This window comes from Nitrosospira sp. CT (assembly GCF_059489795.1).
Genome location: NZ_JCAHZJ010000076.1, coordinates 1 through 100,401 on the forward strand (window position 1 = coordinate 1; position 100,401 = coordinate 100,401).

The 100,401-nt window shown below is 53.1% G+C and carries 85 protein-coding genes, 1 tRNA gene and 3 pseudogenes; 43 read left to right on the plus strand and 46 right to left on the minus strand.

The window, feature by feature from the left end; all coding sequences use genetic code 11:
• Positions 1-500: 500 nt before the first annotated feature.
• Positions 501-779 (plus strand): annotated as a pseudogene (locus AC52W5_RS13420) (integrase core domain-containing protein); the annotation flags it as partial.
• Positions 780-1,034: 255 nt separating this feature from the next.
• On the opposite strand, the gene AC52W5_RS13425 reads toward AC52W5_RS13420, so the two are convergent.
• A tRNA-Asn gene (locus AC52W5_RS13425) sits at positions 1,035-1,110 on the minus strand.
• A gap of 1,049 nt (positions 1,111-2,159) precedes the next feature.
• Positions 2,160-2,378 (minus strand): hypothetical protein, encoded by a 219-nt coding sequence (locus tag AC52W5_RS13430; protein ID WP_074709052.1) that lies wholly within the window; start codon positions 2,376-2,378, stop codon positions 2,160-2,162.
• 324 nt (positions 2,379-2,702) lie between these two features.
• On the opposite strand from AC52W5_RS13430, the gene AC52W5_RS13435 reads away from it, so the two are divergent.
• Both AC52W5_RS13435 and AC52W5_RS13440 read left to right on the plus strand, forming a co-directional pair.
• Positions 2,703-3,938 carry a vanadium-dependent haloperoxidase gene (locus AC52W5_RS13435; protein ID WP_074974951.1) on the plus strand — a complete coding sequence of 412 codons (1,236 nt, stop codon included), beginning with the start codon at positions 2,703-2,705 and terminating at the stop codon, positions 3,936-3,938.
• A gap of 539 nt (positions 3,939-4,477) precedes the next feature.
• Positions 4,478-4,675 carry a hypothetical protein gene (locus AC52W5_RS13440; protein ID WP_074974950.1) on the plus strand — a complete coding sequence of 66 codons (198 nt, stop codon included), beginning with the start codon at positions 4,478-4,480 and terminating at the stop codon, positions 4,673-4,675.
• 148 nt (positions 4,676-4,823) lie between these two features.
• On the opposite strand, the gene AC52W5_RS13445 is transcribed toward AC52W5_RS13440, so the two are convergent.
• Positions 4,824-6,260 (minus strand): homospermidine synthase, encoded by a 1,437-nt coding sequence (locus tag AC52W5_RS13445; RefSeq protein WP_495671356.1) that lies wholly within the window; start codon positions 6,258-6,260, stop codon positions 4,824-4,826.
• A gap of 523 nt (positions 6,261-6,783) precedes the next feature.
• On the opposite strand from AC52W5_RS13445, the gene AC52W5_RS13450 reads away from it, so the two are divergent.
• Positions 6,784-7,146, plus strand: coding sequence for a hypothetical protein (locus tag AC52W5_RS13450; RefSeq protein ID WP_495671357.1), 363 nt, complete (start codon positions 6,784-6,786; stop codon positions 7,144-7,146).
• Between the two features lie 121 nt (positions 7,147-7,267).
• Here the strand turns inward: AC52W5_RS13450 and AC52W5_RS13455 are convergent, their stop codons facing one another.
• Positions 7,268-9,130, minus strand: coding sequence for a GumC family protein (locus AC52W5_RS13455; RefSeq protein WP_495671358.1), 1,863 nt, complete (start codon positions 9,128-9,130; stop codon positions 7,268-7,270).
• Positions 9,131-9,558: 428 nt separating this feature from the next.
• On the opposite strand from AC52W5_RS13455, the gene AC52W5_RS13460 reads away from it, so the two are divergent.
• On the plus strand, positions 9,559-9,747 hold the full coding sequence (locus tag AC52W5_RS13460; protein ID WP_074974947.1) for a hypothetical protein: 189 nt from the start codon (positions 9,559-9,561) through the stop codon (positions 9,745-9,747).
• A 163-nt stretch (positions 9,748-9,910) separates the two neighbouring features.
• Entirely contained in the window at positions 9,911-10,681 is a 771-nt protein-coding gene (gene ygiD / locus AC52W5_RS13465; RefSeq protein WP_495671414.1) for a 4,5-DOPA-extradiol-dioxygenase, read from the plus strand.
• 55 nt (positions 10,682-10,736) lie between these two features.
• Here the strand turns inward: ygiD and AC52W5_RS13470 are convergent, their stop codons facing one another.
• Positions 10,737-11,846 (minus strand): NAD(P)/FAD-dependent oxidoreductase, encoded by a 1,110-nt coding sequence (locus AC52W5_RS13470; protein WP_495671359.1) that lies wholly within the window; start codon positions 11,844-11,846, stop codon positions 10,737-10,739.
• 168 nt (positions 11,847-12,014) lie between these two features.
• Between AC52W5_RS13470 and AC52W5_RS13475 the strand changes: the two genes are divergently transcribed.
• From AC52W5_RS13475 to AC52W5_RS13485, 3 genes are all read left to right on the plus strand, one after another.
• The gene (locus tag AC52W5_RS13475; RefSeq protein WP_495671360.1) at positions 12,015-12,692 is read left to right on the plus strand and encodes a dioxygenase family protein; all 678 of its coding nucleotides are present in this window, start codon (positions 12,015-12,017) and stop codon (positions 12,690-12,692) included.
• Positions 12,693-12,755: 63 nt separating this feature from the next.
• The gene (locus tag AC52W5_RS13480) at positions 12,756-13,751 is read left to right on the plus strand and encodes a phosphotransferase (RefSeq protein WP_074974944.1); all 996 of its coding nucleotides are present in this window, start codon (positions 12,756-12,758) and stop codon (positions 13,749-13,751) included.
• 12 nt (positions 13,752-13,763) lie between these two features.
• On the plus strand, positions 13,764-14,492 hold the full coding sequence (locus tag AC52W5_RS13485; RefSeq protein WP_495671361.1) for an HAD family hydrolase: 729 nt from the start codon (positions 13,764-13,766) through the stop codon (positions 14,490-14,492).
• 82 nt (positions 14,493-14,574) lie between these two features.
• On the opposite strand, the gene AC52W5_RS13490 is transcribed toward AC52W5_RS13485, so the two are convergent.
• Positions 14,575-15,453, minus strand: coding sequence for a hypothetical protein (locus AC52W5_RS13490; protein ID WP_495671362.1), 879 nt, complete (start codon positions 15,451-15,453; stop codon positions 14,575-14,577).
• 271 nt (positions 15,454-15,724) lie between these two features.
• Between AC52W5_RS13490 and AC52W5_RS13495 the strand changes: the two genes are divergently transcribed.
• Positions 15,725-19,039: a bifunctional diguanylate cyclase/phosphodiesterase gene (locus AC52W5_RS13495; RefSeq protein ID WP_495671363.1), complete on the plus strand. Its 3,315-nt coding sequence runs from the start codon at positions 15,725-15,727 to the stop codon at positions 19,037-19,039.
• Positions 19,040-19,086: 47 nt separating this feature from the next.
• Here the strand turns inward: AC52W5_RS13495 and AC52W5_RS13500 are convergent, their stop codons facing one another.
• Complete coding sequence (locus tag AC52W5_RS13500; protein ID WP_256210466.1) at positions 19,087-19,359, minus strand: hypothetical protein; 273 nt, start codon at positions 19,357-19,359, stop codon at positions 19,087-19,089.
• A 241-nt stretch (positions 19,360-19,600) separates the two neighbouring features.
• On the opposite strand from AC52W5_RS13500, the gene ypfJ reads away from it, so the two are divergent.
• The 4 genes from ypfJ (at position 19,601) to AC52W5_RS13520 (ending at position 23,866) form a co-directional block, all read left to right on the plus strand.
• Positions 19,601-20,467 (plus strand): KPN_02809 family neutral zinc metallopeptidase, encoded by an 867-nt coding sequence (ypfJ, locus tag AC52W5_RS13505; protein WP_074974940.1) that lies wholly within the window; start codon positions 19,601-19,603, stop codon positions 20,465-20,467.
• A gap of 31 nt (positions 20,468-20,498) precedes the next feature.
• A complete protein-coding gene (locus tag AC52W5_RS13510) occupies positions 20,499-20,813 on the plus strand; it encodes a phage protein NinX family protein (protein ID WP_074974939.1) in 315 nt (104 codons plus the stop codon).
• Positions 20,814-20,893: 80 nt separating this feature from the next.
• Positions 20,894-22,531, plus strand: coding sequence for a phospholipase D-like domain-containing protein (locus AC52W5_RS13515; RefSeq protein WP_495671364.1), 1,638 nt, complete (start codon positions 20,894-20,896; stop codon positions 22,529-22,531).
• A gap of 453 nt (positions 22,532-22,984) precedes the next feature.
• Complete coding sequence (locus AC52W5_RS13520; protein WP_495671365.1) at positions 22,985-23,866, plus strand: PEP-CTERM sorting domain-containing protein; 882 nt, start codon at positions 22,985-22,987, stop codon at positions 23,864-23,866.
• Between the two features lie 227 nt (positions 23,867-24,093).
• On the opposite strand, the gene AC52W5_RS13525 is transcribed toward AC52W5_RS13520, so the two are convergent.
• Positions 24,094-24,447, minus strand: coding sequence for a DUF488 domain-containing protein (locus AC52W5_RS13525; protein ID WP_495671366.1), 354 nt, complete (start codon positions 24,445-24,447; stop codon positions 24,094-24,096).
• Positions 24,448-24,761: 314 nt separating this feature from the next.
• On the opposite strand from AC52W5_RS13525, the gene AC52W5_RS13530 reads away from it, so the two are divergent.
• The 4 genes from AC52W5_RS13530 to AC52W5_RS13545 all read left to right on the plus strand — a co-directional run bounded on the left by AC52W5_RS13530 (position 24,762) and on the right by AC52W5_RS13545 (position 27,764).
• The gene (locus tag AC52W5_RS13530) at positions 24,762-25,253 is read left to right on the plus strand and encodes a CreA family protein (RefSeq protein ID WP_113067956.1); all 492 of its coding nucleotides are present in this window, start codon (positions 24,762-24,764) and stop codon (positions 25,251-25,253) included.
• A gap of 294 nt (positions 25,254-25,547) precedes the next feature.
• The gene (locus tag AC52W5_RS13535; protein WP_495671367.1) at positions 25,548-25,985 is read left to right on the plus strand and encodes a CHRD domain-containing protein; all 438 of its coding nucleotides are present in this window, start codon (positions 25,548-25,550) and stop codon (positions 25,983-25,985) included.
• A gap of 97 nt (positions 25,986-26,082) precedes the next feature.
• A complete protein-coding gene (locus tag AC52W5_RS13540; protein ID WP_143104330.1) occupies positions 26,083-26,346 on the plus strand; it encodes a hypothetical protein in 264 nt (87 codons plus the stop codon).
• Between the two features lie 128 nt (positions 26,347-26,474).
• Positions 26,475-27,764 (plus strand): NADH:flavin oxidoreductase/NADH oxidase, encoded by a 1,290-nt coding sequence (locus AC52W5_RS13545; protein WP_495671368.1) that lies wholly within the window; start codon positions 26,475-26,477, stop codon positions 27,762-27,764.
• A 78-nt stretch (positions 27,765-27,842) separates the two neighbouring features.
• Here AC52W5_RS13545 and AC52W5_RS13550 read toward each other — a convergent pair whose 3' ends face one another.
• Together AC52W5_RS13550 and AC52W5_RS13555 are read right to left on the minus strand one after the other, a co-directional pair.
• Positions 27,843-29,156: a c-type cytochrome gene (locus AC52W5_RS13550; protein WP_495671369.1), complete on the minus strand. Its 1,314-nt coding sequence runs from the start codon at positions 29,154-29,156 to the stop codon at positions 27,843-27,845.
• Entirely contained in the window at positions 29,153-29,989 is an 837-nt protein-coding gene (locus AC52W5_RS13555) for a c-type cytochrome (RefSeq protein ID WP_495671370.1), read from the minus strand. Before AC52W5_RS13555 ends, AC52W5_RS13550 begins: the two co-directional genes overlap by 4 nt.
• A 149-nt stretch (positions 29,990-30,138) precedes the next feature.
• Between AC52W5_RS13555 and AC52W5_RS13560 the strand changes: the two genes are divergently transcribed.
• Positions 30,139-31,521: a hypothetical protein gene (locus AC52W5_RS13560; protein WP_177219735.1), complete on the plus strand. Its 1,383-nt coding sequence runs from the start codon at positions 30,139-30,141 to the stop codon at positions 31,519-31,521.
• 59 nt (positions 31,522-31,580) lie between these two features.
• Positions 31,581-33,080: a RimK family ATP-grasp domain-containing protein gene (locus tag AC52W5_RS13565; protein WP_495671371.1), complete on the plus strand. Its 1,500-nt coding sequence runs from the start codon at positions 31,581-31,583 to the stop codon at positions 33,078-33,080.
• A gap of 158 nt (positions 33,081-33,238) precedes the next feature.
• Here the strand turns inward: AC52W5_RS13565 and AC52W5_RS13570 are convergent, their stop codons facing one another.
• The 16 genes and pseudogenes from AC52W5_RS13570 to ygfZ form a co-directional block, all read right to left on the minus strand.
• A complete protein-coding gene (locus AC52W5_RS13570) occupies positions 33,239-34,330 on the minus strand; it encodes an ADP-ribosylglycohydrolase family protein (protein WP_495671372.1) in 1,092 nt (363 codons plus the stop codon).
• Positions 34,331-34,533: 203 nt separating this feature from the next.
• A complete protein-coding gene (locus tag AC52W5_RS13575) occupies positions 34,534-35,514 on the minus strand; it encodes a glutathione S-transferase family protein (RefSeq protein ID WP_495671373.1) in 981 nt (326 codons plus the stop codon).
• 106 nt (positions 35,515-35,620) lie between these two features.
• Positions 35,621-36,460 carry a hypothetical protein gene (locus AC52W5_RS13580; RefSeq protein ID WP_495671374.1) on the minus strand — a complete coding sequence of 280 codons (840 nt, stop codon included), beginning with the start codon at positions 36,458-36,460 and terminating at the stop codon, positions 35,621-35,623.
• A 1,137-nt stretch (positions 36,461-37,597) separates the two neighbouring features.
• A pseudogene (locus AC52W5_RS13585) lies at positions 37,598-38,245 on the minus strand (IS6 family transposase); the annotation flags it as partial.
• A 59-nt stretch (positions 38,246-38,304) separates the two neighbouring features.
• Positions 38,305-39,741 (minus strand): TolC family protein, encoded by a 1,437-nt coding sequence (locus tag AC52W5_RS13590; RefSeq protein WP_495671375.1) that lies wholly within the window; start codon positions 39,739-39,741, stop codon positions 38,305-38,307.
• The gene (locus AC52W5_RS13595) at positions 39,725-42,904 is read right to left on the minus strand and encodes an efflux RND transporter permease subunit (protein WP_495671376.1); all 3,180 of its coding nucleotides are present in this window, start codon (positions 42,902-42,904) and stop codon (positions 39,725-39,727) included. The genes AC52W5_RS13590 and AC52W5_RS13595 overlap by 17 nt, the downstream gene beginning before the upstream one ends.
• Positions 42,905-42,925: 21 nt before the next feature.
• The gene (locus AC52W5_RS13600; protein ID WP_495671377.1) at positions 42,926-44,017 is read right to left on the minus strand and encodes an efflux RND transporter periplasmic adaptor subunit; all 1,092 of its coding nucleotides are present in this window, start codon (positions 44,015-44,017) and stop codon (positions 42,926-42,928) included.
• Positions 44,014-44,148: an efflux RND transporter permease subunit gene (locus AC52W5_RS13605; RefSeq protein ID WP_139176893.1), complete on the minus strand. Its 135-nt coding sequence runs from the start codon at positions 44,146-44,148 to the stop codon at positions 44,014-44,016. The genes AC52W5_RS13600 and AC52W5_RS13605 overlap by 4 nt, the downstream gene beginning before the upstream one ends.
• Before the next feature lie 41 nt (positions 44,149-44,189).
• Entirely contained in the window at positions 44,190-45,188 is a 999-nt protein-coding gene (locus AC52W5_RS13610) for a ComEC/Rec2 family competence protein (RefSeq protein ID WP_074974924.1), read from the minus strand.
• Between the two features lie 605 nt (positions 45,189-45,793).
• A complete protein-coding gene (pelG, locus tag AC52W5_RS13615; RefSeq protein WP_074974923.1) occupies positions 45,794-47,164 on the minus strand; it encodes an exopolysaccharide Pel transporter PelG in 1,371 nt (456 codons plus the stop codon).
• Positions 47,165-47,173: 9 nt separating this feature from the next.
• Positions 47,174-48,757, minus strand: coding sequence for a GT4 family glycosyltransferase PelF (gene pelF, locus AC52W5_RS13620; RefSeq protein WP_495671378.1), 1,584 nt, complete (start codon positions 48,755-48,757; stop codon positions 47,174-47,176).
• Positions 48,754-49,887, minus strand: a complete 1,134-nt coding sequence (locus AC52W5_RS13625; RefSeq protein WP_495671379.1) for a tetratricopeptide repeat protein — start codon at positions 49,885-49,887, stop codon at positions 48,754-48,756. The genes pelF and AC52W5_RS13625 overlap by 4 nt, the downstream gene beginning before the upstream one ends.
• Positions 49,887-51,158: a protein PelD gene (locus AC52W5_RS13630; protein ID WP_495671380.1), complete on the minus strand. Its 1,272-nt coding sequence runs from the start codon at positions 51,156-51,158 to the stop codon at positions 49,887-49,889. Before AC52W5_RS13630 ends, AC52W5_RS13625 begins: the two co-directional genes overlap by 1 nt.
• Complete coding sequence (locus AC52W5_RS13635; RefSeq protein ID WP_495671381.1) at positions 51,155-53,902, minus strand: tetratricopeptide repeat protein; 2,748 nt, start codon at positions 53,900-53,902, stop codon at positions 51,155-51,157. Before AC52W5_RS13635 ends, AC52W5_RS13630 begins: the two co-directional genes overlap by 4 nt.
• Positions 53,892-56,816 (minus strand): bifunctional glycoside hydrolase/polysaccharide deacetylase family protein, encoded by a 2,925-nt coding sequence (locus AC52W5_RS13640; RefSeq protein ID WP_495671382.1) that lies wholly within the window; start codon positions 56,814-56,816, stop codon positions 53,892-53,894. Before AC52W5_RS13640 ends, AC52W5_RS13635 begins: the two co-directional genes overlap by 11 nt.
• A gap of 198 nt (positions 56,817-57,014) precedes the next feature.
• Positions 57,015-58,061: a CAF17-like 4Fe-4S cluster assembly/insertion protein YgfZ gene (ygfZ, locus tag AC52W5_RS13645; RefSeq protein WP_495671383.1), complete on the minus strand. Its 1,047-nt coding sequence runs from the start codon at positions 58,059-58,061 to the stop codon at positions 57,015-57,017.
• A 124-nt stretch (positions 58,062-58,185) separates the two neighbouring features.
• On the opposite strand from ygfZ, the gene AC52W5_RS13650 reads away from it, so the two are divergent.
• Positions 58,186-58,707 (plus strand): protein YgfX, encoded by a 522-nt coding sequence (locus AC52W5_RS13650; protein WP_495671384.1) that lies wholly within the window; start codon positions 58,186-58,188, stop codon positions 58,705-58,707.
• A 283-nt stretch (positions 58,708-58,990) separates the two neighbouring features.
• Positions 58,991-59,935, plus strand: coding sequence for a CysB family HTH-type transcriptional regulator (locus tag AC52W5_RS13655; RefSeq protein ID WP_495671385.1), 945 nt, complete (start codon positions 58,991-58,993; stop codon positions 59,933-59,935).
• A 69-nt stretch (positions 59,936-60,004) separates the two neighbouring features.
• Here the strand turns inward: AC52W5_RS13655 and AC52W5_RS13660 are convergent, their stop codons facing one another.
• A complete protein-coding gene (locus AC52W5_RS13660) occupies positions 60,005-61,834 on the minus strand; it encodes an ABC transporter ATP-binding protein (protein WP_495671386.1) in 1,830 nt (609 codons plus the stop codon).
• A 154-nt stretch (positions 61,835-61,988) separates the two neighbouring features.
• Here AC52W5_RS13660 and AC52W5_RS13665 point away from each other — a divergent pair, with 154 nt between their 5' ends.
• The gene (locus AC52W5_RS13665; RefSeq protein ID WP_495671387.1) at positions 61,989-62,969 is read left to right on the plus strand and encodes a zinc dependent phospholipase C family protein; all 981 of its coding nucleotides are present in this window, start codon (positions 61,989-61,991) and stop codon (positions 62,967-62,969) included.
• Positions 62,966-63,403, plus strand: a complete 438-nt coding sequence (locus AC52W5_RS13670; RefSeq protein WP_495671388.1) for a hypothetical protein — start codon at positions 62,966-62,968, stop codon at positions 63,401-63,403. Before AC52W5_RS13665 ends, AC52W5_RS13670 begins: the two co-directional genes overlap by 4 nt.
• 36 nt (positions 63,404-63,439) lie before the next feature.
• Here the strand turns inward: AC52W5_RS13670 and nadB are convergent, their stop codons facing one another.
• Together nadB and AC52W5_RS13680 are read right to left on the minus strand one after the other, a co-directional pair.
• Positions 63,440-65,044 (minus strand): L-aspartate oxidase, encoded by a 1,605-nt coding sequence (gene nadB, locus AC52W5_RS13675; protein WP_495671389.1) that lies wholly within the window; start codon positions 65,042-65,044, stop codon positions 63,440-63,442.
• 170 nt (positions 65,045-65,214) lie between these two features.
• Positions 65,215-66,132, minus strand: coding sequence for a cation diffusion facilitator family transporter (locus AC52W5_RS13680; RefSeq protein ID WP_495671390.1), 918 nt, complete (start codon positions 66,130-66,132; stop codon positions 65,215-65,217).
• A 257-nt stretch (positions 66,133-66,389) separates the two neighbouring features.
• Between AC52W5_RS13680 and AC52W5_RS13685 the strand changes: the two genes are divergently transcribed.
• From AC52W5_RS13685 to recO, 11 genes are all read left to right on the plus strand, one after another.
• Positions 66,390-66,731 (plus strand): four-helix bundle copper-binding protein, encoded by a 342-nt coding sequence (locus tag AC52W5_RS13685; RefSeq protein ID WP_495671391.1) that lies wholly within the window; start codon positions 66,390-66,392, stop codon positions 66,729-66,731.
• Positions 66,732-67,065: 334 nt separating this feature from the next.
• On the plus strand, positions 67,066-67,668 hold the full coding sequence (rpoE, locus tag AC52W5_RS13690; protein WP_074974911.1) for an RNA polymerase sigma factor RpoE: 603 nt from the start codon (positions 67,066-67,068) through the stop codon (positions 67,666-67,668).
• Between the two features lies 1 nt (position 67,669).
• A complete protein-coding gene (locus AC52W5_RS13695; protein ID WP_495671392.1) occupies positions 67,670-68,233 on the plus strand; it encodes a sigma-E factor negative regulatory protein in 564 nt (187 codons plus the stop codon).
• Positions 68,234-68,242: 9 nt separating this feature from the next.
• Positions 68,243-69,229 carry a MucB/RseB C-terminal domain-containing protein gene (locus AC52W5_RS13700; protein ID WP_495671393.1) on the plus strand — a complete coding sequence of 329 codons (987 nt, stop codon included), beginning with the start codon at positions 68,243-68,245 and terminating at the stop codon, positions 69,227-69,229.
• A gap of 115 nt (positions 69,230-69,344) precedes the next feature.
• Positions 69,345-70,766, plus strand: a complete 1,422-nt coding sequence (locus AC52W5_RS13705) for a DegQ family serine endoprotease (RefSeq protein WP_495671394.1) — start codon at positions 69,345-69,347, stop codon at positions 70,764-70,766.
• Positions 70,767-71,036 carry a glutaredoxin family protein gene (locus tag AC52W5_RS13710; RefSeq protein ID WP_495671395.1) on the plus strand — a complete coding sequence of 90 codons (270 nt, stop codon included), beginning with the start codon at positions 70,767-70,769 and terminating at the stop codon, positions 71,034-71,036. It abuts the gene before it with no gap.
• Between the two features lie 248 nt (positions 71,037-71,284).
• Positions 71,285-73,081 carry a translation elongation factor 4 gene (gene lepA, locus AC52W5_RS13715; protein ID WP_495671415.1) on the plus strand — a complete coding sequence of 599 codons (1,797 nt, stop codon included), beginning with the start codon at positions 71,285-71,287 and terminating at the stop codon, positions 73,079-73,081.
• Positions 73,082-73,184: 103 nt separating this feature from the next.
• The gene (lepB, locus tag AC52W5_RS13720; RefSeq protein WP_495671396.1) at positions 73,185-73,991 is read left to right on the plus strand and encodes a signal peptidase I; all 807 of its coding nucleotides are present in this window, start codon (positions 73,185-73,187) and stop codon (positions 73,989-73,991) included.
• A 92-nt stretch (positions 73,992-74,083) separates the two neighbouring features.
• Positions 74,084-74,761, plus strand: a complete 678-nt coding sequence (gene rnc, locus AC52W5_RS13725; RefSeq protein ID WP_495671416.1) for a ribonuclease III — start codon at positions 74,084-74,086, stop codon at positions 74,759-74,761.
• 271 nt (positions 74,762-75,032) lie between these two features.
• Positions 75,033-75,941, plus strand: a complete 909-nt coding sequence (era, locus tag AC52W5_RS13730) for a GTPase Era (protein WP_074974966.1) — start codon at positions 75,033-75,035, stop codon at positions 75,939-75,941.
• Positions 75,942-76,129: 188 nt separating this feature from the next.
• Positions 76,130-76,858, plus strand: coding sequence for a DNA repair protein RecO (gene recO / locus AC52W5_RS13735; RefSeq protein WP_495671397.1), 729 nt, complete (start codon positions 76,130-76,132; stop codon positions 76,856-76,858).
• Positions 76,859-76,938: 80 nt separating this feature from the next.
• Here the strand turns inward: recO and AC52W5_RS13740 are convergent, their stop codons facing one another.
• The 5 genes and pseudogenes from AC52W5_RS13740 to AC52W5_RS13760 all read right to left on the minus strand — a co-directional run bounded on the left by AC52W5_RS13740 (position 76,939) and on the right by AC52W5_RS13760 (position 79,537).
• Positions 76,939-77,751, minus strand: a complete 813-nt coding sequence (locus tag AC52W5_RS13740; protein WP_495671398.1) for a sulfite exporter TauE/SafE family protein — start codon at positions 77,749-77,751, stop codon at positions 76,939-76,941.
• A 30-nt stretch (positions 77,752-77,781) separates the two neighbouring features.
• A pseudogene (locus tag AC52W5_RS13745) lies at positions 77,782-78,219 on the minus strand (pyridine nucleotide-disulfide oxidoreductase); the annotation flags it as partial.
• A 57-nt stretch (positions 78,220-78,276) separates the two neighbouring features.
• Positions 78,277-78,609 carry an ArsR/SmtB family transcription factor gene (locus AC52W5_RS13750; RefSeq protein ID WP_495671399.1) on the minus strand — a complete coding sequence of 111 codons (333 nt, stop codon included), beginning with the start codon at positions 78,607-78,609 and terminating at the stop codon, positions 78,277-78,279.
• A gap of 17 nt (positions 78,610-78,626) precedes the next feature.
• A complete protein-coding gene (locus AC52W5_RS13755) occupies positions 78,627-79,085 on the minus strand; it encodes a DUF6691 family protein (protein WP_074974901.1) in 459 nt (152 codons plus the stop codon).
• Positions 79,086-79,102: 17 nt separating this feature from the next.
• Positions 79,103-79,537 carry a YeeE/YedE family protein gene (locus tag AC52W5_RS13760; RefSeq protein ID WP_495671400.1) on the minus strand — a complete coding sequence of 145 codons (435 nt, stop codon included), beginning with the start codon at positions 79,535-79,537 and terminating at the stop codon, positions 79,103-79,105.
• Between the two features lie 272 nt (positions 79,538-79,809).
• Between AC52W5_RS13760 and AC52W5_RS13765 the strand changes: the two genes are divergently transcribed.
• Entirely contained in the window at positions 79,810-80,670 is an 861-nt protein-coding gene (locus tag AC52W5_RS13765) for an MBL fold metallo-hydrolase (protein ID WP_495671401.1), read from the plus strand.
• Positions 80,671-80,721: 51 nt separating this feature from the next.
• Here AC52W5_RS13765 and AC52W5_RS13770 read toward each other — a convergent pair whose 3' ends face one another.
• Positions 80,722-81,621 (minus strand): universal stress protein, encoded by a 900-nt coding sequence (locus AC52W5_RS13770; protein ID WP_495671402.1) that lies wholly within the window; start codon positions 81,619-81,621, stop codon positions 80,722-80,724.
• A 105-nt stretch (positions 81,622-81,726) separates the two neighbouring features.
• Positions 81,727-82,101 carry a YidH family protein gene (locus AC52W5_RS13775; RefSeq protein WP_074974897.1) on the minus strand — a complete coding sequence of 125 codons (375 nt, stop codon included), beginning with the start codon at positions 82,099-82,101 and terminating at the stop codon, positions 81,727-81,729.
• A gap of 297 nt (positions 82,102-82,398) precedes the next feature.
• Between AC52W5_RS13775 and pdxJ the strand changes: the two genes are divergently transcribed.
• The 4 genes from pdxJ (at position 82,399) to AC52W5_RS13795 (ending at position 85,238) form a co-directional block, all read left to right on the plus strand.
• Complete coding sequence (gene pdxJ / locus AC52W5_RS13780; protein WP_495671403.1) at positions 82,399-83,124, plus strand: pyridoxine 5'-phosphate synthase; 726 nt, start codon at positions 82,399-82,401, stop codon at positions 83,122-83,124.
• On the plus strand, positions 83,121-83,498 hold the full coding sequence (gene acpS / locus AC52W5_RS13785; protein ID WP_074974896.1) for a holo-ACP synthase: 378 nt from the start codon (positions 83,121-83,123) through the stop codon (positions 83,496-83,498). Before pdxJ ends, acpS begins: the two co-directional genes overlap by 4 nt.
• Entirely contained in the window at positions 83,499-84,548 is a 1,050-nt protein-coding gene (gene nagZ, locus AC52W5_RS13790; RefSeq protein ID WP_495671404.1) for a beta-N-acetylhexosaminidase, read from the plus strand. It begins immediately after the preceding gene.
• Between the two features lie 255 nt (positions 84,549-84,803).
• Complete coding sequence (locus AC52W5_RS13795; RefSeq protein WP_074974964.1) at positions 84,804-85,238, plus strand: Hsp20/alpha crystallin family protein; 435 nt, start codon at positions 84,804-84,806, stop codon at positions 85,236-85,238.
• A gap of 196 nt (positions 85,239-85,434) precedes the next feature.
• Here the strand turns inward: AC52W5_RS13795 and AC52W5_RS13800 are convergent, their stop codons facing one another.
• Both AC52W5_RS13800 and AC52W5_RS13805 read right to left on the minus strand, forming a co-directional pair.
• A complete protein-coding gene (locus tag AC52W5_RS13800; protein ID WP_495671405.1) occupies positions 85,435-86,895 on the minus strand; it encodes a DUF4139 domain-containing protein in 1,461 nt (486 codons plus the stop codon).
• Positions 86,896-87,024: 129 nt separating this feature from the next.
• On the minus strand, positions 87,025-89,628 hold the full coding sequence (locus tag AC52W5_RS13805; protein WP_495671417.1) for a glycosyltransferase family 39 protein: 2,604 nt from the start codon (positions 89,626-89,628) through the stop codon (positions 87,025-87,027).
• 498 nt (positions 89,629-90,126) lie between these two features.
• Here AC52W5_RS13805 and AC52W5_RS13810 point away from each other — a divergent pair, with 498 nt between their 5' ends.
• The 3 genes from AC52W5_RS13810 (at position 90,127) to AC52W5_RS13820 (ending at position 92,895) form a co-directional block, all read left to right on the plus strand.
• Positions 90,127-90,576, plus strand: coding sequence for an exosortase system-associated protein, TIGR04073 family (locus tag AC52W5_RS13810; protein ID WP_495671406.1), 450 nt, complete (start codon positions 90,127-90,129; stop codon positions 90,574-90,576).
• Positions 90,577-90,784: 208 nt separating this feature from the next.
• Positions 90,785-91,855: a phosphotransferase gene (locus AC52W5_RS13815; protein WP_495671407.1), complete on the plus strand. Its 1,071-nt coding sequence runs from the start codon at positions 90,785-90,787 to the stop codon at positions 91,853-91,855.
• 383 nt (positions 91,856-92,238) lie between these two features.
• The gene (locus AC52W5_RS13820; protein WP_495671408.1) at positions 92,239-92,895 is read left to right on the plus strand and encodes a hypothetical protein; all 657 of its coding nucleotides are present in this window, start codon (positions 92,239-92,241) and stop codon (positions 92,893-92,895) included.
• A gap of 68 nt (positions 92,896-92,963) precedes the next feature.
• Here AC52W5_RS13820 and AC52W5_RS13825 read toward each other — a convergent pair whose 3' ends face one another.
• From AC52W5_RS13825 to AC52W5_RS13860, 8 genes are all read right to left on the minus strand, one after another.
• Positions 92,964-93,461, minus strand: a complete 498-nt coding sequence (locus tag AC52W5_RS13825) for an RcnB family protein (RefSeq protein WP_495671409.1) — start codon at positions 93,459-93,461, stop codon at positions 92,964-92,966.
• Between the two features lie 47 nt (positions 93,462-93,508).
• Positions 93,509-94,132, minus strand: a complete 624-nt coding sequence (locus AC52W5_RS13830) for a DsbA family protein (protein WP_074974891.1) — start codon at positions 94,130-94,132, stop codon at positions 93,509-93,511.
• A 137-nt stretch (positions 94,133-94,269) separates the two neighbouring features.
• The gene (typA, locus tag AC52W5_RS13835) at positions 94,270-96,081 is read right to left on the minus strand and encodes a translational GTPase TypA (protein WP_495671410.1); all 1,812 of its coding nucleotides are present in this window, start codon (positions 96,079-96,081) and stop codon (positions 94,270-94,272) included.
• A 308-nt stretch (positions 96,082-96,389) separates the two neighbouring features.
• Positions 96,390-96,689: a helix-hairpin-helix domain-containing protein gene (locus tag AC52W5_RS13840; protein WP_113067881.1), complete on the minus strand. Its 300-nt coding sequence runs from the start codon at positions 96,687-96,689 to the stop codon at positions 96,390-96,392.
• A gap of 136 nt (positions 96,690-96,825) precedes the next feature.
• Entirely contained in the window at positions 96,826-97,713 is an 888-nt protein-coding gene (locus AC52W5_RS13845) for a putative outer membrane beta-barrel protein (protein WP_495671411.1), read from the minus strand.
• A gap of 556 nt (positions 97,714-98,269) precedes the next feature.
• Entirely contained in the window at positions 98,270-99,052 is a 783-nt protein-coding gene (locus AC52W5_RS13850) for a cyclic nucleotide-binding domain-containing protein (protein WP_495671412.1), read from the minus strand.
• 30 nt (positions 99,053-99,082) lie between these two features.
• A complete protein-coding gene (locus tag AC52W5_RS13855) occupies positions 99,083-99,553 on the minus strand; it encodes an RrF2 family transcriptional regulator (RefSeq protein ID WP_074974885.1) in 471 nt (156 codons plus the stop codon).
• 54 nt (positions 99,554-99,607) lie between these two features.
• On the minus strand, positions 99,608-100,401 hold a 794-nt coding region (locus AC52W5_RS13860; protein WP_495671413.1), incomplete at its 5' end, for a cytochrome c oxidase subunit 3.

The window sequence follows — 100,401 nt, forward strand, 5'->3', positions numbered from 1 at the left end:
CCTTGTCCGGCAGGCCAAAGGAGCCGGAATTTTCCATTTTAGACCGGTACTGATTTCGGGGGCGGGTCAGGAGCCGGAATTTTCCATTTTAGACCGGTACTGATTTCGGGGGCGGGTCATACGTGTATGACGTTCTTAAGTATTGGCCGAGAAGATAGCTGATTTAACAACAATACTCCCTGGGTTTTTACCCCATTTTCATAAAACAGTTTGGTTAAGTCTAAATCCTGCTACTGTCGCATTTCTAGCTGCCTTCTTTTTCCGAAGTTATGAATCACTCGATATAATCGAAGATATCTATCCGCGCCACTATTGACGCTGGGGTGGCAGTTAATCCGTAATGCTGTGCCAGATGTCGCTTTTAAAGATTACCATCTTTTTAGCCGTCCTCTTACCAGAATAGATCGGGCCCAATTGAATCGGAAGGAGATAGGCATATGCTTGGTACTATGCATAATGCTTCAGGTTTTGAACGTATTGAAGTAGTCATCCACGGTTGCTTCATCAGCTGCTTTACTCCCCCATCAGAAGCCCCGAAATCCAATCGGCATGGCCGAAGCCTTCATCAAGACCTTCAAGCGCGATTATGTTTATCTCCACGATTGGCCTGAACCAAAAAATGGTAATGGCACAGCTTGAACCAATGTTTCGAGGATTACAATGAATATTCACAAGAGGCTCAAGATGAAGTACCAAGACAATTCATCCGCATCCAGTCACTGACCGCATCCTATCCGTTTAATAGGGGCAGCTTCAGAGCAATAGGTCCTGGTTTGTGAAATAGAAGTAGCTGATGGCCTTCTTGGCACCCGACCAGAAGATCGCCTTGGTGCTAATCCTGGGGAAGACTATATCGTTCTGCGAATATTCGACCTGTATCTCCTCTCGCTTTTTAGTGCAGTTGTTGTCGCTAAGGACAACTACAGCCACGCCACTGATAAAGGCAACCATTAATACGGCAGTCCTTTCGGTCTACTATATGGCTACTAGGAAAAAACAAAAACTTATTTACGTTGTTTAAGTCTTTGTTTATTTGGCTCCCCGACCAGGGCTCGAACCTGGGACCTGCGGATTAACAGTCCGTCGCTCTACCGACTGAGCTATCGGGGAATTGGAGAGGTGCATATACTAATAGCTTAAGCCAAACTGGTCAATCCGGAGCAGTGAGTTATTGGGCTTGACAGGATCCATTAAGGCTGATGGAACTGAAATGCAATGGCCTTGTATCTCAACAAAAGAGGGAAATCGGCTTGCAAGTAGCGCGGCTCAGGAAAGAGTTATGCTGGCCCCTAGTACAGACCACCTCTTGCTCGTCCAACATTAAATTTCCTGTAAGGGATCATGTTTAATATTGGACGATCCATTTAATGAAGTATTTGTTTGGGCGATTGGCCGGCGCATAAGCGCCGGTAAGTTTTCTGAAGCGATCAATAATTTCTGTCGTCGGAATTTTTCTCGGGCACGACAATAATTTTTTCCTTCTCTTTTTCTTTTTCTGCAGGACGCTCTACGGATACACACCCCGTGATTTGAGCGAGCAATAATGTCACTATAAACAATTTTAGTATTTTCATAGGAATGACCCTTTTGTAATTTTGTAATTCGGCATGAAGTAAATGAATGGCCGAATTATTACAATAGGCTAAAGCTGTAATCAAAACCGTTCGTTAGCACACATTATTGACGAGCAAGTTTTCTTTGTATCTGTACGAGAACCAGCGGAAGAACTATCTACCGGGAAGATTTCTCTTGACATTTAGAATAATCCACAGTTCTACCCTGAGTTCAGGACTGAAAATTGCCGTACTCTTCGAAGGTTGCAGCAAAGCTTGACTTTATTTTAATTTATTGATAGTAAAGCCTTTTTAGAAATGTTCAAAAAATAGCCAGATAAGAAAAAGCTGTTACAGGAGGGTGACTTACTCTTCCTTTCAGCAGCTTATCAACAAACTTATCCACAGCAATTGTGGAAAATAAAACGTCTGATGTAACGGTGTCAGGAAATGCAAAAGGTGCGGCATACGGGGGAATTCAGACGAACACTTGTGCATCAGGAATCCTTGTCATTTTCGCTTGCTTCAGCATTCAGGATTCCTGATTGAAAGACACTTCTTGAAGCCTGGTCAAAGCATCAAACAGTATTAAACGTCCGTCTGTTTCTACCGTACTGGCTTTTCATACTCCTCTTGCCGCAATGCCGCTTCCACGACTTCCTTGGCCTCTTCGATGTTCTTTACGTGCGACAGATCGATTCCCGGATTGGGATAGCTATGCCAGAAAGAGAACCCTGCGGTCGTGATCCACAATAATCCTCTTACATGCTGTTCTACGAATACCTCCTGATGATGCTCATCAACTATCTTCCATTCAATATCCATCGTTAAGACTCCTCAGCATCTGGAAATGTTAATATAACCGATCAAACTCAGACTGTAGCAGTTATACTTTCATACTAATACCAATTGCTTCATTCTGCACTCGTCCTGAGCCAGCCAGCACTAATTGGGTGAAGGCCTGCAAGTGCTGGTTAGCCGGCAAAGCCAGAAATACTACGAGCGATGTTCGTCCTCCTCAATCTCCTGCCTGTTTCATAGTCCGTTGCTCCATCGGGATAACGTTCAGCAGCATGCACCTCGGCAGGAAGGGGCTTTTATGTCGATTCATATATCCTATCCTGCCCAATCGTCAGCAAGGAAAAAACAATGACTCAAGATGTAAAGAAGAATCGGTTACTGGTATTGGCAATAGTCGTCATACCTATTCTTGTCAGTTCCGCGGCGCGAGCCGACGCAGTGACACACTGGAATCGCGTGGCAGGCGATATTATCGTGGACTCGGGGTTGGGCCCGCTACCGGCAGATCGTGCCCTGGCGATCGTGCAAACCGCGGTATATGAGGCAACAAACGCAATTACCCAGCAATATCCGGCCAGCGATCTCAAGCTGAAAGGCAAGCCGGAAGCCTCGGTTGAGGCCGCCATTGCAGCGGCAAATCGCGCTACGCTTACAGCCCTGGTACCGGCGCAACGGACAGCTATTGATAGTGCCTATCGCCAAGCGCTCACCGCCATCCCGGACGACATCGCAAGAAGCGATGGTCTTGCGATTGGCGAAAAAGCCGCAGCGGGAATTCTATCGCAGCGGGCACAGGACGGTACCGATGCAGGAGAATCATATCGCCCGCGCACCTCTCCCGGAGTCTATGTCCCTACTGTAATACCGGAAGCGCCACACTGGTTGCAGATCAAGCCCTGGCTTATGGACAATCCTGCTCAATTTCGTCCCGGCCCTCCTCCCCAACTGGAAAGCGAGCTATGGGCACGCGACTATAATGAAGTCAAGGCGCTGGGCGGGAAGCACAGCCAGCGCACTGCTGCGCAGACCGAAATTGCCCGTTTTTGGGAAGAAGTAATGCCTCCAATCTACCATGGAGTGATGCGTTCGGTTGCCGAAGCGCCGGGAAGGGAGATCACCCGAAATGCGCGCCTCTTTGCAGCGGCAACCCAGGCTTCGACCGATGCACTTATAGCAGTATTCGACGCCAAGTATCATTACGGCTTCTGGCGCCCGGTCACTGCCATCCGCAATGGCGATCTTGATGGAAATAACGCGACGGAACGGGATCCTTCATGGGTTCCCTTTATCGACACACCTATGCATCCTGAGTACCCGTGTGCCCACTGCATCGTCGCAGGCGCGGTAGGAACAGTACTGAAAGCAGAGATCGGTGCAGAACCCGTGCCGCCTCTGGCTACTACCAGTCGCGCGGCGGGCGGCGTGATGCGCAGTTGGAAAAATATCGATGAGGTCATCCAAGAGGTAGCCAACGCACGCATATATGATGGAGTGCATTATCGCAACTCCGGCGAGGTAGGCACCGCCATGGGCAGGCGAATTGCCGAGCTGGCAGTCATGAAATATTTCCGCACTGACCAGTAAGCTTTTATGTGCCCTCAGAAACTCCCCCTGAGCGCCCGCCTTGCACACGGCGCTCACGATCCCCGTGCGATTTCGTGCCGGCGCCTTTCCACATTCGAGACGATATCACCCACAGTAAATGAGGCAGTCAGTGCTGAAAATGGGCTTGACAAATTGAATTAATCCACAATGTCACAAAAGTCCCATATCTTCGAAAAATCTCTTTTTCAAAACTTCCTGGATATAAAGCTTATTTATAAGCAACTGAAAATAAATCTGTTTTTTTGAAGACAAAAAATGGCCGAATAAAAAAATCCGTTACGGAGACGTTACTTACCGATTGTGCCCATACCTTATCAACAAAGTTATCCACAGGTATTGTGGAAAACAAAATCCTTGACAGCCATGAGTGAAATGGCCATGAAATCGGCAATAAATGACGAAGTGAACATGTCGGGGAACAAAAGCGTCCGGAGTGATGCCTAAAACTTTTATAGCGACGTTTTGCCTTGAGTTTAAGCGTGTAGCGGGTTGTTCTAACGGACTTTAGGAGGTCGAACGTGAAACAGCATGTCACTTTGCACAAATACATCCTTTTTTCTGACTTGCTCGATAAAGGAGCCGAAATCTTTACCAAGAAAAAACTCGAACATTCTCGATCGAAGGCCGATGCACCTGATAGCATGGGAAAAAATTCGCCAGTTCCAAAGTCTGTCAGCAGATCGAAATTTCCCCAGGGAAGAAAAGAAAAAGTTTAGCAGTTCAAAAATTCAGGAATGCAGCGGCAGTGCCTGTTCCCCCAGTTGTTCCATACGCAACAGCAATGGCAGCGCATCCCGGACTGTCACATGAAAAGTGAAGTCCCAGTTGAGGAACTTCAAAGATTCGAGCAGCAGATCTTATATCCTATGTTACGCGGACATTCTTGAATTGCCAGGGGTCATCCCTGTCGATATCTTCGTCAAATAACCATCCTCGATCCTGCAACGGAGTCCAGCCCGAATAGACCCCTACAAGCTCTCCGAGATAAGGCCTGGCTACCTCCAGGACAAGTTCGTGGTCGATTACTTCAGGTTCCACCACACCCGATCTGGGATTCTGCAGAGCCCATATCATCCCGGCAAGAATGCCAGCCACGACCTGCAAGCTGGTAGCGCTATTGAATCGTGCAAGCCGGCGTGCTTCCCGTATGGATAACCGGGAACCATACCAGTAAGCGCATTTTGCATGGCCCATGAGCAATACGCCAAGCTCGTCCGTTCCCTCCACCAGTTCATCCCGAAGAATGCGCTTTTTCGCCTGTACCTGCCAATTTCTGCCCGCAAGCTCGTGAACTGAAAGTACAGCATCGTCACAGGGAAGATAAGCGTAATGCACCGTTGGGCGGTAAATTACTTCTCCCTTTTCTCTCAATGTCAGATGGTCGGCTATTGAAATGGATTCGTTATGGGTTATCAGAAAACCATGATACGGTCCGCCGAGGGGTGTCCAGCTCCGCACGCGGGTAGAGGCGCCGGGGCGGCTGAGATAGATGGCGGCATCACATCCGAATCCATGGTGCGCCCCATCCACCGGCCAATGGCGTTCATGACTGCCCCATCCCAGTTCCGATGGCTGAAGACCTTCCCCGACAAAACCATCCACCGACCAGGTGTTGACAAACTCATCGGGCTGTTTGCGTTGGGAAGCAACCTGGGTATCCCGCTCTGCAATGTGGATTGCTCTTATGTTGAGCTGGTGCGCAAGTTGCGCCCATTCGCAGGAGTTTGTCGGTTTTTTCACTGCCATGCCGGTGTCACCAGCGATGTTCAGTAATGCCTGTTTCGCAAACGTCGAGGCAAGACCCGGATTCGCCCCATGCGACAGAAGCGCAGTGGGGCCTCCCCGCTTTTCCCGCGCAAAAGTGAGCGCTTGCTCACGCAATGCATAATTGGAACGCAAAGACGGGGAAACGGATTGGTCAACATATCCGCCGGCCCAGGGTTCGATGCAAGTATCCAGATACAATGCGCCTCGCTGGCAGCACAATTCCATCAGGGCAAGGCTGGAAACGTCTACTGCGAGATTAAGCAGGAAATCTCCCTCATCGAGCCAGGGCTCCAGCACAGCAAGATAATTTTCCTCGTTCAGCGAATGGTGCATGAATAAGACGCCAAAATGGCGTGCGATGTCGCCGCCATGTTCATCAGCCGTAATTATCCTTACCTGATCCGGACGCATCTCGATATTCTGAAACAGTAACGAAAGCAAAGCCTGGCCTACGCTGCCAAAACCCACTATTATCAAATTCCCCTGCAAATGCGCGTGTTTGGTATTTGCCTGCTTGTGTGCTTTCATTTCCATATCGAAATTAACCCTCCTCTTTATTGCCGGTCACTGCCATCACTGCCTTTTCCAGTTGTCAATCAGTTCTGTCCCATAACTTCCCGATTTCGATCCACGTATCATCCACACTGATACTTATCGCAGGTAGAATCCTTTGTCGCAGACAGGCTCCTTGAGATGACGTAGATCCCTGCCCGTACTCACGCTCCACCCTTTCCACTCTTAACTGCCGCCAGACCAGGATTGTAAACGTCCTGGCAAATACTCCTCCTACCGGTCTTTCCGGCATGGATTTCCCTCGATCAGGAACTGGGGGGGTCAAACAATGGTCAAACCATTATTTTAATATACCCTTCAAATTGCATGTGACCCTGCCGGAGCCGGATGTGCCCTCGTCATCGTACCTCGTACCAAGGGTAACGGGTAACGCAAGTAAAAAAAGGTCGGTTCGAATGCAAGAGTGTTATGTTGTTTCATTTTTATTTATGGATGCAGCAGCTTTTGAACTGATTCACCTTATTGAGACTTAAGGAAAAGTGCTATGACGAATTCTAATTGTATCCTGCCACAGCATGAAAATCATACCCATCCCCACGGCCCGGAATGCGGCCACACTGGCGTCGCCCACGATGACCATGTCTGCTACCTTCATGATGGCCATCTGCATTACCCGCACGGCAACCATATCGATGAGCATGTCATAGACGTCAGTGAGACCAATCCCCAGGACTGTACTCCGGGACATGAATGCGAAGGTCACGCGCAAGGCCATGTACACGGCCCCGACTGCGGTCACGAAGCCGTGCCTCACGGAGACCATGTGGATTATCTGGTCGGGAGCCATCTTCACTATCCCCATGATGACCATTGCGACGATCATGGTCCGGTGAAGACAGTGGGGTGATCCTTATCTCCAGGCATTCCTTCGGAGAGCTTCCTCAAGCCGAAGAGGTTGACCGGTTTAGGAAAAGGTTTAAGGGAAGAGCAGTCTCTCTATATTATTGCTTGCGTGAGAGGTATTCCGCTCAGATTACGAGCAACGCAGGATGCAGCACTTCGATCTCGTACAGAGGCCGCCCCTGCTGTGGAGGTGAATAAGCGCTGTAACTCGAAATCACCGAAGGGTCCAGATGACCGACGATCTGCTCCAGATCGGAAAGCCGCAAGCCCTGGCGTACAAGATAAGTAATGTAACTATGCCGGACCGTCTCGGCGGTGATTTCCTGGGGATCAGGCAATCCCGAATCGATTACGGCGCAAACCAGCGCTGTTGACAGATCGACCCGTGTCTGCGAATCATCCGGATCCCATACCGGACGATTGCCAGATTGCTGGAACAAGGATTTGAGCGGATTGCTGAGCGGCACCGTCCTCGGAGATCTTCCGTCGAGGGTGATGACATTGGCACGCTGGTTGAGCTGATTCGCCTTCAGTGCTGCCGCCTCATCGATGTCGAGGCCACTGAGCAGCAAACCGATAAGCTGCTTCCCTTTCAGGCTGGCAGCGTTGATCAGGGTCCGTAACTGATGGCTCGAAAGTTCCCTGTGCGCCGGTTTTGACAAGGCAAAGTTTGTTTTCTGCTCTAACGGTTCGGCTTTGGCCCCAAGCGCGGCATGAGGATGATCAATCAGTTCGGCAGCAGGCGGGGTATATCTCTCCACACCGAATACCGCAATGGAAGGCTGTTGTTCCTTTTTTTGGGTCAGATACTCAAAAACCCACACGCTGATCAACCCCAGCAGCAGGGAACCGGTGAGCGCTATCAAGGCTTCACGACTGTAGTTCGGTCTTACTGGCTCCCTTGACTCATACGCCCTGCTGATCACATCGACCTGCGGATATTTGTCCTTGCGGCCGGTTTTCACCTGTACCAACCGTTCCTGCGTATCCCGATACAGCTTTTCCAGCCCTTCCAGATCGCTCTTCAACGCCTCGTGCTGGGTAAACTTTGTCGCGAAGATCGATGCCCGCTGCTTGTGCTCGCCCAATTGCTCGCGAATATCCCTGACAGTCTGTCGTGCAGCCGCATAATTTACCTCGGCCTCGTTCAAGACTACATTTTGACCACGCAACCGCTTATTGTTGATAGCAGTCTCGAGTTCCTTGATCTGCTCAGGGAGAGACTTCAAGTCCGGTTGCAGGTTTAAGTACTCGCGAGTAAATTTTTTATCGAATTCCGCCAGTTTTTCACGTGAATCATGCAGACGCTTCTCGAGGTCGGCCAGGCTGATTTTCTCGTCATCTGGAACTACTGCCTTTCCCCGGGCAATTGCGGCCCTGATAGCATCCAGTTCCGCTTTCGCCTTGACCTCCGCCTCGGAAGCCTTGTTAAGCGACTCGTTCAGCCCCTTCAGCCGGGCCGACGGTTCATTCTCATCGCGCTCTGTTGATAGAATATTGTTGTTTTCCCGGAAGGTCTCCAGCGCCGCCCTCGCCGCAGCAACCTTGTCAGCCAACCCCTCCAGCTCATCCTCGACAATACGTTCAGTATTGCTCTTCAAACGTTTTACTTCTTCACCTCGCGCCTCCAGGTATACATCTATCCATGTATTGATGAGCAAAGGCAAAAAGCGGGGATCTGAACCTTCCGCCGTGACCTCGACGAGGTTGGTTTCGGGAACAGGCTCGACGGCCAATAAAGTCTGAATATCAGATTCAGTCAACCGATTTAGAGATTTGCCGACGGGAGAAGCCTTCAATTTCGCGAGGGTTTCGGCAGCAAGCTCCCGTCCCAGCAGGATCTGGCGCTGGATTGCAACGTGCTGGATATCGGCATTATCGCTCTGCTGATCGATCGGTGTCATGGCCGAAGTAAGCAATGTCGCGCTGCTACGATAAATTGCCGGCTGGCTGTAAACGTAAGCAAGGCTTATAGCGGCGCTCGTCATAAATACGAGCCCAAAAATATTGAACCTGCGAGATTGATACCAAGGGAATTCACTCTTATCGGCAATCCGCCCCATTTGGTGTGAATTGCCCCCAAAATGCAAGTTGACTCTGTTTTTCATCATGCCTGCAATTCCCCTGCTCCAGCCGCGACCATGCCATCTATCACCCATACTCCTCCGCGCAATTCTTCCATTGATTCGATACAAATGTCACGCGATAAATGAAGCTTTTGTACGGTGCCGCACAAACGGGAAAGGGTTCATCCTCTGACAATGGGCCCATCCAAAAAAGCAGTGATATTCATATTATTGTAAAACGCTTGCCTTAACTTGACGGTTAGCAATCGCACGCTTGATAGACATAGGGTTTGTACCAAAACCGGAACGCAAATCAGAATCAGCCTCTTAATCCTTTCAGGAAACGCAAAATGAAAAAACATCGTGATCAGGTTCTGTTCGGCAATGCCTTTGCTTCGTTCGATCCCCGATCGGCGGCATTTCGGCAAAAAATGTTTGAACATTTTCAGACGAATAAATGCAAGCAGTGGAAAACGGTTGAAAGATTACCGGAAGCGGGAAAAAATCATGGTGTGATATACTTCAGAGAAAACGTGTAAGAAGCTCCCGTCGACCAGGAGTATGCCGCTATCTCTACACGCTTTCCTGCGATTGCCAATGTGCTTCCGGCGTGACCTTGACAATCCTGACGTTCCAGTAAGCCCGGCAGCATCCCTCCAACTTTCCCCACTTCCATAGCTTCTGCCCAATCTCATGACCGCAATGCCCGCCATCTTCGTAGGCCATGGAAACCCTATGAATGCCCTGTCCCGCAACGCGTATACTGAAGCTTGGGCCGCTATTAGCAAGGACCTTCCGGCCAAACCTGAAGCTATCCTTTGTGTTTCCGCACATTGGTACATACCGAAAACAGCGGTAACTGCACAGGAAAATCCACCCACGATCCATGACTTCGGGGGATTCCCGCAGGAGCTGTATCAAGTCCAGTATCCGGCGCCCGGGTCCCTGGAACTTGCAGCGGAAGTTGCGGATTTACTCCTGCCTGATGCGGTCATGGACACGACCTGGGGACTCGATCATGGCACCTGGTCGGTCCTCGTCCATATGTTTCCGGATGCGGATATTCCCGTCATTCAATTGAGTATAGATGAAACCAAAGAGGCCGCATGGCATTATGGGATGGCGCGAAATCTGGCACCGTTGCGGGACCGTGGCGTCCTTATCCTGGGAAGCGGTAATATCGTCCACAATCTGCACACCTATTCATGGGGAAAGCATGATGCAGAACCCTATGACTGGGCTCTGCGGTTTGAAAAAATGGTCCGTACAGCGCTGAGATCAGGCAATGTCGAATCCCTGATTGCCTATGAAAAGCTGGGAAAGGACGCATTGCTATCGGTACCAACCCCTGACCATTACCTTCCGTTTCTCTATATTCTTGCTCAGAGGCAGCACAACGAGGAAATCAATTTTCCGGTGGAAGGATTTGATGATGGATCAATTTCCATGACGGCAGTTCAGATCGGCGTATAAGGCCCACTTATCTGAAGCAAAGGTTGAACCCCCGTATCTCCACGAAAGCCCTTCCTCACGTTTCCTTTGCTTCCCTTATCTCTTTTAACCTATGGTAATGGTACGCGGCCGTCTTTTTCTGAGCGGCGACGCGTTGGCGTATCCCATTCTCAAAGCCCGGCAGATCGAAAAGAAAATTGCCTTCAGCTTTCTGCAAAGTCTCCAGTAACATGTCTGCGCCGAGTTGTGCGGATTCGATTGCCCACTCGATCCCCGTTCCACTGAGAGGGTCTGGCGCTGCCGTTGCATCTCCGACTGCAATCCAGGCATCTCCACCCATTGCTGGAAACGTCGTCGCCCCAGCCGTGCGTCCGGATATCGGCCGCTGATCGGAAGCTCCTGCCGTCAATGGCGCGAGAAGACGAGTACGCTGCAATTCCTGAAAGAAAAAATCCTTTAAGCGCGACTGCCGCTGCTTGAGTTCATTCCGTTCGATACAAAAACCGGCAAAATAGCCTTTTCCGGCAGGCAAAGCGTACCACCAGCCACTGCGTGTACCCTCGATATAGAGAGTATGGCCGGGCGCCATCCGTGCCTGGAGCGAAGTCATGAGGGCAATCTGCGAGGGCTCCGATACAGGTACATGGTCAAAAAACGGTAGCGGCACGCGGCCTGTCGCAAGCACTATAAAACGCGCATAAATAGCACGTTCGCCTGCGCCGGAAGGGGTTTCACTGGAGGATGCCTCCTGGGAAGAGCGCGCGATCAGCCGCCATCTGTCACGCTGGCGCTCCACGCCCACTACTTTGGCATCGGGGATTATAGTGCTGCCCGCATCGACAGCAAGATTTCGCAAAGCTTCATCCAGAAGCGGACGCTCAATCGCTACACCCGCACCCCATGGATTAAACATTGCATTGAATATTATTGGCTCGGCCGTATCCCACAGCGACACAGTTTCATGAATCTCTATTCCATGCACTACCTCTAAAAAAAAACCGGGACAATACTGCTCGATAAAATGACGCGCCCGACCCGATATGAGTTCGATGCCGCCTGGAGCGTAGCCTCCCCAGTACACCAGCTTTACATCGACACCCGCACGCGCGAGCGCAAGCGCGCAGGTGGCGCCCGCAGGTCCACCACCTATGACAACAACATCCGATATTCTCCGGTCCGGAAACATTTGCTGCTATCGGCTCTTTTTACTGGCAAACAGGACTATTCTGTACTACTGTCATTTTATAGGGAAGAACTGGATAGTGATGTCGAGAGGCAGGATTGCCGGTTCACGTTTGCCTCTCCGTGATTCTTAGAAACCGGAACCAGGCACGGCTAAAAGAGGATATCAATCATGCGGGCTAGCAAAGGAAAACAAGAAGAATACCGGACGATCAGTCGCCGCACTATTTTAAAAGCGTCTGCCGCCATGTTTGCCGCGGGTATGTTGCCTGCCAGTGCAGTTTTTGGGAAGGTCCTGGATCGGACACAGGACCAGATTCTGGGTCCCTTTTATCCCATTATGAGCGAACCCGATCGCAGCGGGGACCTCACACGGGTACCCGGAGGATCAGGACGCGCCAAGGGGCAGCCCATCATCATCAGGGGAACAGTACGCAATCCTGATGGCAAACCGGTGTCGGGCGCGGAGGTTGAAATCTGGCAAGCCAATGCTGCGGGCCGCTATGCGCATCCCGACGATACCAATCCCGCGCCCCTCGATCCCAATTTCCAGGGCTTCGGCGCAGCGACTACGGGTCCTGACGGCTTCTACCAGTTTAAAACAATAAAGCCGTTGCATTATCCGGCAGGCAGCATTGGAATTCGGCCGGCTCACATCCATTTCGATGTCAGAGGCCGTCGTGACGAACTGGTAACCCAGATGTACTTCGAGGGAGACCCCTACAATGAGAAAGATTCCTTCCTCCAAAGCGTTCTCAATCCGGACGCATTGATTGTAAAGCTACTTTCGCCAACCGCAGAGGAGCCTGAGTTTATGGTTGGAGTATTCGATATTGTCTTCAGGGGCTAGCTGCTCAATGCAACTGGTTCTTTGTGCAGGCACATTTAAAAACCGGAGGTATCGTAGAGGTTAATGAAATACTTAGGCCATCTGTCGACAGATGACCCCTTTTATGAATACCTCCGGCATGACATCCTCCCGGCGCTGCACACCGTGAATCATCCGGATTTCAGGGTTTATGAGCTGCGGGCCTCCAACCATGTTTACCTTTATGAAGAGCGGGACAGCGGAGCGCGGGTTATCGGAAAATTCTTCGGTGGCGTTCCGCATATCAGTCCTGACGCGGCGTTGCGTCACATGGAGCAGGAGTTCAATAATTTGAATTACCTGCGCAGAATCGGCTTCAATGCCTATCCCCACTATGTAGCGCGTCCCCTTGGCCGCAACGCCAGCCTTAATCGCGTGGTTGTGGAAGAATATTGCTACGGCACACATTTCAAACATGTCATTCTCAAGGCGATCCGCGAGAATGTGCACGATGTTCTTTTCCAGAAGCTTACCGCGCTCGCTTATTCTCTTGCCACGCTGCATAACCGGACAGCCCACGATAGCAAGGTGGATTTCAACAAAGAATGCGATTACTTTGACCAAGTCATGAACCGATTGCTAAGTGCAGCATGGATTGGATGGGATCAGGCGCAGGACTTGTACCGGCTAAAAAACCGATGGAGGGACAAAGCCTGCATGTGGGAAGACTGCAAGGTTCTGATCCATGGCGATGTTACTCCGGATAATGTTCTTTTTGGCGATGGCCTTTGGGTCATCATGCTTGATCTGGAGCGGATGAAATCATCTGACAGGGTGTTTGATCTGGGCCGGGTCGCAGGCGAACTCCAGCATTTCTTCTTGCAGCAGACGGGCGACAAGTCGCGGGCCGAACCCTTTATCGGGCATTTTCTATGGGAATACAGTTGTCATTTTCCCGATCGCGATGCAGCCTTCGCTGCGATAACCCGCCGTCTTCCCTTCTATGCCGCACTCACTCTCCTGCGCATCAGCCGCAACGCGTGGATCGATGGGACGTATAGGGAGCGCTTACTGGATGAAACCAGAAAGACGTTGGCCTGAGGGATATACATCATGGCAATAAAAGGCATCCTGTTTGACCTCTATGGCACGCTGATCGATATCGAAACCGATGAATCCATCGATGAAATCTATCGCGCCATCGCGCACTACCTGGTTTACCAGGGTATATATCTTCATCGTGGACAGTTGCGGGAGCGCTACTATGCCATCATGAGACAACAGAAAGATGCGAGAGGTGAGGAATACCCGGAAATCGATGTGGAAGCCATATGGAACGAACTGCTCCTCCAGCAAGGCATCAAGTCAGGCTATATCCGGGGGCAGCAGGCGAAAGTGATCGCCCATATTTATCGCGGCATCTCCCGCAAACGCCTTCGACTCTATCCAAACGTGAAGGAAGTATTGAATGAGCTTCAGGCGCACTACCAACTCGCGCTGGTGTCTGACGCACAACCCTGTTTCGCACTGCCCGAAATTCGGGCAGTAGGTCTTGAGAGTTATTTCAATCCTGTCATCATTTCCAGTTACTACGGTTTCAGAAAACCCGATTCCCGCCTCTTCAACAAAGCGCTCGATAAAATGGGTATCTCGCGCTCAGAGGTAATCGCGGTCGGAAATGATATGTTTCGGGACGTATATGGAGCTCAGCTTCTCGATATCAGGACGATTTTTTTCGACTCCAATCAGGGCACCAAAACTTACGAGAATGTTGTACCCGCATATCGGACCCAACAATTCGAGGATATCCTCACCGGCATAGCTCAACTGGCGCAACGTTAGTGTCGACCGCAGCGCGAGGAATCGATTCCCCCTCCCTTATGAAAAAGGAGATAAAAGAAAGGATAGCGGGGGAAAGTCGCTCTCAACCCGGGTATTTAATCTTCAATCGGTTAATAAAGGGTTCGGATAACGAAAAGTCCCTGTCCCCCGGTACGAAAACCTTGCAGCTGTGTTCCGTTCCGGCATGGCTTACCTTGAGGGTTGCAAACACACCCTTGTCTGCAGGGCGGGTAACAGGGATCTGTAGCGTTCCTGCTTTCAATTTATAGCCGTCAGGCAGTATTCGAGACGCTGCCACACCGTCGAACCTCGCAACCCCGCCTCTCGTAAGGTAGGAATACTCGACCTCGGGCTGGACCTGAGATTCGGAAATCCCGCTCGATGCCCAATTGACATTAAGCAAAAATTCTTCCCCTTGTTCTGCGGAGGATAACTTGGCCGGAGTTGCCCAGCAGGTCAACCCCGGACGCTTGCGCAGGCATGCTGACCAGTTTTCGACTGACCTGGACGCATCGCTATTGCCTGCCACTGCACGCTGCATAAAAAACTCCGCAGCGTGGGAAGGATCGAGCGTTGCATTTTGAGCACAATATCCACCCTTCCATTGCCCGAACCGCATGTCGCTCATTGTATCTGCCGGACTAGAGCTTGAATCCGGGCTATCATCAGGCGGAAAATCATCCAGATTGACAAGCCCATACGTCAGTCCCAGCGATTTGTCCTTACCGAACTGCTGCGCACGCTTGATCGCCTTTTGCGCGTCTTCATACCTCAATGCGCACAATTCTGCATACATTGCCCGGTCTCTCAAGGGCGGCGTAATCCTCTGGTATTCGTCATAAAATCCGTTTGCCAGAGAGCTATGGCATGTTTCGCTGGCTAACACATTCCCCGGCAGAATCGGCCAGATCAGCGCGCCAGGCAGAATAAGCGCGAGAGCGGAAATATATCCCTTTTTCATGATGCTCCTCCAAAAAGGCAAACATATTATATATAAGATGTTACCCGGCCAGAAGAAAGCTTTGCCTCAAGGAAGATTCGACGATCAGAAAACACAACCATTGTGATCAATCGTACAGATAATTGTCTAACTTTATGCTGAACTGACCCTGAACCCTGAACTCAGGCTCTGCCAATAAATGAACAAATAACCGGGAGATACTTTATCCCCCGTTGATACCGGGCTTCCGAACTCCGATGATAAAGTTTCTCCATTGCTCAACCGTTATACGATGAGTCGCCCCCCTTGGCTGATCGTCTTGCTTTACGTCGCTTTATCGACTCTCTGGATTGCCGTTGCGGGCTATCTGATATCGCTCACGCTCGAAGATCCGGTTTTGTGGGGCCGCGCGGATCTGGCAAAGGAACTGGTTCTTATTGCCATTAGCAGTATCCTGTTTTATGCGCTGCTTAAACTGGGCCGCGACACCCCCTTTCGGGAAGGGCGCGCGACAGTTTCGGCCTCGCCAGGTTTCCGGCTGAACCGGCTGATACTGGCGTTCTTCTCGCTGGCGATGGTGGCGCCCATTATCAGCATAGTTATTGTAAAAATGTATGGACCGCAGATAGAGCGAGGCGCTTATGCTGATCTGCAAACGATCGTTGATCTAAAGGCGGAACAGATCGAACTCTGGCTCGCAGAACGACATAACGATGCGGAAGCGTTGCAGGCGAGCCAGGCGCTCATCGAACGAGTGGTCAATCTCCAGCGAAGAATAGACGGACACGGAATGGAGCTCATCCGTAATCGCCTGGAGGCAGTACGGCAAGCCTACAGCTACGAATCAGTGATATTGCTTGATGTTGAAAGCCGACCTTTGCTCGTGTTAGGCGAAAAGCGTGAACTGCCATCCGTTACCCGCGAATTACTATCCACCACATTACACACCCATCAGATAGAGAGTACGGATTTCTTTCTGGATGAAAACGGAAAAGCGCTGCTGGATATTGCAGTGCCTCTGGTGGCTGAGACAGCAAATAAGGAACCTGTTGCCGTTGTGCTCTTACGGGCGGATCTGGAGCAATTCCTTCTTCCGCTGGTCGAGAAATGGCCAGGCATCAGCGCCAGTGGAGAGATACTGCTTGCCGTTCAGAAAGATGAAATTGTCACTTATCTCAATAAATTGCACCCCTCTCAACAAACGCACACGGTCGATGGATATCACGCGCTTGTGGCCAGCGACAAACTTGCCAGCACTATTGCCACCCGCGACGAAAAACAAGGAACGGTACATGGAATCGACTACCGCGGCGAACAGGTGCTTGCCGCGTATAGGCCCCTTACTGGTAGCGACTGGCGACTGCTTGCAAAAATTGACCAGAATGAAGTATTGGCACAGTTATGGACCCTTGTATTCTGGATCAGCGTCGTCATCCTGGTTGCAGTTGCTACGGTAAGCGTCGTGCTGCTGCTGCTATGGCGCCAACAGCAGCGTGCCCACCGGTTGGCACTGATCGTTCACACCGCCGAGCAGGATCGCCTCCTCAAGTATTTCTATGAACTGCCATTCATCGGCATGGCAATCACTTCGCCCGATACAAAACGCTGGCTGCGGTTCAACAACCAGTTTTGCGAGATGATGGGGTACTCAAGTGAGGAGCTGGCAAAAAAAACCTGGATTGAGGTAACTCATCCGGATGATATCGCTAAAGGTATTGCCGAGCGTGAGCGTATCATGAGGGGCGAGTCCGAGAGTTATGCGATGAACAAGCGCTTCATCCGCAAGGACGGCTCGGTAATCTTCGCTAATGTGGATGTCAAATGCGTCCGCAGGGACGATGGCACAGTGAATTATTTTGTCGTCATGATTCGGGATATTACCGAACAGGAGCGTCAGAAAACCGAGATTCTGGCCGCGCGCCGCCAGCTCCAGGCCACGCTCGACGCCATTCCCGATTTGCTGTTCGAGCTCGATGCAGATGGCTGCGTTCACGCGTGGCATTCGGTCCGGCGTACCGAGTTCCCGACTGTATCCGGTGAAAGCCTTGTAGGCAAAAAAGTTTCGGATGTTCTCCCGACCAGTGCAGTAGATATTATCTTGTCGGCATTGACGGAGGCGCAGGAGAAAGGGCTCTCCTCCGGGAAACAATTGGAACTTCGCCTTCCCAGCCGGGAAGATAAGTGGTGGTTCGAGCTTTCCGTCTCGCGCAAGCATGTCGATCCCGCAACCGGTCCCCGTTTTATCGTTCTTGCGCGCGATATTACAGAACGCAAGGCATCAGAACAACGAATACTCCATCTGGCCCATTACGATTCGCTCACTGGCCTGCCAAACCGCGCCCTGCTGGCCGACCGGATGAGAGTGGCAATCAACCGTGCAGCACGGCAAGCCAAACGCCTTGCTGTACTGTTTGTAGACCTCGATCGTTTCAAGGCAATCAATGATTCGCTTGGCCATGATATCGGCGACCATTTGCTGAAGGCTGTGGCCGAACGAATGCAGACCTCGATACGCAGTGTAGACACGGTAAGCCGCGTGGGAGGTGATGAATTTGTTGTTCTCCTCAGCGAGATCGAAAGCGCAGAGGATGCAGCCCGTGTAGCGCAAAAGATCATAGAGGGTCTTTCGCAACCATACCAGATTGAAAAGCATGAGCTGCTGCTGACTGGAAGTGTCGGCATTTGCATCTATCCCGATAATGGCACGGAACCGAATATCCTCCTGCGCAATGCGGATGCGTCCATGTACACAGCAAAGGAAGCCGGCCGCAACCGTTACCAGTTTTATTCGGAAGACATGACAGTCCGGGCGATCGAGCGGCTCAGCCTGGAACATGATCTCCGCGGGGCGGTCGAACGCGGTGAAATGTTTCTGGTTTATCAGCCCCAGATCGAGCTTGCAACAGGCCGTATTATCGGGGTGGAAGTGTTGATGCGCTGGCGTCATCCCGCACGGGGATTGATTTCCCCTGTTCGCTTTATTCCCGTTGCGGAGGATACGGGACTGATTCTCTCGCTCGGGGAATGGGGTTTGCGCGAATCGTGCAGGCAGGCGCGACTGTGGTATGAACGTGGATTGCTGAATGGATGCATCTCGGTCAATGTTTCGGCAGTGCAATTCCGCCAGACTGATTTTGTCGACGTCATTGAAAATACGCTTCAGGAGGCCGGTTTGACCCCCTCGAGCCTGGAACTGGAACTTACTGAAAGCGCGGTGATGCAGGGTGCGGAACCCGCACTGAACAAGCTGCGCGAACTGGATGCGCTTGGAGTGAAAGTCGCAATCGACGATTTTGGCACGGGTTACTCAAGTCTCGCCTATTTACGGCAGTTTACTGTTGATCGCCTCAAAATTGATCAGTCATTCGTGCGGGATGTGCCGGGTAATAATGATGCCGAGGCCATCGCGGCGGCAATTGTGGCAATGGGTCTCAACCTGGGATTCCGTATCATTGCCGAAGGCGTAGAAACGGAAGCGCAAGCGGAATTTCTCCAGAGTGTCTTATGCAAGGAAGGCCAAGGTTATCTTTATGCCTGGCCCATGGCTGCCGATGAGTTTGAAGCATGGGTAGGCGCGCGGCAAAACCGCGCAGGAAGCACCTCCTAGCCGGGATATCCAAAAGCGCCAGGATCGCGAGTGAGCTTTTATTTCTTTCAATCTTTCTCCTGCTGATCGCTGCGTTTCTCCTTTGTAACCGGATTTTGCAGCGTATATCCTTCTTCTTTCATTTTATAACCACCATAAGCTCCTGCGCCACCTGCCGCGAGTAGCCAGCAGCCGGACAGACCTGGCGCTGCCAATAAAAATATTGCCAGATAAAGCAGTTTACGCGCCCCCTTCATATTATCTCCTGTGGTAGTCATCAAGATCAGGGAAAGAAAAACAATATATCCTGGTAATTGCGGTGTCTGTACGATCGCAAACATTTGTCCTCATGCGAACATAGTATACTGAAATTGCAGGGTGACCGCGTATGCTGCACGAGTTCCGCGCCGATCATAAGGCTGCGGGCGCCTTTGAGCTCGAGTGATGATTACCGCGCGGCCTGAGCGACCGCGCGTGGACTGAGTGGAAGGGACTGAGTGGAAGGGACTGAAGGCAAGACTCCTAAAAAATTAACAAGGGATTACGCAATTACACAAGAACTGATTGTACCTGGAGCCAAAAATGAAGTGGGAAGGTTACCGCCAAAGTAGTAACGTCGAGGATCGCCGAGGTTCGGGCAGCGGATTTGGGCTGGGTGGCGGCAGAATCAGCGCCGGTGCGATTGTCATAGCGTTGATCGGTGGGCTGTTGTTCGGTATCGACCCCCTCACCATGCTCAGCGTGATCACCGGCGGAGGCAGCAGCATGGTTCAGGAACAAGGCCCTGCACCCCCGGCGCCCCCAGGGGACATGCAGGCAGCCTTTGTTTCGACGGTCCTCGCCGATACCGAGGATGTGTGGACGGGCCTGTTGAGGCAGGAAAACAAAATTTATGAGTCGCCCAAACTTGTGCTGTTTCGAGGTGCCGCTCTAACGGCGTGTGGCCAGGGAAGCGCGGCAATGGGTCCCTTCTACTGCCCGGAGGACCAGCGCATCTATATCGACCTGAACTTCTTCGATACGATGGCAAACCAGCTTGGGGCAGGAGGCGACTTCGCGCAGGCATATGTCATTTCGCACGAAGTCGGGCACCACGTACAGAATCTCCTTGGCATCTCCGATCGGGTGAATGCCGCTCGCGCGCACTTGCCGCGCTCACAGGCAAATTCCTTGTCGGTACGCGTTGAATTACAGGCGGACTGTCTGGCCGGGGTCTGGGCTTACCATTCGCAGCGTTCCAAGGGGTGGCTGGAGCAAGGTGATATCGAGGAAGCAATGAACGCAGCAACGCAGATTGGCGACGACACGTTGCAGCGCAAGACGCGCGGCACGATTGTGCCGGAAAGCTTCACGCATGGCACAAGCGCGCAGCGTACTCGCTGGTTCACGCGGGGATTGCAAACGGGAAACATGACAGATTGCAATACCGTGGGAGCGGGAAAACTGTAACCTTGCCTCAAAACTCACAGAGAGAACAGTTATGAGAGTCTCCGAGCTTAAAGACGAGCTGCTCGACTACTGGGTGGCAAAAGCCAATGATGTGGAAGAAGTGCATGTTATCGATTCCCACTGCGTGATCAATCATCAGCGCTGGGAACCCTCGGTAGACTGGTCTCAAGGAGGACCGATCATCGAAAGGGAAGGAATAAATCTCAGTCACAGCCTGGAGCCGGGTTCCGAGCATTGCACAGCGTTCATGCGATCAGGCAGGAACCGGCAAAAAGGACTTACCCCCCTGATTGCCGCAATGCGCTGTTACGTAGATTCCAAGTTTGGAGAAGAGGTTACGGACTAGAATTAAGGAAATATAAAAAGGTGGGGAAAAAGAAAGATCTGCCAGGGAACATACGCGAGAGAGAACGGATCGAATAGCGTATGGCCAAGTTCAAGCTGACAAACCTGCTGCGCGAGATTCCCCGTGAAACCCCGCGTGAGGATGCTTCTGCCAGAATCATGGCAGCCCAGGCGTTTTCACGCGCCGCAGGCGCGCCTCTCGTGCATGGCAACAGCATCCGTCTCCTCAAGGATGCACGCGAGAATTATCCTGCATGGCTCGAGGCGATTCGGTCAGCTGAAAAGAACGTCTATTTTGAAAATTATATTATTCGTGATGACATTATTGGCCAGCGATTTGCTGATGCTCTCATTGCGAAAGCAAAAGAAGGCATACGGGTAAGATTACTCTATGACTGGCTTGGAGGGCTGACTGAAACATCATCCAATTTCTGGCGTGCCCTGAGCAATGGGGGTGTGGAAGTTCGATGCTTCAATCCGATGCGCTTCGACAGTCCCCTGGCCTGGCTGAGCAGGCTGCATCGCAAATCGGTCTGCGTGGATGATCGTGTTGCATTTGTCAGTGGATTATGCGTCGGCCAGATGTGGGATGGATACCCCGAGCGGAATATTGCGCCCTGGCGGGATACCGGTGTGGAACTGCGGGGACCGGTGGTAGCGGATGTCATAAATTCCTTTGCGCGTGCATGGGCGGAGACGGGACCGGAAATACCTGCGGATGAACTGCCTGCTCCCGATTCAATTCCGATTGCGGGTCACATCGATGTGAGAGTACTGGGAAATTTTGCTGCGACCGCGGGCTTATACCGGCTGGAGCAGCTGATCACCGTGCTGGCGCAAAAAACGCTTTGGCTTACCGATGCCTATTTCGTTGGGACTACAAGTTATGTGCAAGCGTTGAGAGGCGCGGCAATGGACGATGTAGATGTCCGCTTGCTTGTTCCCGGATCGAGTGGAGATCTCAAGTTTCTCAGGCCGATTTCGCGCGCCGGTTATCGTCCCTTGCTGGAAGCCGGCGTACGCGTGTTCGAGTGGAATGGGTCGATGCTGCACGCCAAGACAGCCGTTGCCGATGGGCGTTGGGCCCGCGTCGGTTCAAGTAATCTGAATATGGCGAGCTGGCTGGGAAATTGGGAACTGGATGTTGCGGTGGAAAACCTGGATTTTGCGCAGAAAATGGAGCAAATGTACCTGGAGGATCTGGAAAATTCGACCGAAATCGTTCTCAATAAAAAGAACCGGGTTCGCCCCGTAGCGGATCAACTTCCCCACCGCACCCGCCGTCAGTACGGGGTTGTCAGGCGCCGGTCTGGAAGCGCCAGCAGATTGACAGCGGGCGCCCTGCGTGTAGGCAACACTGTTGGAGCGGCTATCACCAGTCGACTCGTCCTGGGAGCTGCCGAGGCAAAAATCATGTTTTTCGGGGGTGTTACGTTGCTTGCTTTGACGGCCGTTGCATTGTTGGAGCCCCTGCTCATGGTAATCCCTTTCTCGCTGCTTGCGGGATGGATCGGCGTTTCACTGTTGATACAGGCTCACAGGTTGCACAGGAACGGGCAGAATGATGCCGCAGCCCAGAGTGCCAGTATTGCATCCGATGAGGCTCAGGATAAGGTGATCGAGCTTCCCAACTCCGTGCGCGAAGGCCAGCAGCCCGAAGATACCCGGAAAGAAGCCCGGGAAACACAAGAAATTCAGAAAGCACTCAGGCAACGCTGAGAAGAACTGTTGGCGTACAGACGGGATTGAGTTCTTCTGATTTCAATCGGCTTCAAGTTGTTCCCCAGCAAATCCTTTTTCTTGATCCCAGCAGATTCTCTTCCTGCCCAAAGTACCTGCATGGGTCCAGAAGTCCTTCATCATCTCTTACCTCCTACCCCCGCCTGAATACCTTGATAACCAGAAAGCTTGTCTTGATTCAACGACAGGAAAAACACTTTAATCTCATGCATTTGGTCGAACTTGTGGGATAAACGTCTCTGCGGGGGGACGACTATTCCGGTTAAAACCGGTCAAACCATCCTAATTTCATGATTCAAAATAATTATTATTTCTGGCATACAAATTGCTTATTCTCTTAAAGCCGTGCTATTGCTGGGCTGCCTCCGGCAGTTTCCATTTTGGCCGGCTATAACGTTTTTTAAAATAATATGAAAAAATTGGAGAATTGGTATGTTAAAAAAGAAAGAGGTCGTACTTATCCTGTTGGCAGTATTTGGACTGGTTGCGGAGTCTTCCGCATCGGGTGGATCAGGAGTTTCTGCGGGATTGGGAGTCGGATTAGGAACCTCCGTGGGACTCGCCTCTACGGAATCAGGAGTTTCTTCCAGCCTGGAAGCTTCCACCGATTCAGCAACCTCCACTGATCTGGGTATTTCTACGCGATCTGGAGCTTCCATTGGATTGGGAACCTCTACAGACCTGGGGATTTCTCCGGGATTGGAAACTTCCACAGGCATAGGGGTTTCTACGGACTTGGGAATCGCTACGGGCACGAGCGTCGCTGCCACCACCTCAGCCTTAACGACACTCGGTGCAAACAGCACCGGGGATATAACAGCCTCCCCGCCTGCACTCGGGACGAGCAAGGTAACCTTGGATGCACCCGCGCTTGGAATTGCGGGCAGGGTGACTGCAACCCAATCGTTGGATGCCATGAGTACGATCACAGTAGGTGTGCCGGCCGTTGATGCAATCAGCAATGTAAGTGTGGGAGCGCCGAAACTAAAACTTGCCGCTGACGTGGATGCATCAACTTCCACCGGAATCGCTGCGTTAATCGGGCCGGCTAACACAACTGCCAATGTCGATACATCTGCTGCACTTAATGTAGATGCCTTGCAAGCAGATATGGGCGTTGTAAGTCAAGTAGATGGAACTGTCGATCTGGGCGGAACCTTGGGAATCGGAGAGGTTCTTCCTGTCTATTCAAAACTGGCGATCACTGCTGATGCAATTCCGCCTGTTCCGGAAGCCGATGCTTACGCAATGTTGTTAGCAGGCCTTGGCCTTATGGGTTTCATGGTGAAGCGCAGAAAGAAAACGCTGAACTAGCAACTGGCCAGTGTTACGAGGCTTCCACTGGGTTTTTTTAAGTGGGAAAGCCTGCTCGGAGGAAGAGCGCATTAAAATCAGCGAGTGTGCTCTTCCCCGCAACGAAACACTACCAACCCGGTGATCGAATGAAAGAAGCAAGGTGATAATACACGGAGAACGTACATGCCCTATCCCTGATACAAATCATGTGACAGAGGCATGAGAAACGTGGCAAGGGATATGCCTTATTTCTTTTGGTCACGCAGAAATTCCGCCAGAACAACGGCATCGTTGTGCTCCTCGTCTTTGGCGCCATAGAGCAATGTAACAGCCCCTTTCTTTATTTCCTCCCTCAGTCGCGCCAACTGCTCATCATTCTCCCCGAGCTCGGCCCGATAACGCTTCTTGAACTCGGTCCACTTGTCCGGATCATGTCCGAACCATTTTCGAAGCTCGGCGCTCGGCGCCAGTTCCTTCAACCAGATATCCACACCCGCTTTTGCTTTTGTCATCCCACGCGGCCAAAGCCTGTCAACCAGGATGCGAGTGCCATCGTTTTTATCGAACGGTTCGTAAACCCTTTTGAGCTTCAGATTCATTCCTGCCGTGACTCCTCTTGCAAAAGATCAATTTTCCAACCCGGTTTCATCTGCCCACCTCTTCAAAAGCTTATCGCCAGCCTGAATGTCTCGCAGAGACCTTCACTCCCCCTGGGCACAAAACGGAGAATGTCTTGATGGCAGGGAAGCAGTTCGGGAAGAAGTGCCAGAGGCATGTTCCCACTCCTTCATATCGTGACCGGTACCACACCTCCCCGCGTCATTTTGGTAAATTCAATCTTGTATACCGGCGCTTTAATCAATTGTGCGCCGATATAATGAAGTGTTTCAATTTTGACCGACAGGGAGAAAAAATGTTACGAAAAAAATTTATGGCGGGAATGGCGGCAGTCACATTATTTTCCACAGCTTTTTGCGGTATGGCAAAAGCAGAGCTCATCGGTGAAGTGGATACCGCGTTCCGATGGCTGGGAAAGGATGACCGGGTAGTGATAGAAGCTTATGACGACCCCAAAGTACGGGGTGTAACCTGCTACGTTTCCCGAGCCCGTACCGGCGGAATCAAAGGCACCGTAGGTTTGGCAGAAGACAGGGCGGAGGCGTCGATCGCCTGCCGGCAGGTGAGCGACCCGATCGAGTTCCGCGGCAAACTTCCTCGGCAGGAAGACGTGTTTACCGAACGCATGTCAATTTTATTCAAGCGCCTGCACGTAGTCCGAGTGGTGGATCCAGCACGCAACGTGCTTATCTATCTGACATACTCTGACAGAATTATAGAAGGCAGCCCGCAAAACAGCGTTACGGCCGTCCCTGTCGGCCGGAGCAATCCCATTCCAATGAAATAGTCGGAAACCTGGACGCTTTCAGAACAGGGATTGCGCTCAACCGCTTCGTGCTGAAGGATGAAGGAAGCAAAAAAGAAAAAATAATAAATCAGATGAAACGTAACTGAACAAGAAACTGGAAGTTGCGTACGCTAGCGTACGGACGTCATGCCAGATGAGAAATAGAATTGCCCGGATTCTTCGTGTGCGGCGCTTCTCACAGCGCTTCCGCCAGAAAAGTCAAAAGAACATGGCAGACTCCAATTCAAAACAACCATCAAACTACATAATTTTATTTCTAGAGGAGGTAGTTAAATGAATAAAGTTCGCAAAACGCTCTTCGCCGCCCCCGCTTGGACAGCCGCTATGCTGGCTATCCTGACTTTAGGTGCGACCGCAGCTAACGCCACAGATATTACCGTGCATCTGACGGGCGACCAGGAAGTGCCTCCGGTCCAGACTTCCGCAATGGGTCATGGCACGATAACTGTAGAGGATGACAAATCCATAAAAGGCAAAGTCATGACCTCCGATATAAAAGGTACCGGTGCCCATGTCCATGAGGCGGCGGTGGGCAAGAATGGTCCCGATATCATTACGCTCAACAAAACTTCCGATAACGAATGGTCCATTCCCGACGGAGCGAAGTTGACAGATGCGCAATACGATGCCTTCAAGGCAGGCGGACTTTACATCAACGTTCACAGCGATGCCCATAAGAACGGGGAAATACGCGGTCAGCTAAAACGCTGACACAGTATTCTTATTCCGAAAAGGCCGGGCTGGAGCCGGTGCGTTTATCATGACTCCGGTATCCCAGCCCCGATAACCCAAAAACTGACTCATCTTCATGCCAAAATATCATTTGCAGAAAGAACCGGAGAGACCAGGACGTCCGAACGAGCCAGATGGCCCCCGGCCAGGTCCTGCACCCGATCGTGGTCCCTCCCCTGACCGCCCCATTCAGGAACCGCCCCGTCCTATCGACCCCGATAAGCCAAGACGGGATCCGGAACCCTTTAATCCCGACAAACCTGTCGATCCTCGTCCCTACGATCCTGATCCCACCCCCGGCGATCCTATCATCGATCCGGCGGATGAACCCCTGCTTTGATCGGAGTAGAACTCCTCGCTCCTCAGTTGAGACTCACCTGAGTCATGGCAGGATTAAGTGTACCTCTCTATTTAGCGGTTCCACACAATGCAATCCTGAAACAGCTCATGCTGCTAGGGAAGTATTGAATGAACACCAATCAGACAGTGGGAAAAGCCATGCCCCATTACGACGAGAACAAGCACGATAGAACCGGAACTCCTGACCCCTTGAGCAAGGCAAATCCCGCGGCCCCCTCCGCCGCAGGGGCTGCAACCACCGTTCCGAGCGGTGACCACCGGCCAAGCAACACCGCCATCCACACACAATGCCAGAGCGAGCATGACCGGGAAATCCCGGAAGTGGATCTGATGTCCCCGCTTACCCTTCGCGGCGTTACTTTCCCCAACCGGATCGCAATGTCACCCATGTGCATGTATTCTGCCGAGGACGGTTTTGCCAACGACTTCCATCTCGTCCATCTGGGCAGCCGGGCAATCGGCCGCATAGGACTTGTGGTGGTTGAAGCCACCGCAGTCACGGCTGCGGGACGCATTTCACCGGGAGACATGGGAATCTGGAAAGATGAACATATTGAACCCCTGGCTCGCATTGCCCGGTTTGTGGAGATGCAGGGCGCGATTCCGTGCATCCAGCTCGCCCACGCCGGACGTAAAGCCAGTTGCGATGCTCCCTGGAATGGCGGCAACAGCCTGAAAACGCCGGCGGAAGGAGGGTGGCCCGTGATAGGTCCCAGTTCCCTGCCGTTTTACGCCGATGATCCAGTCCCAACACCCATGTCGGAAACAGATATCGAGGAGTGCATCGAGGCATGGGGGGCAGCCGCTCGACGTGCGCTGAAGGCCGGCTTCAAAGTGATAGAACTTCACGCGGCACATGGTTACCTCATGCACGAATTTCTATCGCCGTTAAGCAACCATCGCACTGATAATTATGGCGGCAGCCTGGCAAATCGCACGCGGCTTTTGCTGGCGGTTGCCAGTCACCTCCGCGATATCATACCGTCCGAGCTGCCTCTCTTCGTACGAATCTCGGCAACTGACTGGGTCGATAGAGGCTGGGATATAGAACAATCGATCATTCTTTGCAGAGAGCTGAAGCTGCTCGGAGTGGATCTGATCGATGTCTCGTCCGGCGGCGTGATACCTGACGCCAGGATTCCTGTTGCCAGAGGTTATCAGGTTCAATTTGCCAAACGCATCCGCGATGAAGCGCAAATCCATACGGGAGGAGTAGGACTGATCACCGACCCACAATATGCCGATGAGATCATCACCAGCGGTCAGGCAGATCTCGTTTTTATCGGCCGAGAGTTGCTGCGGGAGCCTTACTGGGCCCTCAAGGCGCAACATGCGTTAGCGATAGAACCGGAATGGCCGGTACAGTACGGCTATGCTGTCAAGCGCCGTGCAAAATAGAGTTGTGGTTTAATTGCAGGTTATGCAGTTAAGGAAGATAAAAGGGAAGCGGACCAGCGGAAGTACTAAACGCTCACATCAACGTTCCGTTATTCCTTCGCGGCTCTTGTCGACTTGAGCGGTTGTCACCAGGCTGGCGCGATTGCCCCACGCGTTGCGGATATATGACAGAACCAGCGCAACCTCACCATCGTGTAAAACCTGGGCGAATGGAGGCATGCCGTAAGGCCGGGGGTTGCCTGCGGTCGATGGGGGGTAACCTCCATTGAGCACGCTGCGAATGAGGTTCGTAGGGGGTGTCAGGGTAACGCTTCGGTTACCGGCCAACGGAGGGTAAATTCCCGGGGCGCCTTGTCCGGAGTCGCCATGGCAATCCTGGCAGTGCTCCTTGTATATCCGTGCCCCATACCGCAACCAGGCCTGCACCTGTTCTGTCTGCGCAGGAGGATTTACCTGCTGGTGCGACTGTGTTTCAGGCAATGATTTCAGATAGACCGCCATTGCTCGGGCATCCTCTTTTGTCAGATGCTGGAGGCTTTGACTGACAACCTCCGCCATCGGTCCTGATGTCGTCGCTCGCGGTGAAATGCCGGTGGTCAACAACTGGACAATTTCTTCGGTCGGCCAGCCAGCCGTACTTGCCTCCAGACTCGATGTCAGCGATGGAGCGTACCAGTTCGAGCCCATGATCTGCCCGCCTCCCAGCTTATCATCTCCCTTGCGGCCGATCATGCCGCCCAGGGGATTTCGCTCGGCGTGACAGGCGCTGCAATGACCAAGCCCCTGTACTAGGTAAGCACCCCGGTTCCACTCGGTGCTTTTGGTGGGATCAGCCTGATACACGCCGGGCTTGAAATAAGCCGCACGCCAAAGGGTTAGCAATGGCTGGAAATCGTATCGGGAAGCAACCTGGCTTGGCGGATTCTGTTGAACGACGGGCTCGAGAGCTCGAAGATGGGCAAAAATTGCATCGGAATCCTCGCGGGTGATTTTCGTATATTCCGTATACGGAAACGCGGGGTACAGAAGCCTCCCATCGCGCGACTTACCCTCATGCAGTGCTTTCCAGAAATCATCTTCATTCCAGTCACCAATTCCGGTTGCTTTATCCGGCGTGATATTGGACGTGACAAACGTGCCGAATGGGGTGGCAAGCTTCCTCCCGCCGGCATAGGCGAGTCCACCTTGGGCTGTATGGCATCCTATGCAATTCCCGGCTCGCGCAAGATATGCTCCGCGCGCTTGCCGCTGTTTCAAAAGAACCGATGATAAGGATGTGGGACTCTTTTCTGCCTTTGCTTCCTTTTTCGGTGAAGTTGCGCCGGTTACTCCAGGAGGCAGGCTGATACCTGCAAGAACTGCCACTGCGGCAGCGATAACAGCAATTTTCATCGGTCTGCGCTCCGTTGGACAATACTCCCGCAGCGCTGCGCCATCTTGGGGGGCAGCACATCCGCCGGGCCTGCATTTTCCGGCACAGGCTGAGCGGCAAGCCACGCCGCAACTACATTTGTCTCCTCGATCGTGAGTTGCCTGGCGATATCGGACATGCAATTGCTCTCTTGTCCCCGCATCACTCCACCGTTCTTCCAGGCGCCGAATTGGGCGGCGATATAGATGCGGGGAAGCCCCAGGAGTCCGGGAATAAAAGGCGCGGTGCCCATGAGCTGCTTGCCGTGGCATTCGATGCACGCGGGTATATCCCGCGCGGCATCGCCCTGCTGAACCAGCTTCTGGGCCTGTCTTATTTCAGTGGGGGAAGATATCCCCTGTTCCGGCGGAGGGTAAGGTTGCCTGAGTCCCGAAAAATACGCTGCCATTTCCCGCAGGTATTCATCGCTCACGTTTGCCAGCAGTAACGTCATCGGCCGGTAATAACGGCGCCCGTCCCGAAAATCGCGCAACTGATTGAAAAGATATCCCTCCGGCTTACCCGCAATCCGGGGGTAATAGGCGTCCTTGCCCACCCTGTCTGCCTGGCCATGACAGACTGTGCAGGGCTTGACCCGCTCGGCCATGGTATCCGGCACGTTCACCGGCGTAGCCGGCGCAGCCTTGCTCGACGGAATTCCGCCTGAAGCAGCAGCAATGACACTCGATACGCCTGATATGGCAGCAGCAATGAACAGGAGTGAAATAAATTGACGCATGAGGATCGATGAGTAACCAGATTCTGCCAGAAAAACTTCATTGATGAGGCTGTGCCAGGCTGTCTGTCTAAGCACCCTGAACGAACTTCTAAGTTTTACCTGGAAGTGGCGTTCCGGTCAACAGAGTCGGTGCAATTGGCATTAGAGAGCACGACCGGCGAATATCGATTGTTCTGCTAGACTTCAGGATGAATAGCGTGTATTCCGCACAATCGGAGGGGGATATGTTGTTCGGCTCAAATATACTGGAGGTGGGAATCGCCGTCATTTTCGTCTATTTGCTGCTCAGCATCGTATGTACAGCCCTGAACGAAGGAATTGCTTCCTTGATTGACAAACGCGGGAAAAATCTGGTGGAGGGCATAAAGAACCTCCTGAATGACCCGAAGTTTACCGGACTGGCGCAGCAGCTCTACAATCACGGACTGATAGGCGGGATCTCCCAGTACGCTTCCAACCCCGCAAAACGGACCCGCCTCCCCTCCTACATGTCCGGCGAAAGCTTCTCTCTGGCCTTGCTCGACATCCTCTCGGCACGGGGAATCATTGCGGGAAAGTACGGCGACCTTCTGGCGAATGCCGAGGCGGCAGATGACGCTTATGAAGAAGCTCTGGAAGCAGCAGCCGCTGCTCCTCGTGATCCGCAGTGCGCTGCAGCCGTTGCCCAGGCAAAAGATGCGCGCGACAGGACAAGGGTAGCGCTCGAAGCAATTGCCGAAAAAGCAAAGGCAGCGTATGACCAGGCTGTGCAAGCGGCAAAGGCCGCACCAGACGATACAGCTCTTGTCAAAGCAGAAGCAGAGGCCCGGCACGAAGCCGACAGTATCAGCGCGGCGCTCAAGATGCTCGATGCGCGTCATGCCGCCATCGCGTCTGCAAAAAATCCAAAAGAGGTTGAATTGCTCCTGGCAGCTGGCGCCACATTGAAGGAAGCGCTGGCTTTTGCGCGGGATTTTGCTACGGAATATCCGGATCCTCTGGGCAACATACAGGAAGGACTGAAAAGACTGCCCGAGGGCCATACCAAGGAAACCCTTCTCGTTCTTGTCGATAAGACCCGCCGGGAAGTGACTGCCATCGAGCACCAGGCGGAAGCCTTCCGCAACAATCTCGAAGACTGGTTCAACACAGCCATGGAACGCGTTGGCGGCTGGTACAAGCGCTGGACACAGCGCGTGCTGCTTTGTCTCGCGACTCTGGTCGTGGTTGCCTCCAATGCGGACACGGTGATGCTCATTGAAAGGCTTTCAAAGGACAATGTTTTGCGCGCTTCGATTGTTGCGGCTGCGCAGGATACAGTGAAGGCTCAGCCTGCTGCTGATGTTTCAGCGCAATCGCAAACGGTTCTCAAGGCGGCAGAGAACCTCAAACTGCCGGTAGGATGGTCCCTGAACCCGTGTGACCCCGGTTATTTTCGACCGCCCGAGTTATCGTGGAACTACACGGGGTGGGCATTTTACAAGATATTCGGCCTGTTCATTTCCATACTTGCTGTCACGCTGGGCGCTCCCTTCTGGTTCGATACATTGAGCAAATTCGTCAATCTGCGCAGCGCGGGGACACCGCCCGGCGAAACTAGTAAAAGCGCGCCCCAGCCTGGGCAATGACACCGGAAGCAAGACCCTCCAAGAATCCAGCAGCAACGATCCGGCCAAAAAGGTTTCCTGTGAATATCTTGATTATTGTAGACAAACCCGAAGATTGGCCTCTTCAGATTCCAGGCGTGACCGTGGTTGGGTCCCAGGCCTACCTGACCGATCCATTTTTTGCCACCCAGGCGGAAAGCAATCGCGGCATGAGCGCTGCGGAACAGTCTGTCAAGGTTTTCAACCTTTGCAAATCGTATCGCTACCAGGGATCAGGATATTACGTTTCATTGCTTGCCGAAGCACGAGGACATAAACCGGTACCCAAAGTAGGCGCTATTGAGGATTTACATTCCCGGAATCTGGTGCGCCACCTCACGGAGGATCTGGAGGATCTCGTTCAGAGTGTGCTGGCTCCCTTGCCGGGGGACGACTTCCAGCTTGCCTTCTATTTTGGCCGCAATCCGCTTACCGGTTATGATTCCCTGGGTCATCAGTTCTTCAGCCTGTTGCAGGTGCCACTCCTGGTCGTCCGCTTCGAACGCCACCGCAACCAGTGGAGCTTGCACAGCGCGCGCCCCCTGGGCGCCAGCGAGATTCCTGTCGAACACCAGGCCTTCGCGATACTTGCCGCGACCACTTATTTCAATGGACGCATGCAGCAATCACGAAAACCTCCTCCCCGCCATGATCTTGCCATTCTTTGCAACCCGGATGAATCCGAGCCGCCCTCCAATGCAGAGGCTCTGCAAAAGTTCAGGCAGGCAGCGGAAAAACTGGACATGCACGTAGATTTCATAACGCGGGCGGATATCGGCCGGCTAGCACATTTCGACGCCCTGTTCATTCGCGAAACCACGTTCGTCAATCACTACACCTATCGTTTCTCGCGGCTTGCATTCGCGGAAAGATTGGCGCTAGTCGATGACCCCGACTCTATCCTCAAATGCAACAACAAGGTTTACCTGGCTGAGCTTCTCGCCCTGCATAAAGTGCCGATACCGAAAACGCTGCTGATCCACCGCGATAATATCGACCAGGTTATCCCTGAACTGGGTCTTCCATGCGTACTGAAACAACCCGACAGTTCATTTTCGCGAGGAGTCGTTAAAGTGGAAGCTGAGAGCGAGCTGCTCCCTAAGGTAACGGAACTGCTGGCAAAATCTGTGCTTGTCATCGCACAGCAATGGCTACCCACTGAGTTCGACTGGCGTATAGGCATACTCGATCGGAAGGTATTATTTGTGGCTAAATACTTCTTTCCCGCGGGACATTGGCAGATTATCGAACGTGACGAGCAGCGGCACAAACTGAGAGAGGGAGCCACGCTGGCTGTTCCATTGGATGAAGCGCCGCAGGACGTCGTCAGTATTGCACTTAAATCAGCAAACCTCATCGGTGACGGATTCTACGGCGTGGATATCAAGCAGACGAATGATGGCTGCTATGTAATGGAAATCAACGATAACCCGAATGTGGATGCCGACAACGAAGACGCAGTGCTCGGCGATGCGCTCTACGAGGAAATCATGCGGGTTTTCCTGAGGCGGATTGAAGCCGCCAGGCGCTCATCCCGCTGACCGCACATCCGGAGTTGCAGGGGTACTGAGCTGCATGCCTTGCCGGAATGCCCGGCACATAAGAATGCGGCGTTCCATCATGTACCTCTCCATAATGTTTGACTCCCACGGCGGCGCCTGAAGAACAGCTTCTCAACGTATTGGAGGGGGAGCATCTGTTATGGTCCGGTCGGGGTGCTTACTTGTGCGGCCAGGTCCAGTGCAAGCTGTCCGAGCGTTTCACCTTCTTCCAGGCCGTCGAGGAAGCGCCGGGGCATGTCCGACAATCCGGTTTGGGCTCCGGCAAGAGCCCCGGTCAAAATGGCGCGCGCCTGGTTTTGCCCTCCCCCATTCACCGCATGCAGTACAGCGGACTCGAAGTCCCGAGGGAAGCGGGCAGCCAGATAATAGGCTGCGGGAAGCTGGTGATAAATAGCACACGGCATGCCGTATATGAGAGATACCTTCCACGCGGGCTCTATCGGGATACCGGGATCGGCAGCCGCGGTGGATACAGAGGACGGCGTGAGCAGGGCATCAGGGGATGCGAACCGTCCCGCTCGCGGTGGATCCGGGTCACCAGGGCGCGGCGGTTGCAGATCTGCGTATGTCACCGCGTGAAAAGGCAGTTGGCCAGTCTTCACCAGATCCATCAATTTGCCGGACAGATTCTTGTCGAGCTTATGACCCTGAACCAGAAGGCTCAGCACCGCTCCGTAAGCGACTGTCATTGAAAGCACGATATCGTCGATCTGGGTAAGGCGGGCATTATTGGAAATAGTGGTTGCCAGTTCCTGAGGTTGAAGTGCATAGCGAACCGCAAGGGCGAGCGTGCGTTCGATGGCTTCGGTGGTATCGGCATGACCGCCGGTCTGTCCCCACGGCAGTTTCTGCTGGACGCGCTTGCGCCAGGCCTCGCGGATGGATTGGCTCGTGTACCCTCCGGGTCCGTTTACCGGAGTACCGTCCAGCAAGGGAAACAGCTCTTCATCCATGCGTCTGCAGAAATCCGCTTCGTCATAGCCGCCCTGCTCGACAAGCGAATGCAACATGAGCTTGAGAATAAAGCCTGGCTGGGACAATTGACCTGCCTTGAGGCCTTCATGGTAGCGTCCGGGCTTGGGATCCGTATAAGTCGTAATCCAGTCGCCATAGTCGCGGCGCAGCTCCTCCAGGTCATAGTACCAGTGGGGGCCAAGGCCCAGAGCCTCTCCAATGAATGCGCCCATGATGGCGCCGGCGGCCCGGTCTTGAATGGCAGCATCGCCCATGTCTGATCCTCCTCGTGGCTAAACTGTATTTCTGATCAAATAGGCTGGAAGCGTGCTTGGATCTGTAATGATAGGTTATTAACGCATTTTAGGCCGACGATCTGCAATCAAACATTCGGCAACGCCCTCTCTATCAGGTAGCTTGCCTGCAATCCGTTATGGGGAATCCTGTATAACAAGAATTCTGACCAGCATCCGCGCCGCTATGCCAGCTTCGCGCGATCATGTGGCTCATCGAGATTCAGAATCGGGCCGGCCGGAACAATGCCATTCGGATTGATGGTGGGATGACTGCGGTAATAGTGTTCCTTGATGTGCTGCATGTTCACCGTCTCTGCCACGCCCGGCCACTGATACAACTCCCGGGTGTAGGCCCAGAGATTGGGATAATCCACGAGACGCCTGAGGTTGCACTTGAAATGACCGTGATAGACCGGATCAAAGCGGATCAGGGTAGTGAATACCCGCCAGTCGGCTTCAGTGATACAGTTGCCGATGAGATAACGTTGACGTGAAAGCAGTTGTTCCAGCTCGTCCATGCATCCGAACAGCACCATCACCGCCTTCTCGTACACCGATTGCCTGGTGGCAAAACCTGCCTTATAAACGCCATTATTGACGTCAGCGTAAGTGCGCGCATTGATCTCATCAATCTGCGGAAGCAACACTTCAGGCGCATAATTCCCGGGCAAAGCGCCTATTCCATCGAAGGCCGAGTTCATCATGCGGATGATATCGGCCGATTCATTGCTGACAATGGTATTCCGCTGTAAATCCCAGAGCACAGGTACTGTCACGCGTCCACTATAGTCAGGCACTGACCGGAGGTAGACCTCATAAAGATAGTGTGCACCACCAACGGGGTCAGGTATTACTCCCGGCGCCTCATCAAAAGTCCAGCCATGCTCGCCCATATAGGGATGCACCATGGAAACACTGATCATGCTCTCAAGCCCTTTGAGCATGCGAAAAATCAGCGTGCGGGAAGCCCAGGGGCAAGCGAGCGAGATATAGAGGTGATAACGCCCTGCCTCGGCGGGAAATCCGCCTTCACCGCTGGGCCCCGGACTGCCATCAGCCGTTATCCAGTTGCGGAACTGCGCATTGGTACGGATGAAGCGGCCGCCGGTCGATCTGGTATCGTACCACTCATCCACCCACTTGCCTTTAACGAGTAAACCCATTCTGCAGATCCTTCCTGTTTTTCCGGGGCAGCACGATCAAATCGGGCAATTACTGATCTTGATCATACGACTGTTCCCCGATATCCGGCAGCCACTTTGATGTTTACTACCCTATGTTGAGGTCTAGTTGCTTGACGTCCTTGAACTCATTCAATGCCGCATAAATATCACCGCGCCTGTAAGTATTCATCTCGGTCGATAAGGATTTTCCATTCAGTCTCGCCACTATGTTTGGCCCCTGCTCAACTCCCCGTCTTTTTAAAAAACGACCAATCAGGCTGGAAAGATTTTCCCTTGAGTTAGGATACAGCGGCATGAGGCTTGAATCCAGACCCTGCTCGGCAATCGCCTGTTTGACGGAAATGAATGCATTCTGGTCACGCAGAGCAGCCACGGCTTCTCTCAATTCCGCAATTACAACGTCCTGTTCATGCAATTTCTTATCGTGATCTCCCAGCCGCGGCGCAATAACCTGTCTGATAATCTCAAGCAATGTTTCTTGTGTGACAGGTGAACCCGGCATGGTACTGGAGCTTATTCCATGACTTAGCGCCCGCTCCTGAAGATCATATCCCCAATGAACCAGGCGTTCGTAGTTATCATGAAATCTTTCAATATCCCGTTGCTCCTGTTTGGGCCTGCCTTTAAACTGGGTTTGATACCATTGTCTGTCGAAGACGCGCAACTGTTCAGCAACGATGTGCCAGCGATAAACCAGCACACCCTTGTAGATCATTTCCAGTTCGCCATCCATCACGTTCTTGTTCAGCAAAGCTGTTCTGATCAGACCTGTTTCAAACCACACCTTCATGGCGTCCGGCACCTGTAATGCCCTGCCCCATGATTTTGCCGACGCATATACACGTCCGCCACTGATCAGATAATTCAGTTGTCCACCATTGGGTGATAATTCCTTCATGGTTACAACATTGGTAAGAGTTTTCATTCCTGTACCTGTAGAGCAAACTTCCACAAAACTGGCAAGACCGGAATCCAGCCAAACCAGTAATGGCGCGCTTTGAACGCCCCTGAACCGGCTTCCGCCGGTATGTTTGTACCGGTTGCTCGCCGACCCGATAAATATGCTTTATATCCTTTTTATACCCTTTCGAGTGGCAGTCACACCAGGTATTGTACAGCTCCTTCAACTCCCGGGATTGAGTCTGCGTTTGCATCCTGGATTCCCGCAGGGACGGGTGCAGAATCTGTGTATGACAAGAAGGGAAGAGGTGTATTCCTGATGGTTCTTCTGGAATCATCAACCTTTTGCAAGGCGGTAGAAAAATCGTGGGTTGGACGAGAATTCTCTGAGCTGACCGTGGGCAGATTATCGATAATGTATTTTATCAATAATAAAGGATGTGTTAATTTTGGCGTACTTCAATAAATATTGGGTTGAGAACCAATCCGGTACGGAAAAAGCCCGCATTGCCAGATCGCTCTGCCACTATAAACCATACATCGTTAAAAGCAGAAATTACAACATGACGGGTATAACAGCTCTTGGTTTGTCTGCATTATCGCTGCCCGTCTTCGCATCAACCGATACGCAGGATGCATCGTTTCAATCGGGCTAGGTCGGAGTTCTGCTCACGCTGCTCATATGGTATGTTTGCGCGAGCCGCAGGAAAAAAGAAATAGGCGGTTGGCTGATCTATTACTATATTCGGCTCTATTATTGGGATAATGGCTTTGTTGCAATCGGCCAATCAAATCCAAAGCAAACTCCACAAGCATAGGTGGAACAACTGTGCCAAACGCTGTCAGGGACTGAGTAATAGCCATTGTCGCAAACTTGCACAACTCCATAGCATGAGACATTTGTCTGCGCAGGGGTACAGGTAGGTTCTAAATTCGCGCATAAGGCTTTACTACCTGTCGAACAGCACCCACCGTCACCGCACTCGCTTCTTTGAACCTCTCGCTCATTTGGCAGGCATTGTCCATCGCAGAAAGGTGCGGTGCCACGCCATGTGTCAGCTTTCGCAAGGGGTGCCGCGAGCCAAACGGCGGCAACAATTAGGATTACCTTCATGGAAGTCATAAGCCTTAGAATTGTTATTTCCATAAAACCTCCTTTTATCTTGAACATTCGCATGAGCTCAAAACCTTTGATGGGGGCGTAGGCTGTTTTCATCGATTTAAGGCCCCGCACCGGGTTTATCAAGCGTTTGAGCTTGCCATGATCAGCTTCGACAATATTGTTCAAGTATTTGACCTGCCGGTGCACGATATCCGGCAGACACTTTCCTTCCGCTTTTAATTCGGCAATGGCGGACCTGTAAGCGGGCGCCTTGTCGGTATTGATAGCACCGGGGCGCGCCCAGGGTTTCATGGATTTCAGGGCTTTGCCCAGAAAACGTTTGGCGGCCTGGGTATTGCGAGTAGCGGAGAGATAGAAATCAATCATATGGCCTTTTCTATCAAGTGCCCGGTAGAGATATGTCCACTCCCTTTTACTTTTACGTAGGTTTCATCCACTCGCCAGCTGTAGCCCATGGAAGATTTCCAATGCCCCCTCAGGCGCTTTTCCATTTCCGGCGCGTAATGCTGAACCCAACGGTAGAGCGTCGTATGATCCACCTCAAGACCGCGTTCCAGCATCATTTCCGCCAGATCATGATAGCTGAACCCGCATTTTGCAATACCACCTGACACAACCCGGAATCAACTCCCCCCGGAAATGACGCCACTTAAAATCTGACGTTTGAGGATCTGCCCCGAAAAACACAATGGTGCACCTCGCTTCTTATTTTTTGCAACAGAGCCTTTTTTTGAACCGCTATCCTTCTACTGCCAACCGCCACCAAGTGATCTATAAAGATCCACCATTGCGTCAAATTGCTTTTGTTGCGTTTCAATTAGATCTTGTTTGGCCTCCAGGGTATCCCTTTGTGTCAATAGCACATCCAGGTAGTCCGTACGGGCAGATTTGAATAGCTGGCTAGCAACATCAATTGATTGGACGAGCGCTTCCACCTGGCTTGTCTTGAACTGATAGTTTTTTTTGAGCTTATCGATGTTTGAAATTTGATTCGCTACTTCCACATAAGCATTGATAATACTTTGCTCATACTCATAAGCTGCCTGAATTTGCCTGGCACTGGCGTTTTTATATTCGGCTCTGATAGCGTACCTATTGATCACTGGAGCTACCAGCTCTCCGGCAACAGCGGCCGCCAATGATTGTGGGGTATTGAACAGGTACTTAACCGCGAAAGCTTCAAACCCTACCCCGGCGTTTATGTTAAAGGTGGGAAAGAAATTTGCCCTGGCCACCTTTATGTTTAATTCCGCTGCCGATAGCTCAAGCTCCGCTTGCCTAATATCAGGCCTGTTTTGTAGCAATTGCGACGGAATACCTGTCATGAGTACTTTGGGGTTTTGCTCCATAAAACTACTGGAAGCACGCTGGATAGGCTGCGGCGTTCTCCCTAACAGGAAGTTGATCCGGTTTTCAACAACCGTAATATCCTGTTTAAGTTTGTATATGTTGCTTTTGTTTTTTGCCACTTCTGCTTCATAACGTTTGACCGCAAGTGCAGTTGTTCTTGCATACAGCAGAAGTTGTCTAACCATCTCCAACGCATTTTCCTGAATCCTGATATTTTGCTCTAAATTCTCAAGGCGGTTGTCCAGGGCAAGCAATTCATAGTACGAATGAGCAACGTCAGCGACCAGGTTGGTCACTAAAAAATTTTGACCTTCTTTAGATGCCATGTACTCCAGCACAGCCGCTTCTCTCGCATTCCTCAATCTTTTCCATATATCTACCTCCCAAGTTGAAAATAGCTCAAATCGAAAATCGCCAAGAAACGTAGGAAAGTGTTTGCCGGCTAATGGCAGTTCCTCTTCGATAGCGCCGAAGCGCGTAAACTCGCCGACTTTGTCTCCGCCTGCGCCAGCACGAATACCTACCAATGGCATCAAATATTGGCCTCTACGCGCTTGGATTTCATTTTGTGCAATGGTGATGCGCTGCAGCATAATATTAATTTCTTTATTATTAGCAACAGCTATCTCTAGCAAATCTGATAAGGCAGGGTCATCGAAAAAATCCTTTCGCATGACAGTCGCCGTACTGGTCGTTTCAAAAACGTCCGGTTCAAAAGTAGCAGGAAGAGGCACATCTGCTTTTTTGATTGCTACTTTAGGAATACAACCCTGCAACAGCAGCCCCAGCACGACTAAAGCCATAAGCCGAAATGTTTTATTTTTCATTGTCATCCGGGCCGTAATGATAAGTTTCGGCTAGAGGATCAAGATCTTCACCTTGAATTAATTTTTTACCCTCTGCCATTTTCGCAAAAATATAATAAAGTCCTGGAATAACGAGGACGCCAAACACGGTACCGGTAAGCATCCCACCCAGTGCTGAGGTACCAATCGTCCTGTTGCCGACCGCTCCAGCTCCCGTAGCCATCGCTAGGGGTATCAACCCGGCTATAAAGGCAAATGAAGTCATCAAAATCGGCCGAAAACGCTCTTTTGCGCCCGCAATCGCCGCTTCTTTGACCGTCATGCCTCCTTCGACTTGCCTCTGGCTTGCAAACTCGACAATCAGTACCGCGTTTTTGCCAAGCAAGCCAATTAACATCACCATTCCCAGTTGGGAATAGACATCATTGGCAAGCCCTAATCCTTTTAACAATAAAAAGGCACCGAAAATACCGGGGGGTAGCGAACATAACACGACCAAGGGTAAAGCAAAGCTTTCGTATTGTGCGGCCAGCACCAGATAGACAAACAGGATAACGACGGCGAAGATCAGCACTGCTTCATTGCCCCGGAGGGCTTCGTCGAATGTCAAGCCTTCCCAGGCAACTTCAAAACCTCGCGGCAAAGTGGCTTCCGCGACCTCTTCGATTGCCTTGATAGCTGCGCCCGTGGTATAACCGGGTGCGGGCTCGGCCCGGATCGCCGCAGTGTTATAGAGGTTATAACGCGTCAACTCGTTGGGCCCCTGCTTTTTCACCATACTCATGAAGGCAGAGTAAGGCACCATTTCGCCTTTATCATTTTTCACAAAATATTTCAACACATCTTCAGGGGCTCGCCTGAATTCCGGCGCGGCCTGGGTGTAGACCTTAAAAAAGTTATTGAAGCGAATAAAGCCCTGTTCATAAGTACTGCCGATCATGATGTCCAGGTGATTCATCGCGTCTTCGATGGTAACCCCTTTTTGCATGGCCAGCCTATTGTCGATGACCAGTTCGTATTGCGGATAATTGGCCGCATAAAAAGTGAACAAGCCGGTCAATTCCTTACGTTCACGCATCGCATTCATGAATTTTTTATTAAGTTCATCGAATTCGAAGTAATCCGTGTCTAACGTCTTGTCCACCAAGCGAAACGACAGACCCGATGCCGCACCGTATCCCGGCACTGCCGGCGGTTGAAAAAACTCGATGGTCGCACCTAGGTTATGGGCTTTTTCCTCCAACTCGTGGATGACTTGAGTTACCGAATGTTTACGTTGCGACCAATCTTTCAGGTTGACAACAACAGTCCCTGCATTTGATCCACGGCCTTCGGTGAGTACTTCGTAGCCGGCTAAGGAAGAAATTGATTGTACGCCTTCGATTTCTGCGGCCATTATTTCCAGTTCACGTGCCACTTTGTTGGTCACTTCGATGGTTGACCCGGGCGGTGTTTGGATAATCGCATAAATCATGCCTTGATCTTCGCCGGGAATAAAGCCGGAAGGCAAGACTTTATCGACCGCGAAAATGCCGAAGCCAAACCCGACCAATACCAAAAGCGTGACAAGGCGCCGGGTGACCGTGACATTCAGCAATTTGATGTAGCGGCCGGTGACCTTTTCGAAAACAGAGTTAAAGCCATCGATGAAAATGTTTATCGGGTTTCTCCGTTTCGGCTGGCCGTGAGTGTTTTTAAGAATCATGGCACACAGTACCGGGGTGAGCGATAAAGCCACAATTGCTGAAATAGTGATCGACGACGCCATAGTGATAGCGAACTGTCGATAAAATACCCCGACCGGTCCTGGCATAAACGCAAGAGGGACGAACACTGATACCATGACCAGCGTAATCGCTATAATGGCGCCACCGATTTCCTGCAACACTTTTCGGGAGGCTTCATAAGGGCTGCAATGCTCGGCTGCCATTTTTGCATGCACTGCCTCCACTACCACAATGGCATCATCGACCACAATACCAATAGCCAACACTAAGGCAAACAAGGTGATGAGGTTGATGGAAAGCCCGAACGCAGCCATGACGGCAAATGCTCCGACCAGCGAAACCGGTACCGCGAGGACGGGAATCAGGGTAGAACGCCAGTCGCCAAGGAAAATGAAAACCACCAAGGAGACCAGGATGAAGGCTTCCACCAATGTGTGCAGCACTTGGTCGATGGACGCCTCAACGAAACGCGACACATCGTAATTGATTTCGTAGTCCATGCCCTCCGGGAAGGATTTTTTCAATTCTTCCAGTTTTTTCTTCACGTTCTCTATGACTACTTGGGCATTACTGCCGTAGTTTTGCTTCAGCACGATGGACGCGGAAGGGAATCCGTCCTTATCGGAGAAAATATTATAAAACTCGCTGTCCAGAGTGACCTTGGCAACGTCTTTAATGCGCAGAATCTCGCCTGTTGGAGCAGCCCGGAGAATAATGTCCCCATATTCTTCCGGCTTGTTAAAGCGTCCTTTATAAACCAGCACATACTCTTTAGACTGGGCGAGCATGCCTGTGCTTTGGCCCAGCCGACCAGGTCGTCCGATAATGCTTTGAGTCGCCAGTGCCTTCATCACCTCTTCTGACGAGACGCTATAGGCTCTCATCCGTTCCGGATTCATCCAAATCCGCATCGCATATTGGCGGGAACCCAATATGGTTGCTTGGGCAATTCCAGTAATGCGTTGAATCTCCGGAATAACATTGACATAGGCATAATTAAACAAAAGCTTCTGATCGGCGTCTTTGTCTTTGCTGTAGAGGTTGACATACATGAGCATGCTGGGCTGGACGAAGTTCACAATCACGCCTTCCAACTGCACCAGTATGGGTAGCCTGCTCATCATCTGATCCACGCGCGTCTTCACGTTAACCATGGCGATATTAGGATCGACGCCTAAATTGAAATATACTTGAATGGTCGCTTCGCCGGCGCTGGTTGCATCCGAAGTGATGTATCTCATACCAGGCACGCCATTGATAGCGCGTTCTAAGAGGATCAGGGACGATTTCACCAGTACCTCGGCGCTGGCACCGGGAAACGATACTTGAACCGTGACCCGGGGCGGTGCAATATCCGGAAACTGGGAAACGGGCAATGATTTCATTGCCAACAAGCCCATGAATATGAACAACAGCGATAACACGATCGCCAGCACAGGTCTTTTGAGAAAAATACCAAACATGGCTTAATCCTGACTAAAAGGTTACTCGGTATACAATTTCATCAACTCGGAGCGAACCTCTTGGGGTGGCTTTAAATCGATCATCACCTTGTCTCCAGGACTAACTTTGCGCATACCCTCGATCAAAATCCTCTCGCCGTCATTCAGGCCGGTTTTAACAATAAACATGTGGGGCAATTCGGCCTCTATCTGGATAAGCCTTTGCTCCACTTTTTCTTCTTTGTTGACGACGTAGAGATAGATTTTATCCATGATTTCGAACGTCGCTTTTTGAGGGATGAGCATGGCGTTTGGATAAGGTACGGTCATTAGGATTGTTCCTGTCTGACCATGCCTGAGAACTCTGTCCGGGTTCTCGAACAAGGCACGAAACTGAATATTGCCGGAGGTATTATAAAAATCACCTACAATTGTCTCGATGACCCCCGTCTGATCGTAAATCTCGCCATTTGCCATCCTTAACTGCACTTTTTCATTGGTTTTGCCTTTTTCGCGCCTTATAAAATCCAGATATTTAGCTTCCGGGACGTTGAAATAGACCCACAAGTGGGCGATATCAGACAGCTCCGTCAACAAATCATCTTCATCCAGAAGGCTGCCGATCCTAACAGCCAAATGATCCGTAATCCCATCAAAGGGTGCTCTGATATCGGTGAACCCCAAGTGGGTTTTCGCCAAGTTCACCTGCGCGTTGGCCTTATCTAATTTTGCTTTTGCCAAAGCCAATTCATTGGCCGATACGATATTCTTATCAGCCAATGCCTTGGTATTGAGGTATTCGATGTTCACATTTTGCGCTTCGGCTTCCGCAGTTAGAAGTTCTGCCTGATAGACGTTGGGCATGATTTTGAACATGGGCTGTCCCTTTTTTACCCATTGCCCTTCGTCTATAAAAATATGCGTTAAATAGCCCTTTTCCAAAGAGCGGACTTCAATATGTCTGATGGCACGAATCTGACAGACATAGGGTTCCAGGATGGAAGTGTCTTCACGGAATGGTGTGGTTGCCGCATAGTGCGGCATTTCTTCATGTGTCTCGTGTTTTTGGCACCCACTCAATACCAGAGTGGCGATTAAGCCTAGAACGATGGATAATTTAGTGACCATTTTCATGCCGTCTTGATAGTGGGAAAGACGTCCGTCGGCGTATGCCGCATCGCCCTGATTCCAAACAGGACGATCAGAATGGAAAGAACCACGAAGGTGTAAGGTTTCCGCAGCGCCATAATTACGATCTGGTTCATACTATGTTCTCTCTTATGCCTTCGGTAAAAAATTCATCTACCTAGAATATTGCACGTAAGGATGAGGCAATTCTTTTGCAAATCCTTACAAGGTTGGACGTGCAGTCTCCCGCCTTGCGTCTCCAGACGGTCTGAACAGGATTACTGCCCATCCCTTGCCAAACCCAGAAGCTGATCACCCGGCAGAATATTCCGGGAGAATGGGGGGAAGGGAGAGCCGTACCGCCGCTCCCGCTGCTCCTGAAAATCTCGTCCTTCGTTATGTGTTGCCCGAACGCCATGCCGGCGTATGTCTCGGCAGATCTTAATGGCCAGATTGACTGTTCGATATCGATAAGATGGACGTTGCAGTATCGGCCGCCGGTATCGAGCCGCAGCTGATTGGGAAGTGTTTTGGCAATCAGGAGGAAGATGGCGCCGAAGGCTGCGGCAGCCGGATTGTTTCCCGACGCGATGGCAATCGCCGCGGCGACCGCGGATATTTTTGCAATATTTCTGCGTCTTCCAGTTTTGCCGACTTCAAGAGCGGGAAAGCTCTGAACCTTGTCGGTATGCTCCATCGCATAGTTAAATCCAAGCTCCGCCGCTTCGTCGTCTGTCTTCCCGGCAGCCCGGGGAAAAACAGCCTGGCACATTGCCAGGATTTGGTTTAGGTTCCGTTCGCAAGCTCCGAGGATCGTTGCCGAGGCGGCCACGGCCCCGCAGGCGATTTGCTGGGGGCGAGTGCCTGCTGCAGCCCATTGCGCCGCATTTGCCACCGCGTTCGAAATGGTTTCGCTTACGACTCGCATGTTGTCCGCATTCAGGAGCCCTATGACTTCCGCTGAGTGGTCCTTGTCGTAGTGGCTGACAAGAATGTGATCGAGGGAGTAACCGTAACCCCTGAGGATGGGATCGATAAAGTTGTGGACTGTCTCGGCATACCCGAGTAGTCCGCCCTCGATCAATATCGTCCGGTGTCGCCCGGCTGCCACGTCTGCCGCAACCACGAGCGCACTTTCTCCCTGCCCGACGTCAATCGTATGGATGGTGAGTTGCATGGCGATGAGCTTTCAAGTTTTCCCCCTTCCAAGATAAACAGGTAACTCGCACACCGAGAGCGTCCCACTGCGTGCTACCACGCTGTAACGGCTGATAGACGGGCGATTATGAAGTGCGAATGATCGATTCAGCGGTCAAACGCGACACTTTCACAGTGACAGTGGCCTTTCTTCGACTGATCGGCATACGTTTAAGGGATGCCAACAGCCAGTGTGGAATCAAAATTACCACACTCGTTGTAAGAGAACTATGGTGGATAGGTGGTGAATTTGTGAAAGTTGTAAGAGAACTATGATGGATAGGTGGTGAATTTGTGAACACCCCAACCTGAATCATTCAAGTCGAAAAGTGTGGGCGACTGTAGAGTTCCGGATCACAGAGGGAAGTGCTAGAGAGGAAAGTGCGGGAGGGGAAGTGCTGGCCGAAGCGGAGGCGCTCATTGCACGGCGTGGCGCGAGGAGGGTTTATCGATGACTCAGAATCCGGTGCTGGCCGTCGGCGTCCATACGGGCGCGACTCTCCATTTCATGATTCAAGCCATTCTCGTAAAATGACTCGTCATGATTTGGGCTGCTATGCACCTGGTATTTTTGAGAGACGCGGGCTAACCCTGCAGCATGAATGTTTCATACTCCAGTCGGTTGAATTTGTGCGAGAGGATGAAGAGACCGAGAAATGCGGACAGCGTAACGGATACCGCAAAGCCGTATCCGAAGGATTCGGCTCCCAGTTGCAGCGTGGCAACGGTGAACAGCAGGTTAGTTATAAAAAAACATGCCGTAACGATCAATACTTCCCTCCGGGCGTCGAGATAAAAAAGTATGTTGAGTATCGCCATCAGCAGCACCTGCACGCTGACTGCAACCACATCGATATAAAACAAATGAATATAGAGCGGGGATATGCCAATGGTTTGCAGCAGGCCCCTGCCCCACAGAAGGCACAACACCACCGTCAGACCCTGCACTTTGAAAATTTCGTAGATACCCTGCCGGGCAGCGTACACCATCCGGTCACGCCTGTATTCAATATGCATGAGCGTGTCGCCTTCACGCACGGCACGGTAAAAACGTTCGTGCTGTTCGGCAAAATCCGCTTCTATGCTTACCAGAAATACGGCCATCCCCGGCAGGATGAATAGATATGCCAGAAAAATGGGAAGATCGTAGATGATGGATGCGCGCAAGGGACCGATGACTGCCTCGGAAGTGTAGGGCACGAACCAGAAGATGAATTTGTCGATCCACACCGCCAGGTAATAGAGCGTGCCGACCGCAAACAGGCTGTAAAAGCTCCGGCTTCGATCGAGAAAGTCAAACTTGAGCAGAGAATTTCCGGGATATTCCCGCACGATATGATGCAGGAATGAAAACAGCAGATAGCCGTGACCGGTCAGCACGCCAAGTAACAGGCCGTTGAGTTCCCATGGAGATGCGAGGAGTCCGACTGCAATTCCCAGGGAGTAACCCTTGGCCAAAGTCCAGATGATGCGCCCATACGCCTTCATCCCCGACAGGAAAATGAGGACAATCCACATCCCGCTCAGCACAACAAAATTGCACAGTAGCAACAGTTGCTGGAAAAATGGTCCCGTGAAAAGCGAGAAGATAAAGGGCGCTGCCCACGTAAAGCCACCCATCATGGTCAACATCAGGACGCCGAACAGATTGGGCAGCACCTCTGCCTTGTCATCGGCATAAGTCCGGTCCGCAACAAACCGCGTGAACATGAGCTGCATACCCCCGGTCCAGATCAGCGAACCCGCCATCATGTAGGTAACGCAGATCTGAAAGGCGTTGACCTCGCGCTGTTCCACACCCAGCATGACGGCAAGAACGCCTATCATCATGATGCTCAGAATTGAGAGCACCCAGGGACCACCGCTGACCAGGCCGGCATAACCATAGGCTCGCAACACCGACCAGTAATTGTCGCGCTCGAGTATTTTGCGGATTTCGAAACCGATGCCGGCCATATAGTTACATCAGTTCGCTACTACCGGATGCCGCGGTACGCCTAGGGCGCCCGAGTAGACTTCCCGATAAGATGAAAACATGAGCTGATCGTCATAGTAGCGTTTCACGCGCGCAAGCCCCGCCTGCTGCGCAGCGCGCCACTTCTCCGGGTTGTTCAGCAGTTCGAGCGCTGCTTTTGCCGTGCCTTCGGGATCGGCAATGTGCACTACACTACCCGCTGCCCCCAGTGCCCGATCCTGCTCGGCCGCTCCTTCGATGAGCTCCCGGCAGGAACCCACGTCCGTGGCAAGGCAGGGAACACCGCTGGCGAAAGCCTCGAGTATTACCAGCGGCAGGGCTTCACTGATCGAGGTCAGCACCATCAAGCCAAGCTGGGGCAGAATTTCCAGCATATTCTGAAAGCCCATGAATCTGAGATGATCCTTCAAGCCGAGGCTTTCGGCCAGTTCCTTGCATTCATTCACATATGACGGATCCTCGTCCTCCGGACCGACAATCCATCCTTGCGCGTCAGGACGCTCCTTGACCAGCATCCGCAATGTCCGGATGAACGTCTTGATATCCTTGATCGGCACCACGCGTCCGACCAGCCCCAGCACCGGTGGAATCTTTCCCGGCCTTTTTTCGAGTGCGCCGCGATAACGTTCCACGTTGATTCCGTTGGTAATGATCCGTGTTTTTTCCGGGGCCGCCCCATCGGCAACCTGTCTCAACCGATTCCCCTCATACAGGCTGATGATGGGCGAGGCCTGGGCGTACGCCATGCGCCCAAGCTGCTCGTAGAACCTGATCCAGAGGCCGCGGATATACCCCATTTCATCGTGCAGCGTATTGCATACATCATCATTGTGATCATGGATCCAGGTAGCCTGCGCCAGATCGATTTTCCGCTCCTTGGTATAGATTCCGTGCTCGGTGAGCACAAAGGGGATGTTTCGCCGCAGCCGTATCATCGCACCCAACAGTCCTGCATAACCGGTCGAAATGGCATGCACTGCCTGCACCGGCGGGAGCCCGGCCGCAATATCGGCCAATACGAACAGCGGCGCATGCATTGCACGTATCGCCCAGAAATAGTCCACAAACGAGGGTTCAGTACAACGCTCTTTATACTGCCGGGTAATGTAATCCCACGAAGCTTCGCTATATAGAAAATCCTCCTGGCTGATGCCGCCTTTGGCGCCCAGTCGCGCAAATGCATCGGTCATTTTCCCCTCAGCCAATTTCCCAGGCTGGCGCATAATGGCGTGCAACTCTTCCATTTCCTTAAAAGGCTGGCGGCTACCCTTGCGGGCATGCGGCTTCGCAAGGCTGCTTCGGTGCAGCAGATAGTGCGTTTCGACATGCGTCACATTCGGGGGAAACTGATACTGCGCCGGTCCATACATTTCCTTCTGGCCACCTATGAAGATCACGGCGAAGGTAAATTCCGGCAAACCGTTTATGATCTGGTGGACCCATGAAGATACCCCGCCACGGACATAGGGATAGGTTCCTTCCAGCAGCAGGGCGATATCCGCCACCGATTCCACAACCGATCCTGCTGCCCGTATCATCGAGGATTTCTCCGCCCCTGCCTGGATCATGCTCATTTATTCCACCACGCTCTTACCAGGGCCAGTTCCCGCCCCTTCTCCCCAACACGTGCAAGCGCGGATAAACAGCGCTTCGCCTCGGAGAATTTCCGCTCCCGGAAAGCGATTTCGGCAAACCATGGCAGCAGTTGTTGCTGGTGCGCCCCCCGGGTTTCCGCGTTGACAAAAGCCTTTCTCGCGAGGGCAGCTTCACCTGATTCCAATAAAATCCGACCGTACAACAGCCAACTGTCGGGGTCCATGCCCCCCCCTAGAGAGGATGCTTCACTCATCCCATGTTTGGGCGACGTCAGAGATGCCTCGGATGCAGCAGGCACAGGGGCAGATGCAGAGGGAGCGTCGCGCGGCGTAATGGATGACGAGGTCAATACGACCTCCATTTGTGTGCAGGCGTTTTTCAGCCAGTGCTGCCTGACCGCACCCTGTACCAGTTTGTGATATACCAGTTCCCAGCACAGCGCGGCGATCGTTTTGCGGCAGGCATTTTGTGCTCGTGGAGGAAGTTGTGGCAGCGCTTCGGTTAAAGCCAGGACACGGTCGGTGAGCCTTTTTTCATGGGCATCCTTCATCGCATAGGCAAGCAGCCTTACGTCATCGATCGGGTCGCGAGTAGCCTTCGACCAGATCTCCATGGCTTCTCTCGGCGCCATGTGCCGTGTTGCCATCACCGCTTTCAACCGCTTGAGCGAGCGCTCGGCAAAATGGACAATCTGACGCAGAGCCCCCTGGCTGTAAGGGGGAACAGGGAAAATGACAGGGGGTGAAAAAGGCAACTCAGGCAGGATTATAATCTTTACATTCTTCGCGGAACGGGTCCGAGGCCGTTTCAATGCACGTGTTATGCTCCACAGCACCCCCAGCGCTCCGAAAACCGGCAGAATCCATAGAAAGACAAACAGCAACCCCAGGCTTCTGCGAGGAGGAAGCTTGTAGCGACGCGGCAATGACTGCCAGAACATGCGCGCAAGGTAATACGAGGAAGCAGAGTGAAATACAATTGCCGTGAACAGCAGCGCGCCTTCCTGCCAAGCTGCAAGCGCATCATCCGCGCTCAACCCCACCAGGAGAACGGCCACTACTTCAGCAGTCACTCCTGACAACGCAAGCAGGCCATACATGCGACGCATCACCCCTGCTCCAGGGAGCGGATCCTTTGCGGATCGATTTCGTTGACAGGCATCCATTCCTGTGCGGATGTTGCGGGAATATCGGCTACTCGCTGCGCCCATGCTCGTGCGCCGGTAATATCCGTCATTGGCAGCATCACCCAGACGACATGTTGATCCTTTTCGCGCGCAAGGCAGATAAAATCGATAGCACGAATCGAAAACCGCAGCTTTTCGTGAATGCCCCGCATCTCATCCGGATTTCCGGATAATCTCAGGAGTGCCGTATCGAGCCTGAAGCGCGAAAAATCCTGAAATGCACGTTCAAACGAAGCAATAAACCGGGAAACCGATGGTCTCGCCGTTCCGAAGCGGAGATGGTCCACACCATGCGCCACCAGCACCGCGATAAGCTTGAGATTGCTTTCATGAAACGAAAAAAAAGGCATGGAACGCACTGCCAGCACGGCATTTATTTCGCCGATGGAGTCGGCCAAAGGTACCGCAGCCAGAAGCCCGGCCTGATCCATCACTGAATCCTGCAGAAGATTCACCGTGGCCAGTTCGCCGCTATCGAGTGACATTCTCAGCACTGGATCAGCCTCATCGACTGGAAATCGCTCTCCCACACAGGCCAGAACCTGGGAGGTATCAAGGCGGTCGGCAGTAATACCAATAATGCAGGCCTGCGTTAATGCACCATATTCCGCCACAAATTCAATAAGCCTTTGCAATGAACTTTCCGTCAATCCATCGATGCCATTCAGGGTGGATTGAAGGTGCATGATGCCTTCACGCAGGGAAAAGCCGCTGTTGGCAACGGTCTGTTCGAGACGGTCATGGGACAGGCGCAATAACTGGTAACTGCGCGTGAATTCCTCAAGACGCTCGGCGCGGTATTGATACGCGCCCTCCAGTCGGTGCAGGCGGCGCCCCCACATGTCACGAAATTCCCCCGCCACCATCGCTACTACCACAACGCCTATCGCCCAAGGCAACGGAAAGCTCTTCGCGACCTGCCATTGCTGGTCAATGGCAACACCCAGCACTGCGAGTGTCAGCAGAGCGCTGACAAAACCAAAGACAAACCCGTACCGTAACCCCGCGAGCAGGGGCGCCAGCACTGCCCACGGGAATCCGCCACTCAATCGGAAAGGGTCCGTCTGCTGGGTAATGAATGATGCCGCAATTACAACAGCAGTTACAACGAATGTTTCAAACCAGCCGCCCCACGCAGAGACCGGGGTATTTACATCGACAACCTCTATACCTTCCAGCCAGGGTTTCTTCATCGCTTTGCAGGCTCACTGTTTGCAGGAAATTCCCGGATCTTGGTCAGTGTTTCGCGGCAGATATCCAGTTCCGTCGCCAAATCGCTCGGGTTGGGTTTCGGTTCGCCGGCCAACCAGCGATTCGCACGATCCACATCGTCTATGGATAAGGGCAGCATGTCCGCATGCGATGCGGCCGCAGGTTGACGCTTCAGGTGATCCGAAATAAGCGTCAGTTGCCGCGCCACTTCATGCTCATTCCTGTTCCTGACTGCCTTTGCGAAGGCTTTCCATTGTGACAATTCAAGCCGTTCCATCTCTCTGCGCAATGCGAAATAGTCGGCATTATCCAGTTTTCCTCCAAAGCCCCATTGGTTCCGAATCGACTGTAATTCCTCCTGTTTCTCTGCGTCATCAGTATCATCTCTTTTGGCTGGGAAATACTTTGATCCGAAGAAGTATTCCGCCAGGCGTGGCGGATATTTCACTTCGATCTGGGAATTCTGCTTTGAAGCGAATATTTCGAGTGCCTGAAGGCGGGCATAGTTGGCGTGAGCCGGGCAACCCGCCCATTCCATGTTGTCGGCCAGCGCCAATATCCAGAGAAAATCCGCAGGCCGGGTCGAAAGCGATCGCAAAAACCAGACCGCTGCCTGAACCGGCCTGCCCAAACCTTGCTCGGCTGCCGCGAGCGCTTCGGCTAAAGCCGGATTGACCGTAGACTGATTGGCTGACTGGGCACGATAGGGCGCAACGACGGATTCAAGCAGCGCATGATCAATTTTCTCGTATGACAGCAATAGCCAGATCATGGCTTCGGTGACTTCCGGATCTGCGGCCTGCAATCTCAAGATCTCATGTAGTGCATCACGTGCAGCGCTTTGCTTCCCCTGCGCCATTTTGCGCATCGCTTGGAAATACCAGTAATCCGGCGCCTGCACTGCTGAAGGAAGTTTTTCCGCAACCTTGAGCCAGTGATCCAGCTCATCCCAATTCCCCCGCTTCCAGGAAAAACGCATCAGGCGCTGCAAGTCCTCGATGCGCTTCAATCTTTCCCATCCATAGCGCGCAAGCCGCTCGCTTTTTTTATCATCGTGATGACGCAGGGCCAGACGTTGCAGGTTTTCCAGAATTTCCACATCATCCGGCCGAAGGACCAACGCTTTTTCGTAGGCTTTGCTGGCATAGGCATCCTGCCCGAGTTGTGTGGAGACTTTCGCCAGCAGCAGCCAGTATTCTTCCGCAGAAGCAGGATCCGGCGAGTCGATGTCCCGGAGCAGCAACTGAAAGCCCTTTTGCGTATTGCCGGCTTCCTCATACAGCCTCGCCAATGCAAGCCTCTGCCGCCTATCCTGTATTTCCGGCATATCTTCATACAACGTGAGCGCCGCATCCGGTTTGCCCTGGAGAACAAGAACTTCCGCCAGCGCTTTAAGTATGGGCGGAGGATTGTCGAATCGCTCTGCCTGACGTCGCAACTGCTTTTCCACACGAGACGGCTGGGCAACAGCGAGACCTGCTTTGACATAAGCTTCCGCTTCGGTAGCCGTCAGCTTGCGGCGGGACATGACCGCCTCAAGAAGCTGCACAATCGCCTCGTTATCCGGTTTTGCCTGAGCCAGTGCAAAGGTTCGAGTTTCAGCCTCCTCATCAGCCTTATGGCGCGCAAAAGACAACCATAAGGCGAGCGCTTCATCGGGTTGACCGTTCCAGTCATACAAATGGGCAAGCAGTCGATGACGTTCGCTTCCAGGAATCAGAGAAGCACGCAATACAACCGCCCGGGCAAGACCCTCGCCGAGGAGGCCCATCGAAACCTGCAACCGGACAATACGTTCTGCCAGCTTCTGATCCCCGGGTATCTGCACGCTCGCCTGCTCCAGCCAAATCAATGCATGGTCACGATCACCCATTGGTTGGGCAACGTCGGCCGCCAGCATCAGCAACTGTGCGTCCGCGCTGGAGGGGGGAACCAGGCTGGAATTACCAGGACCCGCGACATCAGCCGGTCTACTATAAGCGGAAAGTATTTTTATCGCAGCTTTCAAGGCCTCCCGGTCAACACCCGCCTGAAGATAGGCGCCTAAACATGCTTTCGCCAATTCTGTTTTCTTCCTGGCTACTCGTTCGAAAGCGAAAGCCTGGCAGAAATTTCGTGCTGCAACTCTGGGTTGTGCGGCCGCAAGCCGTTGTCTGGCAGCAAAAGCCAGCCAGCGGGATTTTGTCTGCCGGGTTTCATTCTGCATGCCAACCAACTGCTCGAAGGTTTCCGCTATGACCGAGGGTTCGCCAAACTGCTCTGCCAGCAACACCACCTGATTCGACTCTTTGTCATTCTCCGCCAAGCGCAGCAAAGAAGGAACCAGATCCCCGATACGCCTTCGCAGAGATGCCTCGACCTCTCGGGGAGGATGCCGGTAAAGCTGCTGCAGTGCCAGCTTCAGCTCCGCCAGGCGAATCTCGTAGGTCAACCCTGACTCGGGAGCATTCTGCAGGGGTTCCATGGCAAGGATGGCCTCATCGGTCATGCCCGCTTCCGTCAGCACCTGCACGAACGACAGGCGTAGCGGAGCGTTACGCGGGTCCGACTGCACGAGAACGCGAAGATAAGCGACTGACAAAGCATCTTTTGCTGACAGGTTGGCTGGATCCCTGAAAGCGGGCTGGCGCGGAAACAATACCCAGAAGGCAATGAGAACCACCGCGCTCATGAACAGCAACGCGGGCGCGTTTAGCAGTGATTCGCGTTGCGTTTCAACACTCAAGCCGGAATTTTCCCGCTGCCAGGTTTCCTGAAACTGTATAAACGGAATGTGTACCCTTCGCCTGCGGCGTCAATCTGGTGTCATTTATGCTCAAGGCGCAGGAAGCGGGAGCCGTGACAGTCAGGGGAGCCAGACGTCCCCGCGATTCGAATAAAAGCGTGGCGGAGCCATCATTGTTGATATGCCAGGATTTCAGGGGCGCGCTGGCCTCGATCAATCTCAGTCCCGGATTTTCGTTCCGTTTACCCTGGGCGGCTTTAAGGATTGCGTGATTCCGGGCAAGGTAGATGTAGCGGTTGTCATTGCGGTCATTATATCCCACTACATCGCTGGAGATTTCCGGGGTCATTTCGCTCTTGGGCAACCGCACTGTTCTAAGCGCATCTCCGAAAAGAAACCAATTGCCATCGAGATCGCGCGCGATGCTCGCGGTCTGGAACGCGCGCGTGCGGGTGACATATTCATCGACCCAGATGCCGAGCACATTTTCCTTGCGCTGCGCCTCCGCCATCTGCTCCAGAAGCTCCCTCCCCCGTTCGTTCAGGAATGCATCGGCATGAATCGATATCGACGAAATACGCAACCGGCGTGCGCGGTCGAGCTCGCGGTTCCACTCGCCAACCTTGCCAAAATTCAGGGCTTCGCCGTACCAGAGTTGCGCGAACAGCGGCTCGGCAATCAGCGGCGTCATCACCTGAATACCCCATTCGGTCGGACGAAGCGCGGGATCAAGGTCTGCAAGCGACATCTGTCCGCTCTGCCAATGCAGGCCCCCTCCGCCATAATGCGGCAACCCGGCTTTCTGCGCAGCTGCCAGCACAGCCGGTCCTGGCTTGCCATCCCCCGACCAGATCAACAGCGAGGGAGAATCCGGTGCCATCGTGTGCAGGAATGGAAGAGTGCCGCCCGTTTCGCGCGTCATTTCCGCCGCGTAATCCTTCATGAATACGCTGTAACGGTAGGGTTGCTGATCCGCGTCTGTCTTGCCTTCGAATACCCCCCAATAAAAAGGATGGCTGTAAGTATGGCTGGCCAGGCGAACCTGGGGCAAACTGGCTACCTCGCGCAGCTTGCTCCGCTGCTCTTCGGTCGCCACTTCCGCTTCGATGGCACCCAATGTTATCGGCAGCGGGTTTTTTTCCATCCACCCCTTGAGCCGATCGATCGCCTCCACACCCTGCTCATCCTTTGCAAACAGGCGATCTCCCCTCACCTCGATAATCCCCAGGCGCCGCCCGTTTTCCGTTGTCATGTCAAACACTGGCTGCACCGGCAGGCGCAATGCCGCCTGGAAAAAAACAAAAGGATCGAGCAGCCATTCGTGGCGCCCGGATGCACTCTCGTTCAGGATGTGAGGGTGTAACGCGTAACCGCCCCAGCTCGTCACCGCGACCGGATGAAATATTTTGTCAGCACTGCTCAGAGTGAGCCATGCGTTATTGCGATCCCGAACACGCACATCAGGCGTGCCGCTGCCGATCACCGGAGCGGATTCGGGGCGTCCCAGGCGCTCGTTCATGGCATCGAGTTTCAGGATGCCGGTCGTCGGTTGTAATTCCCCCTGATAATCCAGCAGATTCCGGCACGCAACACCCGCGGGCAGATAACCCATGAGCACTATCGGCAGTCCCGCATTCGCTTCTGACTGCAGCCGTGCGCAGACACTCTCATACCGTTCGGTACCGTTCGCACTGTCCTCCCCCAGCCACGCGATAATTCCGGCATATCGCCCGACGAGCGGTTCAATCGGCAGGGGGAGCTGATCGATGTACCAATAGTCGAGCGCCAGGCCAAGATATTCGAGCGGCATGGCCGCACGCCGAAACAGATCATGCTCCATCTGCTGCGCGGGCGTTCCGTTTACGATAGCCAGCAGCTTGCGGGGAGCAAGGCGCATCCGCCCGTGCCCCAGCCACGTCAGGTCTCCATTGGCGACCCAGGGCATGAACCCCAGCTTGAAGATGTCGCGCGCTGTTTTTTCGGCCTCCACCCAGTTTCCCGGATCGACATAGTCGAGCACCGTAATGGGCACCTTGAATTCGTTTTGCGCCCGCACCAGCTGGTCCAGCAGCCACTTTCTGTTTTCTTCCTTGGTTGGAGCGTGTTTACCGCTAACTGGGTCAAAACCATGAAAAAGTGATTCCGCCACCATACCGTCAGCATAATGGCTGGCCCGGTCCAGCACTTCGAAGCCACGGTTGAGAATGAGCTTGCATCCTGGAAAACGCTGCTTGACTTCCGCGAGCAGTGAAACCAGTCCTTTTTCCTGCTCTTCGCGTTGCTTGCCTTCTTTCGTCACGATCAGGTAACTGTCGACCGTATCGAGAAAAAAAGCGCGATAGCCGTCACGCCACAAGCGTTCGAAATGCTGCTTCAGCAGATATTCGCGCCAGGCAGGATCGGTCATGTCCATTACCAGACTGTTCCAGGCAGGATTGACGCCTATCGACCAATCCGTATCGATACGCGCCATATCTTCGCTGTTGCGGGCAATTTCACCAAACGAGACATAGGCGAAGACAAGTGAAGAATCCAGATTCAACAGTGCTGTTTTCTCATGTGGCAGAATCTGGCTTGGCTGAATGACGATCTGGTCGAAATGGCGCAGGTCTTCGATGGGCGGCCTGCTGCCATAGTAGAAAGCAATATCGCGTTTCTCCAGTTCCAGTCCATCTGCGTGGGCTGCGGATGCCACCAGCATCAATGACAGAAGCAGCTGCCCGGTGCCTGAACAGAGCAACGATACTTTGCTCCAGATCGCACCGGAAAAATAGAACAGGAAGCGGAATCCTGATAGTTGAACCAGGTTGTCATGGGTGCCGCTATGGTCCTTGCGGTCTTTCCAGATACGCAGGACACCTCCGTCTCCGATGTCAATGCCGGGAATAATGGGATTGCGTGTAGCAGTTTGCAAAACTTGTCGAGATATCCTTTCTGCTCCGGAGGCCAGTGGGGCGTACCGGAATGCATTTTGTATTAAGGTGCTTCGCAAGGTAACAGGGAATGTTCTTTCTGTCGGGTTTCCTGGTGGGAAATTTGACCTTCAGGGCAGATCTCATCGAGAGGCATGCTGCTATTTGATACAAAATAGAGCACATACCGTTTTTACTCTTTACTGGATTGCGGAATAGGGCAGGGGCATAATTCCCAGCGTGGGACCATCCAGCGATTTCCAGTGAATTTCACCCGCCTCGACACTGCTGGCCTGAATGACAGCCAACAGATCGGTTCCTCCGTCGGAGGACGATGCCGGGTTGACTACCATACCCGCGGACTGTTCCCCCAAATCGGCGCTGAATAACTCATCCCCCGCTTCGATTGGCAAGTCACACGTTTCCGAACGAATATTTGCAAGATACATGCGCCGCTTTATTTTGCCGAGATACTGGGTGCGGGCGACGATTTCCTGACCGGGATAGCAACCTTTCTGAAAGCTTATCCCGCCGAGGGCATCCAGGTTCACCATCTGTGGCACGAATTGTTCCTGGGTTGCGGGCAGGATGTGGGGAATACCTGCCCGGATTTCCAGCCAGTCCCAACAGGATTTCCCTACCGGCACTGCATTTCTGCTCAAATCTTCCCAGATCGTGGGCGCCTGCTCCGGAAGAATGAGGAGTTGAAAGCGATCCTCTGCAAGACGGATGATGCTTCCTTTTTCGCCATGCCTCACTCCCAGAGGTGCGTCAGGAATTTCATCCAGGATCTCCCTTAACAGAGCTGCGGTGTGGCAGCCCGCAACCCCTATGCGGACCCAGGCTCCGCTGCTGTCCGCCAACTTGACCTTGGCTCGTAGCACATACATGGCAAGGCGCTTCTGGATCCCCGCGAGCAACATTGCAGGCAATTGCATGAGATAACCGTCATCAGTCGCGCGCAAAATAAGAAAAGTTGCGAGAATTCTGCCTTTCGGATTGCAATAACTCCCATAGGAGGCTGCTGAGGCAGTGACACGCCTCATGTCGCAACTCAACTGTCCTTGCAGAAAAGTTTCCGCATCCTCCCCCCAAAAGTGAATCAGGCCAAAATGAGAAAGATCACTCAGCACGTTGGCAGATCGGGTACTCTCAAGTTCGGCAGCAGCATTGCCGTAGCTGACAATGCGGTCTTCCCGAAAAATCGCACCACGGCTTTGCAGGTAGGAGCGCCAGACAGGATTCATGTAAAGGCAGATGCTCGAAGAAGGCCAGAAAAAGGGTTAATTATAAAGCATACACTCCAGCTGGGCGGCAAACTGCCCGCGCTGAGACAATAGTTCATCAATATTTTAAAACATGCAGCCCGTTATGCAACTGCAACCCGTTATGCAACCCCCCACGCCTTTCCTCGTCGTCCACCTGAAATCATCCCGAACGTTAGGAGTAGTGCTCGGCTTCGCGCACTTTGTGGCCATTGTACTGTTGTGGCCCCTGATGATGCCACCTTCAGTCAAGTTGACGGGCTCCGCTTTGCTCGTCATCAGCCTTGTTTTCTACCTGAGGCGCTACGCATTGTTGCGCTCGCCGGATTCCGTTTCCAGTCTCGAAGTAACTGATGAAATGGTATGCATCCTGAATACCCGGGATGGCGGACAGATCGCCTGTGCCTTGCTTGGCAGCAGTTTCATCGCACCCTATCTGACCGTGCTCGACTTGAATCCCCTGAAAATCGATAAAACAGACGCGTCCCCGCGACAGTTGAGCCGATACTTTTCGCGCAGCGTTGTAATCCTTCCCGATGGAATAAACCCTGAAGAGTTCAGGCAGTTACGGGTGCTGTTGCGGTGGAAGTGGAGAAACCAGAGAGGTGAATTGAGCTGGCCTGAATAGTCGCTGCTTCTGTAATAATCCGCATCAATTACCCTGCCGGTTGGTTATGCATAAAAACGTATAAACAAATGAATTAATATTGGTTCACCAGGGAAAACAGAACTGATAACTTTCGGGGTGTGGTTATTCTCCGTTGTTGTTGTGATTTTCAAGGCGCTGGCCATCGGCTCGCGCCTTTTCTTTATCGCACCCCTGGGGAGCCATAATGATTTTTGAATCAGGATCCGGCATCCATCATCCGCTCGAACCGATCACGACAATAACAGGCTGCAGGCTTATAAATATGAACTTTCAACAATTGCGCATCATCCATGAGACGGTTCGCCAGAACTATAATCTGACCGAAGCGGCCAACGCCCTGTTTACCTCCCAGTCCGGTGTCAGCAAGCACATCAAGGACCTGGAAGATGAATTGGGCGTCGAGTTGTTCGTGCGCAAAGGCAAACGGCTGCTCGGTTTGACCAATCCGGGCAAGGAACTGATAGAGATTGTCGAGCGCATCCTTCTGGATGCAAAGAATGTCAAGCGCCTGGCTGAGCAGTTCAGCAAACGGGATAAAGGGCGGCTGACCATCGCCACCACGCACACGCAGGCACAGTACGCACTCCCCACGGTGGTCACGCAATTCAAGAAAACCTTTCCCCAGGTGCATCTCGTCCTGCACCAGGCAAGCCCGGACGAAATCGTATCGATGCTGCTGGATGGAGTGGCCGACATCGGCATTGCCACCGAAGCATTGGAGAGTGTTGCAGAACTAGCCTCTTTTCCTTATTACTCGTGGCACCACGCTGTCATTGTGCCGCACGGACACCCGCTGGAAACAATACAGCCGCTCACGCTTGAAGCCATTGCAGAGTTCCCGGTCATCACTTATCACGAAGGCTTTACCGGCAGGGCGGGAATTGATCAGACGTTTGCCAGGGCGGGATTGGCCCTAGATATCGCCATGTCCGCGCTCGATGCAGATGTCATTAAAACGTACGTGGAACTGGGGCTGGGGGTGGGTCTTGTTGCGTCAATGGCCTTCAATCCCGTGCGGGATGCCCAGTTGACTCTGCTGGACAGTTCACACCTGTTCGGGCAAAACACTACCAACATCTCGATCCGCCGCGGCCATTACCTGCGGGGATACGCCTACCGATTCATCGAGCTTTGCCTTCCTTCTCTGACGGAAGCTGCTATCCGGGCGGGTGTGAGGCCGCGAGCGGGAGTGGAACTCGGTGACTGACTGCTGGAATGATCTGGAAAACCATTTGAATCTGTAGGAGAGATATCGGCTTTCTCAAGCGGCATACTTCTATACGTCTTCCCCCAGAAACCCGCCACTCTGATGCTCCCAGAGCCCGGCATACAAGCCGTTCATTGCGATCAGGCTTTGATGTGTTCCTTCCTCTACGATCCGCCCCTTGTCGATCACGATCAACCGATCCATGGCAGCAATGGTCGACAGGCGATGCGCTATGGCGATCACCGTCTTGCCCTCCATTAGCCGGTAGAGGCTGGACTGGATGACTGACTCCACTTCAGAGTCCAGCGCACTGGTAGCTTCATCAAGCAGAAGAATCGGCGCGTTTTTCAGCATTACCCTCGCTATGGCGATCCGCTGGCGCTGGCCGCCCGAAAGCTTTATCCCACGCTCTCCTACATGCGCATCATAGCCGCGGCGTCCCCCAGGGTCTGTCAGACCCATGATGAAATCGTGCGCCTCCGCCTTTTTTGCAGCGGCGATCGTTTCCGCATCGATTGCGTCAGGTCGTCCATACGCGATGTTGTCCCTTACTGAACGATGCATGAGGGATGTATCCTGCGTAACCATGCCGATATTGGCGCGCAAACTGTCCTGGGTAACGTATCGGATGTCCTGCCCGTCGATCAGTATGCGCCCCTCCTCCACATCATAAAAGCGAAGCAGCAAGTTGACGAGAGTGGATTTACCCGCGCCCGAGCGTCCGACCAGACCGATCTTTTCACCCGGCCTGATATGCAGCGAAAGATGATCTATTACGGGGACGTCGCCCCCGTAGCAGAAAACCACATCTTCAAACCGTATTTCGGCGGCTTTAATCTGAAGACGTTTTGCATCGGGATGGTCGGTCACCACGTGGGGACGTGACAAGGTGGTGATTCCATCGCGTACGGTACCTACCTGTTCGAACAATGAAGTCATTTCCCACATGACCCAATGCGACATCCCGTTAAGCCGCAACGACATGGCGCCGACAGCCGCCACCGCCCCCACGCCGATCTGCCCATCCACCCACAACAGCAAAGCAACCGCAATTGCACTGATGATGAGACTTGCCCCCATCACCTGGTTCACGGTTTCAAACCGCGTGATCAACCTCATCTGGCTATGGACTGTCCCCAGAAACTCCTGCATCGCCAGTTTGGCATAACCGGCCTCCCTGCCGGCGTGAGAGAAGAGTTTTACGGTGGCGATATTAGTATAGGCATCACTGATGCGTCCCGTCATCAAGGCGCGCGCATCCGCCTGGGATTGGGATACCTGGCTGAGCCTGGGCACAAAATAGCGCAGCGCGCAGATATAGAGAGCGAACCACCCCCCAAAAGGTATCAATATCCAGAGATTGAATGTGCCCACCACGGCAACCAGGGTAAAAAAGTAAATCGTTACATAGACAAGTATATCGCCGAGAATAAAGCAGACATCACGCAGCGCAAGAGCGGTTTGCATCACCTTGGCCGCCACCCGTCCCGCAAATTCGTCCTGATAGAAGTGCATGCTCTGGTTCAGCATCAGCCGATGGAAATTCCACCGCAGGCGCATCGGAAAATTCCCGCCCAACACCTGATGCTTGACGAGGTTCTGTATACCGACCAACAGGGGACTTGCAACCAGCAGTCCAGCGAACAGAAGAAGCGTGTTCCGCTCCTGTTCCCATAAAAGAGAGGGCGGTATCTGGTTGAGCCAGTCGACGACTTTTCCCAGCATCGCGAACAATAAGGCTTCAAACGCACCGATTGATGCGGTAAGCAGCGTCATCGCCACCAGGTATCGCCTTACGCCCTCGGTTGCTTCCCAGATAAAGGTAAAAAAACCTTTTGGGGGAATCCTGTCGGTGGGATCGGGATAGGGGTAAATCAGTTTCTCGAAATAGCTGAGCATTTAAACCACTGTAGGCAATCTATGGCGAAGCGAATCATGCCAAATCTGGTGTGACCACATTCGATCTTTGCTGGATCCTGTGACTACCATGGGAAGAAATATTCCGCCTGCTGTCTGAACACTTCCCGAAATCGAGGCAAGATATACAATAACATTGTTCTCCACCACACTCTCGATCAATCACTATCCGCGACTATCCATGCCTGGCGCTTATGCACACCTCACCATGGTAAACCTGGCCAAGGAACCGGGCCGACTCGAAAAACAGGGATTTCCTCGGGGAGCAATTGTCCCGGTACTGGATTACTTCCGTTTCTGTGAGCTTGGCGCGGTCAGCCCTGATTATCCCTATCTGGACATTGCTCACTCCAGTGCTGGCGAGTGGGCGGATCGAATGCACTATCAGAGAACCGGCGACATGATCAAAACAGGAGTCGAGCGGATCAAAAGACTCGATGGAGCATCCCGGCAAAAGGCATTTTCATGGCTCCTGGGATATACCAGCCATGTCGTTACTGATACGACGATTCATCCTGTCATCGAACTCAAGGTAGGTGAATACCGGAAGAACAAGGATAAGCACAGGATATGCGAAATGCATCAGGATGCCTATATTTTCCAGCGATTGAATATCGGTGAGATCGGCCTGGCCGAACATCTGGATTCCGGAATCTGGGGCTGCTGCGATAAACCTGGCAGCGGAAAACTCGATCCTGCCGTTACACTCGCCTGGCAGAGCATGCTTGAAACCTGTTATGGCAGTGCTTATCAAACCGACCCTCCAGTTATCGATAATTGGCACAGCGCATTCAAGTTCGTTGTCGACAAAGCGGAAGAAGGAAATTTACTTCCTCCCTTTGCCCGGCATGTCGCTGCCAACATTGGTTTGACCTACCCTGCGGTTGACGATCTCGACCCGCAATATCTGGAAAACCTGGCGACCCCGCTTGAACTCATGAGCTACGATGCGATATTTGATCGCGCCCTGGAGAATGTTCTTGCTACCTGGTCGCACATCGCCAAGGCCGTCTTCGAAAACGACAATAGCTACCTGACGGCCGTGGTGAATTGCAATCTGGATACAGGAAAAGACGATCAGGGCAACCTTATCCATTGGCAAAGGGTTGCCTCATGAGCACACATCCTGCCGGTATCCTCGTCAGCATAACTATCGCGCTTGTGCTATCGCTCGTTGCAGGGTGCGCCCCCACCCCAAAGCGTCCTTATAGCGAAGAGATGTTTATCAAGGCTTCAGCATTGACCAAACTCGCGGCTGCGGTGGAATCCACCGTTCGCTTCAAGAATCCCCCGTCCGGGCTCGATGAAAAGGAGCTGCTCGTGCGGGCAACGCAACATGACCCGGCGCTGCTTCGAAACTTTAAAGGCTATAAGGTGAGAGTGCTACGCCAGGACAGGCACTCAGTCGTGCTGGTTTGCGATGCCTCCGGGCAGCGCGCCCTTCTCGAAGACGCTGGATGTTCCGGACGCATGGACCGTCACCGCTGGGTGGGAAAGCCGCAGCCGTGCGAGTTTTCGATTGATACGAAAGAAGTGTGCGGGAGAAATTGATCGGGCTTGCCACCCCGCAGCAGCTCACTTCACCTCTTACTGCTCCCGCTTCAACACCGTATCCCTCGCCTCCGGCAGCAAGTCCGGATAATCCTTGCTGTAGTGCAGGCCGCGGCTTTCATGGCGCAGCATCGCACTTTGCACGATCAGGTCCGCTGTATCCACGAGATTGCGCAATTCCAGCAGGTCATTCGTGACGTGGAAATTCGCGTAGTACTCGTTGATCTCTTCGTGCAAAAGACTGATGCGGTGCTGCGCCCGCTGCAGCCGCTTAGTGGTGCGGACGATACCGACGTAACTCCACATGAAGCGCCGCAATTCGTCCCAGTTATGGGAGATGACGATTTCCTCATCGGCGTTGGTCACGCGACTTTCATCCCATGGCGGCAATGCGGTGATGGGTTCAGGTATCTGCTGCATGATATCCCGAGCGGCGGCCTGTCCGAATACCAGGCACTCCAGCAGTGAATTGCTCGCCAGGCGGTTGGCTCCGTGCAGACCGGTGTGCGCGGTTTCACCAATCGCATAAAGATTGTCCAGATCAGTTTCTCCGTTCCAGTCGGTGACGACACCGCCACATGTATAGTGAGCCGCAGGCACGACGGGAATTGGTTCTCTGGTGATATCGATGCCGAATTCCAAGCAGCGCTGGTAAATGGTCGGAAAATGCTCCTTCAGGAAGTCTGCCGGCTTGTGCGAAATATCCAGGTACACACAGTCGAGCCCGCGCTTCTTCATTTCGAAGTCGATGGCGCGCGCCACGATGTCACGCGGCGCAAGCTCGGCGCGCTCATCGTGCGCGGGCATGAAACGGGTGCCATCGGGCAGTTTCAGTAGCCCCCCCTCGCCTCGCACCGCTTCGCTGATGAGGAACGATTTGGCGTGAGGATGATAAAGGCAAGTGGGATGAAACTGGATGAACTCCATATTCGCTATGCGGCAGCCTGCACGCCAGCCCATGGCAATGCCATCGCCGGTCGAAGTATCCGGATTGGTGGTGTAGAGATAGACTTTGCCCGCTCCACCCGTTGCCAGCACGGTGTTGCTCGCCGCTATGGTGCGCACCCTCCCTTCCCTGCTGTGCAGCACGTAAGCGCCAAGGCAGCGATTGCCGTTCCTGTGGGATCGCTCACCACGGCCAGCCAGTTTGGCGCTGGTGATCAGGTCGATCGCGACATGGTACTCCAGCACGGTGATATTCGGGTGGGCATGCGCTCTTTCGATCAGGGTCAATTGCACTGCCCTCCCGGTCGCATCCGCCGCATGAATGATGCGGCGCACGCTATGCCCGCCTTCACGGGTCAGATGATAGCCGGTCCCGTTGCCGCCATCGCGCGTGAAAGGCACTCCCTGATCGATCAGCCATTGGACCGCCTGGGGACCATTTTCCACTACATATCGCGTCACCTCTTCGTTGCAGAGACCTGCGCCTGCGACGAGCGTATCGTGGAGGTGAGCTTCGGGCGAATCTTCTTCCGATAATGTTGCGGCGATTCCCCCCTGCGCCCATCCGCTTGCTCCATCGAGCAGCGCACGCTTGGTGATGAGGCCTACTTTCCTGTTTTGCGCCAGATTGAGCGCGAGGGTGAGCCCCGCCAGGCCGCTGCCAATTATCAGGGTATCGAAATTAAGCTGTGACACTGATCGTCGTTATCTGTTTTTGTGAGCAGGGAATGATAACAGACCTGACGAATGCATTTATGGCAGCAAAGTCACCGGGGTCAGAGTCGATTGTCGATTGATCTTCCATCTTCCGCCTCACTTCATTCTTTCCATAGATGCTGGGTGATTTTAACTCCAATCAACGAAGATCAATCGACTCTGATTACCGGACAATAATGACTGATGGTGCCCTGTTCGATCTCCAGGGTACTGTGATGAATGGCGTAGCGCGCTTCCAGGGTCGTTCTGATACTATCCATGAAAGAATCGCCAGGATACCCATCTGGCATGACGAGGTGGACAGTGAGCGCGCTCTCGGTCGTACTCAGGCCCCATATATGTAGCTCATGTACGTCCGTCACACCCGGCTGGTTGCGCAGAAAAGCTTCGATCGCGGCAATGTCGATATGCGGGGGTACAGCGCTTAGCGCAAGTTGAACCGAATCGCGCAGAAGACCCCATGTATTGAAGATAATGACGACAACGACCATCAGGCTGATCACCGGGTCGAGCCAATACCATTGCGTGAAAAGGATCGCCACCCCGGATACCAGAACGCCGGCCGAAACCGCGGCATCCGCCGCCATGTGCAGGAAAGCGCCGCGAATATTCAGGTCCTCCTTGCTCCCCTTCAAAAACAGCCAGGCAGACAGACCGTTGATCAGAAGACCAGCGGTCGCTACGACTGCAACGGTGAGACCGGCTACTATCGGGGGTTGCGAGAACCGCTGAAAAGCTTCCCAGGCGATTGCACCGCATGCCACCAGGAGCAGAACAGCATTTGCCAGCGCGGCGAGTATCGAAGTGCTGCGCAAGCCATAGGTATAACGTTCGCTGGGCGCCTTGCGGCTCAAAATTGCCGCGCCCCACGCTAACGCAAGCCCGAGCACATCCGATAAATTATGGCCTGCATCTGCCATGAGCGCCGTCGAGTTGGCGGCAAAGCCGTAACCGAACTCAACTACGACAAAACCGGCGTTCAAGGTGATGGCAATAACGAACGCACCTCCATGATTGCGTGCGGGAGAGTGGTTGTGGTGTCCGGAGTGCCCGGTATGAGATGACATGCTGGAAAAACCGTGGCCGCGACTGTGATGACTTCCCATCTGCCTCAATCTGGATGAAAGACGCGTAATCCGAACAATGATAGCAACAATCTATCCCTATTCCTGCTCCGCCACTGCCCGTCTCCTTCCCGGCCCTGAATTTTATGTCTGCTAGCGTACGGAATGTGAAGCGGTGCTGGCGCACATTATGCGCTAGCGGGTTTGATGAAGTTCCATCGATCCCGAAAAATTTCTCAAAAACGGAGAAGGAGAAGACCATGTTTTTATACACGGAAACCGATCAGAATCTGCAAGCCTGTATTGATGCATGCACCCATTGTCATCGCACCTGCCTGCAAATGGCCATGAACCATTGCCTGGAATCAGGCGGCAAGCATGTCGAGGCCGACCACCTCCGGCTGATGATGAATTGCGTGGAAATCTGCCAGACCTCACTGAATTTCATGCTCAGCGGCTCCAGATTTAGTCCCAAGGTCTGTGGCGCCTGTGCCGAAATTTGTGAGGCGTGTGCTAAAAGTTGCGAGCAACTGGATGGAATGGAAGAGTGCGTGCAAGCCTGCCGCCAGTGCGCGGAGCACTGTCGCAAGATGGCGGCATAAACGCATGATGAGGCCCTGTTGGGGCCTTTTTTTCTTCCCCCAAACAAAGGGACAAAAGGGCCTTGAGCTTGCAAGGGACTTCTTTTTGCGTTTTGTTTTCTGCCAAGAAAAGGGTCCACAACCAGGGCCCTGAATCTGACATGTACTCTATCTGCTGGAATAACCACATTTTCAACTGAACTAATTTATACTACGCGTTGTCTGTTCACACAGACGGCGGTCGATGGACCGGTGCGTAATTCCCGATGGGCTCCTGAACGGGTATACTTGGCTGAGCTGCCTTATAATGAAGCAGTTACAGGCAAGAAATTCGTTAATTCAGGAATCAGGCGGCATGGGTGACCGGGAAATCGATCAGCAACTGGTGGAACGCGCGCAGCATGGCGACAAGCAGGCCTTCGATCTTCTGGTGATCAAATACCAGCGCAAGCTTGCACGTCTCCTTTCGCAATTCATCCGGGATGCGTCAGAAGTAGAGGATGTAACCCAGGAAGCCTTTATCAAGGCTTACCGTGCACTACCGTCGTTTAGGGGAGACAGCGCATTTTATACATGGTTGTACAGGATAGGCATCAATACTGCCAAGAATTTTCTGGTGGCTCAAGGACGGCGGGCACCTACCACCACGACAGGATTTGACAGCGAAGAGGCCGAAGGTTTTGAAGAAGCGAGCCAGCTGCGCGAAATGAATACGCCCGAGAGCGAACTGACAAGCAAACAGATCGCTCAAACGGTGAACCAAACGCTGGAAGAATTGCCTGAAGAACTGCGTACGGCAATTACGTTGAGAGAAATCGAGGGACTGAGCTACGAGGAAATCGCAGCGATCATGAATTGCCCTATCGGCACGGTCCGTTCGCGAATATTTCGTGCACGGGAAGCAATAGCGGAAAAACTGCGTCCCTTGCTGGGGACTGGTAAAGATAAGAGGTGGTAATATGCAAGAAAAAATATCGGCATTGATGGATGGTGAACTGGACGCAGACGATGCGGCGGTAGTGATCGAGCAATTCAGGAACGCGGAGGAGCTACGGGAACGCTGGGTTGCTTACCACCTGATCAGCGATGCGTTGGGTCAATCGGAGGTCAAGCCACTCGATATTACGCGGCGAGTTAACGCAAGACTGATAGCGGAACCTACGGTATCCACGGTACCAAACACAACCTTGCTTCATCCGACTCCGAAGCGCAGGCCGAGAACTTATGCCGCTGCGGCCTCCATCGCGGCAGCAATGGTGGGTGGATGGATAATTCTGCAAACGACGCAAGAGTCGGATCTTCTGAGGCAGAATCTGGCCGATAACAGGACGTCGCCCTCGACTTCTGCAGCCACTGTAGCGCCCGTTGCCACTTATCCTGTAATTCCCGCCAAAGCTTCCATCGCCGCGTCCGAGTCTGCACAAATCAACGACTATCTCCTGGCGCACCGGCAATTCTCGCCTAGCACCACAATACAGGGGGCAGTTCCTTTCATGCGTACATCGGCGGAAAGCGCGCGATAACGTCCACAGATGACACAGGTTTCACTGTCTTCCCTGTTGCTGACAGTCATCGTCCAATCCGCATTCGCGCAAAATCCCTCCAGTTCATTCCCCTCATCCCCCGAGGCACTTAACTGGCTGCAAAAGATTGCCACCGCGCCGCGCCATTACAATTATGTCGGGACATTCGTCTATTCGTCTGACGATCAGATAGAAACATCGCGCATCATCCATCTGGTGAATGAGGAAGGTGAGCAGGAAAAAAGCGTGGTGCTGGATGGCCCTCCACGTGAGATTATCCGCAACAACGATGAAATGAGATGTTATCTGCCGGAAAGCAAGACCGTAGTGACGGAAAAACGCTGGTTGCGAAAAGTTTTTCCCGCGCTGCTGCCTCAGCCGTTGATCAATCTCGACGATAACTATATCGTCAAAAAGGGCAAGCAGGAGCGGGTCAGTGATTATGCCAGCCAGGTCATCGAGCTGGAGCCCAGGGATGACAAGCGTTATGGCCAGAAATTATGGATGGATCTCAATACCGGCCTGTTGCTGAAGGCTGCCGTAATGGATAAAGGCCGGGTGGTGGAACAATTTGTATTCACCGACCTGAAAATTGGCGGTGAAATAGACAAGGATCTGTTGAAATCCAAATATTCGGGTCAAGCTGCCGAATGGCGCAAGACAAATCTTGTCTCCTCGACACAAGGTAGCGGGAAGCTTGGCTGGCATGTCAAAGACCCGCCTCCGGGATTCAAAAAGATTGTGGAAATGAAACGTAATCTCTCCGGTAAATCACGTCCTGTTGCGCATATTGCTCTCTCGGATGGTCTTGCTGCCGTGTCGGTATTTATCGAGCCCCATTCCGGAGAGGCTTCTTCCCCGGTCGAAGGTCTCTACCACAGCCGCGGCGCGATCAATATCTATACACGTACTCTCGGCGACAACAGGGTAACTGCCATAGGCGAAGTACCGCCAGCCACTGTAATGCAAATCGGCAATTCCGTTACCAGTCGTTAGGCCGTCAAGACAGGCCGGCTGCGACTGGGACTGAATGGGGGCCTGGTACTACTATCCCATTATCTTGGCCAGATGGATGAAGGTTCACCCGTTTCTACTCCATGGAAGAAAAAGTATGATTGCTAAATTTTTACTGGTGGCGCTGTTTGGATTATCCACGAGCGTGTTTGCGGAAGCGCCAGCGCGCGAATTGCCGGATTTTACCGGGTTGGTCGAAAGAGAAGGACCTTCGGTCGTAAATATCAGCACCGTTCAGTCAGGCAACGCAGCCACGGAACGCGCTTTCCCGGGAATGCCGAACATACCCGAGGATGATCCGTTTTTCGAGTTTTTCCGGAGACACATGCAGCCTCATGGAGGAATGCCACGAGATTTCGAATCCAGATCGGTGGGTTCCGGCTTCATTATCAGTTCGGACGGCTATATTCTGACAAATACCCATTTGATCGATGGAGCCGATGAAATCAATGTAAAGCTTACGGATAAGCGGGAGTTCCGGGCAAAGCTGATTGGGGCGGACCGGAAGACGGACATCGCTCTCCTCAAGATCGATGCTACCGGACTGCCGAAAGTCACCCAGGGTGATCCCAACCAAATGAAGGTGGGAGAATGGGTGGTAGCGATCGGATCACCCTTCGGCTTTGAAAACAGCGTTACTGCCGGGATTGTCAGCGCCAAAGGACGCTCTCTGGCGCAGGAAAATTTCGTGCCCTTCATCCAGACGGATGTCGCGATCAACCCCGGGAATTCCGGCGGACCGCTGTTCAATATGAACGGTGAGGTGGTCGGCGTCAATTCTCAGATTTACAGCCGCACCGGCGGATTCATGGGTTTGTCATTCGCTATTCCCATCGATGTTGCCCGGGATATATCAAATCAGCTGATTGCAAGCGGCAGGGTGAGCCGGGGCAGAATCGGCGTGCTGATTCAGGAAATCACAAAGGAGCTTGCGGAATCGTTCGGTTTACCCAAGCCAGCCGGCGCGCTGGTAGCTTCTGTCCAGAAAGGCGGCCCGGCAGACAAGGCGGGCATTCAAGCACGGGATGTCATTCTCAAGTTCGACGGCAAGACCGTGAATTCTTCGGGCGATCTGCCACGCATAGTTGGCTCGACCAAGCCAGGCACGAAAGTGCAGATGCAGGTGTGGCGGAATGGATCGACCAAGGAGCTCACGATTACAGTGGATGAGCTTCCAGAGGATGAAAAACCAGCGGCGCGTTCTGGAAAGCGGGGCAAGATGCCGGATGCAGCGAATCGCATCGGCTTGAGCCTGATCGAGCTGACTTCGGATCAGAAGAAGGAACTGGAAACTGAAAGCGGGCTTCTGGTCGAGGATATGGTGCCCGGTATCGCAAGCCGCGCGGGGGTCCGACCCGGCGATGTCATTCTGAGCATCAATAATCAGGATGTCAAAACGGTTGATCAATTCAACCAGTTGCTCAACAAGGTCGAAAAAGGACGCAATATTGCCTTGCTGGTGAAACGCGGCGATACCGCCACCTTCATCACTATGAAGATGAATGGTGAAAACAAATAAATGGCTGCTCCCGATCCTGATTTCCCTGTCTTGCTGACAGTTTATGGCCGGGAGCACTGCCACCTCTGCCAGGACATGCTTGCGGCCCTGCAGGAATTGAAGCCAGATTATCTTTTCCAGCTCGAAGTCGTGGATGTGGATAGCGACAGTGATCTGCAATCACGTTATGGGCAACGCGTTCCAGTGTTGATGGCCGGAAACAGGGAAATCTGCCACTATCACCTCGACCTGAATGCGTTTGCCCGGATATTTCAGCGAATCGAAAAATAGTACCCGTTCTTTTGTGGAAGCGGCGGCCGCCTTCTTTCCCGACGATAAAGGGGAAGAAGGCGACTCGGCAGGTGCTTATTTCCTCAAAATTCGCTAAAATGTCCGTCTTGAACAAGAATTTGCAGGGACCGGATACACGTGCGACCAGAGGGCCACGCCATGAGAGGGCACACCATGTGCCCTTTTTTGATTGCCGGTGAATTCCGGCGTCGTCCTGTTATCACCCTCTTCCCTTGCCATCCCGATCCCTGATGCAGCACATCCGCAACTTTTCCATCATCGCCCATATCGATCACGGCAAGTCCACGCTCGCAGACCGCATCATCCATTTATGCGGAGGGCTGTCCGACCGGGAAATGGAAGAACAGGTGCTGGACTCGATGGAGCTGGAGCGCGAGCGCGGAATCACCATCAAGGCGCAGACGGCAGCTCTGGAATACAAATCCCGTGATGGCAGCCGCTATCTCCTGAATCTGATCGATACACCCGGCCACGTCGACTTCTCCTATGAAGTATCGCGCTCTCTCGCAGCCTGCGAGGGAGCCCTCCTGGTGGTTGATGCTTCCCAGGGCGTGGAAGCCCAAACCGTTGCAAATTGCTACACCGCAATCGAACAGGGCGTGGAAGTCATACCGGTGCTGAACAAGATCGATCTGCCCGCCGCCGAACCGGAACGCGTCATCAAGGAAATTGAAGATATTATCGGCATAGAAGCCCAGGATGCCGTGCGGGCAAGCGCAAAAACCGGTTTCGGGGTGGAGGATATCCTGGAAGAGGTCATTTCGCGTATTCCCCCTCCGAAAGGGAATTCGGAAGCCCCCCTGAAGGCCCTTATCATCGATTCCTGGTTCGACAACTATGTGGGCGTGGTAATGCTCGTGCGGGTAATGGATGGGGTATTGAGACCTAAGGACAGAATATTGCTGATGGCGAGTAGAACTGTCCACCTGTGTGAACAGGTGGGCGTATTTACGCCAAAATCCAGAAACCGGGAATCTCTCAGCGCCGGTGAAGTGGGCTTCATTATTTCCGGAATCAAGGAGTTGAAGTCTGCCAAGGTCGGCGATACGGTAACACTCGCTGATCGCCCCGCTCCCCAACCGCTGCTCGGCTTCAAGGAGATCAAACCGCAGGTGTTCGCCGGACTCTACCCCGTGGAATCCAACCAGTATGATGCCCTGCGCGATGCGCTGGAGAAGCTAAAACTCAATGATTCCTCATTGCAATACGAGCCGGAAACGTCGCAGGCGTTGGGGTTTGGTTTTCGCTGCGGCTTTCTCGGACTCCTTCATCTCGACATCGTACAGGAAAGACTGGAGCGGGAATACGACATGAACCTCATCACCACCGCGCCAACGGTGGTGTATCAGGTCGTGCTGCGCGATGGATCGGTCATTGAAATCGAAAACCCGTCCAGACTGCCTGATCTCTCAAAAATAGAGCAGATTCGGGAGCCGATCATTACGGCAACCATCCTCGTCCCGCAGGAATATGTCGGATCGGTCATTACGCTTTGCATCAACAAGCGGGGAATCCAGAAGAATATGCAATATATGGGCAGGCAGGTCATGCTGACCTATGAAATCCCGCTCAATGAAGTCGTCATGGATTTCTTCGACAGGTTAAAATCGACCAGCCGCGGTTACGCTTCACTTGATTATGAATTCAAGGAGTTCAGGGCTTCCGATCTCGTCAAGCTGGATATCCTCATCAATGGCGAGCGCGTGGACGCCTTGTCGCTGATTGTGCATCGTGCGAGCAGCCAGTACCGCGGACGGGAACTCGCGCAGAAAATGCGCGAACTGATTCCCCGGCAGATGTTCGACATCGCTGTTCAAGCCGCCATAGGCTCGCACATTATCGCCAGGGAAAGTATCAAGGCCTTGCGCAAGAATGTGCTGGCCAAATGCTATGGCGGCGATATCACGCGTAAACGCAAGCTTCTGGAAAAACAGAAAGCCGGTAAAAAGCGTATGAAGCAAGTCGGCAATGTCGAGATTCCACAGGAAGCGTTTCTCGCGATTCTGCAGGTTGGAGAAAAGTAGTTCAAACAATACGATGCCTTCAACAAGCGGCACATGCTCACCGGAAAAATCCCGTTTCCGGGCGGGCAATGGACTGTCCACCCGAAGGGAATAAGGAACAAGAATGAACTTTCCGCTCATTATGCTGATATTGCTGCTGATCACCGGCAGTATCGCCCTGCTCGATCGTATCGTGCTGCAACCACGCCGCGCGCCGGGAAACCAGGGGCCATGGTGGGTGGAGTATCCGAAAAGCTTTTTCCCGGTGATTCTTGTCGTGTTCTGCCTGCGTTCTTTCCTGGTTGAGCCTTTCAAAATCCCCTCGGGCTCGATGATTCCGACTCTGCTGGTAGGAGATTTCATTCTCGTCAATAAATATACTTACGGCATCCGGCTGCCGGTCGCCAACGTCAAGCTGATGGATATAAACACTCCTCAGCGTGGCGAGGTCATGGTTTTTCGCTACCCGGTGGATCCATCCATGGATTACATCAAGCGTATCGTGGGGATACCCGGAGATATCATCACTTACCGTGACAAGCAACTGAGCGTCAACAACGTACCGGTGAGGATGGAACCGAACGGAGAATATACCTATGTGGAATCGGGCCTGAAATTCGTTTACAGCCGCAGCTACACGGAGTCCCTCGGAAATCACCGCTATAATGTCCTTATCAATCCGCAGGAGAGGGATAGTATCCAGCTAGGGGGTGTGCTCCCCTTCCCCCATCATGAAAATTGCAGCTATAACGATCGTGGATTTACCTGCAAGGTTCCTCCCGGCAACTACTTTGCAATGGGAGACAACCGGGACAGCAGCAGTGACAGTCGTTATTGGGGATTCGTACCCGACCAGAACATTGTCGGCAAGGCTTTCATGATCTGGTGGAATTTCAGCGACCTGAAACGCATCGGATTATCGATCAAGTAATTCGGGCGGCAATCGGGACCTTGAGCATGTGGCAGATCACTCGCCACAGTTGGTGGGAGGGGCGCGCAAAATTGGGGACAGCTTACCGGAATATGGAGAGTGCGGCGCTGTGCCGAAAACTCGGTTACACCTTCCATCGCGCCGAACTGCTGCGGCAAGCGCTGACGCACAGAAGCCACAGCATCCCTCACAACGAACGGCTTGAATTTCTTGGCGACGCCGTCCTCAACTGCGCCGTCGCCGGATTGATATTCCATCATTTTCCTGACCTCAGCGAAGGCGGTCTGTCACGGATACGGGCAAACCTCGTAAACCAGAAGGCGCTGGCTGAACTGGCGCAAACGCTTGAGCTGGGAAAGCTTATCCGATTTGGCGAAGGTGAACTCAAAAGCGGAGGGGACAAACGGCCTTCGATTCTTGCGGATGCGCTGGAAGCTGTGATTGGCGCCATATATCTCGACGCGGGTTTTGAGCAGGCCGAGAAGACAGTTGAAATTCTTTTCACTCCCTCCCTGGGGGGGGAGATGAACACCCATACCCTCGGCAAGGATCCCAAAACCCTTTTGCAGGAATATCTCCAGAGCCACAAGCTGGCGCTGCCCCGGTATGCTGTCGTTGCTACCCGAGGCGAGGCTCACCAGCAGCAGTTTCAGGTGGAATGCGTGATTTCCCGGCCTGAAATCCGCACTCTGGGCGAAGGCGCAAGCCGTCGCAGCGCGGAACAGCACGCAGCCAGGCAAGCTTATGAGCAACTCCAGTCGCATTATTGACCCGGTCAGAAAATATTATGAATCTCTTCATTCCGAGCCTGACTCGAATCCGGCATCAAGTGACGTTCAAAGCAGGCCATTGTTGGTTTGGCTGGATTCCGGTTTACTGACTTCAGCCGAGATGACGTTCATACTGTTTGCCTGCTGACTCAATAGAGAACAACTTTCGTGCTTTCCTGAACTGTGAAATGCTCCCTGCCACAGCCAAATATTCCAACAGCAAGGCTGTGAAAAATTTCCGCGAGTGTATATTGGCGCAAAACCTTTTCTGATGAACACTGAAGCTCCCCTTGCAGACCCAGCCTATCGCAGCGGTTATATTGCTATCGTTGGCCGTCCCAACGTAGGAAAATCCACCCTGCTGAACAGGCTGGTCGGGCAAAAGATCAGTATTACATCAAAAAAATCCCAGACGACGCGGCATCGCATACATGGAATTTTCACTGATGCACATTCCCAGTTTGTTTTTGTCGACACCCCGGGGTTCCAGACGCGGCATACAAGCCGTTTGAACAGCGGGATGAATCGTCTGGTTACCCAGACGCTGCGGGATGTGGATGTCGTGATACTGGTGATTGAAGCGATGCACTTCGACGATCGCGACAAGCTGGTGGTGAAACTCCTGCCAAAAAACAAGCCCGTGGTTCTTGCCCTCAACAAAATCGACCGCCTGCCCGATAAATCCCAACTGCTTCCCTTCCTCGAAAAAACGTCAAAGGAATTTGACTTCGCAGCCTTGGTGCCGGTAAGCGCCGAGAATGGAGGGCGGCTGCCCGAATTGATAGCTGCGATACGGCCGCACCTGCCGCAAAATCCGCCATTATTCCAGGAAGATGAAGTAACCGACCGGGATGAACGCTTCATAGCCGCGGAACTGGTTCGCGAAAAATTGTTCCGGCTGTTGGGAGAAGAGATTCCTTATTCCACCAGCGTCATCATTGACCAGTTTGTGATGGAAGGCGAACTGCGCAGGATTCACGCTTCCATTGTGGTAGACAAATCCGGGCAGAAAGCGATTGTCATCGGTAAGGATGGAGAAAAATTGAAGCTGATCGCTACCCAGGCGCGCAAGGATATGGAAGAAAGCTTCGGTGGCAAGGTTTATCTCAAGGTCTGGGTAAAGGTCAAAAGCGGCTGGGCCGAAGATGCCCGAACCTTGAAAAGCCTCGGATATGAGTAAGCGGCACACAAGCATCCCATCTGGCCCTACGCCCATTTTTTGCCCATGCAGTTCCCCAGGTTGTCACTAATTTTATTCCGGACAGTAGTGTGCTCGACCGGGCTTCCGGTATCCCGTACATAATCTTTTGAGGCATCTTTCCGGTGGGCTTGATCAAGCCTGATGATAACCGCTGATGCTCCCTAAACATGAGCGTAGATAAACAGCGTCAAGAAGCACAACTCGCTTTTGTGCTGCACAGCTATCCTTATCTTGAAACCAGCCTTATCGTAGAAGTTTTCACGCAAAATTCCGGGCGTATTGCCGTGATTGCGAAAGGCGCCAAGCGCCCGACATCTGCCCTGAGGGGCTTGCTGCGCGCATTCCAGCCTCTCCTGTTGAGCTGGGGGGGGAAGTCCGAATTACGCACCTTGCATAAAGCTGAATGGCAGGGTGGGCAGCTACCCTTACAGGGAACTGCCCTGATCTGCGGATTTTATCTCAATGAACTTTTGATACGGCTATTGCACCGCAATGACCCGCACGAACGATTATTTGCCTGCTATCAGGAGGCCTTGTCTGACCTGAGTACGGCAAGCGATTACATTCCCATACTACGCCGCTTCGAGCAGCGCCTCCTGCAGGAGATGGGTTATGCCTTGACACTCGATCACGATGTTTCATCAGGAAAAGTGATTAAACCAAACCAGGCGTACTGCTATGAAATCGAGCGGGGACCTGTTGCAGCGAGCAACGGCAACTGCCTTTTTAATCTCCAGTTAAGTGGAAAAACACTGCTTGATATGAGCCAGGGAGACTATTCAGCCTCCCTGACGCGCCTGCAGAGCAGGATTCTGATGCGCGCGCTGCTCAACCACTATCTGGGAGATAAGCCATTGCATACACGCCAGTTACTGAAGGAGTTTCAGCAATTGTAATACGCGTCCCTGCAGAACAGGCAGAAGACAACAGGCGGCATAAGTGTCAAGCCTTCTCCCCGAAGAATGCGGCGCTGTTTTCAACGTAGAATCCCCAGAACTGCATTCGCGAACATGATTGCAGCTACACAGCCCGCGAGGAAGGCAAATGCCTGCTGAAGCCGGGGTCCCTTGAGATGGCGTCCGAACTGGCTGCCCAGCAGCATGGACACAACGGCGCCTGCGCCAAACGGAAGCGCAATCAACCAGCTTATACTCCCCATTATCGCCGTGGATATCACGCCTGCGGCGGAAACCAGAGCGATTACCGCAAGCGACGTCGAAACGATGGATGACATATCGAGGCCGGTCGCCTTCCTCAGAGCCGGGACGACTACGAAACCACCTCCAACCCCTAGCAAACCGGACAGGACGCCCGCTATTATCCCTGACAATGCGAGTGAGCGGGCGCAGGCACCGGTCCAGATGAGACGGCCCGTGGAGCCCAGTCCGCAAGGAGGCGGCCCGGAGGAGCTTACAGCGCCATTTTCCATGCTCTGCTGGAACATCCGCGACGCTGCGTAGGCCAGTACCCCGGAAAATAGCATGACAAGCGGCGCATTCGGTATTTTCTGCGCAAGAAATACACCGCCCGGAGCTGCAAGAATACCTAGGAGGGCAATAAGACTGGCTGCCCGATACCTCACCCTTCCCTGTTTCAATGCCAGCAGTGCTCCGGCGGCAGCTGAAATACATACCGCGAAAAGCGCGATCGGCGCCGCTTCCGCCACGCTCAAGCCCAGGCCGAAGATAAGCAGGGGAACCGCGAGGATCGCGCCCCCCGCACCGGTCAGGGCGAGAATGAATCCGATGATGGAGCCCAGAAATGCACTCAGGAATTGTACTGTCTGCATTTGCCTAAGCTGCGTTTCCGTCAGTTTGACTCAGCTTATCTTTGCCGGCCGCGCCAACCATTCGCGGCCTTTCAGGAAGCCATTCCAGTAAAACCACGGCAGAAACCGGGCTTTCAGAAGCCAAGCCAGGAAACGCGGCACGATTGGGTCAAGGCGAAAAGTCGGCAGCAACTTGCCTCCAAATCCGAACTCGGCCAGAATGACCTTGCCTCTTTCGACTGTAAGCGGGCAGGAGCCATAGCCATCGTACCGCATCACCGGTTCTCTCCCCTCTTTGAGCGCCAGCAGGTTCTCCGCGACCACAACGATCTGCTTTCTCACTGCAGCAGCGGTTTTTGCATTTGGAGAAGAGCAGACGTCTCCCAATGCAAATATATTTGCATAGTGGGGATGCCGCAGCGTATTCGAGTCGACCTCACACCATCCGACGGCGTCGGCCAGCGGACTTTGCCGGATAAAATCCGGGGCATCTGCCGCATATCCTTGTTCATCCTTCTTTCTCCTCGATTGATTTTCATCGAATGCTCAAGAGTCGATGCCTTCGTCTCTCCTGCAGTAGAGGCGATATAATGTCTGCATGATCTGAACCGTCTCCAGGCTGACGAGCGCATAATAAATGTATTTACCCTTTCTTTCGGTGGTGACGAGGCCTTCGTCACGCAGCACCGTCAGCTGTTGGGAAAGCGTCGGCTGCCGAATCCCCAGCAGCGCCTCCAGCTCGCCCACATTGCAGGCGCCCTTGATGAGCTGACACAAAATCAGCAGTCTGTCTTCGTTCGCCAGCACTTTCAGCATCCCGCATGCCGTGGAGGCAGAAGTCCTCATTGCGGAAATATCCGGGAAATCTTCCAGTTTCATAACCCGTGTTCCTCGATTCACACCTTACCCGGTGCTGCCCCCGTCTCGGGGAGGGGATCCTTTGAATCTCGTCTTTCCAGCAGCTCAAAAATTCCCATTCCCACCAGCATGGCCGCAACGAATACGATACCTTTGCCGCTACCACTTCCGAGCAGGACCAGCGCCGGGCCGGGGCATATGCCAGCCATGCCCCAGCCGATCCCGAAGACGAAACTGCCAAGGACGAGCCGCTTGTCGATAACACGAGAAGCAGGAAGACTGATTGATACTCCGAGGTAGCTGCTGCCCCGATTGCGGGCAAGCGCGAAAGCAACGGCCCCTATAGCGATTGCTCCCGCCATCACAAATGCAAGCGAGGGATCCCATGAGCCGGATATATCGAGAAAAGCCAAGACTTTGGCGGGATTTGCCATTCCCGCGAGAATCAGTCCAAAGCCAAAGACGAGTCCGGACACCCACGCCACCAAGCTGATCATTTTTACCTCCTGCCTGGTCAGGCCTGAAAAACATGACGAACGAGATAAACGACGACAAAGCCTGTTCCCATGAAAACCAGCGTAGCCACGATCGAGCGCGGCGACAGGCGTGACACGCCGCACACCCCATGTCCGCTGGTACAGCCGGATCCGAAGCGTGTGCCGAGACCCACGAGCAGGCCGGCAGCGGCTATGGTGCCATAGCTTCCATCCACTTCCATCGGGGGAAGGCGCATGAACGACTGCCATACCAGTGGCGCCGCTACCAACCCGGAAACGAATGCGAAACGCCAGCCCGTGTCTTCCCTCTTCAGCTTCAGCAAACCGCCGAGTATCCCCGAAATTCCAGCGATCCTTCCGTTCACAAGTATCAGTAGCGCCACTGCTGCACCTATAAGTGCGCCTCCTGCCAAAGCAGCCCAGGGCGTGAAGTGATTCCAGTCAATGAACATCGACGCTTCCTCCTGCTGAATAAGCGCTGTGTAAATTGTTCATTTGCTCATTTGCTCATCTGAATTCCGCCAGATGCTTCCTGCTTCCTTAAAGATCTATATCTAAAGTTCTCATGGCTAACCTCTGCCACCAACCCTCTAACCATTGTGCCATCTCATATTACCATTTATATTATATTGACAAATATTATATTCATAGATATATTGTTGTCAAGTTTTTATTTGGTGCCTTGCTTCTGGATATCCCGATCAAACCTTGGAAGAGAGAGTAAATGAAACCGAATATCGAAGCTTTTTTTGACGGCGCGACCTGGACAGTAAGCTACGTGGTTTTCGATGAGCCGAATGGATATTGTGCAATCATCGATCCAGTACTGGATTACGATCCCAGATCAGGCAGAACGCGCACTACATCAGCGAATAAACTGATTGCCTTTATCGAGGAAAAGAATCTGATGACAGAATGGATTCTGGAGACCCATGCGCACGCCGACCATCTCACAGCGGCGCACTATCTTAAGGGAAGATTGGGGGGCAAGACGGCGATCGGGAAGGAGATTCCCATCGTGCAGGAAACCTTCAGGAAAATATTCAACCTTGAAACAGACTTCACGCCGGACGGCAAACAGTTTGACCATTTATTCGTCGATAACGAGGTTTTCAGCGTTGGCAAACTGAACGTGAAAGTGCTCTCGACACCGGGCCATACGCCGGCGGACTTGTCCTATCAGGTAGAGGAGGCGATCTTTGTCGGCGATACCCTGTTCATGCCGGACATCGGTACGGCGCGCGCCGATTTTCCGGGAGGGAGTGCACGCAGACTATTCCGGTCAATAAGGAAAATACTGGATTATCCCACGGATACCCGCTTGTTCATGTGCCATGATTATCCGCCGCAAGGCCGCTCTCCTCAATGGGAAACGAGTGTGGGGAAACAACGCGCAAATAATATACATGTGCGCGACGGCATTGACGAAGACCAGTTCGTCGCGATGCGCGAAGCGCGCGATCGGACGCTCGAAATGCCCACGCTGTTGCTGCCGTCGATCCAGGTGAATGTGCGCGCGGGCCTCATGCCCCCACCCGAGAATAACGGTATTTCGTACCTCAAAATACCGTTGAACGTCATCTGAGCCATTACACATCTCCCAGAGACGGCAGAAATGGCGGCAACCGGTCAGGAGCTAACCTGCGTCAGCGTCGGCCTGCTCCACCACCAGCACATCGCAAGCCGCCTCCTGAATTACACGTCTGGCAACACTGCCAAGCAGCATGCTCTCCCATCCCGATTTGCCGTGTTTCCCGATGACAATCAGATCGGCACCGATCTCTTCTGCTTTTTTTATCACTGTATCGGCTGCTGGACCCAATTCGATAACTGCCCCGAGCGAACGACCCGAAGCCTCGAAATCCGAGAGAAGTTTTTGCATCTCCACATTTATGCGGGTTTTCACTTCGGCACGAAATGCCTGTATTCTCTCGTCGTTGAAATCCAGTCTGCCTTCGAACGGCACTTCAAATGCATGCAGGATAATGATACTTGCATGAGGAGCGATGGTCAGGGCCATTTCTACTGTCCGGTGCGAGGATTCTGAAAAATCGACGGGGACCAGCACACGGCGATAGCTTGCCTCAGGTTCCTGTTTGACGATCAGCAACGGACAAGAGAGCGTTCGCAGAACCTTATCCGCAGTCGAGCCGATGACGAATTCCCGAACCGCGCCCCCGCCGAAAGCGCCCAACACGACCAACCCTGCCTTGAGGAGGCTGGCATAATGTGCGATCTCTGTATCTGCCCGTCCGACGTTTACCGTCGTTGTCGTAACCTTTATCCCATAACTGGCGGTGAGCCTGCGCTTGATCTCCGCCATTTGCTCGCGAGACCCCTGCATCAACCGCTGCTCGGTATCCAGGGGTGGGGTCAGATTACGCAAGGATTCCAGCGCGAGACTATCAAGTACGTGTATCAGATCCAGAGACTCGCTGCTCAATTCCTGTGCCAGAAGCGCTGCGCGAGATTCAGCACGCCTCGCAAAATCGGAAATGTCCGTAGCAACCACTATTCTCGTTATTGGGCACATCATTACTTCCACCTCTCACTTGAAGGATCAATCAACTTAAAACTCCGCATCGCCGGCATCGCGAGTCCTGTCCTCCCTTTCTGACATGATCGACTCCCTATATATGTTTCAGGTAAACAGGAGGTATACCGCCAGCAGAAATCCTATGGTAGCAACCGATAATGACAGGAACGATGAGAGCCAGGGCAGGGACAACCTGGGCAGATCCTCAAGCGGCAATGAGCTTACATAATGCCTGTGATTGAGCAAGGCGCCGAGAATGGTCACGGTGCCTGAGAGCACAAGAATAATGCCGAACACACCGGAGATTCCATGAGCGCTGGCAGTCCCTCCATTTTTGGAAATTTCCCCGGAAGCCACAAGAAGATTCAGAAACAGGCCGAAGCGGGCGACGACGAAACCCAGCGCGATGATCGTCAGCCCCGTGCGCACCCATGCAAGAAGCGTCCGCTCCGCGGCGAAGAAAACGCGCGGGTCTGACATTTTCTCCGAATCACTCTTTCCCTCTCGCAGGTTTTCAGATGCGGGATTTATAGCGCCCTCTTCAATCAAATACGGAGCAGCCAGGAGTAACCACCCAAAGAGTAATGTTCCCAGACGTTCCCAGAGCAATCAACCTGGCGATCCACTTTTATATACATACTGTCTTCGCCGCACACGCTATTATAATATAGTCATTTTTTGCCCGGCCCCTCTTGCCTCTTCCAGATGTGCGGGAGAGCAAATATCATTCAGGCAATCATTGAAAAAAAGCCGAATCAGGAAAACCTCCATACTATTATGATCAAACTCGGCGTTAATATCGATCACGTCGCCACCTTGCGCCAAGCGCGCCGCACAACCTATCCCGATCCGATAGAGGCGGCACTCATTGCTGAATCGGCCGGCGCAGATGCTATCACCTTGCATTTGCGCGAAGACCGGCGCCACATACAGGACAGAGACGTGGAAATTCTGCGCGGCGCGCTCAAGACCCGCATGAATCTGGAGAGCGCGGTGACAAATGAAATGATCGAATTTGCGCTGCGCATCAAACCCCATGATATCTGCCTTGTGCCGGAACGGCGCGAAGAATTGACGACCGAAGGCGGACTCGATGTGGTACGGCATTTCGAGCAAGTGCAACGCGCCTGCCGCAGGCTGGCTGAAGCCGGCATCCGGGTTTCGTTATTCATCGATGCCGAGCCGGCGCAGATCGATGCGTCCGTTGAGGCCGGCGCGCCAGTCATCGAAATTCACACTGGACATTACGCCGATGCGCAAGCGGCGGACGAACAGCAAAGTGAACTGGAGCGAGTGCGATCAGCAGTAAACAGGGGAGTCGGACAAGGGCTCAGGGTTAACGCCGGGCACGGCCTGCATTACCAGAATGTCCAGGCAATCGCGGCAATCCCGGGCGTATTGGAGCTCAACATCGGGCACGCGATCGTGGCTCGGGCATTGTTCGTGGGCTTCGAGCAGGCAGTCCGGGAAATGAAAAGCCTGATGCTGGAAGCATGTAAATGATTTATGGAATCGGAACCGATCTGGTTGAAACCTCGCGTATTGGGCGCCTGCTGGAAAAATACGGAGAGCGTTTCGCCCGGCGCCTGCTGACAGAAGAGGAATGGCCGGAATATGCAAAAACCATGCAGCCGGCCATGTTCCTGGCGAAGCGTTTTGCCGCCAAGGAAGCGCTTGCCAAAGCCTTTGGCACGGGTATCCGCCATCCGGTCAGCCTGAGCCATATCGGAGTAACCCATGATCCTTTGGGAAAACCCTATTTCAAGTTCCACCCTGAATTGCACACCCTGGTCCAAAACGAAGGCATTACCCGCCACCATCTCTCAATCAGCGACGAACTGAACCTCGCTTGCGCTTTTGTCATATTGGAAAAATAAATGTCGCTCGGTCCCGTCATGCTCGATATCGAAGGCACGCAACTCACCGCCAATGATAAAAACAAACTCCGGCATCCGCTGGTCGGGGGGGTGATCCTGTTCACGCGCAATTATTCCTCGCTTGCCCAACTCATGCATCTGACCGCTGAAATCCATGCCCTGCGAACGCCGCCGCTCCTGGTCGCAGTCGATCACGAAGGAGGCAGGGTTCAACGCTTCCGGGAGAATTTCACGCGACTGCCTCCCATGCGCGAACTGGGCAGGATCTGGGATGAACATCCTGCTCAGGCGCGGCATCTGGCGCATCAGGCGGGGTATGTGCTCGCGGCGGAATTACGGGCTGCGGGCGTGGATTTCAGTTTTACACCCGTTCTGGACATGGATTATGGCCAAAGCAGCGTCATCCGCGACCGTGCTTTTCACCGTGACCCGCAAGCCATTGCCGATCTCGCCCATAGCCTGATGGCCGGGTTGAAATCTGCTGGAATGGCAGCGGTGGGCAAACATTTCCCTGGTCATGGATATATCGAAGCCGATTCTCATTTCGAAATGCCGGTGGACGAACGAACGTATGCGCAGATCGAAATGGATGATCTCATTCCATTCCGTAAAATGATCGGTTTCGGCCTTACCGGCATGATGCCCGCCCACGTCATTTATCCAAAGGTGGATGCATTGCCGGCTGGCTTTTCCGAAGTATGGCTCAAAAAAGTTTTACGGGGTGAGCTCGATTTCGAAGGGTGTATCTTCAGCGATGATCTGAATATGACGGGAGCAGCTTTTGCAGGCAGTCCGCTGGAGCGGGCACAGAAAGCATTGCATGCGGGATGCGACATGGTGCTGCTGTGCAATAACCCGGAAGCGGCCGAAATGCTGCTCGCGGAGTTACATTGGGACCTACCCGCCCTCGGGGTGATTCGTCTCGCCCGCATGCGTGGGCGGCCAAACCCGGATTCGCTGGTGAAATTGCACGAAAACCCGAACTTCGTCAGCGCCGTGGAAAAAATTGCCAGTATTGGCGTTCGCAACGGCGAGTTGCCACTGGTGTAGCAAAACGAACTCGCCTTCCAATCTTCGCTCATCCTGCCCGCGGCGGGTTTCTCTATTTTGCGACTCTCATCCTCCCCAGCAGTTGCTGCATCATTCCCTGCCCACTTTTCACTATAGGCGACCGAGTTCCGGAGTGGGTGTGACAAAAAAATCGAGGGGATCGGTTGAAAAATAGCCAAACGAACCTATATTGATTAATAAGTGCTGATTCACAGCATCAGCTTGATGTCAGACATTTATTTCAAAGGAGATATTATGGCTATTAGTCGGTATGAACCGTGGAGCTTGCTGCACCAATTACATCGGGAACTGGATCGTGCGCGGGAAAACGTTGCGGGCGACGGTTCCGCCGCGACCGCCGAATGGGCGCCGGCAGTGGATATCAAGGAAGAAGCGGACAAGTTCGTTCTTCAGGCTGATCTTCCCGGGGTAAAACCCGAAGATATCAATATCAGCATGGAAGAAAGCGTGCTCACGATCAAGGGCGAAAAGAAAACCGAGGCAACTACCGAGAAGGAAGGCTACAAGCGTGTCGAGCGCACCTACGGCTCTTTCCATCGCCGTTTCAGCCTGCCGGATACTGCCAATGCGGATGCGATATCAGCCAAATCCAATCTGGGAGTTCTGGAAATCGTCATCCCCAAACGCGAACCGGTCCAGCCGAAAAAGATCAACGTGACTGTTCAATAAGAGTACTAAACCCGCTGACAGAGCCCGGTGGAAGCAAAGTTCCACTGGGTTTTCTTTTTTGAATCGGCTGTTTTTTCCACGTCGCCCCCACTCCCTCACTCCTCTCGCCCTCAGCCTGTTTCCGGTTGCCAAAAGGAAAGGAGAAAGGGATAAGAGCAGAGGATAGGCGCAGAGGATAAAGAGTACGGAGACTTCTTCAGAAGTTTTTTACACGAACCCGGTAGTTCAGGGCATTATGGCCGCCGGCCGGAACAATCACTTTCCATTCCGCCATATTCGAGGAAACCCTGCTATGGGCTTGTGATTCCGCTGCCATCTGCCAATCTCCTGGTATCGGTTCCCGCACCGTCACTGTGACAGCTTCTTTACGGGCATTGCGCAAAAGAATCTCAAATGCGCTTTCGAACGTGCTCCCCTCCCGCGAGTCCTTCAATCCTTCTCCCGCCAGCTTCCGGAAATCCGTCTGTTTTCTTTCCACTGTTACATCGAATGCATTTCCCGGTTTCAGCCGGATAATTTCCCCTGCAGCCGAATGATCCACCTGATCCTCGCCCACAAACTGGATATGGCCGCGTGAATCTTTTTTATACATTCGTACTATTCCGGCAGGCAGGGGAATTCCCAGTCCTTCTCCCTTGTTCCTGAATTCGAGCAATACCACCGGCTTCAGCTTCTGCCCTATATCGGCAAATTTCCCCGAGTAATAATAATCGGAACCCGTCAGGACCAGTTCCTTTTTCACCGGTATGCGGGTTGCAGACATCAGCCCCACCTGCCTGATCTGGTTCTCCGCCAGCGTTATGGGGCGATCCAGGGTATAGAGGTGATATTCAAGCAGCGATTCCTGTTTCAGGTCAGTCGCCTCCGCCATTTTTGCCATGGCATGACGCGGTACAGCCGCGCTTTGGCGCACCTGGTTGACATCCCCTGCAACCAGTTGCAAGGCAGCGCTGGGGTAGCCTATTCCACTTTGATTGGTCACGGTCGCCCAGCCCTGAATATCCGCATGATCCTCGCGCTCATTCAATTCCACTGCATAATCCGCCCGCCAGGATAACCCCGTTGTCAAATAGGAAAGTTCCAGGTCCTGCTCGCCGGCAACCGGATTGACGAAGGAAATAGCCACACTGGGCTTGTCCTGTAATCTCTCAGGAACAGCGGGGAAAGCCAATCGGCCCAGATGAGGATTGCCGATTTCAACGCGATCCACATACTTGAACACCCCGCCGTTATTTGCGGAAAGCACCACTGCGGTTTCCCGCCTTTCCTCCCCTGTCGCGGGATTCGCGCGAATGACCGTTATTTCCCTGCCAATGTATCGCTCCAGCAGTTTTCCAGGGGTTAATAGATCGAGATCGAAACTCAGTTCCTGTACGCGAAATCCACGGGAATGAGCCGGATTATGCAATCGTGCCGTTTCCGGACGTATCTGCTTTGCAACATCGAGCCAGATGAGTTGATTGAAATCGCGCGCAAGACTGACGCGACGCGTATCTTTTATCAAACCCAGGTTATTGCCATAAATCGTGATGGCAACCTCTTTCTGCTGCGAAGTATCAGCAATTCTTTCATCTTTCCCGACAGACAATCCTGCGATGCTGGACGTGGAGAGCAGGATGAAGATCAACCCGCGCCCAAGCGACATCATATGATCCATCAACATTTTCCGCATTATGATTTGCGCATAAGTTGTCATGATAGAAAGTGGAGAAAGTAGGCACTCCTACATAGTCTGTTGACCAGGACCTGTTAAGGCGCAACGCCAGGGGAAATGGAAGGCGAGAGGCTAACGTAACTGGGAATCGGCTGCCGGGAGACCGCGATAACCCTGTGCAACCCGGTAATATATCCCGCGCAGCGGCTTCCCTTCCCGCTCGATCTTCAATTCCCTGATCGGGCCAGGCTGCACCAGCAATGGAGTAATGTTATCGTTGCCATCGATGTCATGCTCGAGCTGATGCGTTTTCATTCCAAACAGAATAACGGGACGATCCGTCGGGGGTTCCGAGGGATACCAGAAATCATACATGGCCGCGCTCTGCAGGAACATGTTGCGTCCGCGAATATCCAGCGGTTCGCTTTTATCGTTATAAAACGACAAGGAACTCGCGACTGACCATTTACTCATCCCCACTATAAGCGGTTTTTTTCCGGTCTGCTGCTCCACTTCTACCGCAAGTCGTTCGACTTCACGCGTGGTTTCGCGCCAGAAGTAGTGTTCGCTAAAACCCACGTAAGGAATGCCGGGGATGCCCAGGACGACGTAATGGAGTGCCAATGCATAGAGAAACATACAGACCCCTATGGTTGGTTTCCATGCTGCCCGCAAACGGGTTGCTACCTTGCTCCAGTTATCTGTCTGGCCCAACATCCACCCCATTGCCGGCAGAATCGACAGCCAGACGGGCGCAGTCCAGTGGAATTTCGGCCAGCCAAACAGGCTGAGCCAGAAAAATACCGCGAGCGGCGCAATCGTGAACACCTGCATGAACAGGCGGCGTCTGCGTATCAGAGGGTCGACCGTTCGCTCATCGCGCACAACCAGCGCCATGAATGCTGCAACGAAACCAACCGGCGTCAGGACAAGCAGCATATGAAAGAAAAGCAGGTGCAATGAAAACTTGTTGCCTATTCCCGTTGCGCGCTGGGACTGATACATAATGGATGCCCAGTCGTTCTCCATATTCCAGGCAATAACAGGTGAGAACAGCAATAGCGCAAGCGCTGCCGCAAGATAGGGTTCCGGCCGGCGTAACCAGCGGCGTAAACCCGGGTCGATCAACACAAACAGCAGTGCTGCAAGACCCAGCAGTCCCAGCGTGTATTTGGACAGAATACCCAGTCCGAAGGCAATGCCCATGCCCAGCCAGGCCCACCGCTGGTCCGCTATCAATGCCCGCTCCATATAGTATAAGGTGGCGGCCCACGCAGCCATTAGCGGAGCATCCGGCGTCATGAGCGTTGCGGTAACAAAGCCGAGGGGCAGCACGGCCAGCAAGAGGACAGCCCGGATACCGGTCGATTTGTCGTAGAGATTGCGCGAGAGGGCGTACAGAAACCCCATTGTAACCAGGCCGCAGATAAAGGCGCCTATCCGTACACCGAATTCATTGTCACCGAAAATCGAGGTCCCGAGCCAGATCAGCCAGGCCACCATGGGCGGATGATCGAAAAAACTCAGGTCCATGTGCTGCGCGTAATTCCAGTAGTACGCTTCATCGGGAATCAGTTGCGCTACGCCGATATAGATCAGGCGCAGCAGTACCGCAAACGCGACGATTCCGAACGAGGCTACGCGCCAACGGACATCGAGGGAGGGGGGGTTCTGTTTTACCGGAAATACATAGAAAGCGGATCCAATATAATTAATGCCAGCCGTGGCCGCAATAGCGGGAAAAATCGCCAGCAGTGGCGGCATATGCCAGCCATGAACCAGGAAAGCCAGCACACCTCCACGAGCCAACAATGCGAACAGTCCCACCGTCAGAAAGCGCCCGAATTGCCGCCACCGCAAATATCCTTCGTGGTGACTACGAAAAGACCATTTGGAATTAAGCAAATAATTTACCGAGGCGGCGACAAAAAAACTGAGGATATGTGCCAGCGCAAGCCCTGCGCCGCTGCTCATAAGCCACTGAAACAGCAACGCATCGACGAAAACGCCAAGCAATCCTACTGCCGCAAAGCGGCTGGCTGTGCCCATCGAAACGGTACCGCCAGCCAGGGTCACCAGGCGCTGCAAATATGTCCATTGATGTGAAAGCGACAGCTTCGACGCACCATGCGTCCGATCGCGAAAGCAGATCGGCACTTCCACCACCCGAAGTTTGCCCTGTCCTGCCATGAGCAGTTCGAGCAATATCTTGTATCCGCGTGCACGTTCCGCAATTGTTCCTGACAATTCATGCCGGAATGCGAAAAATCCGGAGGTCGCATCATTGATGTCACAAAGGGGGCGGGCAAGCCAGCCGCCGAAGCGGGACAACCACTGCCGGTGCAGCGGCCACCCCTCTGTACTGCCGCCAGGCACGTAACGACTCCCCACTGCGACGTCATGGCTCCCATCCAATATGGGGGCAACCAGGGCTGGCAACCGCTCAGGCGGATGGCTCAGGTCCGCATCCATCACAACAATAACATCCCCTCGCGCCGACGCCGCACCCGCCAGAATTGAACGCGTGAGATCAGGTTTTTCCCGTCGTTCGATCAATCTTACGTTGCCGCGCTTTTCCCATCTGCGGACCTTTTCCGGCGTTCCATCACGTGAACCATCGTCCACAAAGATGACTTCAAAACTTCCCTCCGGCAAATCAAGCGCGGATAGCCTGGTCAATAACGGATCGATGTTGTCGGCCTCGTTGAGTGTGGGAACGATTACCGAAAATTGAATGGAGTCCGCGAGGCGGGAGCTTGAAGGACTGGGTGACGTTGAAGGGAAAGAAGGCAAAGACAGGAAGCTGGATGCTTCCGTCGATTTAGGTAAAGAACTCACGTAGCTGCTTTTCTTGTACGAGGACGTGCCACAGTTTCTGCTTGCAATCGATCAATGATGGTTTCACAACATGCGAAACATGCGGAAGCGTAGCACAATTCACGCAAGAACACCTGAATGCTGAATGATTAAGATGATCGGGAAGCATAAATACCGATAAGAATCACATTTACTGGTTCCGTCGGACTTTGAAGCGGACTGCCGGCCGCATGAAGCCGGCACATTCGTTGTAGAGTCCTGATATCCACAAAAATTCCCGCCTTCAACCAATTTGACTCCGCGGCAGATATGGCGCCGACCTCACGAATTTTGGCATGCCTTTTCCATATTTCTTAGCGGTATGCTAGTATTAAGTTGGAATTAAATTTTTATTTAATCTATTTAAGGGAGGTATCGATGAAGAATATGTTGAAAACGCTAATGATACTGTCTGCATTATTATTCGTTTCGCCACAAGCAGCGTTTGCACACAGCTATGCGGAAGGTGTGGGCGACAAGCTTGCGCATGGCCTTGCCAACACAGTCACAGGTATAGGCGAAGTGCCGAAGAACATCATGATAGGAACCAACGAGAAGGGACTTGGCTACGGACTTACCGCTGGATTGCTTACAGGTATCGTGCACGGTATTGGCCGCACATTGACAGGTGCGGTAGACCTGATCACATTTGTCATTCCGACCAAGCCCCTTATCTATCCCGACTATATCTGGAAAGACTGGGATAGGGAGACACACTATCATCCTGACTGGAAATTGAGCACGGATGAGCCCAAGGAGAAATCCTATCGCCAGCCAGCCGACAGGTCTTATGAGCAGCAGCAGCCTGCGGATCAACGCTATCAGTAATTCCCGCTGCTGTCGCATTCTATAAAAAAGGGGGCTTCGGCTCCCTTTTTTATAGAAACCAATGTATTTCGGAATAAATGAATGTGCATGCCGCAATTCCTGATCAGCCGCAGCTTCCCTGACACGCCTCAGCAACCTCCCAAAAGAAAATCCCGGTGTACTCACCCGATTCAACTTAGTCGAGTTCAGTCCCCCCTCTAGCCTGCAAATGAAGCATAATATTCTCGCTCGCCGGCCCAGCGATTTGAATGTCGGCTGGGCACAACGGGTAGTGAACTGTCATTGTTCCCATGTAACGGTATCCAGGGTAGATCTGGTTTCTGTCGATACAGGAACGACGACACGGGTTCGTATTGCGGTTGAACATGATGGTCCGGGAACGATCTCGCACAAGTGGTTTGTAAAATTACCTTCGCTGGCCTGGCGGCCAAGGCTGATTACTGCGTTGCCAGGGTTGCTTCATACTGAAACCCGCTTCTACAATGAAACGGCGCAGGCGGTACCCATTGCCATACCCGGTTTTCTCGCGGGTCAGAGCAAACCTGGCAAGGGTGCGACGCTGATTTTGAATGATGTGACTGAATCCGGCGCTACTGCCGGCAACCCCGACGATGCACTGACGGCTGATCGCGCCGCACTTGTCATCAAGCAGTTGGCCCGGCTGCATGCCCGCTTCTGGAACAAATTCGATCTCATGCAGAAATATGCCTGGCTGGCAGGTCCCATACGCCAACTCGAAGATCACCTGGGGACTGCGCTTGCCGTTCCGCTAATGAAGCGGGGGCTCCGACAGGCGGAAAAACTCATACCCTCCCCGCTTCATGCACTCGCTATAAATTATGCTCGCCAACGCCGGCGCGCCATGCGCTTTCTTTCGGGGCGGCCGCAAACACTCGTTCATCATGATTGTCACCCCGGCAACCTGTTCTGGAGCCAATCTCAACCGGGTCTTCTCGACTGGCAACTCGTGCGTTTTGGCGAAGGCATTGGTGATGTCGCTTATTTTCTTGCTACCGCCCTTACACCCGAGGTGCGGCGAAATCATGAGACAAATCTGCTGGCTGTCTATGCCGAAGAGCTCACGAACTGTGGTATTGAAAACATTGACAGCGAGACATTGAGGCAGAGATACCGCGCTCACCTCGTTTATCCGTTCGAAGCAATGGTTGTGTCGCTTGCTGTCGGGGGAATGATAAAACCGGAAACCAACCGCGAACTGATTCGTCGCGTTGCCACCGCCGTGAACGACCTCGATGCTTTTGCGGCAATCCCGCTATAACCCCATGCTGCTGGAATAAAATTATTGATCCCGGCCAGAAAATACTATGAATCTCGTCATTCCCGACCTGACCGGAATTCAGCCCAAACCAATAATGGCGTGCTTTGAAGTTCACTGAATACCCGCTTTCGCGGGTATGAACTGAAAGAAGTTGGTAAATGAAGCTTTAATCCTTTAAACCAGTGACAGCAATCTTTACCAATCGTAGCGATCTATTAGAGCCCTGGTAGAGCCTTGGCTGGTGATTTATTCCGGGTGGTACTCGCTATAACCGGAACTCTGCATATTGCGATTTCACTTTTACCGCTCCCTTGTCTCTGGAAATTTACGTTACACTGTCCGCACTCAGGGCAGCAGTTCAACCCCTCACCCTCCAGAAAATCATGAATGACGATCTCAACAGCAGGCTCGAAGCAATCGATGCGGATTGCGAAAGAGCAGCGAAAGCGGAACTTGATAGACTATTCGAAACTACGCCTTCCACCGGTGCGACTTCGCGCGGACCATCTCCTCAAGCTGCGGAGGCGATCTGGCTCAGGCTGATCGGGCGAAAGGAGCAGGAGTTCATACAGGAAATAAGGATTGCGAAACAGAAGACCAGTGGAAACTCCATGGGCGCTGGTGGGGAAGCGAAGTCTGTGGAGGAGACAATCAATGACCTACTGGCCGATGAACGATACCTCTCGCGCATGCGCGAGTTTTATGCACAGGTGGCTGGGGAAGCAGTCCCGGAAACTTCGCAAGGACAAGCAAAGCGCCTGGATCTTATCGATACCACTTATCGAGCGGGAGTCCGGGATGCACTGCGGCGAGTGCGGGAGAGCATCCTCGTCGAACTGAGATTGAATCGCGCAAGCAAGGAAGATGATGCCGCTTTTCTCTCGCAATGGAAGCAATACTCGACCCTGAGTCCCTGGCGAGCAATCTGGACAATCGTCCTGCTAAGCTTGACGTCATATCTTATTGCATTCATCATTGCCAGCGAGGCGTTCAGAGCACTACTGGAGCGCTTTGGCTGGTCTACCGGGACGGGGATGTAAAATAGCCTACGGAATCCTGCATAACCGGATCAACCCCGAGCGATATCGCTTCCCTTCCAACTGCGCCGCTACATTCCATTCAAATCCTGAATTGCGTCGATAACCATTCCGGTTCCCATCGCAATCAGTAGTATATCGGCCGCAACTCGAACGTAACGATAACCCGGGCCGGGATTCCCTAATTGCTGCAGTAAAACGGGAGGCAAGTCATAAAAAACAACCTCGCGGGGTAACGGATAACCTGTTCTCCATCTCTTCGCCTGTCCCGAAGGCATGCAGCCGTTATATTTTTTTGCCAAACCGGGGGGACAGTGGCCACGTTGAAAACGTGGTGCATAATAGTTGTGAGCAATGGCGCGCTGGCGGTCATCAAAGTAGTAATGACCATGGCTGGTGCCACCTCTATGGTTTTTCCCGTCCTTGCCTTTGTTCCACTTTTTTCCTTCGTGACCGTGCCGACCAGGATGACCCTCATCTCTCCACTTTTCAGCCGATACAGGCGGGGAGGACAAAAACATCGAGAGCGCAAAAGCCGGAGCCAGGAATGCCAGGACTATTTTTTGCATAATTATTCGGGAAATCACAAATTTTGCGGTATGAAAGCTCGCACGGATCAATTCTCGAGCCAACTGTCCAGTCTTGGGCGGAAATCCTCGAATGAACAATAGCCTCTGGTCAATACCGGGTAATCCGTACCCTTCTGCCCAACCACAGCGGGAAACCCGTGCACACCCCACTGACGAACCTTTTTAAAATGGCCAAGCGTCAATTCCTTTACGGCTTCGGATTCGAATACCTGAGAGAAAAGCCGCGCATCCAATCCTGCAACAACAGCCAATCGTTCCAGTACCTCTTGCCGGGTCACATCCTGTTGATCGACATAAAACGCAGACTGAATGGTCTTGAGAAATGGGAATACGACATCAGGACTGATGCGGAAAGCAGCGACAACTGCACGGCTTGCAGGCTCCGTATCGTAGATAAAGCCCTCCGGCATTGCGCCTTCGAAGCTGAACGGCTGTCCTGTCGCACGCTGCACGGCATGCCAGTGATGGAGGATTTCCTCACGCTGTTGAGGAGGCATGGGAGTTTTGGTCCCGGCACGTAGTCCGCCCAGCAACAACTCCATCCTTAGGGAATCGCCATACTCCTGCCGGATTCTCTCGATCACCGGCGAAAATCCCCAGCACCAGGAACACATCGGGTCGGCGACATACCAGAGAATCTTTTCGTTCATGAGGGTAACAGGCGAGATCGCTTCGACTGATTGGGTTCAGGGAAGCATATTCTAATCACTCTGAACCGCCACGCGTACTTTTCCGGCTGAATGCCCTTTGCCCCTTTGACAGAAAGGGGCCGGGGAAAGAAGCCGGCTTACGCCGCGCGAGCCGCTTTCCTGCGTTCGTGCTCCTGCAACAGGCGCTTGCGGATGCGAATGGTTTTAGGCGTAATCTCCACGAGTTCGTCATCCGCGATGAATTCGATAGCCGATTCCAGGGTGAGCTGGATGGGCGGCGTCAGAACGACGGCTTCATCAGTTCCGGATGCCCGTATATTCGTGAGCTGCTTGCCTTTGATGGGGTTGACCACCAGATCGTTGTCGCGGCTGTGAATCCCGATCACCATTCCTTCATACAGACGCTCTCCCGGGCTGACAAACATGCGTCCACGTTCCTGCAATTTCCACAGGGCGTACGCCACCGCTTCACCCTGCTCGGCGGATATCAGAACGCCGTTGCGACGCGCGGTTATTTCGGGCCGCATGGGCGCGTATTCGTCGAATACATGACTCATGAGACCCGTGCCCCGCGTCATGGTCAGGAATTCGGATTGAAAGCCGATCAGGCCACGGGCGGGAATGCGATAGTCGAGCCGCACCCTCCCCCGCTCATCGGAAACCATATCCTGCAGATCGCCGCGCCGCGCCCCCAGCGCCTCCATCACCGCACCCTGATGCGCTTCCTCAACATCAACCGTAAGCAGCTCAAAGGGCTCACATTTGACGCCGTCGACCTCGCGAACCACGACATGCGGCCGCGACACCGCCAGTTCATAGCCTTCGCGCCGCATATTCTCCAGCAGAATGGTGAGATGCAACTCGCCCCGGCCCGAAACCAGGAAAGAGTCGGTATCCTTGGTTTCCTCCAATCTCATGGCAACATTGGTCAGCAATTCCTTTTCCAGGCGTTCGCGCAGTTGCCGGCTGGTTACAAATTTCCCTTCCTTTCCGGCAAAAGGTGAAGTATTCACCTGAAAATTCATTGTGAGCGTAGGCTCGTCCACGGCAAGCATGGGCAGTGCCTCAGGCTCGTCGATATCGGCAAGCGTCGCGCCGATACTCAACTCTTCGACACCATTGATAAGGACGATGTCACCCGCCAACGCCTCGCCAAGCTGGATCCGTTCGATGCCCCGGAATCCCAGAACCTGGTTGACCCTGGCTTTCTTCGGCGGGTTGCTCCCCGCCAGTACCATGACATCCTGGCCTGGTTTGAGCCGCCCACGACTGATGCGGCCCACGCCAATGCGTCCCACGAAACTGGAATAGTCCAACGCGCTGATCTGTAGTTGCAATGGGCCAGCGACATCCCCCGCCGGTGCTTTCACATGACTCAGGATCGTATCGAAAAGCGGGCGCATGTTGATGCCTGGCTGTTTCAGATCAAGCGTAGCGTAACCGTTGAGCGCCGAGGCATACACAACCGGAAAATCCAGCTGCTCTTCGTTTGCGCCCAGCTTGTCGAACAGATCGAAGGTCTGGTTTACCACCCAATCCGGCCGCGCTCCGGGCCGGTCCACCTTGTTGATGACGACGATCGGACGCAATCCCAGCGAAAGCGCTTTTCTGGTGACAAAGCGCGTCTGCGGCATCGGACCTTCCACCGCATCCACCAGTAACAGCACTCCATCCACCATGGATAAGACACGCTCCACTTCACCCCCGAAATCGGCATGACCCGGCGTATCCACGATATTGATATGCACGCCTTCGTAATCGGCTGCGCAGTTCTTTGCAAGAATGGTGATGCCGCGCTCGCGCTCGATATCATTGGAGTCCATCACGCGTTCGGCGATGTGCTGGTGCGCGGCGAAGGAGCCGGCCTGATGCAGCAGTTTATCCACCAGTGTCGTCTTTCCATGATCGACGTGGGCAATTATGGCGATATTGCGCAGGGAGCGTGACATAAGGGATCGTAGGCTTACAATGGCAAAAAGGGCGGAATTATAACAGGTCGATGAGTGACATGCATGCTGACACTGGAGTGCACATGAAGTTCCAGGGCATCGCTATTCCTGGAAAATTTTCAAGCCTTGAATCCAGGTATAAAAAGCAGGCAGGAGATAAACAAAAACCCGCGCGAGCGGGCCTTTGTCAAGCAGCCACTGTTCCGGCAGTTTATGCCTTTCCGGTACGGCCACGCTCTACTGCCTGTCCCCGCTGGGAGCCACCTCCATTATCCATCGCATTATCGCAATCTATTATTGCGGCAACATTACTTACCCGCCGGCTTTGCTCCCACCTTCAGAACGGTCGGTCCGGCGACTGAAACATCCTTGTAGAGCTGCTTCATATCCAGATAACGGGGATTGAGGCCGTCTACCTTTGTCAGGTCCTCCGCCGTCCTGAATTTCCCCGCCTTCGAGCGGTATTCGATAATTGCCCTGGCTTTGGCGGAAGTAATACCGCTCAAGGTCTGAAGTTCTTGCTGGGTAGCGGTATTGATATTGACGGCGGCATGAACACCGCCCGCGAAGATCAGCGGTGCTGAAATAATGATGAGCAGTTTGCGCATGGTTTTCTCCTCCTGGTATGAATGAACTGCGGTTGCACGACATTCGGGTGGATCGCCCGAATTTTTTCAACACCTCCCGATCCAGCGGGAGGCGGGTTTAAACCGGTATTGATATTGGTGGCTGGCAGTGGGCCTCCTAGAAACCCATTCCAATGTAGCCACCTGCGGTCATGCCGTCGATCTTGATGCCATCGTTTCTGCCACTGGTCAGGTGATAGCGCCCGTCGATACCGACAAAGAAGTTTTTCCAGATCTGATAGTCGGCGCCGACACCGAACATGACGCCGGGGATCAATACCGTGATGGACTCCGAGGGCGGACTGATCACATGGAGGCCAAGACCGGCGGGAATGATCCAGGGTCTGAAGCGGGAACCCTCGAAAAATTTGATCTTGGGTGCCGCGGTCAAGGTGAACTGACTGATATTCACGCCGGACCCTGGGGGAGGAAGCGCATTACCGGCTACCTTGCTGCCGAATTCCTTGTATTCGAACATGACTTCCGACAGGACACTGGTGTTTGGCATCAGGCCCCAGACATCGTTTGTCAGATTGAAATCCAGCCCTGCGCCGATATACCAGGCATCCCGGTCCGCCTGACCCCCAGCGCCGCCAATTCCCCCGCTTTGAATGGATACCCCATTACGAAGATCGTTGCTGCGCGCATAGCCACCCCGAAAAAAAACCATATGGGCCTTTTGATCGGGAGTTCTTTCGAACGAGGCCCCACTCTCCTCGATTTTCGCAATCTTTTGCGTGTCCACTGCCTGGCGTTTTTCTATCGACGTCGATTTCTGTTCGATCTGCATCAGCCTCTGCGCGTCCCGCGCAGATTCCGCTTTCACCTGCTCCAGCTCATTTCGAACGGCTTGCAGACTCGCCTCCAGCTGTCTGAGTTGCTGCTCCAATGCTTGGGTTCTCGCATCCTGGGCAGAAACCGGAGGCGCAGCCACGAATATGACAATAGCAAGAGAAGCAGCAGAAACAACGGCAGTCGTTCGTCTCTTGTCAGAAAAATGCTTCATCTAATCTCCTCCATGGTCGTTGTTGAATTTTGCTGGTCCGCTTGCCGGAAACCATATCGCGAAAGCATGATATGTCCTGCCCCCCAAAAAAAAGCTGACAAATGTCATGTTCTGGTTTTTTTCCGGAATCTCCATGTCATCAACTTTCTTTCCCGCCGCCTTTGGGTGACCGAATCAGGTACTCTTGAAGCTCTGCCGTCGCAAAACCCAATCATGCCGCCATCATCATGACAAAAAGATATCGGGGACCGGAACGGACCAAATCAGGCGGAAAAGTGCTCTGCCTCGAAATGAGGCTCGCAAATGGAAATCAAAACGGGAATCAAAAACGGAGAGCAGGAGAAGTGCAAGAGCTTTCGGGCCGGGGACGGGATGACCCCGGAAACAGCCTCACCCAGGCAATCAACTTGGAATCAGCTTAAACAGACGGTGGAATTACCCGGTAGTATTGCCGGCGAATCAGGGACAGCGGAAAGAAGATGATCTCCCCGGAGAAGGGGGACTGACAGGGTCAGCCCTGCAAAACCCGAGCGACCCTGCCTGGAGTCACTTCACTTCAGGAGTAAAGAGATGTGACGTTGGTTTGCCTCAAGGTTTTTTGGTTGGCAATCTGCTCAAGACGCTTGATATCCTTGAGCTTGACGTTACGGTATTCACTGCTGATGAGACCGTCGTCCTGGAACCGGGCAAATATGCGGCAGACTGTCTCCTCCGCGATGCCGAGATAATTCCCGATATCGCTGCGGGACATGCACAAGGTGAATTCGGTGGCCGAACAATGCCGCTTTTCAAATTGCCTGGACAAGTTAAGCAGAAAAATGGCGATCCGCTCCTCGGCATTGTGTTTGCCGAGCAGGAGCAGCAATTCCTGACCGTGATGGATTTCCGCACTCATGATTTTGAGAATTTCATACTGAATTGCCGGATCCTTCTTGGCCAGTTCTTCGAAGCGCTCGACAGAAACTTCGCAAACCGAGGTCACTCCCATCGCCCTCGCCTCGCATGTATGCTCCCGGTTACTGATGGCATTCAGCCCCAGCAGTTCCCCGGCTGCATGGAAACCCATCACCTGAACCTGCCCGTCCTGGGTACTCACGCAGGTTTTGACCGATCCACCCCGGATAACATAGATATACTCCAGCGGCTGGCCCATACGGTAAAGCACTTCTCCACGCTTGAATACCTGTTTCTTCTTTACCACGCGCTCAAGCAGGGATGAATCGCCGGTTTTCAGCCAGAGGGACATACAAAGGTGATATGCCCCGCAATTCTTGCAATCATTCGGTACGTCTGCGTGTTCCGTGGAGGAAGGTATCAGCTTGAGTGCGTGTTTTGACATGTGAGAACCTATAGGCAATAAATTGAATAGCTATGCCGGCAGCTCGATGTTGCCGAGAACCGCTCCGGGAAAATCCGTTAACTGATATTTGCCGCTTACTACCATTGCTGCCAGCATTTCCAACGTCTGGCCTTGTAGAAGCTTCACGATTTCCTGCTTGATCGGCCACCATTTTGCGTGCATGGGGCAGGGGGTGGTGTCGCTGCAAACTTTCAGTCCCAGAATACAATCCTCTGTAAATCCCGGACCCTCAGTGATCCTGACGATCTGCATCAGGTTAATCTTGTCACTGCTTTCCCGCAAGCAGAAACCGCCCTGCTTTCCGCGAAAAGAGTACAAAAGGTTGCCTTTGCATAACTCCTGCAAAATCTTTGCGAGATAAGTAGGCGGCGACCTCAGGCATTCCGCTATCGTGCGATTCAGTACGGCCACCCCAGGAGGCTGGGTTGCCATGTAGATGAGCGCCTGAATGGCATACTGGGTCGTACGCGAAAGAATCATCGGGAACCGGAGAGGATACGGTAAATAGTTAGAACCTCTTTTTAAGGATAATTCCTATATCAGCCAGTACACGAAAATGAACAGTCCCAGCCAGACTACGTCCACGAAGTGCCAGTACCAGGCGACGCCTTCAAAGCCGAAGTGATTCTCTGGGGAAAAATGGCCCTTCAGCACGCGGCACCAGATGACGAACAGCATGATGGAACCCAACGTTACATGAAAACCGTGGAAACCGGTCAGCATGAAGAACGAGGCGCCATAGGCTCCGGTGGAGAGCTTGAGGTTCATCTCCGAATAGGCGTGGCTGTATTCGTAAGCCTGCAGGCCCACGAACAGAAACCCCAGAGCGAACGTGAGGAACAATCCCAGTTTGAGCTGCCCGCGCTTGTTCAGCTTCAGTGCCCAGTGCGCCCACGTGACTGTCACGCCCGAGGTCAGCAGGATCAGGGTATTGATCGCGGGGAGACCCCAGGGCCCCATGGGCATGAATTTCTCGGTGATGCCGGGACCTGCCGTGGGCCAGTCGGCGGTAAAGTCCGGCCACAGCATTTTGTTCTCCAGGTCGGCGAGATCCGGAACGGAATGCATGCGCATGTAGTATAGCGCGCCAAAAAAAGCGCCGAAAAACATGACTTCCGAGAAGATGAACCAGCTCATCCCCCAGCGGAAGGATTTATCGACTTTCTTGTTGAATTTGCCGCTCTCGCTTTCACCGGCCACAGTGCCGAACCATCCAAACATCATGTAGACGAGTATGGCAAAGCCTGTCGCCAGCAATCCGTAACCCAGGGGAATCCGGTTGACCGACAAGGCCGCACCGAATCCCATGAATAACAGCGCTAGTGACC

Bases quoted from the DNA above. Each gene is read 5' to 3' on its own strand.
- rnc (WP_495671416.1), top strand. From the start codon at position 74,084: ATGGAGAGTGCGGCGCTGTGCCGAAAACTCGGTTACACCTTCCATCGC.
- ygfZ (WP_495671383.1), bottom strand. From the start codon at position 58,061: ATGAATCCTGTCTGGCGCTCCTACCTGCAAAGCCGTGGTGCGATTTTT.
- pdxJ (WP_495671403.1), top strand. From the start codon at position 82,399: ATGATCAAACTCGGCGTTAATATCGATCACGTCGCCACCTTGCGCCAA.
- AC52W5_RS13475 (WP_495671360.1), top strand. From the start codon at position 12,015: ATGCGGGCTAGCAAAGGAAAACAAGAAGAATACCGGACGATCAGTCGC.
- AC52W5_RS13845 (WP_495671411.1), bottom strand. From the start codon at position 97,713: ATGAAGCATTTTTCTGACAAGAGACGAACGACTGCCGTTGTTTCTGCT.
- AC52W5_RS13455 (WP_495671358.1), bottom strand. From the start codon at position 9,130: ATGACGAGCGCCGCTATAAGCCTTGCTTACGTTTACAGCCAGCCGGCA.
- AC52W5_RS13680 (WP_495671390.1), bottom strand. From the start codon at position 66,132: ATGTCATCTCATACCGGGCACTCCGGACACCACAACCACTCTCCCGCA.
- AC52W5_RS13445 (WP_495671356.1), bottom strand. From the start codon at position 6,260: ATGGAAATGAAAGCACACAAGCAGGCAAATACCAAACACGCGCATTTG.
- AC52W5_RS13605 (WP_139176893.1), bottom strand. From the start codon at position 44,148: ATGAACCAGATCGTAATTATGGCGCTGCGGAAACCTTACACCTTCGTG.
- AC52W5_RS13840 (WP_113067881.1), bottom strand. From the start codon at position 96,689: ATGCGCAAACTGCTCATCATTATTTCAGCACCGCTGATCTTCGCGGGC.
- AC52W5_RS13695 (WP_495671392.1), top strand. From the start codon at position 67,670: ATGCAAGAAAAAATATCGGCATTGATGGATGGTGAACTGGACGCAGAC.
- AC52W5_RS13685 (WP_495671391.1), top strand. From the start codon at position 66,390: ATGTTTTTATACACGGAAACCGATCAGAATCTGCAAGCCTGTATTGAT.
- ypfJ (WP_074974940.1), top strand. From the start codon at position 19,601: ATGAAGTGGGAAGGTTACCGCCAAAGTAGTAACGTCGAGGATCGCCGA.
- AC52W5_RS13855 (WP_074974885.1), bottom strand. From the start codon at position 99,553: ATGATTCTTTCGCGTACGACCCAGTATGCCATTCAGGCGCTCATCTAC.
- AC52W5_RS13575 (WP_495671373.1), bottom strand. From the start codon at position 35,514: ATGGGTTTACTCGTTAAAGGCAAGTGGGTGGATGAGTGGTACGATACC.
- AC52W5_RS13825 (WP_495671409.1), bottom strand. From the start codon at position 93,461: ATGCAAAAAATAGTCCTGGCATTCCTGGCTCCGGCTTTTGCGCTCTCG.
- AC52W5_RS13560 (WP_177219735.1), top strand. From the start codon at position 30,139: ATGTTGTTCGGCTCAAATATACTGGAGGTGGGAATCGCCGTCATTTTC.
- AC52W5_RS13775 (WP_074974897.1), bottom strand. From the start codon at position 82,101: ATGTCAGACCCGCGCGTTTTCTTCGCCGCGGAGCGGACGCTTCTTGCA.
- ygiD (WP_495671414.1), top strand. From the start codon at position 9,911: ATGCCCGCCATCTTCGTAGGCCATGGAAACCCTATGAATGCCCTGTCC.
- AC52W5_RS13815 (WP_495671407.1), top strand. From the start codon at position 90,785: ATGAAGCATAATATTCTCGCTCGCCGGCCCAGCGATTTGAATGTCGGC.
- AC52W5_RS13795 (WP_074974964.1), top strand. From the start codon at position 84,804: ATGGCTATTAGTCGGTATGAACCGTGGAGCTTGCTGCACCAATTACAT.
- lepB (WP_495671396.1), top strand. From the start codon at position 73,185: ATGAACTTTCCGCTCATTATGCTGATATTGCTGCTGATCACCGGCAGT.
- pelF (WP_495671378.1), bottom strand. From the start codon at position 48,757: ATGAGCATGATCCAGGCAGGGGCGGAGAAATCCTCGATGATACGGGCA.
- AC52W5_RS13750 (WP_495671399.1), bottom strand. From the start codon at position 78,609: ATGAAACTGGAAGATTTCCCGGATATTTCCGCAATGAGGACTTCTGCC.
- AC52W5_RS13530 (WP_113067956.1), top strand. From the start codon at position 24,762: ATGTTACGAAAAAAATTTATGGCGGGAATGGCGGCAGTCACATTATTT.
- AC52W5_RS13520 (WP_495671365.1), top strand. From the start codon at position 22,985: ATGTTAAAAAAGAAAGAGGTCGTACTTATCCTGTTGGCAGTATTTGGA.
- AC52W5_RS13755 (WP_074974901.1), bottom strand. From the start codon at position 79,085: ATGATCAGCTTGGTGGCGTGGGTGTCCGGACTCGTCTTTGGCTTTGGA.
- AC52W5_RS13705 (WP_495671394.1), top strand. From the start codon at position 69,345: ATGATTGCTAAATTTTTACTGGTGGCGCTGTTTGGATTATCCACGAGC.
- AC52W5_RS13430 (WP_074709052.1), bottom strand. From the start codon at position 2,378: ATGGATATTGAATGGAAGATAGTTGATGAGCATCATCAGGAGGTATTC.
- AC52W5_RS13650 (WP_495671384.1), top strand. From the start codon at position 58,186: ATGCAACTGCAACCCGTTATGCAACCCCCCACGCCTTTCCTCGTCGTC.
- acpS (WP_074974896.1), top strand. From the start codon at position 83,121: ATGATTTATGGAATCGGAACCGATCTGGTTGAAACCTCGCGTATTGGG.
- AC52W5_RS13510 (WP_074974939.1), top strand. From the start codon at position 20,499: ATGAGAGTCTCCGAGCTTAAAGACGAGCTGCTCGACTACTGGGTGGCA.
- AC52W5_RS13590 (WP_495671375.1), bottom strand. From the start codon at position 39,741: ATGACAATGAAAAATAAAACATTTCGGCTTATGGCTTTAGTCGTGCTG.
- AC52W5_RS13470 (WP_495671359.1), bottom strand. From the start codon at position 11,846: ATGTTTCCGGACCGGAGAATATCGGATGTTGTTGTCATAGGTGGTGGA.
- AC52W5_RS13655 (WP_495671385.1), top strand. From the start codon at position 58,991: ATGAACTTTCAACAATTGCGCATCATCCATGAGACGGTTCGCCAGAAC.
- AC52W5_RS13610 (WP_074974924.1), bottom strand. From the start codon at position 45,188: ATGCAACTCACCATCCATACGATTGACGTCGGGCAGGGAGAAAGTGCG.
- AC52W5_RS13570 (WP_495671372.1), bottom strand. From the start codon at position 34,330: ATGGGCGATGCTGCCATTCAAGACCGGGCCGCCGGCGCCATCATGGGC.
- AC52W5_RS13480 (WP_074974944.1), top strand. From the start codon at position 12,756: ATGAAATACTTAGGCCATCTGTCGACAGATGACCCCTTTTATGAATAC.
- AC52W5_RS13550 (WP_495671369.1), bottom strand. From the start codon at position 29,156: ATGAAAATTGCTGTTATCGCTGCCGCAGTGGCAGTTCTTGCAGGTATC.
- AC52W5_RS13760 (WP_495671400.1), bottom strand. From the start codon at position 79,537: ATGTTCATTGACTGGAATCACTTCACGCCCTGGGCTGCTTTGGCAGGA.
- AC52W5_RS13595 (WP_495671376.1), bottom strand. From the start codon at position 42,904: ATGTTTGGTATTTTTCTCAAAAGACCTGTGCTGGCGATCGTGTTATCG.
- AC52W5_RS13625 (WP_495671379.1), bottom strand. From the start codon at position 49,887: ATGCGTCGCATGTATGGCCTGCTTGCGTTGTCAGGAGTGACTGCTGAA.
- AC52W5_RS13850 (WP_495671412.1), bottom strand. From the start codon at position 99,052: ATGTCAAAACACGCACTCAAGCTGATACCTTCCTCCACGGAACACGCA.
- AC52W5_RS13580 (WP_495671374.1), bottom strand. From the start codon at position 36,460: ATGAAAACTCTTACCAATGTTGTAACCATGAAGGAATTATCACCCAAT.
- AC52W5_RS13670 (WP_495671388.1), top strand. From the start codon at position 62,966: ATGAGCACACATCCTGCCGGTATCCTCGTCAGCATAACTATCGCGCTT.
- AC52W5_RS13450 (WP_495671357.1), top strand. From the start codon at position 6,784: ATGACGAATTCTAATTGTATCCTGCCACAGCATGAAAATCATACCCAT.
- AC52W5_RS13710 (WP_495671395.1), top strand. From the start codon at position 70,767: ATGGCTGCTCCCGATCCTGATTTCCCTGTCTTGCTGACAGTTTATGGC.
- AC52W5_RS13490 (WP_495671362.1), bottom strand. From the start codon at position 15,453: ATGAAAAAGGGATATATTTCCGCTCTCGCGCTTATTCTGCCTGGCGCG.
- AC52W5_RS13460 (WP_074974947.1), top strand. From the start codon at position 9,559: ATGAAAAAACATCGTGATCAGGTTCTGTTCGGCAATGCCTTTGCTTCG.
- AC52W5_RS13800 (WP_495671405.1), bottom strand. From the start codon at position 86,895: ATGGATCATATGATGTCGCTTGGGCGCGGGTTGATCTTCATCCTGCTC.
- AC52W5_RS13810 (WP_495671406.1), top strand. From the start codon at position 90,127: ATGAAGAATATGTTGAAAACGCTAATGATACTGTCTGCATTATTATTC.
- AC52W5_RS13830 (WP_074974891.1), bottom strand. From the start codon at position 94,132: ATGAACGAAAAGATTCTCTGGTATGTCGCCGACCCGATGTGTTCCTGG.
- AC52W5_RS13660 (WP_495671386.1), bottom strand. From the start codon at position 61,834: ATGCTCAGCTATTTCGAGAAACTGATTTACCCCTATCCCGATCCCACC.
- AC52W5_RS13820 (WP_495671408.1), top strand. From the start codon at position 92,239: ATGAATGACGATCTCAACAGCAGGCTCGAAGCAATCGATGCGGATTGC.
- era (WP_074974966.1), top strand. From the start codon at position 75,033: ATGAACACTGAAGCTCCCCTTGCAGACCCAGCCTATCGCAGCGGTTAT.
- AC52W5_RS13525 (WP_495671366.1), bottom strand. From the start codon at position 24,447: ATGAATCTGAAGCTCAAAAGGGTTTACGAACCGTTCGATAAAAACGAT.
- AC52W5_RS13740 (WP_495671398.1), bottom strand. From the start codon at position 77,751: ATGCAGACAGTACAATTCCTGAGTGCATTTCTGGGCTCCATCATCGGA.
- AC52W5_RS13435 (WP_074974951.1), top strand. From the start codon at position 2,703: ATGACTCAAGATGTAAAGAAGAATCGGTTACTGGTATTGGCAATAGTC.
- AC52W5_RS13540 (WP_143104330.1), top strand. From the start codon at position 26,083: ATGCCAAAATATCATTTGCAGAAAGAACCGGAGAGACCAGGACGTCCG.
- AC52W5_RS13765 (WP_495671401.1), top strand. From the start codon at position 79,810: ATGAAACCGAATATCGAAGCTTTTTTTGACGGCGCGACCTGGACAGTA.
- AC52W5_RS13545 (WP_495671368.1), top strand. From the start codon at position 26,475: ATGAACACCAATCAGACAGTGGGAAAAGCCATGCCCCATTACGACGAG.
- recO (WP_495671397.1), top strand. From the start codon at position 76,130: ATGAGCGTAGATAAACAGCGTCAAGAAGCACAACTCGCTTTTGTGCTG.
- AC52W5_RS13600 (WP_495671377.1), bottom strand. From the start codon at position 44,017: ATGAAAATGGTCACTAAATTATCCATCGTTCTAGGCTTAATCGCCACT.
- AC52W5_RS13495 (WP_495671363.1), top strand. From the start codon at position 15,725: ATGAGTCGCCCCCCTTGGCTGATCGTCTTGCTTTACGTCGCTTTATCG.
- typA (WP_495671410.1), bottom strand. From the start codon at position 96,081: ATGTCACGCTCCCTGCGCAATATCGCCATAATTGCCCACGTCGATCAT.
- AC52W5_RS13515 (WP_495671364.1), top strand. From the start codon at position 20,894: ATGGCCAAGTTCAAGCTGACAAACCTGCTGCGCGAGATTCCCCGTGAA.
- AC52W5_RS13500 (WP_256210466.1), bottom strand. From the start codon at position 19,359: ATGTTTGCGATCGTACAGACACCGCAATTACCAGGATATATTGTTTTT.
- pelG (WP_074974923.1), bottom strand. From the start codon at position 47,164: ATGGCCGGCATCGGTTTCGAAATCCGCAAAATACTCGAGCGCGACAAT.
- AC52W5_RS13535 (WP_495671367.1), top strand. From the start codon at position 25,548: ATGAATAAAGTTCGCAAAACGCTCTTCGCCGCCCCCGCTTGGACAGCC.
- nagZ (WP_495671404.1), top strand. From the start codon at position 83,499: ATGTCGCTCGGTCCCGTCATGCTCGATATCGAAGGCACGCAACTCACC.
- rpoE (WP_074974911.1), top strand. From the start codon at position 67,066: ATGGGTGACCGGGAAATCGATCAGCAACTGGTGGAACGCGCGCAGCAT.
- AC52W5_RS13630 (WP_495671380.1), bottom strand. From the start codon at position 51,158: ATGAAGAAACCCTGGCTGGAAGGTATAGAGGTTGTCGATGTAAATACC.
- AC52W5_RS13485 (WP_495671361.1), top strand. From the start codon at position 13,764: ATGGCAATAAAAGGCATCCTGTTTGACCTCTATGGCACGCTGATCGAT.
- AC52W5_RS13700 (WP_495671393.1), top strand. From the start codon at position 68,243: ATGACACAGGTTTCACTGTCTTCCCTGTTGCTGACAGTCATCGTCCAA.
- AC52W5_RS13770 (WP_495671402.1), bottom strand. From the start codon at position 81,621: ATGATGTGCCCAATAACGAGAATAGTGGTTGCTACGGACATTTCCGAT.